This is a genomic window from Gimesia sp., from assembly GCF_048260065.1.
In the GTDB taxonomy this organism is placed as follows: Bacteria; Planctomycetota; Planctomycetia; order Planctomycetales; family Planctomycetaceae; genus Gimesia.
The window spans coordinates 1-115,343 of the sequence record NZ_JBLXHC010000017.1; the positions used below are offsets into that span (position 1 = coordinate 1).

The 115,343-nt window shown below is 50.0% G+C and carries 92 protein-coding genes, 1 tRNA gene and 1 CRISPR repeat array (1 of these 94 running past the window's edge); of the genes, 46 read left to right on the top strand and 47 right to left on the bottom strand.

The genetic code is table 11. The features are described from left to right. Together cas1c and cas2 are read left to right on the top strand one after the other, a co-directional pair. Positions 1-1,053 (top strand): type I-C CRISPR-associated endonuclease Cas1c (cas1c, locus tag ACN0YN_RS24995; RefSeq protein ID WP_417387756.1); only part of this gene is annotated, 1,053 nt, incomplete at its 5' end. A 14-nt stretch (positions 1,054-1,067) separates the two neighbouring features. Then, positions 1,068-1,358, top strand: a complete 291-nt coding sequence (gene cas2 / locus ACN0YN_RS25000; RefSeq protein WP_417387757.1) for a CRISPR-associated endonuclease Cas2 — start codon at positions 1,068-1,070, stop codon at positions 1,356-1,358. Between the two features lie 202 nt (positions 1,359-1,560). Beyond that, positions 1,561-3,523: a CRISPR direct-repeat array (repeat unit 32 nt; unit sequence ATCGCCCCTCACGTAGGGGCGCGGATTGAAAC). A 184-nt stretch (positions 3,524-3,707) separates the two neighbouring features. On the opposite strand, the gene ACN0YN_RS25005 is transcribed toward cas2, so the two are convergent. From ACN0YN_RS25005 to ACN0YN_RS25020, 4 genes are all read right to left on the bottom strand, one after another. Beyond that, positions 3,708-5,102: a tyrosine-type recombinase/integrase gene (locus tag ACN0YN_RS25005; protein ID WP_417387758.1), complete on the bottom strand. Its 1,395-nt coding sequence runs from the start codon at positions 5,100-5,102 to the stop codon at positions 3,708-3,710. A gap of 134 nt (positions 5,103-5,236) precedes the next feature. Continuing rightward, positions 5,237-5,323 (bottom strand) — tRNA-Ser (locus ACN0YN_RS25010). 57 nt (positions 5,324-5,380) lie between these two features. Then, positions 5,381-5,626 carry a hypothetical protein gene (locus ACN0YN_RS25015; RefSeq protein WP_417387759.1) on the bottom strand — a complete coding sequence of 82 codons (246 nt, stop codon included), beginning with the start codon at positions 5,624-5,626 and terminating at the stop codon, positions 5,381-5,383. A 263-nt stretch (positions 5,627-5,889) separates the two neighbouring features. Further along, positions 5,890-6,156 carry a BON domain-containing protein gene (locus ACN0YN_RS25020; RefSeq protein WP_417387760.1) on the bottom strand — a complete coding sequence of 89 codons (267 nt, stop codon included), beginning with the start codon at positions 6,154-6,156 and terminating at the stop codon, positions 5,890-5,892. Between the two features lie 425 nt (positions 6,157-6,581). On the opposite strand from ACN0YN_RS25020, the gene ACN0YN_RS25025 reads away from it, so the two are divergent. Together ACN0YN_RS25025 and ACN0YN_RS25030 are read left to right on the top strand one after the other, a co-directional pair. Then, positions 6,582-8,405, top strand: a complete 1,824-nt coding sequence (locus ACN0YN_RS25025; RefSeq protein ID WP_417387761.1) for an ArnT family glycosyltransferase — start codon at positions 6,582-6,584, stop codon at positions 8,403-8,405. A 49-nt stretch (positions 8,406-8,454) separates the two neighbouring features. Beyond that, positions 8,455-9,798 (top strand): hypothetical protein, encoded by a 1,344-nt coding sequence (locus ACN0YN_RS25030; RefSeq protein WP_417387762.1) that lies wholly within the window; start codon positions 8,455-8,457, stop codon positions 9,796-9,798. A 5-nt stretch (positions 9,799-9,803) separates the two neighbouring features. Here ACN0YN_RS25030 and ACN0YN_RS25035 read toward each other — a convergent pair whose 3' ends face one another. The 3 genes from ACN0YN_RS25035 to ACN0YN_RS25045 form a co-directional block, all read right to left on the bottom strand. Beyond that, the gene (locus ACN0YN_RS25035) at positions 9,804-11,795 is read right to left on the bottom strand and encodes a hypothetical protein (RefSeq protein ID WP_417387763.1); all 1,992 of its coding nucleotides are present in this window, start codon (positions 11,793-11,795) and stop codon (positions 9,804-9,806) included. Between the two features lie 198 nt (positions 11,796-11,993). Then, complete coding sequence (locus ACN0YN_RS25040) at positions 11,994-13,451, bottom strand: DUF1501 domain-containing protein (protein WP_417387764.1); 1,458 nt, start codon at positions 13,449-13,451, stop codon at positions 11,994-11,996. A 246-nt stretch (positions 13,452-13,697) separates the two neighbouring features. Further along, positions 13,698-16,388 carry an FAD-dependent oxidoreductase gene (locus ACN0YN_RS25045; protein WP_417387765.1) on the bottom strand — a complete coding sequence of 897 codons (2,691 nt, stop codon included), beginning with the start codon at positions 16,386-16,388 and terminating at the stop codon, positions 13,698-13,700. Positions 16,389-16,687: 299 nt separating this feature from the next. On the opposite strand from ACN0YN_RS25045, the gene ACN0YN_RS25050 reads away from it, so the two are divergent. From ACN0YN_RS25050 to ACN0YN_RS25080, 7 genes are all read left to right on the top strand, one after another. After that, entirely contained in the window at positions 16,688-17,644 is a 957-nt protein-coding gene (locus ACN0YN_RS25050; protein WP_417387766.1) for a DUF1559 domain-containing protein, read from the top strand. 167 nt (positions 17,645-17,811) lie between these two features. After that, a complete protein-coding gene (locus tag ACN0YN_RS25055) occupies positions 17,812-18,273 on the top strand; it encodes a carboxypeptidase regulatory-like domain-containing protein (protein WP_417387767.1) in 462 nt (153 codons plus the stop codon). A 392-nt stretch (positions 18,274-18,665) separates the two neighbouring features. Next, positions 18,666-19,601, top strand: a complete 936-nt coding sequence (locus tag ACN0YN_RS25060) for a DUF1559 domain-containing protein (RefSeq protein ID WP_417387768.1) — start codon at positions 18,666-18,668, stop codon at positions 19,599-19,601. A gap of 394 nt (positions 19,602-19,995) precedes the next feature. After that, positions 19,996-20,931, top strand: coding sequence for a DUF1559 domain-containing protein (locus tag ACN0YN_RS25065; protein WP_417387769.1), 936 nt, complete (start codon positions 19,996-19,998; stop codon positions 20,929-20,931). A 136-nt stretch (positions 20,932-21,067) separates the two neighbouring features. Then, the gene (locus ACN0YN_RS25070) at positions 21,068-21,442 is read left to right on the top strand and encodes a carboxypeptidase-like regulatory domain-containing protein (protein ID WP_417387770.1); all 375 of its coding nucleotides are present in this window, start codon (positions 21,068-21,070) and stop codon (positions 21,440-21,442) included. Positions 21,443-21,616: 174 nt separating this feature from the next. Beyond that, positions 21,617-24,226 (top strand): PSD1 and planctomycete cytochrome C domain-containing protein, encoded by a 2,610-nt coding sequence (locus tag ACN0YN_RS25075; RefSeq protein ID WP_417387771.1) that lies wholly within the window; start codon positions 21,617-21,619, stop codon positions 24,224-24,226. Positions 24,227-24,231: 5 nt separating this feature from the next. After that, positions 24,232-25,680: a DUF1501 domain-containing protein gene (locus ACN0YN_RS25080; protein ID WP_417387772.1), complete on the top strand. Its 1,449-nt coding sequence runs from the start codon at positions 24,232-24,234 to the stop codon at positions 25,678-25,680. Between the two features lie 136 nt (positions 25,681-25,816). Here ACN0YN_RS25080 and ACN0YN_RS25085 read toward each other — a convergent pair whose 3' ends face one another. After that, on the bottom strand, positions 25,817-29,467 hold the full coding sequence (locus ACN0YN_RS25085; protein WP_417387773.1) for a protein kinase domain-containing protein: 3,651 nt from the start codon (positions 29,465-29,467) through the stop codon (positions 25,817-25,819). A 159-nt stretch (positions 29,468-29,626) separates the two neighbouring features. Next, positions 29,627-30,085, bottom strand: a complete 459-nt coding sequence (locus ACN0YN_RS25090) for a tetratricopeptide repeat protein (protein ID WP_417387774.1) — start codon at positions 30,083-30,085, stop codon at positions 29,627-29,629. 433 nt (positions 30,086-30,518) lie between these two features. On the opposite strand from ACN0YN_RS25090, the gene ACN0YN_RS25095 reads away from it, so the two are divergent. After that, a complete protein-coding gene (locus ACN0YN_RS25095; protein WP_417387775.1) occupies positions 30,519-31,313 on the top strand; it encodes a hypothetical protein in 795 nt (264 codons plus the stop codon). Positions 31,314-31,333: 20 nt separating this feature from the next. On the opposite strand, the gene ACN0YN_RS25100 is transcribed toward ACN0YN_RS25095, so the two are convergent. Beyond that, on the bottom strand, positions 31,334-32,884 hold the full coding sequence (locus ACN0YN_RS25100; protein WP_417387776.1) for a TolC family protein: 1,551 nt from the start codon (positions 32,882-32,884) through the stop codon (positions 31,334-31,336). Positions 32,885-33,954: 1,070 nt separating this feature from the next. Between ACN0YN_RS25100 and ACN0YN_RS25105 the strand changes: the two genes are divergently transcribed. Beyond that, positions 33,955-35,118: a zinc-binding metallopeptidase family protein gene (locus ACN0YN_RS25105; protein WP_417387777.1), complete on the top strand. Its 1,164-nt coding sequence runs from the start codon at positions 33,955-33,957 to the stop codon at positions 35,116-35,118. 74 nt (positions 35,119-35,192) lie between these two features. Here ACN0YN_RS25105 and ACN0YN_RS25110 read toward each other — a convergent pair whose 3' ends face one another. Together ACN0YN_RS25110 and ACN0YN_RS25115 are read right to left on the bottom strand one after the other, a co-directional pair. Further along, a complete protein-coding gene (locus ACN0YN_RS25110; RefSeq protein ID WP_417387778.1) occupies positions 35,193-36,107 on the bottom strand; it encodes an aminotransferase class IV in 915 nt (304 codons plus the stop codon). Between the two features lie 12 nt (positions 36,108-36,119). After that, the gene (locus tag ACN0YN_RS25115; RefSeq protein ID WP_417387779.1) at positions 36,120-37,151 is read right to left on the bottom strand and encodes an FAD:protein FMN transferase; all 1,032 of its coding nucleotides are present in this window, start codon (positions 37,149-37,151) and stop codon (positions 36,120-36,122) included. A gap of 168 nt (positions 37,152-37,319) precedes the next feature. On the opposite strand from ACN0YN_RS25115, the gene ACN0YN_RS25120 reads away from it, so the two are divergent. The 5 genes from ACN0YN_RS25120 (at position 37,320) to ACN0YN_RS25140 (ending at position 42,903) form a co-directional block, all read left to right on the top strand. Next, positions 37,320-38,255 carry a formylglycine-generating enzyme family protein gene (locus ACN0YN_RS25120; RefSeq protein WP_417387780.1) on the top strand — a complete coding sequence of 312 codons (936 nt, stop codon included), beginning with the start codon at positions 37,320-37,322 and terminating at the stop codon, positions 38,253-38,255. A 142-nt stretch (positions 38,256-38,397) separates the two neighbouring features. Further along, positions 38,398-39,726, top strand: coding sequence for a Gfo/Idh/MocA family oxidoreductase (locus tag ACN0YN_RS25125; protein WP_417387781.1), 1,329 nt, complete (start codon positions 38,398-38,400; stop codon positions 39,724-39,726). Between the two features lie 140 nt (positions 39,727-39,866). Beyond that, positions 39,867-40,316 carry an acetyltransferase gene (locus tag ACN0YN_RS25130; RefSeq protein WP_417387782.1) on the top strand — a complete coding sequence of 150 codons (450 nt, stop codon included), beginning with the start codon at positions 39,867-39,869 and terminating at the stop codon, positions 40,314-40,316. A gap of 90 nt (positions 40,317-40,406) precedes the next feature. Continuing rightward, positions 40,407-41,945, top strand: a complete 1,539-nt coding sequence (locus tag ACN0YN_RS25135) for a hypothetical protein (protein WP_417387783.1) — start codon at positions 40,407-40,409, stop codon at positions 41,943-41,945. A 106-nt stretch (positions 41,946-42,051) separates the two neighbouring features. Continuing rightward, positions 42,052-42,903, top strand: a complete 852-nt coding sequence (locus ACN0YN_RS25140) for an ion transporter (protein ID WP_417387784.1) — start codon at positions 42,052-42,054, stop codon at positions 42,901-42,903. Between the two features lie 5 nt (positions 42,904-42,908). Here the strand turns inward: ACN0YN_RS25140 and ACN0YN_RS25145 are convergent, their stop codons facing one another. The 16 genes from ACN0YN_RS25145 to ACN0YN_RS25220 all read right to left on the bottom strand — a co-directional run bounded on the left by ACN0YN_RS25145 (position 42,909) and on the right by ACN0YN_RS25220 (position 58,441). Beyond that, entirely contained in the window at positions 42,909-44,264 is a 1,356-nt protein-coding gene (locus ACN0YN_RS25145; RefSeq protein ID WP_417387785.1) for an MFS transporter, read from the bottom strand. 266 nt (positions 44,265-44,530) lie between these two features. Beyond that, a complete protein-coding gene (locus tag ACN0YN_RS25150; protein WP_417387786.1) occupies positions 44,531-45,424 on the bottom strand; it encodes a hypothetical protein in 894 nt (297 codons plus the stop codon). Continuing rightward, positions 45,421-46,284: a hypothetical protein gene (locus ACN0YN_RS25155; RefSeq protein WP_417387787.1), complete on the bottom strand. Its 864-nt coding sequence runs from the start codon at positions 46,282-46,284 to the stop codon at positions 45,421-45,423. Before ACN0YN_RS25155 ends, ACN0YN_RS25150 begins: the two co-directional genes overlap by 4 nt. Positions 46,285-46,287: 3 nt before the next feature. Further along, positions 46,288-47,016: a hypothetical protein gene (locus tag ACN0YN_RS25160; protein ID WP_417387788.1), complete on the bottom strand. Its 729-nt coding sequence runs from the start codon at positions 47,014-47,016 to the stop codon at positions 46,288-46,290. Further along, positions 47,016-48,275 carry a DUF6754 domain-containing protein gene (locus tag ACN0YN_RS25165; protein WP_417387789.1) on the bottom strand — a complete coding sequence of 420 codons (1,260 nt, stop codon included), beginning with the start codon at positions 48,273-48,275 and terminating at the stop codon, positions 47,016-47,018. The genes ACN0YN_RS25160 and ACN0YN_RS25165 overlap by 1 nt, the downstream gene beginning before the upstream one ends. A 6-nt stretch (positions 48,276-48,281) precedes the next feature. Beyond that, positions 48,282-49,412: a hypothetical protein gene (locus tag ACN0YN_RS25170; RefSeq protein WP_417387790.1), complete on the bottom strand. Its 1,131-nt coding sequence runs from the start codon at positions 49,410-49,412 to the stop codon at positions 48,282-48,284. 25 nt (positions 49,413-49,437) lie between these two features. Then, complete coding sequence (locus tag ACN0YN_RS25175) at positions 49,438-51,276, bottom strand: glutamate mutase L (RefSeq protein ID WP_417387791.1); 1,839 nt, start codon at positions 51,274-51,276, stop codon at positions 49,438-49,440. Between the two features lie 65 nt (positions 51,277-51,341). Continuing rightward, entirely contained in the window at positions 51,342-51,728 is a 387-nt protein-coding gene (locus ACN0YN_RS25180; protein ID WP_417387792.1) for a hypothetical protein, read from the bottom strand. 238 nt (positions 51,729-51,966) lie between these two features. After that, a complete protein-coding gene (locus ACN0YN_RS25185; protein WP_417387793.1) occupies positions 51,967-52,740 on the bottom strand; it encodes a TatD family hydrolase in 774 nt (257 codons plus the stop codon). 29 nt (positions 52,741-52,769) lie between these two features. After that, positions 52,770-53,237, bottom strand: a complete 468-nt coding sequence (locus tag ACN0YN_RS25190) for an ExbD/TolR family protein (RefSeq protein WP_417387794.1) — start codon at positions 53,235-53,237, stop codon at positions 52,770-52,772. A gap of 11 nt (positions 53,238-53,248) precedes the next feature. Then, the gene (locus tag ACN0YN_RS25195) at positions 53,249-53,665 is read right to left on the bottom strand and encodes an ExbD/TolR family protein (protein WP_417387795.1); all 417 of its coding nucleotides are present in this window, start codon (positions 53,663-53,665) and stop codon (positions 53,249-53,251) included. Positions 53,666-53,670: 5 nt separating this feature from the next. Next, a complete protein-coding gene (locus ACN0YN_RS25200; protein ID WP_417387796.1) occupies positions 53,671-54,525 on the bottom strand; it encodes a MotA/TolQ/ExbB proton channel family protein in 855 nt (284 codons plus the stop codon). Between the two features lie 33 nt (positions 54,526-54,558). Beyond that, a complete protein-coding gene (locus tag ACN0YN_RS25205) occupies positions 54,559-55,608 on the bottom strand; it encodes a tetratricopeptide repeat protein (RefSeq protein ID WP_417387797.1) in 1,050 nt (349 codons plus the stop codon). 25 nt (positions 55,609-55,633) lie between these two features. Next, a complete protein-coding gene (gene lspA, locus ACN0YN_RS25210) occupies positions 55,634-56,191 on the bottom strand; it encodes a signal peptidase II (RefSeq protein WP_417387798.1) in 558 nt (185 codons plus the stop codon). Positions 56,192-56,257: 66 nt separating this feature from the next. Beyond that, positions 56,258-57,253 carry a hypothetical protein gene (locus ACN0YN_RS25215; protein WP_417387799.1) on the bottom strand — a complete coding sequence of 332 codons (996 nt, stop codon included), beginning with the start codon at positions 57,251-57,253 and terminating at the stop codon, positions 56,258-56,260. Positions 57,254-57,445: 192 nt separating this feature from the next. After that, a complete protein-coding gene (locus ACN0YN_RS25220) occupies positions 57,446-58,441 on the bottom strand; it encodes a LolA family protein (protein ID WP_417387800.1) in 996 nt (331 codons plus the stop codon). Between the two features lie 324 nt (positions 58,442-58,765). Here ACN0YN_RS25220 and ACN0YN_RS25225 point away from each other — a divergent pair, with 324 nt between their 5' ends. The 11 genes from ACN0YN_RS25225 (at position 58,766) to ACN0YN_RS25275 (ending at position 71,554) form a co-directional block, all read left to right on the top strand. Beyond that, positions 58,766-59,905, top strand: coding sequence for a hypothetical protein (locus tag ACN0YN_RS25225; protein WP_417387801.1), 1,140 nt, complete (start codon positions 58,766-58,768; stop codon positions 59,903-59,905). Positions 59,906-60,115: 210 nt separating this feature from the next. Further along, positions 60,116-60,811: a hypothetical protein gene (locus tag ACN0YN_RS25230; RefSeq protein WP_417387802.1), complete on the top strand. Its 696-nt coding sequence runs from the start codon at positions 60,116-60,118 to the stop codon at positions 60,809-60,811. Between the two features lie 68 nt (positions 60,812-60,879). Next, positions 60,880-62,130 (top strand): isopeptide-forming domain-containing fimbrial protein, encoded by a 1,251-nt coding sequence (locus ACN0YN_RS25235; protein WP_417387803.1) that lies wholly within the window; start codon positions 60,880-60,882, stop codon positions 62,128-62,130. Positions 62,131-62,596: 466 nt separating this feature from the next. Further along, positions 62,597-62,935, top strand: coding sequence for an STAS domain-containing protein (locus ACN0YN_RS25240; RefSeq protein ID WP_417387804.1), 339 nt, complete (start codon positions 62,597-62,599; stop codon positions 62,933-62,935). A gap of 161 nt (positions 62,936-63,096) precedes the next feature. Continuing rightward, the gene (locus ACN0YN_RS25245) at positions 63,097-64,215 is read left to right on the top strand and encodes a serine hydrolase domain-containing protein (protein ID WP_417387805.1); all 1,119 of its coding nucleotides are present in this window, start codon (positions 63,097-63,099) and stop codon (positions 64,213-64,215) included. 109 nt (positions 64,216-64,324) lie between these two features. Continuing rightward, entirely contained in the window at positions 64,325-65,137 is an 813-nt protein-coding gene (locus ACN0YN_RS25250; RefSeq protein ID WP_417387806.1) for a lysophospholipid acyltransferase family protein, read from the top strand. Positions 65,138-65,555: 418 nt separating this feature from the next. After that, positions 65,556-66,272 carry a pyridoxine 5'-phosphate synthase gene (locus ACN0YN_RS25255; protein ID WP_417387807.1) on the top strand — a complete coding sequence of 239 codons (717 nt, stop codon included), beginning with the start codon at positions 65,556-65,558 and terminating at the stop codon, positions 66,270-66,272. A 663-nt stretch (positions 66,273-66,935) separates the two neighbouring features. Then, positions 66,936-68,348 (top strand): type I glutamate--ammonia ligase, encoded by a 1,413-nt coding sequence (gene glnA / locus ACN0YN_RS25260; protein ID WP_417387808.1) that lies wholly within the window; start codon positions 66,936-66,938, stop codon positions 68,346-68,348. Positions 68,349-68,702: 354 nt separating this feature from the next. Continuing rightward, the gene (locus ACN0YN_RS25265; protein WP_417387809.1) at positions 68,703-69,146 is read left to right on the top strand and encodes an Hsp20/alpha crystallin family protein; all 444 of its coding nucleotides are present in this window, start codon (positions 68,703-68,705) and stop codon (positions 69,144-69,146) included. A gap of 576 nt (positions 69,147-69,722) precedes the next feature. Beyond that, positions 69,723-70,538: an HAD-IIA family hydrolase gene (locus ACN0YN_RS25270; RefSeq protein WP_417387810.1), complete on the top strand. Its 816-nt coding sequence runs from the start codon at positions 69,723-69,725 to the stop codon at positions 70,536-70,538. 224 nt (positions 70,539-70,762) lie between these two features. Continuing rightward, positions 70,763-71,554, top strand: a complete 792-nt coding sequence (locus ACN0YN_RS25275) for a phosphoadenylyl-sulfate reductase (protein ID WP_417387811.1) — start codon at positions 70,763-70,765, stop codon at positions 71,552-71,554. 6 nt (positions 71,555-71,560) lie between these two features. Here the strand turns inward: ACN0YN_RS25275 and ACN0YN_RS25280 are convergent, their stop codons facing one another. Then, positions 71,561-72,511, bottom strand: coding sequence for an endo alpha-1,4 polygalactosaminidase (locus ACN0YN_RS25280; protein ID WP_417387812.1), 951 nt, complete (start codon positions 72,509-72,511; stop codon positions 71,561-71,563). A 204-nt stretch (positions 72,512-72,715) separates the two neighbouring features. Between ACN0YN_RS25280 and ACN0YN_RS25285 the strand changes: the two genes are divergently transcribed. Further along, positions 72,716-74,224, top strand: a complete 1,509-nt coding sequence (locus ACN0YN_RS25285) for a sulfatase-like hydrolase/transferase (protein WP_417387813.1) — start codon at positions 72,716-72,718, stop codon at positions 74,222-74,224. Positions 74,225-74,241: 17 nt separating this feature from the next. Here ACN0YN_RS25285 and ACN0YN_RS25290 read toward each other — a convergent pair whose 3' ends face one another. The 4 genes from ACN0YN_RS25290 to ACN0YN_RS25305 all read right to left on the bottom strand — a co-directional run bounded on the left by ACN0YN_RS25290 (position 74,242) and on the right by ACN0YN_RS25305 (position 79,913). Beyond that, positions 74,242-77,142 (bottom strand): PQQ-binding-like beta-propeller repeat protein, encoded by a 2,901-nt coding sequence (locus ACN0YN_RS25290; protein ID WP_417387814.1) that lies wholly within the window; start codon positions 77,140-77,142, stop codon positions 74,242-74,244. Positions 77,143-77,228: 86 nt separating this feature from the next. After that, complete coding sequence (locus tag ACN0YN_RS25295) at positions 77,229-77,888, bottom strand: hypothetical protein (RefSeq protein WP_417387815.1); 660 nt, start codon at positions 77,886-77,888, stop codon at positions 77,229-77,231. A 10-nt stretch (positions 77,889-77,898) separates the two neighbouring features. Next, entirely contained in the window at positions 77,899-78,879 is a 981-nt protein-coding gene (gene trpS, locus ACN0YN_RS25300) for a tryptophan--tRNA ligase (RefSeq protein WP_417387816.1), read from the bottom strand. 95 nt (positions 78,880-78,974) lie between these two features. Further along, positions 78,975-79,913: a dihydroorotate dehydrogenase gene (locus tag ACN0YN_RS25305; RefSeq protein WP_417387817.1), complete on the bottom strand. Its 939-nt coding sequence runs from the start codon at positions 79,911-79,913 to the stop codon at positions 78,975-78,977. A 697-nt stretch (positions 79,914-80,610) separates the two neighbouring features. On the opposite strand from ACN0YN_RS25305, the gene ACN0YN_RS25310 reads away from it, so the two are divergent. Beyond that, the gene (locus ACN0YN_RS25310; RefSeq protein WP_417387818.1) at positions 80,611-80,892 is read left to right on the top strand and encodes a hypothetical protein; all 282 of its coding nucleotides are present in this window, start codon (positions 80,611-80,613) and stop codon (positions 80,890-80,892) included. On the opposite strand, the gene ACN0YN_RS25315 is transcribed toward ACN0YN_RS25310, so the two are convergent. After that, complete coding sequence (locus ACN0YN_RS25315) at positions 80,889-81,335, bottom strand: HU family DNA-binding protein (protein WP_002647650.1); 447 nt, start codon at positions 81,333-81,335, stop codon at positions 80,889-80,891. The genes ACN0YN_RS25310 and ACN0YN_RS25315 overlap by 4 nt on opposite strands. 604 nt (positions 81,336-81,939) lie before the next feature. Next, positions 81,940-82,371 (bottom strand): YkgJ family cysteine cluster protein, encoded by a 432-nt coding sequence (locus ACN0YN_RS25320; RefSeq protein ID WP_417387819.1) that lies wholly within the window; start codon positions 82,369-82,371, stop codon positions 81,940-81,942. A gap of 164 nt (positions 82,372-82,535) precedes the next feature. On the opposite strand from ACN0YN_RS25320, the gene mobA reads away from it, so the two are divergent. Continuing rightward, positions 82,536-83,186: a molybdenum cofactor guanylyltransferase gene (gene mobA / locus ACN0YN_RS25325; protein ID WP_417387820.1), complete on the top strand. Its 651-nt coding sequence runs from the start codon at positions 82,536-82,538 to the stop codon at positions 83,184-83,186. Positions 83,187-83,219: 33 nt separating this feature from the next. On the opposite strand, the gene ACN0YN_RS25330 is transcribed toward mobA, so the two are convergent. From ACN0YN_RS25330 to ACN0YN_RS25345, 4 genes are all read right to left on the bottom strand, one after another. Next, on the bottom strand, positions 83,220-84,971 hold the full coding sequence (locus ACN0YN_RS25330; protein WP_417387821.1) for an ArnT family glycosyltransferase: 1,752 nt from the start codon (positions 84,969-84,971) through the stop codon (positions 83,220-83,222). 429 nt (positions 84,972-85,400) lie between these two features. Next, positions 85,401-85,841, bottom strand: coding sequence for a hypothetical protein (locus ACN0YN_RS25335; RefSeq protein WP_417387822.1), 441 nt, complete (start codon positions 85,839-85,841; stop codon positions 85,401-85,403). Between the two features lie 29 nt (positions 85,842-85,870). Then, positions 85,871-87,394 carry a 2-isopropylmalate synthase gene (locus ACN0YN_RS25340; RefSeq protein WP_417387823.1) on the bottom strand — a complete coding sequence of 508 codons (1,524 nt, stop codon included), beginning with the start codon at positions 87,392-87,394 and terminating at the stop codon, positions 85,871-85,873. Positions 87,395-87,781: 387 nt separating this feature from the next. After that, positions 87,782-89,503 (bottom strand): NADPH-dependent assimilatory sulfite reductase hemoprotein subunit, encoded by a 1,722-nt coding sequence (locus tag ACN0YN_RS25345; protein WP_417387824.1) that lies wholly within the window; start codon positions 89,501-89,503, stop codon positions 87,782-87,784. A gap of 325 nt (positions 89,504-89,828) precedes the next feature. Here ACN0YN_RS25345 and ACN0YN_RS25350 point away from each other — a divergent pair, with 325 nt between their 5' ends. Together ACN0YN_RS25350 and folD are read left to right on the top strand one after the other, a co-directional pair. Then, entirely contained in the window at positions 89,829-90,320 is a 492-nt protein-coding gene (locus ACN0YN_RS25350) for a phosphatidylglycerophosphatase A (RefSeq protein WP_417387825.1), read from the top strand. A 67-nt stretch (positions 90,321-90,387) separates the two neighbouring features. Next, positions 90,388-91,257: a bifunctional methylenetetrahydrofolate dehydrogenase/methenyltetrahydrofolate cyclohydrolase FolD gene (gene folD / locus ACN0YN_RS25355; RefSeq protein WP_417387826.1), complete on the top strand. Its 870-nt coding sequence runs from the start codon at positions 90,388-90,390 to the stop codon at positions 91,255-91,257. A gap of 130 nt (positions 91,258-91,387) precedes the next feature. On the opposite strand, the gene ACN0YN_RS25360 is transcribed toward folD, so the two are convergent. Continuing rightward, on the bottom strand, positions 91,388-91,657 hold the full coding sequence (locus ACN0YN_RS25360) for a hypothetical protein (protein WP_417387827.1): 270 nt from the start codon (positions 91,655-91,657) through the stop codon (positions 91,388-91,390). Between the two features lie 1,659 nt (positions 91,658-93,316). On the opposite strand from ACN0YN_RS25360, the gene ACN0YN_RS25365 reads away from it, so the two are divergent. Then, on the top strand, positions 93,317-94,402 hold the full coding sequence (locus tag ACN0YN_RS25365) for a hypothetical protein (RefSeq protein ID WP_417387828.1): 1,086 nt from the start codon (positions 93,317-93,319) through the stop codon (positions 94,400-94,402). 87 nt (positions 94,403-94,489) lie between these two features. Here ACN0YN_RS25365 and ACN0YN_RS25370 read toward each other — a convergent pair whose 3' ends face one another. Then, entirely contained in the window at positions 94,490-95,752 is a 1,263-nt protein-coding gene (locus tag ACN0YN_RS25370) for a dipeptidase (protein WP_417387829.1), read from the bottom strand. Between the two features lie 244 nt (positions 95,753-95,996). Here ACN0YN_RS25370 and ACN0YN_RS25375 point away from each other — a divergent pair, with 244 nt between their 5' ends. Beyond that, positions 95,997-96,242 (top strand): putative signal transducing protein, encoded by a 246-nt coding sequence (locus ACN0YN_RS25375; protein ID WP_417387830.1) that lies wholly within the window; start codon positions 95,997-95,999, stop codon positions 96,240-96,242. A gap of 6 nt (positions 96,243-96,248) precedes the next feature. Here the strand turns inward: ACN0YN_RS25375 and ACN0YN_RS25380 are convergent, their stop codons facing one another. From ACN0YN_RS25380 to ACN0YN_RS25390, 3 genes are all read right to left on the bottom strand, one after another. Continuing rightward, positions 96,249-96,818, bottom strand: a complete 570-nt coding sequence (locus ACN0YN_RS25380; RefSeq protein WP_417387831.1) for a class I SAM-dependent methyltransferase — start codon at positions 96,816-96,818, stop codon at positions 96,249-96,251. A gap of 2 nt (positions 96,819-96,820) precedes the next feature. Next, positions 96,821-97,876, bottom strand: a complete 1,056-nt coding sequence (locus tag ACN0YN_RS25385; protein ID WP_417387832.1) for an NAD(P)/FAD-dependent oxidoreductase — start codon at positions 97,874-97,876, stop codon at positions 96,821-96,823. A 302-nt stretch (positions 97,877-98,178) separates the two neighbouring features. Further along, the gene (locus ACN0YN_RS25390) at positions 98,179-99,438 is read right to left on the bottom strand and encodes a PQQ-binding-like beta-propeller repeat protein (protein WP_417387833.1); all 1,260 of its coding nucleotides are present in this window, start codon (positions 99,436-99,438) and stop codon (positions 98,179-98,181) included. A 418-nt stretch (positions 99,439-99,856) separates the two neighbouring features. Between ACN0YN_RS25390 and ACN0YN_RS25395 the strand changes: the two genes are divergently transcribed. The 3 genes from ACN0YN_RS25395 to ACN0YN_RS25405 all read left to right on the top strand — a co-directional run bounded on the left by ACN0YN_RS25395 (position 99,857) and on the right by ACN0YN_RS25405 (position 104,535). Then, entirely contained in the window at positions 99,857-100,633 is a 777-nt protein-coding gene (locus ACN0YN_RS25395) for an ABC transporter ATP-binding protein (RefSeq protein ID WP_417387834.1), read from the top strand. Then, positions 100,633-102,870 carry an ABC transporter permease subunit/CPBP intramembrane protease gene (locus tag ACN0YN_RS25400; protein WP_417387835.1) on the top strand — a complete coding sequence of 746 codons (2,238 nt, stop codon included), beginning with the start codon at positions 100,633-100,635 and terminating at the stop codon, positions 102,868-102,870. The genes ACN0YN_RS25395 and ACN0YN_RS25400 overlap by 1 nt, the downstream gene beginning before the upstream one ends. A gap of 108 nt (positions 102,871-102,978) precedes the next feature. Next, positions 102,979-104,535, top strand: coding sequence for a sulfatase family protein (locus ACN0YN_RS25405; protein ID WP_417387836.1), 1,557 nt, complete (start codon positions 102,979-102,981; stop codon positions 104,533-104,535). A 14-nt stretch (positions 104,536-104,549) separates the two neighbouring features. Here ACN0YN_RS25405 and dinB read toward each other — a convergent pair whose 3' ends face one another. Beyond that, complete coding sequence (dinB, locus tag ACN0YN_RS25410) at positions 104,550-105,740, bottom strand: DNA polymerase IV (RefSeq protein ID WP_417387837.1); 1,191 nt, start codon at positions 105,738-105,740, stop codon at positions 104,550-104,552. 320 nt (positions 105,741-106,060) lie between these two features. Here dinB and ACN0YN_RS25415 point away from each other — a divergent pair, with 320 nt between their 5' ends. Further along, positions 106,061-107,443, top strand: coding sequence for a Gfo/Idh/MocA family oxidoreductase (locus ACN0YN_RS25415; RefSeq protein ID WP_417387838.1), 1,383 nt, complete (start codon positions 106,061-106,063; stop codon positions 107,441-107,443). 113 nt (positions 107,444-107,556) lie between these two features. Here ACN0YN_RS25415 and ACN0YN_RS25420 read toward each other — a convergent pair whose 3' ends face one another. Together ACN0YN_RS25420 and ACN0YN_RS25425 are read right to left on the bottom strand one after the other, a co-directional pair. Beyond that, positions 107,557-108,396 carry an MBL fold metallo-hydrolase gene (locus ACN0YN_RS25420; RefSeq protein WP_417387839.1) on the bottom strand — a complete coding sequence of 280 codons (840 nt, stop codon included), beginning with the start codon at positions 108,394-108,396 and terminating at the stop codon, positions 107,557-107,559. Positions 108,397-108,648: 252 nt separating this feature from the next. After that, positions 108,649-109,710, bottom strand: coding sequence for a Gfo/Idh/MocA family protein (locus tag ACN0YN_RS25425; protein ID WP_417387840.1), 1,062 nt, complete (start codon positions 109,708-109,710; stop codon positions 108,649-108,651). A 599-nt stretch (positions 109,711-110,309) separates the two neighbouring features. Between ACN0YN_RS25425 and ACN0YN_RS25430 the strand changes: the two genes are divergently transcribed. From ACN0YN_RS25430 to ACN0YN_RS25455, 6 genes are all read left to right on the top strand, one after another. Next, entirely contained in the window at positions 110,310-110,513 is a 204-nt protein-coding gene (locus ACN0YN_RS25430) for a carbon storage regulator (RefSeq protein WP_417387841.1), read from the top strand. A gap of 122 nt (positions 110,514-110,635) precedes the next feature. After that, positions 110,636-110,944 carry an acylphosphatase gene (locus ACN0YN_RS25435; RefSeq protein ID WP_417387842.1) on the top strand — a complete coding sequence of 103 codons (309 nt, stop codon included), beginning with the start codon at positions 110,636-110,638 and terminating at the stop codon, positions 110,942-110,944. Between the two features lie 463 nt (positions 110,945-111,407). Next, positions 111,408-112,295, top strand: a complete 888-nt coding sequence (locus tag ACN0YN_RS25440; protein ID WP_417387843.1) for an ABC transporter permease — start codon at positions 111,408-111,410, stop codon at positions 112,293-112,295. A gap of 55 nt (positions 112,296-112,350) precedes the next feature. Further along, positions 112,351-114,444 (top strand): ABC transporter transmembrane domain-containing protein, encoded by a 2,094-nt coding sequence (locus ACN0YN_RS25445; protein WP_417387844.1) that lies wholly within the window; start codon positions 112,351-112,353, stop codon positions 114,442-114,444. A gap of 20 nt (positions 114,445-114,464) precedes the next feature. Next, positions 114,465-115,058: an HD domain-containing protein gene (locus ACN0YN_RS25450; RefSeq protein ID WP_417387845.1), complete on the top strand. Its 594-nt coding sequence runs from the start codon at positions 114,465-114,467 to the stop codon at positions 115,056-115,058. Between the two features lie 121 nt (positions 115,059-115,179). Beyond that, on the top strand, positions 115,180-115,343 hold the beginning of the coding sequence (locus ACN0YN_RS25455; protein WP_417387846.1) for a DUF3124 domain-containing protein. It continues 454 nt past the right edge of the window; 164 of the gene's 618 nt are visible here — the first part of the coding sequence; the start codon lies at positions 115,180-115,182; its stop codon lies off the right edge, out of view.

A 115,343-nucleotide genomic window follows, 5' to 3' on the forward strand; every position in this document is an offset into this window, starting at 1 on the left:
AATGACAGTGAGTTGATTATGAAAACCCATTTAAATACGCTCTTTGTCACAACGGAAGGATCTTACTTAGCCAAGGAAGGCGATACCGTTTCAATCCGCTTGGATCACAAAACTCAGGCACGTCTTCCCTTTCATAATCTCGATAGCATTATTTGTATTGGACGGATCGGGTTAAGTCCACAATTAATGCAAGCTGCCAGCCAGTCCGGCATTTCAATTTCACTCCTCGACGAACGTGGACGTTTTCGTGCTCTGATCCAGGGATTTACATCAGGTAATGTATTACTTCGCAGGGAACAATATCGGGCCGCGGATAGCGAAAACCGGACGTTTGAACTGGCACGCGCTTTTGTATTGGGAAAACTTGCCAACTGTCGAACCGTATTACGTAGAGCCATTCGCGATGCCAACGAGTTGGAACCGCGTGTCCAGACAATCGAAAAGTCTGCCACTCGGATGAAAATTGCCATTGAAGCAGCTACGACTTCTTCCGACATCAGTGAACTACGTGGAATCGAAGGAGAAGCAGCCGCACAATATTTCTCTGCTTTCAATTCTTTACAAACCCAGTTTCAGGAACGGTTTGCATTCCAAAAGCGATCTAAAAGGCCTCCCCTTGATCCAATCAATTCACTAATGTCATTTGTGTATACTCTGCTCACACATGATATACGATCTGCGTGTGAAGCCACTGGTTTAGATGCTGCCGTCGGTTATCTGCACCGTGATCGTCCCGGCAGGCCTGGTCTGGCGCTCGACCTGATGGAAGAATTTCGCCCCTGGCTCGCAGACCGTTTAGTGTTCTCATTAATCAATCGGCAGCAACTCACTGTTTCTGCATTTCAGACACTGGAAAACGGTGCTGTACTCATCTCTCCGGAAGCAAGACGCACAATTCTCACATCCTGGCAACAGCGAAAAAGTGAAGATATCTTCCACCCCTTTATCAATGAAAAGATCACGATCGGCATCCTGCCACTCATCCAGGCCCGTCTGCTCGCGCGTCATCTCAGAGGTGATCTGGATCTTTATCCTCCCTTCCTCTGGAAATAAAGGACAGTATTCTCGTGTATGTCCTCGTCACCTACGATATTTCCACATCAGATCCCAAAGGCCAGAAACGGCTGCGTCGAATCGCCAAGGCTTGCGAGAATATTGGTCAGCGCGTCCAAAATTCGGTTTTCGAAATCAAGGCCGATGCCGGCCAATGGACTATTTATAAAGCAATGCTTTTAGAAATTGCTGACCTTTCCCAGGACAGTGTCCGCTTTTATAATCTGGGAAATAACTGGGAACGGAAAGTAGAACATCATGGGGCAAAAGCGTCCTATAATATTGATGGTCCCTTGATTATGTAAACGTTCCTGGCATCATTGTTTCTGATTGCGAACCTGATGCGCGCTCATTGAAGCCTGTAGGTTCGCACTTCTATTAACTTGATTCTAAATAAAGGTTTAGATACTTTGAATTATAGCGTACGAGTAAATCAAATCAAAAAAACGCTTGTTTCGCGGATCAATCAACTTGGCCACATCTCAGCTAATGATTTACAACATCGCTATCGCCCCTCACGTAGGGGCGCGGATTGAAACCGGATCAACTGAAACAATTCGGCCCTCATATCAGATCGCCCCTCACGTAGGGGCGCGGATTGAAACTTATGGAGATGATGAGGCATGGTAATATTGAAACATCGCCCCTCACGTAGGGGCGCGGATTGAAACAATTGTCGAGTATCTGGACAATGCTTTCCAACGTATCGCCCCTCACGTAGGGGCGCGGATTGAAACTGAAAGAACCAATGTTGCTGCATACATCACCATATCGCCCCTCACGTAGGGGCGCGGATTGAAACACTGTCGAACAGTGGGCAAACATCTGGAATGTAAAAATCGCCCCTCACGTAGGGGCGCGGATTGAAACCAAGCGGCAGGCCAGCGCGGTTATCTCCAGTTTCAAAATCGCCCCTCACGTAGGGGCGCGGATTGAAACACAACACGGTCAGCCTTGACCTCTCGCTTGCCTATCGCCCCTCACGTAGGGGCGCGGATTGAAACGCCTGTAGGTAATTCGATGCGGGCATGTTTACACCATCGCCCCTCACGTAGGGGCGCGGATTGAAACCACGAGGAAAGGTAAGGCAACCATCTGGTTTCTATCGCCCCTCACGTAGGGGCGCGGATTGAAACATCATGTCAACAGGATCTTCTGACTCCTTAGCCGATCGCCCCTCACGTAGGGGCGCGGATTGAAACTTCGACGTTCTCCAGAAAGATCACTGCCGGCCGTACTATCGCCCCTCACGTAGGGGCGCGGATTGAAACACGCACGATGCATCGTACTGCCTCCCCAGCTCTCATCGCCCCTCACGTAGGGGCGCGGATTGAAACAGACGGTGGTAATAATCAACCACTCGCCCCACGATCGCCCCTCACGTAGGGGCGCGGATTGAAACTCCGACTGGTATTCATTGACCGACTTGACTGTTGATCGCCCCTCACGTAGGGGCGCGGATTGAAACTGTTTGGTAAGGCGGTCACTGATAACAATCGTCATCGCCCCTCACGTAGGGGCGCGGATTGAAACCCCCGTGCGGCTTTTCTACAATCGAACCATGTCAGATCGCCCCTCACGTAGGGGCGCGGATTGAAACCCTGCACAAAGATCAAGGCCGGCGACCTGGCCTATCGCCCCTCACGTAGGGGCGCGGATTGAAACCTTCAGAAATTGCTGGTACATGCCTTCGCCGCCTGGATCGCCCCTCACGTAGGGGCGCGGATTGAAACAACGGGGCGATGAATCCCCCCGCCGCCGCGTCTGCATCGCCCCTCACGTAGGGGCGCGGATTGAAACTCCCGTCTTCCCTTGAGTTTTCGCAGTGCGTTAAATCGCCCCTCACGTAGGGGCGCGGATTGAAACCGAAACCGTCCCCGAAGTCACGGCCCCCGCAACTGCATCGCCCCTCACGTAGGGGCGCGGATTGAAACAGATCGGAATTCAGATTGCGGTCTTCGAAGGACTATCGCCCCTCACGTAGGGGCGCGGATTGAAACCGACACGTCAACGCCAACGACGGCGTTCCCCGGGAATCGCCCCTCACGTAGGGGCGCGGATTGAAACAGCAGCACCCCGGACGGACAAGATCCAGAAACTGAACATCGCCCCTCACGTAGGGGCGCGGATTGAAACAGCTTCAGCAATGGCGAAGTCTTTGGATGGAGGATGATCGCCCCTCACGTAGGGGCGCGGATTGAAACACGCTGCGAACGGTCGGGGAGCACGGAAGCAAGTATCGCCCCTCACGTAGGGGCGCGGATTGAAACAGGATTCGGTCTGTCTGCATCCCCTCTGTGGTGTATCGCCCCTCACGTAGGGGCGCGGATTGAAACCGGAACCTGACCAACGACTGGCGTGGTTATGTTGCATCGCCCCTCACGTAGGGGCGCGGATTGAAACCCGCACACACAAACGCTGTAATCAGGTAGGCTACTATCGCCCCTCACGCAGGGGCGCGGATTGAAACCAACAACACGGGGCCGGCTTGTCGCCGGATCGCCGAACGCCCCTCACGCAGGACCAGCGCTTTTGTCCGACGTTTGTTGGCTCTTGGCTTCACTCGACAGGCGAGATGCCTCACACGGTCTGGGACATAAAAGCCCCGAACAGATTGAATAGGCTACCTAACTTTAACACGGCGCCCACTATTTCTAGGGAAGTCCAGACTTCGTTAACTCTAAAAAACGCTTACGAGCTATTATTATTGATGGCCGAATCAACAATGCCTTTTGTAATTGTCTGCGTTTAGTTTCAGGACGTGAGTGAGTATAAGTGGCAGTCATTCCGAGTCCATGACCTGCTCCATTCGTTGCCGAAGTAGAATGCCCCATCAATTCACTTCGGATTAATGTGTCCACGTCCCCATCTTGCAGATTGGTCGCAAAGAGATGTCTCAGTGATTTTGGAGCCGTAAACTGAGGTAGAGTAATATGCTTTGTCAGCTTGATGAATTCCGATCGTATCCGATCGGTTTTCAAAGCACCGCTATCGCGCCAGATTGTTCGTGAGATTTTCATCCACTGGTTTCTATTGATAGCTTTGCCGTAGGTGGTCTCTTCTTGAACTACTCGATGCTGGAGCGTGGCTTCGAGTTGGTTTTCAGTATGGCCATTTAGATCGGGCCGTACAGAGACTAATGAGTAACGACGTTGCAAAAAGACGGGGCCTGTCGCTCTCTTACCAACTGTGATTTTCAGAACATCTCTCAGTTCATCGATCAATGGGATTTCACGTTCATTGCGTGTTTTGACCTGCCAGCCTAGATGAGGTTTGTTTCTGACGTAGAGTATTCCCGCGTTCAGATCGAGATCGTCAGGTAGCAGCAGGTGCGTAAGTTCCCCCGGTCGGAGCCCCGTCAGCATGAGCGTAAGAAAAATCGGGAACTGCCAGTCGTCACAGGCTTCCAGGAATTTCTTTTCCTGATCGGGGCTGAAAATGGAAATGGCTTTGGCATTTTCGATCGGGATGCGGTCCAGATCGAGACTGGAGAATGGGTTTTCGGCATACGGAGAAAGGTGCCGTCGTTTTATCGCGTAGCCAAACATGCTTCGGCAACATTGCAGGATGTATTTGATGCCTTTGTCGAGCAGGGGGCGTTTCTGCGAATTCTCATGACCATTGGGAGCGACTTTGATCGTACGCAGATAATGCACGAACTCTTCTGCATGTCCGACCTGGAATAGTGATGTTTTCGAAGCAACTCCTTTTTGCGCAATGAAGTTAATCAGATGAGTTGTCGCAGCACGGTAGCGGCGGATGGTCTGTAATGAGGACCGCAATACTTGTTCATGATGGTTGAGCCATCTGGTTTGCAAATCATCGATTTGAACGGGTTCAAAATTGAATACAGAATGAGTGTGAGACTCTAACTGGGAATTGATACGCGCGGCCATCTGCCGGGCCTGTTCTTTGTCCGGACCAATTTTGGGTCGCAAACGCTTGCCATTTTCGTGGTAGGTGAGGTACCAGATTTTCCCGCGGAGATCGCCGCGGACTTTGCCGATTCGGAACGAAGTCTTCCGATTTTGTTTTGATGATTGCTTCATCAGCAGAACCTTTCAGAGAACCCCCGTGCCACAAAACGCCACAAAAAGTGCCACAAATGGGAAGCTCTGGAGCGGTCCAGAAAAAGCAAATGCCGCTGAGTTATAGGGTTATAACTCAACGGCAATCAAATAAGCGGAGAGAGGGGGATTCGAACCCCCGGTCCCGTTTCCGAGACACAGCATTTCCAGTGCTGCACAATCGGCCACTCTGCCACCTCTCCGGGGTGACTCCATCAACTATTTGCGGAGCCAGTATCTCTAATGCGAAGACCGGGGAATTAGTCTTCGGAAGATTCGGAAGCAGTCACTCCCTGTTTGATTGCTTCTTCGCGATCTTCGATGATTTTCAGCGACTTCAGACGGTTTTTGATCTGATTGCGTTGTGCATTGACCTGCTTCCACTTGGGATGCTTTTTGCGCTGTTCCGGAGTCACATTCTGCTCATCCAGGACCTTGCTGTAATCGGCAATTGTGGTTTCTGCGTTTTGTAACTGACGTTCCAGTTGAGCTCTTCGTAAAGACATTGTCTTCCAGTGTCCCTTAGTATGTATGAATGACGGTTATATTGTGACGGGGGTTCGCCCCGAATCCTCTGTGCGTACAATGACTGCTTCCCCCTCAGAAACGCAGGGGAACGGGGATTCTAACAAGATTCACACGGATTTGACAACGGTCAGCCTGCGCAACCTGATGTATTGTCATGTTTTTTGCCAAATTCTATACATAAAAACATGTCAATGCAGGTTCAAACGCCTAAATCATTATGAGAAGCGTTTTTAGCGTCGCCTCAGTTTGTACTGAGAATCGGCTGGCTCATCTGATCCTGTGCGACAGTCAGTCGATTCTGAACCTGCCTGACCCCCTGAATGCGGCTGACTGATTCCTGGGCTAACTGTTTTGCATAATAACTGCCGACGATGCCAGTAAGAACAACCTGTTCCTGTTCGACGTGATATTGAACACTTCGGTTGGCGAAGAGCTCTGAAGAGGAAATAGCCTGTTTGATGAGTTCACTCAGCTGATGGGCGGAATCTATTGTGATGTGTGGTGACATATTAAAGCCAATACTCGAAGGATCTTAAAAATTCATTCTATCCTTATACATATTTCTCATCCTGAGATTAAAAATGCTGCAATGTCTGCGGGTGCGTATTTTGATAACTTCGACAGTCTGTCTTGAGTCAAAACAGAAAAAATGTGATGATTTGACCGGTTCCGTAGTTCTGGTTGAGTTCAGGGATTACAATCAGAATATTTGTCAGGAGTTGATCTCTGCAGTGGCGAAACCTATTACTGTGATAGAGGTTAAACCCTCTCCGGTGACTCTTGTCTGAGGGATTTTCCTGTAAGAAGAGTGTTCCTGAGTTTAGACGTGCGATACAATACAGGCTGTTTCAATAGAAATAGATTTTGAGAGCTCTTGCATCAGCCGACTGGTGACAGGTCGCCTGCCGTCCTGAATGCATGGAAGGAAAACCCTTGGTAATTATCAGTGATCAGGAACTGTTGCAGCGATCGGTGGCACCTGCTCATGATCTGTTTCCAGTGATGCGGCGTGCGGCTGTGATGTCTCCCCTGGTCGTGTTGCTGGCTCTCGGTCCGGGATTGCTGGCTTTTCATTCCTATCGGATCGACGAACTCTCAGCCTGGTTTGGACTGCAGTGCCTGGGCAAAGCGGAACTGATTGGAGACAGTACGAATGCGCTGATCTCACAGCCACCTTTGATCCGCTGGATGTTTACCGGGCTGCTGTCCGTGATTGGTCACTGGTCTTCGTCCCTGGTTCTGTTCTCTTACTTTTCCACCGCGGGCATGCTCTATTTCGCCTATCGTCTGACCAGAAAAGTCTGTAATCCCCGCTATGCGCTGGTATTCTGCTTTCTGCTGGCGTTTCATCCGATGGTTCTGAAACAGGTCCAACTGATCGAAGCACCGGCGTTTCCGATTCTGTTTGCCCTGATGACGATCTGGGGCTTTATTACCCATCTGCGTTCCGAGTCGGGCATCGTTTCCTACAAGCTGTTGTGTGGCGGAATTTCGCTGGGTCTGTGCCTGCTTTCCGGAGGCGCTCTGGCACTGGCTGTACTGGTGATGCTGGGGCTTTATATATTGAACCCGGAGGAGTTGCCGAAATCCCGCTCAGGAATCGAACAGAAAAAGCCGCCCCTCTTCAAACAAGCCGTCCGCATCTGGAAATCATTTTTCATACTGGCTTTCACAGGTTTTGCCGTCGGTGGCTGGTGGGAACTGATGGCTGCCTCTCAAATTGAAGGATTCTGGGGGAAATGGTTTGCCGGACCGGGGCAGCCGAATATCAGCCTGTACTGGAAAACGGAGTTTTATCCTTCGTACTTTGTACGGGATCTCATTTCTTCGATGGGCTTCCTGCTGGGCTTTGCGGTGTTCGGACTGTTTCACGGATTGAAGCGTGTCATCAATCCTCAAGGGAATATGCAGGAGATTGCCTGGCTCAGGCTGATTGTGATGTGGGCTTTGAGCGGTGCTTTATTCTGGTGGGGTGTGCAATATCTGCCTGAGATGAATACCAGCACCCGTGCGATGTGGAAGCTGTTTTTTATCATCCCGATGCTGGCGATTGTTGCCTGGGAATTTCAGCAGATTGCACTGCGGCGTGTGAGTTACCCGACGGTCCTGGCTGTATTTACAGTAGGAGTTCTGGCAGTGATCTTCATCAGCGCTTCGCATACTGATTCGCTCAGTCCCCGGATCTCAGCCCATTTTCTGCGACAGCTAATCATTCTCGGATTATCACTGGTGATGGTGCTCTGGTACAGCCATCGGTTTAAAAAAGAGGAAGGCCATCGGCTTGTGGAAATCGCGATGGTTATTTCCCTGTCCGTTTTACATGTCGTCTATGGAGTCTATTCCGTTCCCAAACCAAACCCCTCGGGTGAGCGACTGCTGCAGTTTGAGCATCAACTGAGACTGACTCAGAATGTCGATCACTGCCTGCTGGTAAGTAAAAGCGAACCGCCGCTTGAACTGACGTTTCTGATTTTCTATCTCTGGGGAAATGTGGACTACAAACAGGTTCAAGGGGCGGTGATCCCTCAGGACCTGAATCTCCCGGTGGATGAAAGTACGGCGATCACAGCAGAAAAACCAGACGGGGAAAAGCCGGAAGCGGGTAAACAGGTGATTGTTCGCTGGGGCGCGTCCCCGGTCTCGTTACGTAACCTGGTGAATGCCGGTTTTGTTTTAAAGCCTGTGGCGGCACCTGATGTTTATAAGCAACATGAGCTGCAGGCCGATCTGATTACCAATGCCCCCCAGAATTTTTGAGCTAAAAATATTATTGAATCGAGTGATCTTTTACTTCGGAGTTCTCAACATGCATCGTTTCCAAAATCACACTGCCTGCGGGCATTCCATTCGTTTCCCGGCAGTCTGTCTGCTGATGCTTGGCTTTGTCTGTCTGACAGGATCTCTGGCAGGTGCTGCAGACACGATTGAGTTAAAAGAGACAGGAAATCAGAAATGGTATAAGGGTAATATGCATACCCATTCTCTCTGGAGTGACGGCGATGACTATCTGGAAATGATCGCGGACTGGTACAAGTCGCATGGTTACGATTTTCTGTCGTTCACCGATCATAATGTGCTGTCCAATACAGAACGCTGGACGGTGCCAGAAAAAAACAAAGGGAAACTGCATGCTTACGAAGAGTTGAAAAAGCGGTTCCCTGACTGGGTGGAAGAACGAAAAAATGAAGAGGGACAAACTGAAGTTCGCTTACGCACCTTCGAAGAAGTTTCGGAAAAGCTGGGGGAGCCTGGAGAATATCTGCTGATCCAGAGTGAGGAAGTCACGGATCGCTTCAAAAATTATCCCGTGCACATGAATGCCACCAACGTGCATTCCCTGCTGACTCCCTTAGGTGGCAAGAGCGTGTACGAAGTGATGCAGAATAACACGAATGCCTTAGTATCGCAGCGTGAGCGAACCGGGCAGAAAATGATCATCCATTTGAATCATCCCAATTTTCATTACGGGGTCACAGCGGAAGACCTGATGAAGGTGGTTGGCGAGAATTTCTTCGAAGTCTATAACGGACATCCCGGCGTGAATAATTCGGGAGATGAAGCGCATGCCAGCACCGAGAAAATCTGGGACATTATTCTGACGAAGCGCCTGGCGGAATTAAAGCTCCCAATCATGTACGGACTGGGAACGGATGACGGACACAATTACCACAAAATTCCGAGCCGGGCCAGCGAACCAGGGCGAGGCTGGGTTGTGATTCTCTCAGAAAAGCTGGAACCCGAAGCGCTGGTTGAAGCGCTGGAAGCAGGTCGTTTCTATGCCTCTTCAGGAGTGAAATTGAAGTCGGTGACCTATTCCGATCAGGGAATTCAAATCGAAATCGATCCCGAAGAAGGGGTGAGCTATACGACCGATTTTATTGGTACGCTGGAAGGTTATCCCAAACGGGGGATGCCTGTTCTCGATAAACAGGGGCAGGAAATCATTACCACCCAGCGCTATAGTAAGAAAATCGGCGACACCCTGAAATCCGTCAAAGGGACTTCCGCGAGTTATGATCTGACAGGAAAAGAAATTTATGTCAGAGCCGTCATTCGCTCTTCCAAACTGCATCCGAATCCTTCGGAGATCGGTGAAGTGGAGCGTGCGTGGGTTCAACCTGTCGCAGGTCCTGCTGCTCCCAAAGAATAATGCGGTTAAGGAGCTTCAGCCGATGAGGTGCTGGTCTGACTGCTGCAGTCTGTCACCACCAGTGTCTGTCGGCTGAGAAGCAGATTGCTCTCCGAGTCATAGACCGACGTTTCCAGTTTTGCGACACCAAAGGGAATCTGATCACAGAGCCAGAGATCTTTGCGGTAGCGTAGTGACTGCTCTGCAGCCGTTTTAGCAGCGATGGTAACGGCGACCTGTGATGCTGCCAGCTGGCATTCGAAGGCATCTTCACGGAGCGGTGTGAACAGGTACCGTGTTCTGCCGGGATTGTACTTGCGGGGACGGGGCATGCCGTAGAAGAAGCGATAGGCGGCATATTTCTCTGCCTGGCTGACATCCTGGTCTGGCCAGCGCAGAAAATCCTGTGGCCATTTTCCGGCGTTGAAATCTGCTATGTTGATTGTGTATTGCCTGGTATCGCGCGTCTCGCTGCCGAGGGTGTGAGTGACCTGAATTACCCGTACCGCAGCATCGGACGAAGGTTGCAGACTGATGCGAAGTTTGACGAGACGACCATCGTTGGCCGGTCCGGAAAATTCGACAAAGGGTTCAGGGATTTCCTGCGTCGGTTCCGGAAGTGCTGCCAGCCAGGTTGTCAAAGGGCGCTGCAGGGCAGCCGGGGGCTGTTTATAGTTGATCCAGCCGGCCTGCTCGAACATGGAGTAGATCCAGGGAGCCCGCCAGGGATTGTGCAGCGGATGATAAGCCGAGAAAACCGATCCCAGCAGACAGAGGATGCCCAGCCCCTTCAGCCAGCGTTTCTCTGCGAATTCATCGAGTAATGGGATCATGCTGATGAGCCAGAACGGGGTCAGCCAGAGCATCCAGCGGAGTGCGGAACTGTTACCGCCGTAGTTATAATTGTTCGTTCGAGACAGGTAAAAACCAAACACGATCACGCTCAAAATCAGGCTGATCCACAACAGGTGACGCAGGAGATGTGCTTTGTACTTACTGATTCTCAGCCAGGCGAAGAGTGTCAGGAAATAGATGGGAGACAGTGAGAAAATACCATGATGACCGAGCGTGCAATGAAAGAAGTAGACGAGGGGAGAGTCGAGATTCCGGTCAAGATCTTGAGGGTTGTTCCAGTAGCTGGGCACCCCTTTGTGTTCGTATAAATATTTTTCGGTTCCGTAATACATGTAGAACGGTTTCCAGCCCCCCGTTGCTGCATAGTTGGTGATGAAAAAACCGAATAGGGGAACCAGTGCAGCGGGTGAAAAAACAAGTAAGGTCAGGCGGGGGTTCGCTCTGAACAAGAGCCCGAAGACGATCAGGCCAAACAGGGCCGCCGGCAGTTCATTGCAGCAGGTCAGCATGGCGAAGAAACCGGCCAGTAGAAAATAGCGTTTGCGCTGTTCGCCGTCGATGAGAATCCGCATGAGTGGATAGATCGTGAAGATGGCACTGGAGGCAGCAATCGAATGATTGTTCAACGTTAAAAGAAACGGTGTCAGCAGCGTGGCGAAACAGGCTGCAATCACGACAAAGTAACGCGTGAAAAGACGTGTGGAATATCGTTCTACGATTTTACAGATCAGCAGCAGTGCAATCAGCATCGGGATCAGGTTGACGGCGATCAGGATCAGATGCGCCACATCATGGAGATTCCGGTTCAGGTTCAATCCCGTTGTGGTTTTGATGAACCAGTAAAGCCCCGCGACCATTGTCGGAAATAGCGGAGGCTTGGAAGAATAGAAGTGGCCATCGTGTCTGACTTTGTCGATGCTCGACCAGCCGGGACGCTCGTTGATGGTGTCGATCTGGTAAGTCCCTTCTTCCACTAGAGACCAGACCGTACACCAGCGGGAACGATCGTTGGCACTCTGCAGCGGCGCACTGTTCATGATGGCTGCCAGACCTTGTCCGCAGGCGACAGTGATCAGCAACAGATACACGGTCCAGCGCAGGCGGGAATCCTGCGCGGCGGCATTGAGAGAAGTGTCTGGAAGCGAGGCGGCGGAACTGGTCATGGAACTGGAATGGTTTCTGAAAGAGCGCGGGCTGGTTTGATATCAACGGCATCTGTGAAATTGAGAACGCTCGCGCACCAGGCGACGATCTCAGCATGCAGATTATCTCATGCTCCGGAAAAATCAAACGGGGAATCGCTGCGTTTCAGGAGGGTTTTCGATATTTTTAGAGAAGATGCTCTGGTAAATGCGATGCGATCAGAAGAGTTCGTGAATCGGTTCGCCATTTTCCACAGCAAAAATGGGACGGCCTTTGTCATCAATATAATGGGTATCGAGGGGGACACCCATATATTTATAGATGGTTGCGGCCAGATCTCCGGGGCGCACGGGACGATGTTTGATCTCGCTGCCGTCATGTTCGCTGGCACCAATCACCTGTCCGTGATTCATACCGCCACCTGCCAGGCACATCGACATCACGACCGGCCAGTGGTCGCGGCCGTCCGTACTGCCTTGCGTACCCGAATTGGGCGAGCGACCGAATTCTCCCATCGCAATCACGAGAGTATCATCCAGCAACGATCGCTCTTCCAGATCGGAAACCAGCGTCGTCAACAGATGGTCAAACAGGGGGAGCAGGGGACCGAGACCATTTTTAATTCCGCCATAAGGGGGAATGTTGTCGCCATGGTTATCCCACGTTCCGGAGGCGGTATGGTAGCTCAGGTCCAGCGTGACGAAGGACGTACCTGCTTCCACAAGTCGTCGCGCCAGCAGAGCCTGCTGACACCAGAGATGTTTTCCATAACGGTCCCGGGTTTCGGGTGTTTCCTTACTCAGATCGAACGCATCCTGCACGCGTTGACCGAGCACCATGTCATAGGCGCGACGGCTGTAACTGTCGAGGGCCTGCATGGAACCGGCCTGATCGATGCCGCTCCGCATTTTGTCGAACTGCAGCATCAGGTCGCGCCGGTCTTTCATGCGGTCAAAAGAGAGACCAGGCGCAAACTGAAACATTTTACCGCCACTGGTTGTCCCGGTGTCATTGCCCACCATGTCATAGACGGGGAGGTCTGCTGCATCGTTAGCGATGAACGGATCGTATTCTTTCCCCAGATATCCGCCCCAGGCGATATGGGAATCGTGTTTCATGAAAGAGACATAAGGGGGCATGGCGGGATGATTGGGGCCGTGATGTTTGGCAACAATCGATGCCATCGCCGGGTAGCGATCCCCTTTCCGATTGGTACGGGGAGTTGCGAGCAGGTTCGCGGTCTGCATCACCTGATTGGGTTGATGGCTGCTCATTTTGGGATCGACGGAGCGAATCAGCGTGAAGCGGTCCATCATCGCCGCCTGCTTGGGGAGCATGTCTGTGATGGTGATCCCGGGGACCGAAGTCTGGGTCACGCCAAACGGGCCGCGGTTTTGAATGGGACGGTCCGGTTTGGGATCCCAGGTATCAATGTGGCTGGGGCCGCCGGTCATCCAGAGGAGGATGATACTTTTCTTGGAGGGAGTCGATTTACCTGCCAGCTGGAGTTGATCGGAAGCCTTGAGCAGACCGGGGACGGAGAGCCCGGCCAGTCCTGCGAGAGAGGCTTTCAGCATATTACGGCGACTCTGAAGTACTAGTCCTTCCGGGACCAGCGGATTGAACCCTGTGAAAGCGTGCTGTGTGTGAGTACGCGAATGAGGACCGAACTTCATTTCGATTCCAGTTCCGTTGGTATTGTGAAGTCTGAGCGACATGACTTCCATATTGTTAATCTTGTTTATTATTGTGCTTGTTTAATGTATCGTCAAGTCTTGATGCGTACAATATGATTCTCTGCAGCTCGTCGAAAATAACGGCAAATCCGGGCAGGTGAGTCCAGTTCTGAAGGTTGAATCAGAGATCTGCCTGATTTCTTAATCATCATTCACGAAACCGGAGCTGAAATTTACTGGACAGGATTATCTGGATGAGTCCTCGGCAGTGACCTGTTCGAAGGTAATCCAGTTCAGACAGGTATTGGTTCCCGCCTGTGGTTTTCCAATCTCAATGGTCAGTCGGCCATCTCTGACTTCGACCCGGGTCTGTTTTTCCTGAAAGGATCCGCCAGTCGTGGAAAGCTCACTGATGATCTGATTGCCTTCGACGGCCACCCACTGTCCCGTCTGGTCATGGCCGGCATCGCCCACACAGACTGTGACCTGCCAGGTTCCATTGGGAACCGTACATTCCCAGCGGTCATGATCGCGTGTGAATACGAAGGTATCTCGATAGGCTTCGGGGACCTGTTTGCGTTGACGAACATTCTGGCTCAGATCGCGCTGCCAGCCAAATCCGCGCTGCGGGTCAAAAGCAGCTCCATGATCCGCTTCAAAGCCTGTGAGAGTCGGCGTCTTTTTCCCCGTAAAATTAATCCGGCGTGCCTGCGTGTTTTTTTTGAGATCCAGCAGTCCATCCTGATCTGGTGAATTCACGATGGGGTTGATCTTCCATTGAACTGGTTCACCGGGGGTGAAGAGAGTCGGATCATCTACATCCAGGATGCCGTCAGCGTCTGCATCGTCTGGTTTCAGGCGGGTGTAGGGACGCAGAGGCAACTCTTTCAACCCTGCCCACAACTGTTGACAGAATTCTCCGCGAGTCATGCTGTCTTTTAATGTGAAAGGCAGGTTCGATACTTTAACGGATTGCGCCGCGAGTTGCTGAACCTGCTGACGCCATGCAGGACTGGCAGGATCGTCGGGGTGAAAATCGACGGCACGCACATCCATCGGCAAGACGCCTCGGGCCGCCAGTCGATTCACGGCAACAAAAGCGGGATGTGATGGAGCGAGATCACGGTAAGGCCAGATCAGTAAGGCAACGCCTGTTTCTGTTTCGCTGCATAACGCGGTTCTGACCTGTTCCAGTTGTTCCCGATTGTAAGGGATGTCGCGCGGTGCAACATTGTTTTGTAACGATACTGCAGCAGTCGCACCAGCAGCCTGACCGATGGCCACGCATTGATCGTGCAGGCGAATCGCCGCACTGACAATGCTGCTGTATCCGACATTTTTCTGGGCACCCAGTAAGCCGTCCATTTTAACAGGCACCAGACTACGGAGTGGAAACAGGCTGCGGTCGCTGACCAGGCTGGTGTTGCGTCCCGGTTTTTCGTAGTCGATCCAGGGCCCCTTGTTTCCTTCCGATGTCAGGTAGGCCCGTCCGGTGCGATGGAAGTCATAATGAAACTGCCAGGCGAAAAGCCCGTCCGGATACATGACCTGAGAGAAACGCTCGCGCGCGAATTTTTTATCAGGACCATCCTGATTGCGTCCGTCCTGTTCGCGCATCATGTACATGGCTTTCAACCGCAGGGATTCACGAATGTAAGGTTTGGGGGGCAGGCGGTCTGCCGTTCCGAACTCGTCGCTTAAATGAAAATGACGGAAACTGTTGGTCTTGTCGGGAGCCCGTTCATGCACAAAATTCTGCAGGTGATACAACAGACTCAGCGAGTGCCGTTTGGCGTCATCAAAAATGATCTGTCGCTGCGGTCGTGTCATTAACACGATGTTTTTTTCTGACGCTCCCGGTTCGGTCGCTTCCAGAGCATCGACGACATGTTGCGGTAACCGTTCCAGTGGGTAGTCCTGACCGAGCATGTAATTCAGCAGGATACTGGTGCGGTGATCTTTGCTGGTCTCCCCATCCACAATTCTGCGCACGGTGAAAATGGAAAGCTGGCGTGGCGATGCTTTCCCTTTGTCGGGCCAGTGCGGGATCGAACCAAGCCTGACGGGGCGATCCCATTTTAACGATTTCATTTCTGCGAGGCTCAACCGGGAAGTGCGGACAAAATTCCGGTCGTCATAGTGGCCTGGTTGGGGAATCGGAGTATCACCGTCCGATTCTGCCACGATCATCGCCCAGGTGATGGGATTCATTTCGTTGGCAGGGTAGTCGGATAAATCCAGGGGTGCGCTCGGTTCGTGATACCGCGAGCGGGGATCGGCTCCGATTTCAAACTCAGCACCGGCGACCTGAATCACGTCTCCCCAGTCAGAAGCATCGATCGTCAGCGGCGCCTGAATGTGCAGGTCAGGTTGTTCTGAACCCACGGGGGCAAACCAGAGTCCCGTTAATTGAGGACGTGTTCCCGACGTTTCGAGATCTGCTTTGACGGGGTAATGGCGTGTGATGAGTGTGACCTGTCCGTTGTCTACATATGGTTGCAGCAGTTTTCGAAAGACAGCTTCCGCTTCGGCAGGGCGAAATGTGGACGGGCCATGAAAGGGGCGACCCGGCATGGGAGAGCCGTACTTTTCTGTATTAAATGCTTCGATTCCGTCCATCAGTTCTTTGAAGAGCCCACTGCGGTGGAAGGAGCGTTTCATGGGATGCCAGTCGACTCCCCAGCCAACTTTCCCCGGGCCTTTGTTTTCGTCTACGCAGGCCAGCGCCTGTTCGGTGTACTGACCGCCCAGCCAGTCTCCATCCAGGACCAGCGTGATGGACTTCACTCCCTGTCGTGCCGCCTGGATAGCAGCAGCCCAGCCGGACTCTGTTCCTCCGACAATGAGGAGGTCAGTTTTCTGGTCAGGCAGTTTAGCGTGGGTAGAGTTCAGAGAAAAACAGGAGAGAGCCAGAACTGCGAGCGCGACATTTTTCATGGTTCATCCGACCTTCTATGGAAATGTTTAGGTTAACGGCTTTGTACATCATAAGTCATAACAGGGCGGAATGTCATGTGTGGAATAGTTTGATGACTCAAAAATAATTTATTCATCAATCAATAAGATCCGGCATTGATTTTGCATAACTTAGTGTTGTTGATAAAAGCCGGTTTTCAGATTCGACTAGAGCACAAAATTGTTGCATCCATGCGGATTCGACAAGCAGTTAAGCAGGCAGACTGAACGGTGTGAATCAATTTATTCAAGTTTATTCAATCTAATTCCAGGAGATACTGATGACACGGTTTGTTCAACGTAAACGCGGTTTCACTTTGATTGAGTTGCTGGTGGTTATTGCCATTATTGCGATTCTGATTGCACTCTTACTTCCAGCCGTACAACAGGCGCGAGAAGCAGCCCGACGTTCTCAGTGTAAAAACAATCTGAAGCAACTGGGACTGGCGTTACATAACTATCATGAAACATTTTCGGTACTGCCCCCGGCTCATATTGGACGTTGTACCACTCCCTTGTTGAATGCCACGGGACTGACAATGATCCTGCCGTACATGGATCAAGCGAACATTTATAATCAATATAATCACAGTGGTGCTGCTACGACTCACACCAGTACGGGAGCTCCTGCTGCTCTGAGCGATCCTACTACAAATGGTAATGCTGCAGTCGTCAAAAACCTGGTCGTTGCCTTTCTCTGCCCAAGTGATTCAGGGACTGAATTTATTTCTGCAGCAACAAGCAGTTATGGTATTTCTGCAACCAATACCGGTACCGGTGGTGCAAAAACAAACTACGATTTCATTACGATTACCCCTTACAATTCATGTGAGAACTGGGCAGGAACTGCGCCAACAAGCCGTTGTATGTTTGGTGATAACAGCAAGTGCCGATTGGATGATGTAAAGGACGGTACCAGTAATACCCTGATGGTCGGTGAAACGACTCGTAATGTATACAACGGTGGTACCAATGCCTGGGGATATCGCGGTCACGTGATGGTTGGTTTGAATCTTGTTTCCTACCCGATCAATCGGTTCTGGTACAGCTCTGCTTCACCTCAGCAGCAGCCTCAGGGAAAACTGGGGAGCTGGGCTTACGCAGGAAGTCTGCACACCGGTGGTGCTCACTTTACTCTGGGAGATGGATCGGTTCGCTTTATCAGCGAAAATATTGATACGACTACCCGTCAAAATCTGGCCCGCATGGCTGATGGTAATGTCTTGGGTGAGTTCTGATTTTAAGCCTGATGTCCAGGGATGGATTTTACAAATTCAATTCTGGCATTCCCTTTGTGTCGAAGTTTTCAAGAGCGGGATACAGAAGGATGCTTCAAATTAAATCCGGATCAATTTGATCTTTCTGAGCGTGAAAAGATCACTCCGGAAGAGACAGGAAAAAAGCAATGTACTATCGTTTGAGTCTCTATTCTCTGTTAATGGTTTTTGCGGCTGGGATGTCCGGCTGTGGTGGGACGACCGTTGCGGAATCTTTACCAGATACTGCTCCTGTTTCAGGAGTGGTTACCTTGAACGGAAAGCCGATCATGTCTGCCACTGTCACATTCGTACCCATGGGGTCTACGAAGGGAGTGGAATGCGTCGGTGTCACCGATGAGTCGGGTAAGTATACTTTACAGCAGATCCGGGGAGCCGCTGGTGCGCCTCCAGGAGAGTATCGTGTTGTGATCAATTACTTCCTGAAAGCAGACGGGACACCGATTAAAGTTGATGGTTCGGAAGCACCGGCAAATCTTGGTGCCGATGAAGCCCTGCCTCCCATGTACAGCAGCTTCACCGATTCGAAACTGACCGCCAGTGTGACCGATGCAGGCGGAGATTTTCCGTTTGAATTGAAAACAAAATAATTCGATTCATGTGAGTTCCCTGTCTGGGCAGGGAACTCACTCTCTTTTGTCAGTCTGTGTGCCGAACTGAGAGATCCATTCCGGGAAATCTCCTTTCGAGCGGGAAGCAGGTTCCGACTACGTCACTCTGTCGTGTCTTGTGAACTTGGGGGCCCGCAATTCTTCACTGACCCTTACATGCTTCCTACAGGTGATACTACTTACACGTATGGAATTTCTTTGTGGCATCGATTTTGCGTGTAATTAGGACAGGCTTTTGAAACCTCATAAATCAGCAATTTCTTGAGCTGACTGCAGCGCACAAAGCATGCAGTTATGGAGGTTCAAAAGGCAGATGTGAGAGGGCTCTTAGTAGTTCATTGCGATTATATTATTTTTTTTAGGAGTTTTCGATGTCACTTTCTTTGAGGCGAAAAAGAGGATTTACGCTGATTGAACTGCTGGTCGTGATTGCGATCATCGCGATTTTGATCGCTTTGCTATTGCCGGCTGTACAGCAGGCGCGAGAAGCAGCCCGTCGCAGTCAGTGCCGTAATAACCTGAAACAGTTGGGGCTGGCACTTCATAATTATGTAGATACCACTGCAGGAGTAATTCCACGTGGCGTCAATCATTACAACTCTCCAGCCTGCTGTTGTACCTATGATAACGGTAACTATGCACATACCGTTTACACGATGTTGCTGCCTTATCTGGACCAGACCAATCTATATAATACGATTGATTTCGCCGTTGATCCTCAGAATGCTGCCAATGCGGAGGCACGACGCACCAAAGTCACAGTCTTTATGTGTCCGAGCGCAATTGTGATTGATGATGCGACTTATGCTCAGCATAACTATCCAACAGCCAGTGCCAATCATGGATACGGATTGTGCGGAGTGCATGGCTCTCGTACAACAAATGGACTCTTTGCATCACGCTGGGGAATTGCAGACAGTGTCTCTGGTGCTGTTGTTGATCCTCAGATGCGCATGCAGAATATCACTGACGGAACCAGCAACACGATCACTTTCTCAGAATTTGCCAAGGGACTGGATTACGTACTTCCAACATCCCACAAGAATAATATGGGACGCAGTTGGTACGACGCGACAGCAGGCTATGGAAACGTTGGATTTTCAACACGCACCGATGCGACGCCTAACAATCCCAAAGCGACATATGGTACGACCATTAACTGGGGAACTGTAGGCAGTGCCCATACCGGAGGCGTACATTGCGGGTTCATGGATGGTGCCGTGCGTTTCATCAGTAACAACATTGATGGCCGTCAATGGCAGGCACTCTGTACTCCCATGGGAGGAGAGGTCGTCCAGGTACCGTGATCCTGTTTCTCGATAACTTCATTACAGCGAGAACAGGTAATAACTACACCCGGGAGTGATGCGGGTGTAGTTATTGCGAAATCTCTAATCGCATCTGCTGTGGATTCTGAGATTCAGTCTATGCCTCGTTGGTCACTTCCCGCCCCGAAACTCTGGGCCTCAATATCAGATCGAAAGCGAGAATGCAGGTTAATTAAGAAATGCGGGCCAAATTGTTAATTAACTAAAATTATTAAAAAGTACTTAAAGTAACATTGCTAATTATAAGCAGATTCTGATGTAATTGTGATATCCAATCTGAGCATTCCGCTCAATATGCGACAACTACTGGAGAAATAATAGTTATTTACTGACCTTTCTATATTAAATCAGTACTTTATTCAGGAGTTTTATTATGCCTCAATCTTCAAGACGCAAACGTGGTTTTACTCTCATCGAATTGCTGGTGGTGATCGCGATCATTGCCATTCTGATTGCCTTGCTGTTACCGGCCGTCCAACAGGCCCGTGAAGCCGCCCGCCGGAGCCAGTGCCGGAATAATCTCAAACAGCTGGGCCTGGCGTTACACAATTATATCGATACGACCGGGGGGGTTATTCCGCGAGCCGTCAATCATTACAACACTCCCGACTGCTGCTGTGTGACCGACAACGGAAACTATGCCTATACAATTTACACGATGCTGCTGCCTTACCTGGATCAGACGAATCTCTATAACAAAGTTAATTTTGCCGTTGATCCGCAGAACTCAGTCAATGCTGAAGTAAGGCGAACTAAAGTAAGCGTCTTCATGTGTCCGAGCGCAATGGTGATCGATGATGCGAATTATGCGCAGCATAATTATCCCACTGCGAGTGCCAACCACGGCTATGGATTGTGTGGACGACATGGTTCCCGCACGACCAATGGTATCTTTGCCTCTTCCTGGGGGATCTATAACACAGACACAGGAGCGACTGTTGATCCTCAGATGCGGATGCAGAATATCACTGACGGAACCAGTAACACCATCACCTTTTCGGAATTCGCTAAAGGGTTAGATTACGTCCTGCCTACGTCTCATAAGAACAATATGGGGCGCAGCTGGTTTGACCCGGCTGTGGGATACGGGAATATCGGGTTCTCGACAAAAACTCAATCGACGCCTAACAGCCCCGTGCCGACTTACAGCACCACGATAAACTGGGGTACTGTTGGGAGTGCTCATACCGGAGGCGTGCATTGCGGGTTCATGGATGGGGCCGTGCGTTTCATCAGTAACAATATCGATGGCCGTCAATGGCAGGCATTATGCTCAGCCATGGGAGGGGAAGTTGTTGAAGTTCCCTGATTAGACTTTGACTTACCTTTTCCTATTCTGATTTTCTTTTCAATACACACTGAGAACTTCTCGGTGTGTATTGATCTCCCGGTTGTTTGATAGTGATAGAAAAAGTGAAACGACAATGAGAACGATTCAAAAAATAATGTTAACTCTACCTGCTCTGATCTGTCTGCTCTGCGTGGGGTGTTCTGAACAGAAAATGGCCGATCCCAATGAATCTGTAGAAATTACCGGCACCGTCACACTGGATGGAAAGCCTCTGCCTTCTGCGGAAGTCACTTTTGTTCCGGCTGACGGCGATCCGCTGGTGGGTCCCGCTCTCACGATTACAGACAATAAAGGCAGCTATAGCATGTCTGTCAACGCGCCCCGGGATTATAAAATCACGGTGGATCGTATGACAAATGGTGGTCCCAACCCGGCACTTAAAGAGTATCAGGGGGAAGAAACTTCCTTAAAAGCGGGTGTCTCGAAAGAGAATACGTCCTTTGATTTTGATTTAACCAGTGCCAAATAATTTCAAGTTATGAAATCACTGACAGGCTGGTGAGAACTGCTTCTCCCAGCCTGTCTGCATTTAAGTCTCAGCCTTGAAGTTGATCCTTTTCAACGTATAAATAATTCGTTATATTAAATCGAGTGAAATCAAACGGTTCCTGCTTCAACGTGTACGTGCAGAAGAGGAGTTTTGATGCGAGATCGATTTGCTGCCCGCAGATTCAGAATTCTCAATTTCAGTCTGCCGGTCTGTCTTGTGCTGCTGCTATCCCTAACGCTTCTATCAGCAGAAAAGAAACGAGACACACAAAAAAAAGAAGCGGACTCGATCTCGTTTGCACGAGATATTCAGCCCATTCTGGAAGCACACTGCCTGAACTGTCATGGCCTGGAAAAGCCGGAAAGCAGTTTCTCGCTGAGTTCTCGAAAGTCCGCTCTGCTGGGGGGGAATTATGGAACAGCGATTGTCCCCGGAAAACCGAAGCAAAGCCCGTTAATTCAGATGATATCCGGAACGCATCAGGATGAAATTGTGATGCCTCCTGAAGGCGAAGGCGAACGGCTTTCCGAGAAAGAAATCGCGGCGATTCGTTTATGGATTCAAGCAGGAGCCGTCTGGCCGGAGAATCTGGTTCTGGGTGAAAAAACCAGAGAGCGCGAGCAACACTGGGCGTTTCAACCGATCGTGAATCCAGCACTGCCGACGGTTCAAAATGAGCGCTGGTGTAAAAATGAAATTGATCGATTCATCCTTAAGCGGCTGGAAGACGAAAAGATTTCCCCCTCGCCAGCCGCGGATAAAACCACTTTAATTCGACGCGTGACGCTCGATCTGACCGGCCTGCCTCCCACGCCGGCAGAAGTGGATCAGTTTCTGAATGATTCCAGTCCCGAGGCATACGGGCGCCTGGTGGATCGTCTGCTGGCGTCACCCCGCTTTGGTGAGAAGTGGGCCCGGCAATGGTTAGATCTCTGTCATTATGCTGACAGTGATGGATATCTGACCGATGCCGTCCGTCCGCATGCCTGGCGGTACCGCGACTGGGTGGTGAACTCATTAAATGAGAACAAGCCCTTCGATCAGTTTACGATTGAGCAACTGGCCGGCGATCTCCTGCCTGAAACGACGTTTGCCCAACACGAGGGGACCGGCTTTCTCAGGCAGACTCTCAGCAATCGCGAAGGGGGAGCTGACCTGGAAGAATTTCGCGTGAACAAGGTCGTCGATCGTACCAAACTGATGGGAACCATCTGGCTGGGGCTCACCCTGGACTGCTGTCGCTGTCACAATCATAAATATGATCCGATCACGCAGAAAGAGTTCTATCAGTTCTATGCCTTCTTTAACTCTGCCTATGAAGTCAATATTGATGCGCCGTTAGCGGGTGAGCAGAAGCGTCTGGAGCAGCAGGCAGAATATCAGCAGAAACGCCAGGCTCTGATCGACCCCCTCCGCGAACCGCTGGAGAAACTGCAGCGGGAATGGGAGCAGAAAATGCTTCATGCGGCATCGCATCTTGCCGAAGATCATCACTGGGCGCGTGCCTGGGAAGTGATGGGACTGATCTGGGGAGTAGGGACGGGAGAAGGGCAGCAGGAAGGGTTGGAAATCCTGAAAATGCAACCGGAGCAGCGCAGTCAGAGACAACGCGATGATCTGCTCGATTATTTCCTGGGTCGCGGTCAACTGGTTAATAGTAACAGATTCAAAGAACTCAAACTGGGAGAGCTTGCCAGGAAACTGGGTGAGCTACGCAAAGAATATCCCGCCGTCTCCCGTGCACCGGCGGTGCGGGAATTGCAAGCTCCTCCCCAGGCGTTTGTGCATTTGAGAGGCTCTTTTCAAGCTCCCGGAATACCTGTTGAGCCAGCGACTCCCGAATTTTTACCCACGTTGCAAAAGAAGAATCAGAGCCGACTGGACCTGGCGCGGTGGCTGGTTTCGAACGACAACCCACTGACGGCGCGGGTGACGGTCAATCGCATCTGGCAGGAATACTTCGGACAGGGCCTTGTTGTCTCCTCAGATGACTTTGGGACGCAGGGCGATCAGCCTTCACATCCGCAGTTACTGGACTGGCTGGCGTATCACTTCCGTAGTCGAGGCTGGAACGTCAAAGACCTGCATCGAATGATTGTCACATCCGCCACTTATCGCCAGTCGTCTCGCATGCGGCCTGACATCCATCAGAAAGACCCCTCGAACCGGTTGCTCAGTCATCAGGTCAGTCTGCGGCTGCCGGCGGAAACCGTCCGCGATCAGGCGCTAGCTGTGAGTGGTCTGTTGACGGAAAAGCGGGGTGGCCCCTGCGTGCGTCCCCCTCAACCTGACAGCGTGGTGATGGAGGCGTTTGGTTACAATACCTGGGAGGTCAGTACGGGAGACGATCGCTATCGGCGTGGGCTTTACACCCTGATCCTGCGGACTTCTCCTTACGCTCAATCTGTGATCTTTGACGCGCCGAATCCCAGTCAGACCTGCAGCCGTCGCGATCGGTCGAATACACCTCTCCAGGCTTTGACGCTGTTGAATGATCCGGTGTTTTTTGAAGCCGCCCGAAACCTGGCACAGCGCGTATTGAAAGAACAGCAGGGAGATCTCGAGGATCAGCTGCAGTATGCCTTCCGGCTCTGTCTGTCCCGTGAGCCGCAGGAGCAGGAAGTCGCACGGTTGAAGTTACTGTATCAGCAGGAGCTGAATCAGTCGGAAGCAACCGAGGGAAAGATTTCGAAGGAAGAGGCGGCCTGGACGGTTGTGGCGAGTGTGTTACTCAATCTGCATGAATTTATTACACGGGATTGAAAACGATGTGGGAATCAAGCCAGTATCTACAGTTGAAACGCCGCCATTTTTTACAGTCCTCTGCCTGTGGCCTTGGTTCGATTGCGCTGCAGCAACTGCTGGCGGAAGAGTCAGTCGCTGAAACGTCGACGGCGAACGCTGTCAATCCGCTGGCCGTCAAAACGCCTCACTTCAAACCCAGAGCGAAGAATGTGATCTTCATTTTCATGTCGGGCGGTCCGAGCCAGATGGATCTGTTCGATCCGAAACCGAAACTGCAGAAGCTGCATGGTCAGCCGGTGCCGGAATCGTTTTTGAAAGGCATCAACGATTCACTGATTAAATCAACGGCGCAGGTCATGGCGTCTCCCCGGACTTTCAAAAAATATGGTGAATCCGGGATGGAGTTTTCGGATCTGCTGCCTCACCTGGGAAGTTGTGCGGATGACCTGTGTATGATTCGCACAGTGCACACCGATGTCAGCAACCACCATCCGGCCCAGATGCTGATGAACAGCGGCTCGACGATGTTCGATCGCCCCAGTATGGGGGCCTGGGTAACGTACGGGCTGGGGAGCGAATCGAAGAATCTGCCGGGTTACGTGGTATTACTTTCCAATTCCGGAAAAGGCGTTGATGGCGGTTCTTCGCTATGGACCAATGGAATTCTCCCCTCGACGTACCGGGGGGTGACGTTTCGCAGTCGCGGAGAGGCGATCCTGTATCTGTCGAATCCGGACGGCATTACCCAGACCACACAGCGGAATCGGCTGGATGCCATTCGTGATCTGAACGGCTTGCGCTATGATCAGATCGGCGATCCGGAAATTGCCTCGCGGATCTCTTCGTACGAACTGGCTTATCGCATGCAGACTTCTGCGCCGGAACTGCTGGATTTCAAAGACGAGTCCAAAGCAACGCTCGACATGTATGGAATCAATGATGAGAAAACCAACTGGTTTGGCAGTAATGCACTGCTTGCGCGGCGGATGATTGAACGCGGCGTGCGGTTCGTGCAGCTTTATCATTCTACCTGGGACGATCATTCCAATCTGAATGAGAATCTGAAAACCAACTGTGGTATGACCGACCAGCCCAGTGCCGCGTTGATCAAAGATCTTAAACAGCGTGGTCTGCTGGATGACACGCTGGTCATCTGGGGAGGAGAATTCGGACGCACGCCGATGAACGAAGTCCGCCGCGGAATCAATCCGGGGAAAGAGGGCCGCGACCACCATCCCTTCAGCTTTACGATGCTGATGGCAGGCGGCGGAATGAAATCGGGAACCGTCATCGGCAAAACCGACGAACTGGGCTTTTATCCGGTGGAAGATGAAGTGCACATCCACAATCTGCACGCGACCATTTTGCATCAACTGGGCTTTGACCACACAAAACTGGTCGTCAAACACAAAGGCCTCGACTATCGCCTGACGGGCGTCGAAGGCAAAGTGCTGGAGAATCTGATCGCCTGATCTGCTGTTTGTCTGGCAGACAGGATCGGTTTCTGGTTGATCGACCTTGAAGCACAGACGCTGCTGTTTTTCATTCAGCGCAGCATTTCCTTCGGTGATAAGGTGTGAACTGAAAGACGTTGATCGGTATCCCTCTTCAGTTTTGTCCTTGTGCAGGCCATGGATCTGCAGCGACCGCTTTGAGGTAATCTCCGCTGGGCTGACCGTTGATTGTCTTCAGGGTCGGCATGTCTTTCAGAATGGGTAGATTTCGCAGGACAAGTCTCCGGTCGCAGGTTAATACTTCCAATGGTGCGTAATTAATGGGGGAGAGATCAACCGAATAAAAGGTGCCGATGCTCTGGGGATCTTTAATTGTAATGAGGTTCAGTTCTTTCAATTGACTGAATGTTCGCAGTGGGGTGAGATCCCGGTTTCTCTCTTTCATGGTTACTGTCACGGCAGTCACTTCCCCCCCAGTCAGACTGCTCTCGATTTGCAGTTGCGTATTTCGATTGAGTGCCTGCAGCCTGGTCAGGACGGCAGCTGTCTGCTTTTCAACAGGGAGTCGCCGAGTGGCATCAGCAAATTCAGTTGCTGCTTGACGTGCTGTCGTGAATTCCGTCCAAAATATCTGGACCGGCATTCCACTCTCCCAGGAACCGTTGAGCGTTTCCAGGGGCAGGGAACGCAGTAGTTGTTCTTCCGCAGGATCAAACCAGCGAACTGGAACCCAGAGATGCTTGAGTGGTATTGAACTTAAACCATTGAGACTCGAGACAGGGCAGCCCATGACGGAAAGCTTTTGGACAGGTAGATTCTCAAGTGGTGTCAGATCTGAAATTTCGGTTCGATCCGCGATGATTGACTTCAGCTTGTTCAATCCCCGGAGTGGGGTGAGATCAGAAACACTGGTGTCCGAGATCAGCAGATCTTCGAGTTTTGTGTTCTGTAAAGGGGAGAGGTCTGATACTTCTGTTGCAGTTAAGCGTAAGTTGCGAAGCGGCATATCTCGGAGAACTGAAATATCAGTCACTCTGGTTTGATCCAGGTAGAGTGACTCCAGCGGCATTTCAAGTAGCGGAGTAAGATCTGAGGTGGGCGTGTTGGACAAGATCAGGAGCTTCAATGGCATGCCTGTCAATGGTGTCAAATCGGTCACGTTTTGGCTAAACAGGTCCAGATGATCCAGTGGTAAACCTTTTAAAGGTGAAAGATCAGATACCTGATTCCCGTTCAGGTTTAAATGATTCAGAGGCATTCCCTCTAATGGAGACAGATCTGTGACCTTGTTGAACGGGATTTCAAGGAACTCCAATGGAAGTCCCTGCAGGGGGGACAGGTCAGACACGCTGGTCTGTTTGACCTCCAGTAACTTGATTGGCAAACCTTTCAACGGGGTGAGGTCAGAAAGTTTAGCCTGTTCCGTATCTCCGCCGCATTGCAGAGCCTGCAGAGACTTGAATGCGCTGATCGGCCAGATATTGACCAGACGATTATGGTATATGATCAGGCGATGAATCTGGCCGTTTTCAGTCTGGTACTCCAATTTTCCATCGTAACCGGGATTGAGTTCGATCATTTTCTGGCGAAAGGCTTCAATCTGTTTCTCTGGTTCCATCTGAGAGAGTTCAGAATAGAACTGCTGTTTTTCACTGATGTACCAGTAGGGAACTTCCTTGAGATCTGCCCAGGTGGCGCCGTGAATGAGGCCGTCGTGTCCCTTGCCCGAAGCATCTTTCAGGATTTTTCCGGTGCCTTCGTTGAAATGATACAGGGCAATCGTGTGTTCGTCTGAGTTAAGTACCGGCTCAGGTTGATAGTCAGCGGAGTAGCGCGCCGAATTCGAAATCCGGACCTCATCAAGATAACCGTTCAGATAACAGTCTTTCCATTCTCCGTAGAACAAAAGAGAACGGGCGAGATGCACCGGATGATCGCGGGTGGCGTCCACATCAGCGACTGTACTTCTGGAAGAACCCTGTTTCTGCTCTTTGCCATTGACGAACAGACGGATTGTCTCTTTGTCAAACACGGCTGCCAGTTGGATTTTTTCCAGGAGCAGGCCCGGTCGTGAACTGCTTTTCTTTTCCGACATATGGCCACTGTTTTTTTTTAAGGCAAGCCAGTTGCCATCTTCAAAGTCATAGCCGAGCAGTTGATGAATTCCATCCTGAAAAAAGAGACTGACGATGGGGACTTCTCCGACGGCCTTCTGTTGGCGACAGAGCACGGTGGCCTCGACAGTCAGCGGGTATTCCAGATCACTGGTGGTTAACGGGAGCTCTACGTAGTCGTCCTCCCCATCGAACGCCAGAGCAAAGTCCTCAGTCCGCGTTTCCGTTGTTTCGGGGGGAACTGATGGTTTCTCTGGCTCTTCCGGGAGGCGGTGTTCCACGCTTGTGACCATCCCAGTGTTCTCAACCGGAGGCGCTTCGGGAATGCCTGCTCTGGTCGCCATTCCTGACTTGTTTTGTAAGATCAGAAAGGCAGCACTTACCAGTAATGCGACAGCGAGTAACCCACTGCTGATCAGCCACAGCACAGGTCGCTTGCGGGGGGGAGTAGTACTCTCGTATTGCGTGTATGGCTCGGTTTCCACATCGCCAATCAGTGTGTCCTGCAGTCTGGCTGCGGAAAGGCGATCGGCTGCGGAAGTGTCCTGACTGCTCGGAGGTTGAACAACCGTGCGATTACTGGCCTGGACGGAACCCTCGGAGAAGTAATACAGCTCAGAGTCATCGTCAGGCTGACTGTTGCTGAACAGTGAAGTCTCCGTTTCCGTCAGGTCGGCGGGTTGGCAGGCTTCCAGTTCTTCCAGCACCTGACTCATGGTCTGGTAGCGTTCGTCGGGATTCTTGGCCAGCATCTTTTGAAAGCTGCGATCGAGCTGTTCCGGCAGGTTCGGCAGTTTTGCCTGCAGAGAGGGGATGGGCTCTTCCCGGTGGGCGAGGATTTTCTGGATGGCCGTTTTGCCTTCGTATACCGCATCTCCCGTCAGGAGGAAATACAGGACACAACCCAGGCTGTAGATATCGCTCCGGGCATCCGCGGTATGCGTATCCAGTGCCTGCTCGGGGGACATGTAATTCACCGTGCCCAACATCGAACCGGCTGTTGTCAAAGAGGTGGCATGACTTTCATCGTCGCTCTCGAGTCGAGCCAGTCCCATGTCGAGAATTTTGACCGTGCCTTCGGGAGTGACCAGCAGATTGGCGGGTTTGATATCCCGGTGAATGATTCCCCGTTCGTGAGCATAACGCAGCCCCTGAGCGGTCTGTATTACGAGATTGAGGGCAAGGTTTATACTGAGGGGGCCCTGTTGATTGACCAGCTTCGAGAGATCAACGCCATGAATGTATTCCATGACGAAGAAGTGAATGCCGTTGGCTTCATCTGCATCATGCGCGGTAACAATATTCGGGTGCGACAGTTTGGCAGCCGCCAGCACTTCCCGTTCAAAACGGCTGACGATGGTCGGATCATTTGCCAGTGACTGGGGGAGCGTTTTCAGTGCGACCCTGCGGCCCATGCGTTTGTGCTCTGCCAGAAACACCTGTCCCATGCCGCCGGCACCGATCTGATTGAGAATCAGATAGTTTCCCAGTAAAAGGCCCTGAAAATTTCCCTGGGTGATTCGCTCTGCCTGATAGATGGTCAGCTTTTTCTGATTGATCAGTATCCGGGCAAACTGCTCGCCATCTTCTGGAGGCATGTCCCGTAAATCAAGAATGGTCGTGATCTCATTCTGTAAAACAATACCACTCTCGATAAGTCGATCGATAAACTGCTGAAGCGTGACTGGCAAGTGATAATCCGAATTACAGAGCTCTTAAAACACTGAAAAGACAGTGTTCAGATTCTAAACGAACCTTCAGGAGGTCTCAAGCCTCTTCTCGAGACAATACTCGGGTATCCTGCGCTCGAAAAGGTAGTGACATCATATTCACTATAGTGGATTATAAAGTCAGTCCCGGCCACCTTGTTTTGCATGTAGCCAGTCTTCCAGTTTCTGTCTGGCTTTGAGATCTGCAGGGTCATTCTCGACCGCTTTTTGATAGTGGAAATCGGCGCGGGCGAAATTACCTTTTACACGATAAGTATCACCGAGATACCACTGAGGATATGCGGAATCGGGTAGAAAGTCAGCCGCGTATTCGAAATGCTTGATCGCTTCGTCATAGCATTTCAATCCGTAGCCCAAACTGCCGAAATAGAGATGCGTCCAGCCATTAAACGGATCAATCTTCAGTGCGCGGACATAGTATTCAATGCACTTATCAAGTTGACGTAATTTGATAAATGCTCCACCAATTCGAATCAGCAGATCAACGTCATCCGGGCGATCGCGCTCGAGAGCAAGCAATTCTGTCAGGTTGAGTGATCTGAGGTATTCAAGATATTCCGGATCTTCGGGATCAGTCATGCGGGGAAGACAAATCGACCTGGTCTGTGGTTCGCTGCATGGTGTTCCCGGTTTCCTGATACCATTCACACACGAGGCAGTCGTGATTTGCCGAAGCTCATTCGTACCGCTTGCTGCCTGGTCCCTATTGGGTGTCAGGTCCTGATGCTTGCAGAACGGATCATCAAATAAATCTAGTCAGTTCTGGTGACTGGGGATTGAGAGAGTTGAGCCGGTTCACAAAGCTGGTGTGGTAAAATAATTATCACGAGGTGGTTGTGATACAATGGTATAGGGTATATGATGGGAATAGGGTGTTTGCTTTTGGTTGATTGCGCAGAATGGCTAATCCCATGATGCACTCAGGGAGCTGTCATTGAGACGGCTGCCCACTGCCAATGGTACACGCGTTCTTACAATTCAGCTTTGATCAATCTATTTCGGAGATTCTGTCATGCATCGATGTTTGATACTCGTAGTTACATTGGCCGTATCTCATTTTTCCTGCATCGCTTTTGCACAGCAGGGGGATCCCGCAAAACCGCCGGCATCGCGTGAGCAATGGCGAATGATTTTTGTGGGGGGCTCGAATATTGGATATGTTCACAACGTGGTCGAAACCGTCAATCGGGACGGGAAACAGGTTGTGGTGAATACGCAGACCTCTGTCGTTGACGCTCTGCTTTCGCGGCGACCAGGGACGGAAGGGGTTCGCTCCGACTCCCGCTCCCGAATTACGATTCAGTCAGAAGAAACCGTCGATGGCAAAGTACTAGCTTTTCGATACCGGGTCCAGAACCACCCATTTGTCAAGACTGACAAACAGGGGCGAGTGTCTGATGGTCAATTACAGATTCAGACAACTGCAAACGGGCGAGTTGCGACAGTAACCAGGGACTTCCCGGATGACGTCAAAGGTCCGGCTTATGCTGATCGGATGATTTTGCAGCAACCATTGAAAGCAAATGAAACCCGGGTGATCACCACATTTGATCCCAGATCGGCTCAAGTGGATACGATCCGATTCGAAGCGCGTGATTTTGAGAATGTGCTGCTGCAGGATGGTAAAGAAAGGCGCCTGCTGCACGTGGTGGTTTCACACAGCATTGCCCCCGATCAGGAATTCCATGAATTCTTTGACGAAGCAGGTGACTCGTGGAAAACCACAGTGCCCTCACAGAACATGGTGGTTTATACCACTTCCAGAGATTCAGCTATCAAGCTGTTCGGCGAAGACAAAAATCCCTGAACAGCGAGCATTCGTAAAGCCTACTGCTGGCTGAAGGTCTGATCTCGCAGGCTGGCATCACCGCTGTCATCTCGCACGCTGTTGAGTGCACCAGTCAGCATGAAGCCATCAATCTTAGCCTGGGCTGCAGCCAGTTGAGACTGAGCGTTCACAAACTGCAGGTTGGTATCAAAGAAGGTTTTGCGTGCGATCAGGATCTGCACGAAGCCGACTTCACCCGCTTTGTAGGCTTGATTCGCGAGGTCCAGGGACTCCACGGCACTCGGGAGAATGTTATTTGAATAGACGTCAATGGCTGCAGTGGCGGTGTCATACTCTTTGGAGACGACAGCCAGACGCGCCTCAATATCGTTTTTAATACGCTGCAGTTCCATCTGGGCTCGGCAGATTTCCGCCTGAGCCGCATCGATATTCCCATAGTTTTTATTACTTACGGGGATGGGGACGCCGACCTGCAGATTCAGCATTCCTGAGTTGGTTCCATAGTCCACACCCGCACCCAGCTGGGCGGTAATGTTGGGAATGGCCTGCACTTCCTGTCGTTCCAGCGCGGCATAGGCCCGGGAGATACGATCGTGCGCGGCACTGTATTCAGGACTGGATACGACCATTTTTGTCGCTAGTACATCCCAGTCTTGCGTACCCGTATTGGTAGGCAGTGTACCATGCAGTTTCGTATATTCCATTTCGGGAATCCCGGAAATGGCGGCAATCTCTCTCCAGACTGCGGCGAGTTTGGCTTTCGTCTGGCGTTGTGTCAGCTGGACTTCGCTATAGAGAATCTTCGACTGCAGGACATCCACGCGAGTTCCTTCGCCGGCTTCCAGACGTTGTTGCGCAAAATCGGCACCTTTTTCAGCCACTTCCAGGAATTCAGAAATCAGTTCAAGCTGTTTCTGCATCGCCAGCGCCTGATAAAACCGAATTTGAATATCCGTCCGGACGCGGAAGCGCTGTGCTTCCAGTTCCTGCAGCTGTGCAGACAATGTTGCGTTCAGGACGCGGTTATTGAGCTCCAGTTTGTTCGCAGTGACGAATTCCCGTTCGACAAACGCCAGGTGCTGGTCAGTTCCGCGGTCGGCCAGCTGCTGTCCCTGATAGCCGATCATCGGATTCGGTCGTGTGGTTACCTGCGTGCGGTATCCGGCTGCTTTCTGAGTTGAAGCAGCGAGTTCCTGGATGGCCGGGTTATTGGCCAGGGCGATGGATTCGAGCTCCTGCAGAGAGATTCCCCCCCCCAGGGCAGACTGCTCATAGACAGCGGAAGCCTGAACCGGTTCCAGCGGTTTGGGAGTCAGCGGCTCTTCTGCATTGACCAGCTTTACAGACTCTGATTTCTCAGCATTGTCAGCAGGAGCGTCATGGCTGACGGTTGCGAGCGCATCCTGTTCTGTGTCTTTTGCAGCGGTTTCAGTTTTGCTGGTAGATACGGGAGGTTTCTGGATCTCATTCTCGTTTTGAGTGAGGGATGGATTCATCGAACAGCCTGTTACCAGCATTGAGCCGGCAACAAATGCGAGTCCTAAGTTCTTAACCTGTAACCTGTAACCATCGTTTTTTGACCGTACCATTTTGACTTCAACACCCGTAATCAGTCCAGAATTGATGAATCGGCGGATTCTCCGTAATCTGTCGATACCACTGTTTTGTTCGGTTGTACGGATCGATATACCTGAGTGTTTCCTGTCAAATCACCCCCTTGCTGAATCAGGGGCCTGTAGTAACCGGTAGAACCCTTACAGCTTATATCCCGTTGTCTTTCAAACTGGTTCAAACGCTGTAGATGTGTCCCCAAAGCCAATATCCGGACAATTAAGGACAGGGGCGTGTCGATCAGGAGATCTGGTCATTTCCCTCACTTCTGAATGTTCATCTGCTGAATGTTCATCTGCGTGTGGTCTGGTGAGATCAGCTACACTGTGTCCAGATTACTGGAGCGTCTTCAGGTCCATGGGGACGAGTAGATTCGATTGAGCGCAACTTTGTTTCCATGCGATGCGCCCTAGAATTTGCAGGACGCAGCTTTATTCGGAAGAGCGCACAGGCCGATCCGGTGGCGGGGCACATTGTTTCTCCTCTGGCTGAGTCTATCTATCTAAGGGAGGCTGTCTTGTTGAATCGAGTCTTATTTTCTGGAAAGGCGCAGGGAGGTCAAGGGGTGATGAACAGACTCGGGTGGCGATACTGGTTGACAGGTGAACGATCTGATGCGATGCCGGGACGGTGCTCGGACGATGCATTGCGATGGGCGGCGACCCACAGAGCATGTTTGAGCAGCTTTTTATCAAATCGGTCTGAAACAAGCGGGTTTTATAGTGCGGAAGTTATCAGTGATTCATGGTTTTCAAGTGCAAAAATACTGGATCGCGCGCGACTCAGTTAAACGCTTATCCTGGTGAACGGCGGGCAGGAGTCAAGGGGAATTTTAGCAGTCAGGGAAGAAACAGACATGCGTGAAAATAGGGAAGAGGTATCAGAGTGTGCAGCGAGAAACACGAATCTATTTGATCCTTTACAATTCGGGATTCAGCAGCGTAAAGTAGACACGCATCGCTATGACAGTGGATTTCTTCGTCCAGACGCTGGCTGTAAACTCTGATCAGGTTGATGCACACAGCATCGGGGTAAAGAAAGTTATCACATGCTCAACATATTCGAATCGGTTACCAGACGTCTGGTGGAAGTCTGGAAGTCGGATGAGTCGTCCGGACTGAGAAGCTCATTCAGTTGTCGTTGCGGGCGGCCGATCTATTTTCAAAATAGTGTCTGCCTGGGATGCCAGTCGCCATTGGGATATTCTCCCTCACTGCAACAACTGCGTTCACTGACAGCAGGACCCACTGCGGGTACCTGGGTGATAGATGAAAAAACCGAACAGGCAACCCTCTGGAAACGCTGCAAAAATTTCGACTCTCCCGCAGGGTGCAACTGGCTCGTACAGGCGGATGAAGAGACAACCCTCTGTCGATCCTGTCGGCTGAACCACACCATTCCCAACCTGGATGACCCTGATAATCGACTGTGGTGGCGCAAAACTGAAAATGCCAAACGCCGCCTCGTTGCCCAATTATTAAATCTCGGTTTACCGGTTGAATCGAAAGTGAGTGAAGATACCGAGCATGGCGTCATGTTCGACTTTCTACGCTCCACCGGGCAGAAACCACGTGTTCTGACTGGGCACGCCGATGGTTTGATCACGCTGAATATTGAGGAAGCGGACGACTCTACGCGTGAAAAAGCCCGCAAGGAAATGAATGAACCTTATCGCACGCTCCTGGGGCATTTACGCCATGAAATCGGTCATTACTACTGGGACCGACTCGTGTTAGACATGCCCTGGCTGGAGAAGTATCGTGAGCTGTTCGGGGATGAGCGGGAAGACTATGCGGCGGCGCTCAAACGAAATTATGAGCAGGGACCTCCTGCGAACTGGGCTGAAAAACATATCAGTTCTTACGCGTCGATTCATCCCTGGGAAGACTGGGCTGAGTGCTGGGCGCATTATCTGCATGTCGTCGACAGTCTCGATACTGCTTTGCGTTTCGGGTTGCGTGGCGAAGATGTCGAGCAGGCCGTTGAACCTTTTACTGTGAACGATCTCTATGATCCGAAGGCCCCGGATGCAGAACGCGTGATCCTGCTGGTCAATTCGTGGGTTCAACTCACTACGGTATTAAATGAACTCGCGCGAAGCATGGGGCATCAGGATTTCTATCCGTTTGTCATGTCCCGCACCGTGCTTCGCAAACTGCACTTTATTCAAATGATTGTGAAAGAGGCTCGCGGGGGAACACCATTGCTCTAACACACGAATACGCTGGAAAGTAAAAGACAACGACAGATATTTATACCTTGACCGGGCAGCGAACTTCTGTAGATTCAGGAGAGCGACTGCTGGGCCTGTTCCTGGATGTCGACGCCGACGAGCTGGCTCCAGGCGCCGATCAGTTTCTTCGTGATCGGACCGACTTCGCCGCTTCCGATGGTAATGCCATTAAATTTTGTAGCGGGCATGATGCAGTAGGGAGTGCTGGTGAAAAAGGCTTCGTCAGCCGTAGTGACATCGTAGGGGAGCAGTCGGCATTCCTCGATGGGGATTTCCAGTTGTTGCGCCAACTGCATGATGGTCTGGCGGCTGATGCCGTTCAGGCAGTTGATCGTACTGGGGGTTTTGATGCAGCCATTGGCGACCAGAAAAAAGTTACCCCCCTTGTTTTCGGAGAGGAAGCCGTCGGTATCAAGAATCAGACTTTGTGCCATCGGGTCGACCAGTTTGACTTCCGATTCGGCCATGGTGTAAAGGAAGCGACTGCGGTTTTTAATCCGTGCATCGAGCGATTGCGCTGGTTGCACACGGGTGAAGGGAGTGACGGCGTGGCAGCCTGTTCGATAGAAATCAGCCCAGTAAGAGAGGTCGAGAGGCAGGGTGACGATCATGACCGTGGGTTTGGATTCCGGTGGTTTCTGTCCGCTGGAGGGGACCCATTGGCCAGGGGTGATGTTGTGAATGATCCAGGCATCGGTGTTCGCGGGGTAATGCGGACTGTTTTTCTCCCAGACTTCGAGGGTGAGCTGTTCCATTTCATCCAGTGTCATGCCGGCGTCGAAGCGGGCCGCTTTCAGACTGAGGTAGAGACGCTCCAGATGATCCCGCAAGCGAAAGGGCTGATGGGCAAAGGTCCGCGTCGATTCGGTCACAGTCATGCCGAGGCTGATCGCGCCGTCAAAGATCGAAATTTTAGCTTCTGCCGCGGGAACGTAATCACCATTGAGATACACCAGATTCTGCGACATGTCGGCTCCAGTTCATTCTTGATTCGGTTTCAACTCATAGCGCGAAAAGCAGGGAGATTCGTAAGACTTCAGCTTACCGTTTTCATGACGCAAAATCAGGCAGGCGGTACCTGCTTTCTGACTTAAAAGTTTAATTCCTGCTTCAGGCCCCAGGACGCTGATGGCGGAGGCGAGACTGTCTGCTGATGTGCCATTGGGGGCGATCACTGTGACGCGACTCTGATCGGTGAGCCCGAGCCCGGTGCGAGGATCGACAATATGGGAGTAACGTTTTCCATCAATGACAACATGCTGCAGCGCATCACCCGAGGTAGCGACCGCCATGTTATGCAGATACAGGAAGCGGTCTATTTTTGTCTGCGGAGCATCTGAGGATGAGATACCGATTTTCCAGCCACAACTGTCCGGTGGTGGATCGCCGAGTACAAGATCGCCGCTGGCATCGATCATGGCTCGCTGGATGCCATGTTCTTTCAAAACCTGCAAGGCGACATCAGCGGCATATCCTTTGGCAATGCCTCCCAGATCGAGCCGCATCTCGTCCTTTAACAGTTCGACAGTCCGATTCTGTTCCGACAGTTTCAGAGACTGGAAGCCGACTTTGGCTCTGGCTTCAGCCAGACGATCGGGGTCCGGCATCTTGTTTTGTCGGCGTGCTCTGCGCCAGAGACGGACCACGGGACTGATGGTAACGTCAAATGCTCCTTCCGTTTCCAGTGAGAGTGCTTGACTTCTTTTCAGTACTTCAAACAGGGGGGGACTCACGGGAACCGGTTTTCCAGGCCCCGATAATCGACATAACTTATTTAACTCGCTTTCCGGGTCATAATCGCTGAGCAGTTTGTTAAGTTCCTTTACACGCTGGAACGCATTTTGAGCAGCATTGTTTGCGATTGCCTTGTCGGTAGCATATAATACGATTCTCCATTGCACTCCCATATGCACTTCCTGAAATTCATACCGAGTCAGAATTTCGCTATCCGTGCATTGTTGATTGCCTGACAATGTGGAGAGCAGCAGGCATGCCTGAAAAATGTATGACATCATCAATCCCGATTCAAAGTCCGATTGCAGATTACCGTTACGGAGTAAACTAATATGCTTAGCGTATGTCGTCACAGTCTCTTAATGCAAGGCAAATTCACATTCCTTGCCGCAATGCTGTTCTCTGTTTCTCTGGCCTCCGCACAGGAAGCTAAAACAGAAAAAGAGATGAAACCTTACACTCAAAAAATTGAGAACACCGATGTCAGTTTTGACATGGTTCCAATCCCCGGCGGTGAATTTCTGATGGGGAGCCCTGATGGTGAAAAAAATCGTGAACCGGACGAAGGTCCTCAGGTCAAAGTCAAAATCGAACCGTTCTGGATGGGTAAGCATGAAGTTACCTGGAACGAATACGACATCTGGAGTTTCAACCTGGATATCCAGCGTCGAAAACTGATGCGAGGCAAGTTCGACGAAAAAGAAAAAGCTGCTGATGCGGTAACCCGTCCCACCAAGCCTTACACCGACATGACATTCGATATGGGACACGATGGCTATCCCGCGATCTGCATGACTCAGCTGGCAGCGAAAACTTACTGCAAATGGTTAAGTGAAAAAACAGGGCATTATTATCGTCTTCCCACCGAAGCAGAATGGGAATACGCCTGCCGGGCCGGGACCAAGACCGCTTATTCATTTGGAGATAATGCTGCGAATCTGGATGACTATGCCTGGCATTATGCCAACTGCAATGACACCTACCAGAAAGTCGGACAGAAGAAACCGAACCCCTGGGGATTGTACGACATGCACGGCAATGTTTCCGAGTGGGTACTCGATCAATACATTCCCGACGCCTATAAAAAGTGGAGCGGTAAAGGAACACTCAATTTTCCCGTCAACGTTCCTAAGACTCTCTATCCTCGCGTCGCTCGCGGCGGATCATGGGATGACGAACCGGAAGGGCTTCGCAGTGCCAACCGAATTGCTTCCAGCTCAGACTGGAAGATTCAGGATCCACAGATCCCACAAAGTATCTGGTACCATACCGATGCGATTATGGTCGGGTTCCGGGTGGTTCGTCCTCTGAAAGTGCCTACTGCCGAAGAACGCAAAAAGTACGGTCTTGATCCTGTGATCCCGGCTGATGAAGGCCGCTGATCGGCTCTTTTTGTATCAAATATTATTGTGAAACAGCTGCATTTGCCGGGATTTCATCAACAGTTGAACCGGCAAATGCATATGTGTATTAGGAATATTTCTATCTTACCAAATCATCCTGCAGATTAGGGAAAGGCTTCTGATGACTCAATCTAACAACCAATCTACTTCCAGGCGCGACTTCTTGAAAGTAACAACTGCCACTGCGGTGGGAACCGGAATCCTTTCTACTTTAGGTTCTACCGCTCATGTTCATGCCAGTGGTGATGATACGATTAAAGTCGGTCTGGTCGGCTGTGGTGGTCGTGGTACCGGAGCTGCTTCCCAGGCGTTGTCTACGAAAGGAAACGTCAAACTGGAAGCGATGGCGGATGCTTTCAAAGACCGCATGGACAGCAGCTTGAACAATCTGCAGAAACAGTTTTCCGGCCGTCCTGAACGTGTTGATGTTGCGGAAGACAAGATGTTCGTCGGGTTCGATGCCTATCAGAAACTTCTGGATAGCGGCGTGGATGTTGTGATTCTGGCAACTCCTCCGGGATTCCGTCCGATTCATTTCGAAGCAGCCGTCAATAAAGGTGTTCACATCTTTATGGAAAAACCGGTTGCCACTGATGTCACCGGTGTGAAGAAAGTTCTCGAAGCGGCCAAAAAAGCCAAAGAGAAAAACCTGGCTGTCGGCGTGGGTCTGCAGCGACATCACCAGGCTCCTTACATCGAAACGATTCAACGTCTGAAAGATGGTGCGATCGGCGATATTACTTCCATGCGTTGCTACTGGAACAGTGGTGGAGTCTGGGAACCTCGTCTGGCTCGCGAAGATGCCAAATCAGAAATGGAATACCAGATGCGAAACTGGTATTACTACAACTGGCTCTGTGGCGACCACATCAACGAGCAGCACATTCACAATATCGATGTCTGTAACTGGCTGAAAGACGATTTCCCGGTCAAAGCCTACGGCATGGGCGGGCGTCAGGTTCGAACCGACAAAAAGTATGGCGAGATCTACGATCACTTCGCCGTCGAGTTTGTCTATGCTGACGACACCCGGATGTACAGCCAGTGCCGCCACATCCGTAACTGCTGGAACAGCGTGACCGAGCATGCTCAGGGAACCAAGGGATCCTGCGATATCAGTGGTGCCAAGTATGAAACCACTGGCGGATACAAATGGAAATATCGTGGTAAGAAAACGAATCCTTACCAGGTTGAACATGACGATCTGTTCGCAGCCATTTATAACGGTACACCTTACAACGAAGCCGAGTATGGTGCAAAATCCACCATGACTTCAATTCTGGGACGTCTGGCAACTTACAGTGGTAAGCCTGTCACCTGGGATGAAGCGATGGCTTCTGAAGTCAGTCTGATGCCAAAAGAATTCTCCTGGGAAGCAACTCCAGTGACCGTTCCCGATGAAAATGGATTCTATCCGATTCCGACTCCAGGCGTTTCCAACGTTCTGTAAAAGCTGGTTGAAATATTTCTCAGCCGCCCTGTTTCTCTGAAGCAGGGCGGCTTTTTTTATTCAATGAATCCGGGTAAGCTGGTCATTCGATTTCGTAACGAACGCGCCGGTTAAATGATCGATCTCTTTCTCTATTTGATATGACTCATTCATTTCAGATTTCGAATCTCACATCAGAAGACCATCCACGCGCGTTGGAGGTCTGGGAGGCATCCGTACGTGCAACGCATGATTTTCTGGACGAAGAGGCGATTCAATCGTTGAAACCTCTGGTACAGCAGGCTTGTTTAAGTTCCATGCCTGTCTATTGCGTGCGAGACGACTCTCAATCTGTGATTGGTTTTATCGGTGTGGAAGCACCAAAAATCGAAGCACTGTTTATTGATCCCGACTGGATGGGTCAGGGGTTTGGACGCCATCTGGTTGAATATGCCGTTAATAAACTCGGAGCCGAACTGGTTGATGTGAATGAGCAGAACCCACAGGCGCTGGGCTTTTATCAACATCTGGGTTTTGAGGTAGCTCATCGATCTGATGTAGACGGATTTGGTAATCCGTATCCCTTATTGCATCTGAAACTCGTAGAATAAGTAAGACAGTTTTCCGGTTATTTTGGCTGATATTCTGCTGCGGTTCTGGTATCGTAAAAAGAAATCTTTGACCCGCCAGGAGAACTCACCATGCCGGCTTCCGCATTCCGTTTTCAGTTCGTTTGTCTCCTTACTTTACTGCTGAGTTGTCTGCAGTCCGTTTCTGCAGAACCGCCGGTGAATATCGGTGATCGGCGAGAACTGTTTATCGAACATGGTTTGATCGATAAAATCACAGGGGATGCAGAACTTCGTCTGCAGAAACCGGTTCCCCGTGAAGTGGTCTTCAAATTTGATCAACCCTGGGAAGGCAGCAGTTCGGGCTATCATACGATCATCCAGGATGACGGTTTGTATCGACTCTATTATCGTGGATCACATATCATCGTCTCCGAGGGAAAACTGAATACAGGCAGTCATAAGCCGTATTACTGTTATGCAGAAAGTAAAGACGGTATTCACTGGACGCGACCGGAACTGGGGATCGTCGAATTCAAAGGATCGAAAAAGAATAATATCATTCTTGAAGGGAAGGGCTGTCATAATTTCGCTCCTTTTCTGGATGAGAACCCCGATTGCACGCCGGAAGCAAAATTCAAGGCGCTCGGAGGTTTACAGGGAGAAGGGGGGCTGTTCGCCTTTCAATCAGCGGATGGAATTCACTGGAAGCTGATGCAGGAAGAACCGGTCATCACGAAAGGGGCCTTCGATTCACAGAACCTGGCATTCTGGGACTCGGAACAAAAGCAGTATCGAACGTACTATCGGGTCTTTACCGCGGGAGTTACCGATTCCAAAACCTGGAAGCCAGAAGGCGATCGCGCGATTCAGACGGCGACTTCTCCCGACTTTATCAAATGGGATCACGTGGCTGATCTGGTCTACGAAGATTCGCCCAGCGAAGAGCTTTATACGAACCAGGTAAAGCCTTACTTTCGCGCACCTCATTTCAGGATCGGTTTCCCGGCACGTTATATCGAGCGGGGCTGGTCAGAATCAATGAAGGCGCTGCCTGATTATGAACGTCGTAAGCTGCGGGCTTCGTCCGTCGAGCGATACGGTACGGCGATCAGTGAAGGGCTGTTAATGGCCAGTCGGGATGGGGTGCATTTCAAACGCTGGAATGATGCATTCCTGCGGCCGGGCATCGAACGTCCGGGGACCTGGCAGTACGGGCATCAGTTCATCGCCGAAAATGTGGCTCAGACAAAATCGAGTTTCGAAGGAGCGCCAGATGAACTCTCCATTTATGCGGCGGAAGATTACTGGCATGGGAAGGGAGGCTCTCTCCGACGTTACTCAATGCGTCTCGATGGTTTTTCCTCGTTGCATGCCTCGATGAAGGGGGGAGAGTTGCTGACGGTACCGCTCACCTTTACAGGGAAAGAGCTGTCGCTCAATTTTTCCACTTCGGCAGCCGGCAGTCTGTTTGTGGAAATTCAGACCGCTGCAGGCGAACCTGTTCCAGGTTTTACTTTCAAAGACTGTGATGAACTGTTTGGAGATACCGTTGACCGTACGGTGACCTGGGATAAAAAATCCGATGTCAGCAGTCTGGCAGGGAAACCGGTTCGTCTGAAGTTTCGTTTGGAAGATGCTGACCTGTTTTCTTACCAGTTTCGGGATTGATTCAGGCAAGCTCTTATAATTCCCGGTGTTGTCGCCGAATTAGCTCATCGGTTGCACACTTCTCCCGGGGCGCATCTCAAATTTGTTATTGATCGAAAGTATCTGAATGTCTGAATCGAAGAAGTCACTGGAGCCAAAGTCACAAGACTGGCGTGATCGCTGGTACGAAATTATCTTCGAAGCAGACACCCGGGCCGGTAAAGCATTTGATGTGATTCTGCTGATCGCCATTTTATTGAGCGTGCTGGTGATCATGCTGGAAAGCGTTAATTCACTGGATCTGAAATACAACGATCAATTTCATTATGCCGAATGGTTTTTCACGATACTCTTTACGATTGAGTATGTGGCGCGAATTATTTGTACCCGTCGACCGCTGCGTTATATTTTTAGTTTTTATGGCATTGTCGATCTGCTTTCGATTCTTCCTACATACATCATGAATATCGCACCCGTGGAGACCCAGCGTCTGGGAGTGATACGGGCCTTGCGTCTGCTGCGGGCATTCCGGATATTCAAACTGGGACATATGCTCTCAGAAGCATCCGAGTTGCGACGGGCCATCTGGGCCAGCCGATCCAAGATTGCAGTATTTCTGGCAACGGTTGTGATTGCTGTCGTGATTGAAGGGGCGGCGTTACATCTGATTGAAGAAGACAAGGGGAGTGGCTTTGATTCGATTCCCGAAAGTATGTACTGGGCGATCGTGACAATGACCACGGTCGGCTACGGTGATGCTGCTCCGGTGACTCCAATGGGTAAATTTCTGGCAGCAATCATTATGATATTGGGGTACAGCCTGATTATCGTACCTACGGGAATCGTCTCTGCTGAATTGGCACACGGTGGAAAAGGATCTGTGGAAACCAAAATTACGACGCAGGTCTGTCCGGAATGTATGCGGGAAGGTCATGATTCCAATGCCACCTTCTGCAAATTCTGTGGTGCCCGGCTCTGACTGGCTTAACCTGGTGTTTCTGTTGCCGTTTCTTCCTGCTGTTTAAGCAGCTTCGGAGGATGTGCTGACCAGACTGCTGCTGCGGAGATCAATGGAATTGTCATGAATAAGTAAAGCACCGGGTTATAGGAGCCGAAGTAATCGATCGACATGGCAACCGGAAGCGGGCCTAATGCGGAGGCCAGAATCATCATCGACCAGGCAACTCCCCGGACGGCTCCCTGGTTCATTCGGCCGTAATAATTGATCCAGACCACGGTGGCCGTACTGCGAAATACGCTGCCGGTTAAGCCCAGCAGGAAGGTATAGACGACAACCATCCAAATAGCCGGCATGGTGAGTACAATCAGATTCGCCAGTGACAGGCAGATCATTGAGCCACACAGGATGTAACGGCTGGGAAAACGATCGGTTAACCAGCCGGCGGGGAACATCAGCACTGTCGCACAGATCGCCTGAAAGGACATCATGCGAATGGCCCAGTTCATGGGAACACCGTGACTGCCTAACAATGCAATCTGGTGAAATACGAGACCGGTTCCCACCAGGGCATGAGTTGTGATAACGGTCAGAAGTTTCCAGAAAGTCGGATCACGTAAAACCTGACGGACAGTCCAGGATTCGATGGTCGCAGTAATCAACGGACGCTTCTGTCTGCCGGAGAAATCTTCTTCAACTTCCAGTTCTTCCGCAGGGCCGATTCCGTCGGGATGCAGCCCCAGGTCTTCCGGTCGATTTCTGACAATAAAGATGCCGGGCAGAATCAGGCAGACCGCCACAGTGACTGCATGAAATACCCAGCCGGTCTGCCAGCCATAATGGGCAATCAGCCAGCTGTTAAGCAGTGGAATCGTCATGACGGAAAAGGCGCTGCCGAATCCTGCGAGTGCGGTGGCACGCCCCCGTTTTTTCTCGAACCATTCTCCCACCATCCAGACAGAGATCAATGTGAGCGCACCTTGTCCCAGGCTGCGGACGAGACTGAATCCGACATAGAGTTCCGACAGTGAGTGAATTCGCGACATGAAAAAACAGGCGGCTGCGAGACCGACGGCAATGATGGGCAGAATGATTCTTGCCCCCCAGCGGTCCAGCAGTCGTCCGACAAAAGGGAGCAGGCAGGCGCTGACAATCGTGGCGAAGCCGTAAGCGAGTGAGTACTGAGTTTCGGTTAACCCCAATGAGGCCCGCATCGGATCTTTGAACACGGCTACGGAAAACGACTGGCCGGGAGCTGATAAAAACTGCGCCATTGCCGCGATCCCGATCATGGTCCAACCGGGAAAGAATTTGTAAGTGGGGACTGAGAGTTCGGGGGAGGTTGCATTCAACTCCGCGTCAGCAGTCGACTGCGAATTCATTTCGATCTATTTTCTTGCCTGGAATAGTTGAGGTATCAACCCGGGGCGGGCGACCGGTGGGCTGAATTCAAATATAGCAGATGAGGAAATGGACGCGTAGCGTAGAATGGAATTGCTTTTCACAAAAATCGGATCTTCATCAGATCCTCAATTGACCGTAATTCTTAAGTGAACTGGGAATTAAGGTTTTGTTGAATCGAACATCGAGGAAATGAGGCATTATTTCCCGTCTGATGAGGAAGGAGAGCAACGACGCAGGTGGAATCTTAGATTCCCAGCCAGTCATTAAACAGGAATACAAGTCGACCACTGAGCAGCGCGATGCGCCCCATGACCGTGTAAGCAAAGCTGGCTCCGAAGGTGACCATTAAAACCCAGATTCCCAGACGAGAGACATATTTGACCATGCCTTCATGCTCGATTGAGAAAAAGAAATAAACCATGCAGGAGAGTACTCCCACGATGAATACGGTGTTCTTCAACGATTTGTCCCACAGCAGAGAGCCATCGGAAGCAAATACAAGGAATGGCATGACGGTGCTTTGCAACTGCCCGATAAAGTCCGTTTCCAGGTAACTGATTAAGCGGATGCCGGCTGTCGCGCCGATGAAGAATGCCAGTGGCCAGCGGGCAATCCAGCTCCCTTTGGGAGACAATCGCCATAAGAGTAAAATACTTAATACAAGCGGGATCAGGTAAAGTAATTCCGGTCTGGTCGTGGAATCAATGTCAGGATAGAAGGTGATGCGTGCCAGGCCGGGAAGCAGCTTGGCGTAAAGGTTTGTAGCAATTTCGGTCCAGAAAGCGACGACCATGGCATAACCAGCTGAGACGCCGACGAAGATCGCTTCCGTAAACTTATACAGGGGATTGTCACCATAGAGAAATGAAAAGATTGCCAGTGTGCAGAACGCGGCGACCCAGAGACCGACGGTGCGAGACAGGCTGAAACTGACGCCGGGATCATCCTTCTCAGATTGAGGCACCTGCTGGTTTTTAGTCCATTGATAAACCTGGGGCTCAGAGTCGGGCTGCGATGCTGTGGCCTCTACGGGGATTTCACGTACATAGACGCGTCCGTTGCCTTTGCTGGCCTGGAACAGTAGAAATCCACCACCGGCGATCATCAAGATTGTCCAGATGAGTGTTGATTGCTTCATTGGTGCATTCCCTGTTTTCGTTCCCAGATATAAATCACGTTACCTAATAAGATCAGGCTGATGAGCAGCAGGTGTGCAACCAGTTGAGGCCCCATGCGAACCAGGCCTTCCTTGGCGTTGGGGTTACTCTCCAGTTCCGGGTAAGCATTGATGATGGCCTGTTCGTATTCGGCAGCTCCTTTGATTGCAGCAAGCATGCCCGTCAGCTGATCCGGAATATAAGGCAACATGATCGGGGCTTGAACTCCGGTGCAACCAACGACGGTGGGGATATCAAACGGGGATGAGCCATAAAGTACCCATTCCTGCGAACCTGGATATCCGGCGCTGACATTACACAACAGATCGACCTGCTGAATGTTTTTGAGGTTCTTTGTAAGGGGAATATTATCCAGATTGGTTCCGTGGATATCTGTGGAGTAGGATTTTTTCAGATCTTCGACGACCAGTTTGATCACGCCTTCGTTACCGGCTCGAAATCCAAGGTTGACGTATTTCGTTCCGTATTTCCCTTTGTATGTCTCCGGGTATTCATCCTGCAGGATGCCGATGGAATTCTGGATCATGGAGATTCCCTGGGGCCAGAGCGTCATAAAGTAGATGTTGTGTTTTTTGATGGCACAATGTCTTGTGAAGGCCGAGGCCATCGGCTGAAGTTCTCCCTGGCTGGCAGGATCATAGTCTAAAGCCATAACGACATTGGAACCATCGGGCAGTTTATCGACTGCATCAAAAACCGCCATCACTTGAGCAGAGGGGACTTCTGGAAACGTTGTGCCCATGATTAGAGGGACAGCAACAGCGATAAACATGAGTAAAAAGATCCAGCGACGATCCAGATGTTGTAGAAAATCCAGCATTGATTACGCCTCCTGATCCGAACCAAGGTAAGAACGATCAACGCCTAATAACACTTTCAGCGAAGTCGAAGCCACCCCTAGTGCAATTCCGATTTTGATGGCCCGCATCCCCGCAGTTGTAAAGTTTTCCATGATGACTTCGGATAAATTCTGCAGATTGAAATCGCTGTATTTGATGCCGCTGTCGCCGAGGATAAATTCATCTGGTAACCAGCCTGTTAACCAGACACTGGCGTAAGTTCGTCCCAGTAGAATGATGACGGCAATGATCAGCAGAATTGTGGCTTCGGTATTTTTGGCACGGAAGGCTCGAAAGGCAGCGGATGAAATATAAAACGCCAGCAAAGCAAACATGGTGGCTGAAAGTGGGGTGAAAATATATTCGAACAGCCACCAGAAGGCGCCATCTTCCTGCAGATAATCTCCCGACCAGGCAAATTCAGGGAACTTTACATTCGGGTGCACGCCGACTTTTACCAGTCCGACAAACAGTGTGACAAAGAATGCGATTAAAGTGACAGCAGCATAACCCCAGCCTGGCTGTTGTGCAGAAATTTTCTGTAACTGCATCTTGAGCAGATTGCCTCCGCCAAGGATGAAAGCAAATGCGGCCAGCAGATTGAACCAGGCCATCGCGTCGTTTCCCCAGTCAACGAATTTGGGGATAAACGCCGTCCCGATGAGGACAAACCCTGTGATTGCTGAAATGAACAGCGGAACGGTTCGCTTCATTATTTAAAACCTCCTTTACCGAGGATGTTCTGTATGATGTAGTTCGAAGCTGACTGCAGATAGGTCGGTTGCTGCTTCTCGGGCGTCGCTCCCCGTGACTGGATGGAGGAGAGGGTCATGATGAGGCAGCCTGCAATCAGCAGCAGGCCACCAATCAGTTTTCCGAAGTCCTGTCCTTTGAGGCTGCCTAACTGCTGAGGTTCACCGGACAGGTATGCTGATGCGGCAAAGAACTCTTCACCAATCAGTGTGAAGTCACAGGCGGCGACGAAGAAGGGGAGTTGGGTCGGCATCGCGGTACCTGCCACCTGAATCGCACCGACGGAGTTACCTGTCTCTGCCAGAATCAGTGACTCGGCGTAAAATGCACCCATATAAAAGCAGGCCGCCGGTTTGTCGCGGACCATCTTTCCCGTCACGCTGGCGACGTACCCAAACTGCTCGTCAGTAATATAGTAGATATCGTCTTCGTTATATTCATCCGGTCTGCCTGCTGCCAGATAGGCTGCTTCGACCGTATCGCGGGCAGTTGTCATCACGAGCGAGCGGGAAGTCGGAACTTCCAGTGTGGCTCGGTAGTCTGCCGTCGTTTCTGCCACCTGCGCGAGCACAGTGATACCGGCGACAGTCTGGATATCATTGATGTCCTGAATTCCGGGAACAAACAGGCAGGAGCGTCCCATTTCCGTTGCACGGCCGACGGCATCGTTAATCGCTTCCAGTCCCGCGATTTTCCGGACCTTCAGTTCTTTTCCGCTTCGTGCCAGGCGGATGAAGAATATGACTGAACCACAGATCAAGACGACAAAAACGGCAAACCATTCGCGCTGCTGATTGAACCATTGCAGAGAGGCGATGACAGGTTCCTTTATGACCACCGGAGCAGAGGTCACGCCTTCCTGACCGACGGCTTCGATCTGGTAGAGGTAAGGTGTCCCGGTTTTGCAGTTCGAATCGCGAAAGGTGTTGACCTGGTATGTTGGTTCACCGATGTTTTCAAACTTTGACTCTGCGTTGTCTGCTTCTTTGCGATAGATGACGTATCGTAAAACCTTGCGAGGTTTGAGATCGGGTTGGTCATCCGGGGAGAGTGTCCAGAACAGATCGATGGCAGTGCCCGCATCGCCGGGAACATCTTCCGCACGAAAATCAGAGGGAGACGCGGGTGGTTCGGCTGCCTGAATCGCAGAAAACTCTGAAGCTGCCACTATTGTCAGCAAGAGTAAACTCAGAGCAGATTTGAAGGTCTGGTATTGCATGAATGATTATCCTTCGATGAGTTCCACGTTGGCACGGGGAACGATCACGTTCTCTCCAGAATCCAGAATGACTTCCAGTACACGTGACTGCGAACCTGATTCGAGGGTCCTCAGTTCTGTAGGCATCTCGCCAACTTCGCCCAGCAGTCCAAAATAAGGATCACGGATGATTCGCACCGGAACACCCGTTTCCAGAATTCCTGTCGAAACACTCTTACTGGTTTCGTTGCTCGTTGAAGAGTTGTTATCCAGTGGGATCACGATTTCCGGCCGCAGTACGCCGGCGCGGATTTGAGTGGTTCCGTTGACGGCGGCTTTGGCACCTTCGCGTTCTTTCAGCAGGTTAAACGTGCGATCTGCCATTGCGATATCACCGAAGCCTTCCGTGATGATCAGCGTCGTGCCAATATGTTCTGAGCCGGTGACGGCCACACCCAGATCGTAGCCTAGGATTTCCTTGAGGTCTTCATCATCGATTCCCCCTGAAATCATCGCGGCGACACCAATTTCAATTCCCCGCCTGACTGCTTTGCCGGTCATGCGGGCGCCGCCGATGACGATTTTGCCACGCATGGATTCGTCCAGAAGATCATCTGTTAATGATTGCTGTTTGTCTTGGCAGGCGAACGTAATGATTCCAAAGGCTTCCCCGCCGATCCCGAGAATTCCCTGTAAAAAAGTGATTTCCGATTCGATGACCACACCCTGGTTGGGAATGACTTCTTTTACAGTTCCCGCCTGATACGCACAAACCTGAATCGGCATGGGGGCACCTCTTAAAATGACCTGCCCGGTGACATGGGAGATCGATTCAATGGTTCCCGCTGTTTTGGCTTTGGTTTCTGATTTGAAAAAACCAAAGATCCCATTGCTGCGTGCGAGGGTATCTCCGACGTGGACTTCATCCCCTTCCGCGATCAACATGCAATGGGGGACTTCGGAAGGGGCCACGGAAATCTGATTGGCAATATTGATTGGTGTGACATCGCCGGGCATGAAGGTCTGGGCGACGATCTGATCCGCGGTGACCCGATCGCCTTCCTTCACGAGTACGTCTCCCGGAATGGGGAGAATTCGTTTGCTGGAGTGCAGAACGCGCTGACTGATCTGTAAGCCGGGGGAATATGCCTTCGCCATAATTGCTTTGTCTCTGCTGGTTGAATCAAACTTCGGTAAGAGCCGGTTCAGGATACAGCTGCAGTTCTTCGATCCAGCTGTTTAATTCGGATAAATGGTTGTTTTCGCTGGTGGGAACAACCAGTGGTCTGCCGCGTGCATCCAGAATCAGTCCCACCTTGCCGCCGCGTGCTTCGAACTCTTTCCGCTTGCCGGAACCATTTCCAAAATCGTAACCGCGGCTCGGTTCTACAGTGACCACCGCCTGTTCGTTTTCATCAAGGGGAAACATCTTCATCTCGCCACAAAACATTTCCCCCGTCTCTTCCAGGGAATGACTGCGGATGTGATAACGAAAACAGGATTTTCCGGCGCGATACACGCCACGCGGCGCAATACAGGTACCGAGGTAGATCAGACAGTCACGCTCAAATACCTGCAGGGCTGCGCGAGGATGAACCTGAGCCAGTACCCCCAGATGAGGCATCATGAAAATACTGTCTTTGGCCAGCACGGTCATGCCTTCCGGTTCAAAGGCATCAATCATCATGGCAGCCGTCTGATTCATGTTGGGGGCGTGTGACAGAACGCCTCCCGAAGCGACCAGCAGATTGAGTTTCATGTTATCGACGATTGAGGCTCCACTGGTCTGCTGGCTGAAGGTATCTCCCACCGTTCGCTGTTGTTGCACACCTTTCAATGTTGTCGCGAATTCTTTGTGTTGTACATACGCAAGACGCAATGCCTCGCGGGCGACCGCCTGTTCAAAGACCAGTGCTTCCCGGGTTTGTGGAATCGTCGTCGGTCGGATCATTTTGTTCTTGATATGATTCCGCAGTTCACGTGGATCCATTTCCAGATGCACCCAGCGTAAGATCATGGGGAGGGTCGCTGAGGCGCACACGTTGGAGATCGAATAACTCATCCCCAGGTTGGCACTCACCGTACGGTTAAAGGTTCCATCAAACACACTGAAGACGTCAGTCGTGGCGCCGCCAATGTCGACGCCGAGGGCATTGATATTCTGCTGTTCGGCAATCGTCTGCAGGATGTTTCCGACTGCACCGGGAGTTGGCATGATCGGGGCATCGGCCCAGGAAATCAGCTTGTTATAACCCGGGGCATGCGCCATCACGTGTTCCAGGAACAGGTCGTGAATGGCGTCCCGTGCCGGTGCCAGATTCTCCTGTTCCAGAATTGGGCGGACATTGGCGACCGTTGTCAGTTTCACATCGTCATCGAAGGCTTCTGCTACCAGTTCAGCAGCTTCCTGATTGCCGGCGTAGATGATCGGCATTTTGTAGGTGCCACCAAAGCGGGGCTGCGGCTTGGCGGGGGCGATCAGTTCCGCCAGTTCCACAACGTGCTTCTGGGTTCCGCCATCTGTGCCTCCCGCCAGCAGAATCATATCGGGGCGGAGTTCACGAATTCGCTGGATCTGTTCGTGTGGCAGACGTTTGTCGTTCGAGCAAATCGTATCCATGACAATCGCGCCAGCTCCCAGTGCGGCACGCTTGGCACTGGCAGCAGACATTTCGCGCACCACGCCGGCCACCATCATCTGTAAGCCGCCCCCTGCGCTGGATGTCGAAATATAGATATCACATCCCGTGTCACCCTGAGCCGGTCGAATAATTTCGCCTTTGTCGTCGATCAGTTTGCGACCTGCCAGCTCACCGACTTCAGTGACGGCATTGACGACACCTACTGTCACATCCGCAGCGGGCTCTTCGACAGTCGTGGGGGCTTCGCCGCGAAAGGTCTGGCGGTACTCACCATTGATTTTTTCAATCAAAATGGCCTTGGTGGTGGTACTGCCACAATCGGTTGCCAGGATGACATTGATCTGATCAGGGTCGAGTTGTTTTGCTGTCGTTGAGTTCATGTCTGACTCACCATCCGTGTCAATCTGAGAGCAGTTGAAGTATCGTTCAGGCTTAATGTCGTTTGTCAGGAATCTTCATTTTTCAAGACCGGAGCTGGAGCAGCATCTGTACTTGAGCTCTGGTCTTCCTGTTTCGTTTTGCTTAAGAATTCCAGTCGCTGGCAGAGCCATTCAATGGAGCCGCGCTGCTCAAGAAAGTCGGCAAAGATCTTCTGAGCACGAGGATCTACCAGAATCGACAGTAGGGGGGTAAAGAAGTGAATGGCCTGTGAACCGATGTAATTCAAAGGTCGACAGGTTTCGAGTGTGAGGATTGCCAGAGTGACCATGTCCCGGCGGATGATTTCCCGGCAGATCCGATCTGCGATCTGTTGTTGCTCGACTGTGGGAGCAAAATCTTCAGGGCGTTCTACCGCAAAAGCGTGCGCGAGCCACTTTTTGATCATGACCATCCTAGCCTGTATCCAGATATACGGAGCGTTACCGGAGCTGCTTTCACTGCAGGGCAATTGTCAGCGAGCTGCGAGAGTTAGATGAACGCATTTATGTAATTCTGTTGTGGTTTCAATTGACGCAAGTTATTTCCATCGTTGAACTAAGTCTAACAATAGCAGGATTGGATAAAAATGAAAGTATCCATCTGAAAGAATTAGGGAATCTCTAAAATCCCTCAAGAAACAGTTCTCTGGCTCAAGCGATCTTGAAGAGTGCTTTGGCGTTGGCTGTGGTGATTTCAGCCATCTCTTCCGGAGTCTTCTGATGGATTTCCGCCAGGCAGGCACAGGTATATTTCACAAACGCCGGCTCATTACGTTTGCCACGCATGGGCACCGGCGCCAGATAAGGGGAATCGGTTTCAACCAGCAGACGATCCAGGGGGATCAGTTTTGCCGTCTCCCTCAACTCATCATTTTTCTTGAAAGTCAGCATGCCTGCAAAGGATATGTGCAGCCCCAGGTCCAGACAGGCGGCCGCTGTTTCGGGGCTGCCACAAAAGGAATGCATGAGCCCTTTCAGCTGCGCGCCATTTGCTTCCTGTTGCAGCAGTTCGACTACATCCGCCTCCGCTTCACGACAGTGGATAACAAAAGGGATGTCCAGTTTACGGGACAGTTGAATGTGTTTGCGGAAATAGTCCTGCTGCAATTCAATCGGAGCATAGTCCCAGTAACGATCCAGGCCTGTTTCACCAATGCCAACGACTTTGTCTGCCGTCGAGAGTGTCTCGATCAGTTCCCAGTCGTTGGGTTTCATTTGTGCGACATAGTTAGGCTGGATTCCGACCACCGCGTAAACATTCGGGAAGGTTGCCGCCAGGTCAACAGCACGCTGGCTGCTTTCCGCGGTGATGCCGATGGACAGGATCGTTTCCACGCCGGCGTCGATGGCGTTTTGCACGGTTTCCGGGCGATCAGGGTGAAAGGCTTCTTCATCCAGGTGGGCGTGAGTATCAAATAACTTCATGAGGAAAATCAGATTTCAATATTAGAAATTTACAGTTTCTTTTTGGGAGCGACTTTGTTCGCATCGGTCGCAAAATTGATCGACTGGAAGCCGGCTGCCAGGCAGGTATCGTAGGTGCGGATCATTTCTCCCAAGGGAACTTCTTCCTGGATGTCGAGGATCACAGGGATCTCTGGTGCCAGCTCGGCCAGTTGCGTCAATGTCTGCTTCAATTGATCGAACTGAGCATACTCGCGCTCGTTTAATTCTACAATGGTCTGGTTGTCCTGCCGTTTGAGTTTTAACCAGACTTCGCCGAGAGGCTGTTCTCGCGGAGTCGATTCGACCGATTCAATACTGCCGGTCGCGAGTTCCGTCGGCAGCAGAAATTCTCGAATCTGATTTGCCGAGGCACTGATAAAGAAGATCAGCAGCAGGAATACCACGTCAATCATCGGCGTCATGGTAGCCTGGTCCTGAATGTCAGATCGGCTGTTATGATGAGAGGGGATTTTCATGACAGAGGCAGTTACTCGTTCAGGACTAAAAATTTGACGTTGGAAATGCCTGCACGGGCGCAACTGATTAATACGGGTTCAACAATTCGGTAGGGAATTCGACGGTCGCCACGGATTCGGATCTCCATTTCGTGCCGTTTACTTTCATCAAGAGAAAGCAGTTGTGCTTCCAGTTCTTCCGGGGTGATTTCGCTGCCGCGCAGATGCATTTTCTCATCAAGGGTGATCGTGATAATCATCCGACGTGGTGCTTCATCCGGTTCGCTTTCGTTTTGAGAAGCCTCGGGCAGTTCGACTGCTTCCAGTTTCTCATTCTGAGTCAGGTGAGTCGCAGCCAGAAAGAAGACAATCAACAGAAAGACAATGTCGATCAGAGGGGTGATGTTAAATCGAATTCCCGGCTGACGGGGACGTGTAGGGACTCGCATCTCTGTTAACCTCCGGGAGGTGATGAGGGACGCGTTCCCTGTTGATCGGCGAGCCGTTGTGCCAGTTCCTCTTCCGGCCGTTTCCGTTGTGGTTTTGCTGACTGTTTTGCTGTAACAGGAGTACTGCGTTTGAAGTCAGCAAAAACGTGTTCGGCTAATAACGAGGATTGTGCAACCAGTTCATCAATCCTGTTACGGAAAAAAGCAAAACTGGCAAGAGCGGGAACGGTAACACTGAGACCAAACAGCGTTGTGATGAGCGCTTTGGAAATCCCGGGAGCCAGTTCTGCTACATCGGGGTTGGCTTTGGCTGTGAATTCGGAAAAGGCTAGGATCATGCCCCAGACAGTCCCCAGTAGTCCCAGCATGGGAGAGAGTGTGCCGATGACGGACAGGTATTCGATTTTACGATTCAATCGTGCCGACTGCTGCATCGCGGCGTCTTCCATGGCTTTTTCAACAGCCCCATAGCCCAGCTGGACTTCGGCCAGCCCGGCCGACAGAACATATGACAGAAAACTGGGATTCGACTTACAGACGGAATCGGCACTGCGATACTGTTGCTGCGAGATTAAACCGTGAACTTCTTCTGCCAGGCCAGGAGGCATCAGCGCATTGCTGCGAATGCTGATGACATGTTCCACGATTAAAGCGACCATGGCGATACTTAAAACGGCGATGATAATTCCAATTGTGCCCGCATCATCAACGAGTTGCCGGAAGTCGACTTTTGAAATGTCAGTCCCCGTACCTTCACCCGAATCATCTGCGGCAAAGCAGTAGGCGGGAGTTGCCAGCGCGAGGCAGGCACAGATGAGACTGGCCCAGAGTGTTTTACTCAGTGATTTACTTCGATCCATCAAATCATTCATTTCAAGAAAAAATCGTGCTGTTCAATTATTTTGTGTCGCTGGTTGTGAACCCGCTTTGGTGATCTGGTCAATCATCTGCAGTGCCATCTGTCGTGCAGGTGATTTGGGATAGCGTGCCGCGGTTTCCTGATAAAGCCGCAATGCGTTATTCGCCTGTCCCATCGCCAGAATCGAATCGGCGGCTTTCAGGCTGGCTTCAGCAGAGAGCTGCGGGTTTGAGTTTTCAGCCAGTGGGATCCAGAGAAAGGAAGCTGCTGCCTGTCCGTGTCGTTCCAGCAGAGCGTATCCGGTTCCCAGCAGGAAGTGAGGGCCGGCTCTGAGGTGTTCGGGAACCTGTCTCAGATTGCGTTCCCAGCGCTGCAGTTCCAGCAGGCTGATATCGCCGGCACGCAACCGGAGACGCCAGAGTTGGGTACGTGCCAGTTGCTGGATTTTAATGTGGGGGCTTGTGGCCAGGGAGCGGAGTGCTGCTTCTGCCTGTGCCTGATAATCGGGAGACGTTAACAGAATACTGGCCCCGATCAGCTGTTTCACTTCATCCTGGTCGGTTAACCAGTTTTGCGCTGCATTTCGGGCGGGGGACAAGGTTTCTTTGATTCCCCAGTCAAGCGGAATCAGATCAAAGGAACGGGCATCAGGTTCATTCTCCACCATGATTTGAAATCGAAGTGCCGCCTTCAGGTTGTCACCGGTTGCCAGGGCTGCTTTGGTCATCAAGGCCAGGATTTCACGGCGGACCCAGAGTCGGTTTTCGATATTCAAGGCTTCACTGAATGAATCAATGGCTTTTTCGTACTCTTCATTCTGTAACTGCTCCAGACCCTGCTGGTGCTGTTCTGTTTGCGGTGTATGTACCTTTACGATTTCAGAACTGGGATAAGTTTTTACGGTTCCGCTGGGCAATAATTTCACTTTGATCTCTGACTGAGTGAAATCCAGAATCGTGCACGGAAGCGTCGCCTGACCGACATGGTGATCCGGGCGAACTTCGATCTTATCCTGAGCGCAGGTAATCTCTGTATTCTGAAATAAGAATACAAGCACCAGGTTGATCAACAGAAATGTTCGCATGGAAACCTTTCAACAGGGAAAATTATTACTCTGCCGGAGCTGGAGTAGTCGGTTCTGAAACAGGCGGTTCATTTTTCTGGTCAGCCGGATCCTTGGTGAAAAACCAGGAAAAGAGCATTAACAGAGCTCCGCCCGTAATCGCCATGTCAGCCACATTGAAAATTCCGGTTCTCAAAGGCCCGAATCCGATGTTGAGAAAGTCGATGACAATACCATTCAGGAAGACACGATCAATTAAGTTCCCGATGCCTCCTGCCAGTAATAATGAGAGAGCGATAAATTGCATCAGAGGCATCTGCCAGCGAAAGACCAGCATTCCCGATACGAGAATCAAAAATGCAGCGTTGGCAACAACCAGCAGGAAAAAACGGACCGGTTTAGACAGCCGGCTGCCAACACTGAGGAAGGCACCTGTATTCTCTGCATATTCCATGCGGAATGTGTTATTGAAATAAGTCACCGGTGGTTCAAATTTGAGTTTTTCGACGGCGATCTTTTTAGTGTACTGGTCGCAGCCGACACAGAAGAGCAGGCAGGCCAATAACATTGTATAGCGAGTCGCTTTGGAAACTGACGAAGACATTAAACAATGGCTTTCTGAGTGAGTAAATTGGTTTTATGGTGATCCGCAGGCAGCATTCGCGGTTGTTTAGTTATGCTTGATAAATTTGCGGACATTATAGTATCGATAGCTGCCTTTATTCTGGCGGGCCAGTTTATCGAGGGAGTTACCTTCTTTGACCGGATAACCCTCACCAAATTCAATACAGTGAATTTTTGCTTTTCCGCTATTGATCTCACGGATCTCATTCAGGTCAGCACTGGATAGCTGCGGGTGTTTTGCATCTGTCAGGAAGAATATGACATCCGGGTTAAAACTTAAAGCTCTTTTTAAAGCCGGCAGATGGTCGGTACCTCCATCGGGTTCAACACTCTGAATGAATTGCCGGGCCAGTGTCCGATTGATGTCAGTCGCATAGAGTAATTCCGCTGACTTTCCCCGGTGCTGCATGGCTCGTGTAGAGGTGTTGTAAAAAATGATTTGGAACTGCTGATGATGGTTCAAACCTGCCAGGCTGGAGATCAGTTCTGAACGCGCTTTGCGAATGGGAGCTCCCTGGGGAGCAGCCATACTACCTGAGCAGTCGAGTACGAATACAAACCGCTTACCTGAATCAACGGCGTCGAAAAAATTGACATTACCAGCGCCCATCACGGGGGGGGCCAGCGCCGTACTGGGTGACATTAACTGGTCGGTCGTCAGGTCGGCAGTAGGAGTACTGGGAGCCTGTGCCGGGCCTGCCCCAAGCAGTTTCGAATTCAACTCGGGAAGCTGGGGCGCCACAGGAGGCTGGTCCATGACTTCGCTGATCTGTTCCTGGGACTGAGATACCTGTAGATTCTCTGCAGATTCCAGGGGTTCCTGGTCTGAATCCTCTGGCTTCTCAGCATCAGGGGACTGTTTGACATAGATCCCCACACTGCGGAGTCCTCCTTCATCGCCTCCTGTCTGACCACTGTCACAGTGGTTGAGGCTGGAAATCAGGATCAGCAGGATGAGCGAGTGGATGGCCAGAGATGCAGCCCAACTCGGAACAACCAGCAGCGGAGAGTTCGTCTGCCATCTTGCGGTGCGTTGTTCCATTTCAGTAAATGCTGCTGGCATCAATTCAAACCCATGGCTGAATAATTCATTCCGTAAAGATAACTTAAGTCTCTATATTGTAGTGGATTATCAATTCTCGAACAGTCGGGATTCTAAAGAAGTGGCTTGCTCTGGAATAGACGGTGCACAGTTCAGACGGGAGTTCCTGAAGGTGTTAGTACTTCTCTTACGCTATTCCTTATTCAACTGTTGAAGGTATTGTTTGGTAACATCCACTGGAAAAACGCCGTCTGGTGGCTCGTAGGTAAATTCCGTATCGGGAATGGGCGAGTTCAGAGTGACTTTGCTAAAGTTAAGTGTGACCATACTTTGTAGAGAGTCTTGCGTTTTTTTCAGATACGCGATACGACGGGGAAAGAGCGTATCCTGATCGAGGTAAATTCGAACTACCTCCGGGACATAAGCAGGCAGTTCAACAGGGGCAGCAGGGTCGCCCCCCTTCCATTGTGCCAGAAATTCGTCTTTCCAGACCCCGTTTAAGACCGTTAACGTCTTTCCGCTGATCGTTCTTTCTGCCACGCTGACGAAATTCATATTTTTCTGAATGGATGCCAGTAATCCGGGAAGTCCTCCCAGTCCCAGTTGTGCTACAAGCATATTTGATTGTGCCTGGGGATTGATTTCTGCCTGTTGCAGGATCGCCTGTACATCTCTGCGGGTTACTCGGGATGTCCCTTTAATCGTGTGCTCTGTCCACAATACCTGACCATCACAGATTTCCAGCACGGATCCCACCGGTTTACCGTCTGAATTCTGACTCTGTACGTGAAATTCAAGGCGTAGTTTCAAGTCTTTGCCCTGTCTCTGGTCTTTTGATTGCAGATAATTCCCAGTCATGATGAAAGGCTTGGGCCCAATTTCAACTTTCTCGGTAATGTGAGTTCGAATTGAACTGTATGAGAGAAGTTTTTCCCTGGCTTTTTCCAGCAATGCCGCTGCATAAACCGGATTTTTTTTCAAATTCTTCTCGGACTCATCAGAAATCGCATTTTCGGCTGCCGGCTTCTCCCCGGGATCTGCCTGAGCAAGAAGACGCTCATCGGTATTCTCTGTATCTTCTAGACTGGTCAGTCTTTGTGGCAATTGAGCCCAGGAAGAGATTGAGAAAAAATCATTCAGCACTGCGACGAGCAGGAGGCCTGTAGTCAGGGTTAAAATGCGTAACATGTTCTAATTGTTCGGAAAAAAACGAATTTATCAAAGAATCGGACCACATTAGTCCGAAAACAGATGTATGAGGCCATCTATGTGCCTCTAGCTGGTTGGAGTGTTTCAACCGGCAGACCGTTTAGCTCAGTGTGAGATCGTTAAAATTTGGGACTGATCGCATTTTAACGATATTTCGGGCTTTGGGTCGACCTGAAAACTGAGTCTTTTTTGAACCGAACGTCGACCGTTCCAATTTCCCAGGGATCGACGTCTTAGTTTGCGATGGACGGTTCTTCACTTAACAAGTCGCATTATTCGTCGTGGGTATTCGAACAAGGGGTCATGATGAAGTACTACTTCCTGGCTTTAGGAACATTGGTAGTTGTCTGTGTTGGCTGTGCAGCCGACGGGCAACAGGTAATTAAGAAGGGTGAGTACCATGCTCCACCAGCTGCGATGATGCAGCGACCGGGGCCAATGGTCGATGGACCGGGGCCAGGCGTATTGCCAATGCTGGCTCCGCCTCCCATGAGTGCCTATGCAGCACGAACCTCACAGGTTCGCTTCGTAGGACCAGCGGGTATGAAAGTGGGCTGGCAAGTCGCGGAAGGCTATGCAGAAAACCAGCTCACAGCTCCAGGGCGTTACAACTTCAACCAGGGAGCAACCTACCGGTTAAAGCTGTCACACATCCCGGGACGATCGATTCCTGCTCTGTATCCTTCATTGCAGGTCTATCCGTCACATCCTACGACAGACGCTTACCTGTCTCATAACAGCATTCCTCTGGAAATTACACCAGAAGATCTGGATCAGGTAGAAAGCAACAACTTTGTGACGAAAGTCATCTATCTTCCAGATGAAAAGTTCCAGGAACTGGCCATTGCCGGTGTGGAAACTCTGGTTTCAACCCGTCTCGATCCCGGTGTAGATCCAGTCGCAGAAGCAGATCGTCGTGGTACCATCATGGCTGTCCTGCGAATGGGTAACATGGATCTGGAGATGCCATCCGGTGATGGTGGGGCCGAAACTGTTTCACAGGTTTCATATGATGGAGACGCCGGAGCTCACATGGCTCCCATGCCAATCCCCGGTGAAACGATTGGAGTCGCATCTGGTGTGCCTGTTCCCACAATGATGGGCGGCATGGGTGCTCCTGGTCAGCCAGCTTACAATCCAATCGCCGGAATGGGACCAACTCCTGCCTGGGGTATGCCTATGACAGGAACTCCGATCGGACTGCCAGGTCCTCCTCACATTCCACTGGGTGGACCAGCCAGCCTGAAGTCTCACACCATTCGGAATGTATCGAAAACCAATCTGCCAAAACCAGTCGATCACTTCCTGGTCGACGTCAAACAGGATCCGGCACCAAGCCTGCCTAAACCTGTTAAGTATGTTCAATACTCGGAAAGTCATCCAGTACATTCACCTGGCCAGGTATCTTACCCAAGAACCATGGCACCAGGACCTGGATATTAAGAGTAAAAGACTATGGACCCACGTGACACTCCTGGAAACGAATACCAGGAGTGTCACCCCTTGTCTTTTTAAGTTTCATTTCTGCTCTACTGTTTCATCTCTTACGGCTAATTCTCTTCTGTCATCCCTCAGGACAACTGATCGTAGAAACTCTTAGTCATGACGAATTCAAAACGACAAAATCGATCACGCTTATTAACGTTACTGTTAATGACCCTGATCGTTTTTGTCATGGATGTCCCTGCTGCCTGGTCTCAACAGATGATCGGCGGACGACAGTACAATTCGGGGAATCAATTCTATCATCCTCTGAATCAGCGCACTCCACCCGGGGTTGCCGGCCAGTGGGCGTCGATGTCAGGTCAGGTTCAACCCGGTTATATTCAACCGATGAAATTCAGTCTGCCCTCCAAAGGAAATCTGACCTTTTATGCAGGCGGTCCTGATCAGGCGATTCCAAAAACATCTCCAGCTTCCATCGGTTTTGGAGTTGGTTATGTGTATCGCGTTAAAATCAGCGGTATGCCGGAATTTCCGGGTGTCGAACTGTACCCGACCATTGAGTTGATTGATCGTCTTCATCCACCTGCCGGTCTGGCTGAACAATATCCAATACCAGTCAGTTTTACGGCGGAAGATATTGAGCTGGTATTATCCGGAAGAATGGTGACAAAAGTCGTTTATCTGGAACGGCCTCAAACTGCCGTACCTGCTCAGTTTGATCGACAGCCAACACAAACAATCACCGCACAGAAAAACCTGATCGCCGAGGCTGATCTGCTCGGCCGTCCGATGCTGATTCTCAGAATGGGGGGGCGTCTGCCTTCTACAGTTGGTGAAGATCCTGCCTTTTTCGGGAACGGGGCACCTGTCGTTGAAGTAAATTCACCTGCTGTCAAAAACTGAAGATTCGTTTAACCAAAGGAAATTCCGTGTTCAAATTGTCGTTTAGAAATCAAAGAGGAGAATCGCAAATGCAGCGTGTCTGCTCTCTGGCGGCGATCATGCTGATGTCTGTCAGCAGCGGGTGTTCCAGTTTATCTCCCGTTTCGGTTTCCATGCCCTGGAATAAGTCATTGACAGAACCGGTAAAGGAACAGGCTCCTGCGGTTCAACATGCCGACTTTGACAGCAGTGAAGGAGCTGTGACTCTGTCAGCTCCTGCTCAACCAGTGGCTCCCGTTTCAGCTGTGCAGCAGGTTGCCTACTATCAGCCTGCTCCTGTCTGTGAACGACCTCCTTATTGTGAATTTTCTCCCGCTGTAGAACGGGATTACACACTCCCGGCAGGCACGGATCCTGCCATGGTGAAAATGTATCCCGATGAATATCTTTTTGATGGCGGTGATCGTGAGAACCCGGTTCACTATGACGACTACAGTCGTCTGGGCCTGGATACGGAAGACACCGTAGTTGAATACCAGACACATAAAGGCAATCACGAAGTCAGAAAATCGAATCGTGTCGCAGTCTACGCTCCCCGGTTCGCTGCCATTCGTTCCGCCAGTTCGCCTCTCTCTGGAACATCGGTGGATACACTGGCCACGACAGAAGATACTGTTCATGGTGTGGGCTTAGATGCGCGAACTGTAATCACACAGCACAAACAGCGTGAACAGCTGGAAGGGATTCGCATGCGATCCCGTGCCAGTGGGGTGGAAACCGAACAGCAGCAGGGGGCCGTCGGCCAGACTGCTATTCTCGGTTCCCATACCAAGCTCAACAATCTGTTTCAGGATACAGCTACCGAATCAACCGGACAGTTTGATCAGTCTGATGAAGCTCGCATAGCCTATCAGATTCAGGCAGCTGCGATCTGGTCTCGAACTCAGTTTCCAGTCATTGCCATCCGTCAGCAATCCGCGCATGCTGCAAAGAGTGCCGTCAAGCCTGAAGAATATGTGGGCATTGAAGACAAACGCAAAACAGAAGGTAACCTGAAACTGGTTAAGCTGGCCGACAGGAAAAACGCGGAACCAGGTGATATCATCACCTTCACCATCAAATACGAAAACGTGGGTGACTTCGACGTCGAAGGCATCAAGATTGTTGACAACCTGACACCGCGTCTGGAGTACATTGAAGACAGTGCCACTTGTGATCGTAAAGGACGACTGGTTGTAGAAGACAACCAGGAAGGCAGCCTGATACTGACCTTTGAAGTAGATGAAACTGTCAAGGGGCATACGGGGGGCGTCGTCACCTTCAAGGCACGAGTTCGCTAATCAGAAACAAGCGATGAATTTTACCTCATAGAACCAACTTTGTGGATTCCCGCGAATCCTGAGCCCGTCGTGCAACATGCAGGACGGGCTCATTTTTTTTGCACAAGCGATTCCGTGCTGCTCTCAGAAAAAGCAGTTCTGTCTTTGGCCTGTGTTTCAAAATGCTACAGGGTGAGGTGTTTTACTGCAGCCTTTCAGGCGTGACTCAGAGATCCGTGTATCAGGTAGTGTTAAGATTTGGATATAAAATCTTATTTTACAGTTACTTAAATGCCTGAGAGCTAGTTCGGACACTTCGATCAGTAAATATTATGTATAGGCATTGTCAGTGGCACATGAATTGCCAGTATCTGTCTTGGAATTTGTCAATGAGATGCGAAGTCTCACGCGGAACGCAGTTGTTCTTTTTCTCATTTTTTATCGCTGACTTCGCGTCCTGTATTCTTTTTGAAAAGGATAAAATTCGATGACGGTGCAACAACAGGGAGGAATTCTCCAGGTATATCACTCAGGACCTTTGTGTGTGGCTGGTTTCGGCGGTAGAGATGTTCTGGATACTTTCAGTGTGAAAGGGATCCGGGATGAATTACTGGAGCTGGTTAAAGTACAGCAGTGCGAAACACTGGCACTGGATCTGACAGGAGTAAATCTGATTCCCAGTGGAATGCTGGGATTGTTGTCCTCAATCAGGAACCTTGGGATTGAAATTCACCTCTACAATCCTTCCGAAGATATCAGGGAAGTACTTGAGATCACCGGAATGAATCAGTTTATGCAGTTGCATGATGTAGAAATTCCTTATTAAACAAATCCTGAAGATTATGCTGAAAAGCGAAAGCTGACATTCCTCAGCTTTCGCTTTTTTTATGCAGTCGCGGCGGGGCTCCTTTTCAAAAACACGACCAGAGAGTAATCTGGGTTCCTGGCTCATCATGGTTCTGTCCTGGTTTCAATCTGGTTGGGAAGATGTCTCGTTTTATTTCTGATCACTGGCAAAAAGTCGAAAAACTGATAGATGAGTTCTGTCAAACCGATCAGGTTCCCGCAATTGCATTGAGGGTGGTTGCAGGGGATGAGTCACGCAGTTATTTCAGTGGCCGCCGGGCAATCACTGATCAGTCTGCTACGCTGACTGCTGATACCATCTTTCTGGTCGCATCCATTACCAAGCCAATCGTCGTCTCGGGAGTATTGAAGCTGCTGGAAGAGGGCGAATTATTGCTCGGCGATCGCGTTAAACGGTTTATTCCGGAATTCGGTTGTGCGGGAAAACATGGAATCACGTTACGGCATCTGATGACGCACACTTCCGGACTGCCGGACATGCTCCCCGATAATCAGGAGCTACGCGCTGCCAACGCTCCACTCTCTGAATTTGTGAGACAGATCTGCGAACTTACCCCCGATGAACCACCTGGCAGAATGGTGCAATATCAGAGTACGGGGATTGCAATTCTGGGGGAAGTCATTTCACGGATTACTGGTCAGTCTTGTGCCGACTATCTACGGCAGTCTCTGTTTGAACCTCTGCAGATGAGTGATACCGCGTTGGGATTGCCTGATGAGTGGACGCGGGGAGAGAATCCTCGTATAGATCGAATCGCAGAAATCCGAATTCCGGCTGAACTGGATGTGGAGCCACATTGGGACTGGAACAGTTCTTACTGGCGACAGTTCGGGGCACCGTGGGGAGGGCTGCTGACGACTCCTGCGGATCTGAGTAAGTTTGCCGGAATGCTGCGAGCGGGTGGCCGATATCAGGATCAGCAGATCCTGTCCCCCCAGACAATTCGTGAAGCAACACGCGATCAGTTACCTTCGATCACCGGATTATCTTTTGCCGCCAGACAGGGGAAAGGCTGGGGGCTGGGCTGGCAGATCGTCTCTGCATTCAACAGTGATTATTATGGTGATCTGCTTTCCCGCTCTGCTTTTGGGCATGGGGGAGCGACGGGAACCGTGTTCTGGGTCGATCCGGAACTGGATGCTTCGGCGATTATTGTGACGACGGAGCCACAGGAACCTCATGGACGATATCTTTCCCGGATTACAAATCAGATTGTTGCATCCATTGAACCTGTGTGAAGTTATTCCTCACAGGATGAGAAATGGTTGCCATGATTTTTTTAATCGGATTATAATGCACTCCTCTGCGGATGAGATCTTGTCACTGTAGTTCGTATTTTTATGAATCATGATGAACCCTGAAGCTGCCGCCATCCTGACACTGCTGTTCTACCTGCTGGTTACTTCAGCTTTGCTGGTCTATCAGGCTTTACATCTTCCGGATGGCTGGCGTGCCTGGGTCTTATTTGCGATTACACGGGTCTATGCGCCTGGTCTCTGGCGATTACGACGGAATCGGCGTTGTCCCTTCCCCGGAGATACTTCTGGTATCGTGATTGCCAATCATCGCAGTCCGACAGATCCGATAGTTCTCTGGTATAATTCTCACTTGGGAAACCCTCAGAAGAAGATGCGCTGCATCAGTTTCTTGATGGCCCGGGAGTACTATGAACTCCCCGGTCTGGTAGGTTGGATTTCACGCGCCATGCATTCCATACCTGTTGACCGGAATGGTCAGGATGTTGTCCCGGTAAGGGAAGCCTTGCGGCGTTTAAAAGACGGGGGGCTGATCGGAGTTTTTCCGGAAGGCGGGATTCAGGAAGGTCGAGCCATTTACGATGCCAATTCCGGCATTGCCTTTCTGGCTCTGCGATCGAAGGCTCCCGTGTATCCGGTCTATATCAACAACTCCCCTCAAGGCCGGAATATGATTGAACCATTCTATTCACGGGCCGATACCTCGCTGGTTTATGGAGAACCCATCGATTTGTCTGCATACCATGGCAAACGACTGACGCGAGAAGTGCTTGAGGAAGTCACCACTCTGATGATGTGGAAACTGGCTGGATTGGGTGATACTGAATATCTGGGTGGCCCCAGGCCTGATTCTCTGGATGCAGTAATCCCGATTCCCGCGGATCGATATCATACCGCAAACTGAATGAATTCAGCCTGAATAAAAATCAGGTCTCCTCGGCAGTTCCGTGAAACGGCAAACTCCCGAAGGATTCTGGTCGATGAACGACTGCCTTTCAGCAATTGTTACACCGACCAGAATTACCCCCGGGGTTGCCTGCTTCCAAGCTTTTTCGGATTGCCTGTCGGTCGGACTTTCGGCATGTAAGATTTATGAGTGATGAGGACTATCGGGTATTCGACAGCGCAGTCTGATCTGCGACAAAAATATTATTTTTTTGAAATGAAAAGGTCAGTTTGTCCCAGATTACGGGATTCCGATTCTGGATAATCTGATAAAAATCCATATGATGCAGTTGTTAACCACGCGATTGCTGTGAACCTGTTTCATTTCAATCTGTCAGAACAGTATTTCAGAGATCCCTTAAGAAAGAATGTGAATCATGCCGGCTCTGGGTGTAAACATTGATCATGTCGCAACTGTACGTCAGGCACGTTTAACATATGAACCAGATCCAGTGTGGGCAGCTGTCCTGGCGGAACTGGGAGGGGCGGATGGAATCACATTGCACCTGAGAGAAGACCGGCGTCATATTCAGGATCACGATCTCTACACAATGAAGAAGACCGTTCAGGTCAAACTGAATCTCGAGATGGCTGCTGAAGAAGAAATGACTCAGATTGCCCTGGATGTCCGCCCGGATCAGGTTTCTCTGGTTCCTGAGAAAAGAGAAGAGTTGACCACAGAAGGGGGACTGGATGTCATTGCGAATGCAGAGCGTGTGGCACAATGTGTCCAGAGGCTGCAGCAGGCCGGGATAGAAGTCAGTCTGTTTATCGATCCCGACCCGGCGCAGATCGCGGCGTCCAGAAAAGTGGGGGTGCATGCGGTTGAATTACATACCGGTCGGTATGCGGATGCCTCTTCTGCGGGAGAGCAGGAACAGGAATTAAATATCCTGAAAAAAGCGTCTGCGTTCACGGTTGAGCAGGGAATGAAATTACACATGGGGCACGGTCTTACCTATCGAAATGTGACCCCCGTGGCAGCGATTCCTCATGTCAGTGAATTGAATATCGGCCACAGTATCATCTCCCGGGCTGTACTGGTGGGAATGGAGCAGGCCGTGCGTGAAATGAAGTCACTAGTCACGATCTGACTTCAGAGTCGAGCTGCACCAGGGACTCCTGTTCACAGATTATTGCGAGGGGCTTGTTAATAAATGTCGTTTAAATAACAGTTCTGATCAATTCTACTGAGTACTCTTGTTTCGCTGTTTTTGCTAACCCTCAGAAACCTCAAAGTTGTATGCTGCAGCTTGAGTCGTGTCTTTTTTTTCAGGGACTGATTTGGCAGAGAACTTAATGTTTGACAGTAGATTTCTGCTGCTTGATTGGTTAAGGTGAAAATCAAACTAGCAGAGCGCATCGCCCGATAGAATCCGTCAGCTTCGAGTGTGGATGTGTTTTGTGCCTGAGGGTTTCGGTATGGTTGCGAATTCCTGCAATCGCTGTTTTCCCAGCCGATCTACTTCTACTCATGATGAATTTAAGTAACCCGGAAAAGGTGAGTTTTGTTGCTGCTGCCTGATACAGGTTGTCTGTAGCAATGCTCATGGCAAAAACGAGTAAAGAGAAAAGCGTTCCAATATCTGAATCGTTTTGGTTTTACATGAATTGCTTACACGTAGTCTGGTAATCTTTTTTACTGGCTGCGGTCTTTGCTTGAACTTATTTTGGAAATGATCGGTTCTTCGCAGGACAGGGTATGGCGGACCTCTTTACCTGCTGGTTTATTCAGAAATATAGAGGAGCAAATTACGATGACTCCCAAAGATTTTTTTGCCTTTGCAGAAAAAAACGGCGCAAAGATGGTCGACTTGAAGTTCACCGACATCTTTGGTACCTGGCAGCACTGTTCTTACCCCATCAGCACCTGGGATGAAGGTACTTTCGAAGATGGCGTCGGTTTTGACGGCTCTTCCATTCGTGGCTGGCAGACAATCGACAGCTCAGACATGCTGGCAGTGCCAGACCCGGCAACTGTTAAGCTGGATCCGTTCTTCAAGCAGCCTACAGTGAGTGTGCTGGCAGACATTGTCGATCCGATCACCAAAGAGGATTACAATAAAGATCCTCGGAATGTTGCCAAGAAAGGTCTGGCTTACCTGCAGCAGACAGGAATTGCCGACACCTGTTTCATTGGTCCCGAACCGGAATTCTTCATTTTTGATGATGTACGATATCTTTCCAACCAGAGAGGTGCCATGTACGAAATCGATTCCTCAGAAGCTGCCTGGAACACAGGGCGTTCTGAAGAGGGGAACCTGGGACATAAGGTCGGTTATAAAGGCGGATACTTTCCTGTTTCGCCCAGCGATTCTTATGGCGACCTGCGTGCGGAAATGGTGGAGGAACTTCAGAAAGTCGGCATCGTCGTTGAAGCCCATCACCATGAAGTTGCTACCGCAGGACAGTGTGAAATCGATATGGAATTTTCACCTCTGCTGCAGATGGCTGACCAGTTCATGTGGTACAAGTATATCATCAAGAACGTCGCTAAACGTAACGGGAAAACTGTGACCTTCATGCCCAAGCCTGTGTTTGAAGACAACGGTTCTGGAATGCACACGCATATCTCACTCTGGAAAGATGGTAATACATTGATGGCCGGTGAAGGCTATGCCGGAATGAGCGAGCTGGCGCTGCATGCGATCGGCGGGATTCTGAAGCATGGTCGGGCACTGATCGCTCTGTCGAATCCGACTGCTAACAGCTTCCATCGTCTGGTGCCTGGCTTCGAAGCTCCTGTGACGTTGGCCATGAGTCAGCGGAACCGTTCAGCTTCCTGCCGTATTCCAATGTACTCCGGTAGTCCGAAAGCAAAACGCGTTGAGTTTCGTTGCCCGGATCCAACAGCCAATGGCTATTTGAGCTTTACCGCTTTGATGATGGCCATGATTGATGGTGTGCAGAATAAGATCGATCCTGGTGAGCCACTGGATCGTGATATTTATGACATGACACCTGAGGAACTGGCTGAAACCAATGTCGCTCCTAAATCTCTCGACGAAGCGTTAATCGCTCTCGAAGAAGATAGCGACTTCCTGACCGCCGGCGATGTCTTTAGTGAAGACTTGATTAAGTCCTTCATCAAGTTCAAACGGACCGAAGAGTTGGATCCGATCCGTTTACGCCCTCATCCCTACGAGTTTGACCTTTACTACAATGCCTGATCTGAACTGGATTGTAGTTTAAGGGGATCATTTAACTCGCAGTAAGTCGTCTGATTTACTGCGAGTTTTTTTTGTTTTGAAAGCCTTAGTGCCAAAATGGCGGATTTGAGTGTATCTTGAAAGCTGCCATATAGGCATGATTTTGTGGTGGCGGCGGCTGACTTTGGTTCTGTTTTTATTTTTGTGATTTAGTGTAAGTGTTTTGTGAAAAACAAGTTATGATAATTCGTGTTGTTGGTGTGTCTAAAATGGCATGGATTGTGCAAATGGTAGTCACTGTCAACTAATGAAGTATGCCCTTCGGGCTTCATATAATTAATTCAATGTTGTTTCTGGATTTAAGGAGCAAAAGCCATGTTAAGCACACGAACTCACAAATTAGGTTTCCCCTTTTCAGCAAATCTTCGTAACGAATTAGATGATGCGTTCAGCCAGATGTTTGGAAAGTCATTGTCAGGTTTGGAAGGGGCCTATTCGCCGTTATCAGTCTGGGAAGAAGACAGCAAGTATCACATTGCTCTCGATGTTCCAGGGATGACAAAGGAAGAGCTGTCACTGGATATTCAGGATGGCCACCTGATCCTCACGGGTGAACGCAAAACGGTTGAAGAACGGGAATTCCTGCATAACGAACGACGTTATGGCAAGTTTAAACGAGTGGTGCAGTTACCAGACTGGGCCGACCCGTCCTCGGTGAATGCGACCTTGGACTCTGGTGTTTTGACGGTCGTACTGGATAAAAAGCTGGAAATGCAGCCGAAAAAAATTGAGATTCATGATCTGACAAAATCAGAATAACAATTGATTCTGTTTCTGATTTTGAATGATATTATTAGTTGCTCTGCCCTGGTCAGCTTCTCAAAGTTGGCCAGGGTTATTTATTGGTATTCGGGATCTGGCAGTCCAGATAATCTGGTTCCATAAATCCTCCCGAAGCTGACTATTTCCTGAGCAGCGTCGCTTAAATGCTAAGTCCCACTCAGATGCTCAGTGTGAGATCCCTGTAAAGATTTCGTGGTTTTCAAATCAAACCTGCAAAATAGTGCATGCTTAATGTTCTTTAGTAATAAGGGCTTAGGTTAATGTGGGGTGATCGGCATTTCTTCGGCGGCCCGGACTCCGGCACGGCAATTGCGATGTCCTTGAATTAACTATCTTAGAAATGCGCCAAAATTTCTTCAGCAGATGCTACCTGATATGAATTGTTCTCATGGTCAAATTGGAGTTGAAAACTAAAAACTCAATTCGCCTCTGAATAGCAGGCAACATTCCAAGACCCGATTCAAACACTGATTTCTCAGTGAGCGCGCTCCAGCATCTGAAGATCACCCACATGAGCCTCGACTCATTTTATTAATTCAAGGACTGAACGTGATGTTACCAGGATTTTTGATTGACATGGATGGTGTGATTTACCGTGGGACTGACCTGATTGACGGGGCAGTCGGATTTATCAATGAGTTAAAAAAACGTGATCTGCCTTTCATGTTTTTAACTAATAACAGCCAGAGAACCCGCCGTGATGTCGTTACAAAATTGTCCCGGATGGGAATCACCGTAGGGGAAGAGCATATTTTTACCTGTGCGATGGCGACTGCCCGCTTTCTGGCACAAAGTAAGCCGAACGGGACTGCTTATGTGATTGGGGAAGGGGGTCTGCTGCATGCATTGCATAGAAATGGTTATTCGATTGTAGACCACGATCCCGATTATGTTGTCGTCGGCGAAGGCCGGTTGATGAATTTCGAAATGATCGAAGCAGCTGTTCGCATGATTGAAAATGGTGCCAAACTGATTGCCACAAATATGGACCCGAACTGCCCGACTCAGAACGGAACCAGACCTGGCTGTGGCGCGATTGTTGCCATGTTGGAAGCGGCGACAAAGAAGCAGGCCTTCAGTGTTGGGAAGCCGAGTCCGGTTATGATGCGAAGTGCCCGGCAGGAACTCGGTATTTCCTCTGCCCAGACTACGATGATCGGCGATACAATGGAAACCGACATCCTGGGAGGGGTTGAAATGGGCTACCGTTCGGTGCTGGTGCTCTCAGGGGGGACTTCCCTGTCCGATCTGGCCAATTTTGCTTATCAGCCTGATCTGGTGGTGGACAGTATTGCTGATCTGAATAATGATGAATTCTTTCAGTATGAAAGGACTCGATTTCATAAGGCGGAGCGGCTATTAGCCTGAAAATCCAACTGTCGTGGCGCTTTCTTCGGTGATGAAAGGGGAAATTCGCTCTGATTGGTTCAGAACCCGTTCATGCGCGCATTGAGGTATTTCTGGTGGTTCGCTACAATTCCTGAAATTATCACGCTTTCGTGATTCCGTACTCTATTTTCAGGATTTTGCAGGAACTTCGATGATCTGCTGATTTCTTTCCATCGAGCGAAATCAGCAGCAGGAATATTTGAATGGCACGTCTGACACAGGCAGATTTATCAGATCTGAATGAGTCCTTTGAAGAACGGACTCCATTGGAACTGATCCACTGGGCACAGGAAATGTTTGGCACACGGCTCGCAGCATTATCGTCGATGCAGCGGGCGGGGTGTGTCGTAGCCCATATGTTGAGTGAGATTAAGGCTGATATTCCCATTCTGTTTGTCGATACCGGAGTTTTGTTTCAGGAAACCCTTGATACCAGAGATCGTCTGGTTCAAGAGTATGGCGTCAACATCGTCACGCTCGAGCCTGCCAAAACAATGCAGGAACAGACTGAGGAACTGGGCATACTTTATCTTTCTGTCGAAGGGCAGGAGCAGTGCTGCGATCTGCGTAAAACTCAGCCTCTGATCCAGGTTGCCGAACAGTACGATGCTCTGATTGGAAGTCTGCGTCGTGCGGATGGCGGTCAACGCGCCAATGTACCCATTCTGGCGATTGATCCTGCGATGAACTGTCTGCGCGTCAATATTCTGGCAAGTCTCTCCAAGGAAGAGTTTCAGGCTTACCTTGAGGAGAAGCAGGTCATTACCAACCCGTTGCATAAGCAGGGGTACCCGACGATCGGCTGTAACCGGTGCACGACTCCGGTGATGGAGAGTGAACCCGGTCGGGCAGGCCGCTGGCGACATCTGGGACCCTGGTCACAATATTGCGGGATCAATCCGACTGATGTAGCCGGTAAGCATGCTCCTTCGATTGAACTGCCACAGGATCTGGTCGATCGAATTCTGGGACGTGAAACCGATTTCATGATCTGATTGATGTCACTCAGATTCGGTCGGTTCCAGGTGTAAACGTGTTGTGGAACTCCCCCAGGCGGGAATAAAACCTGCGGCGTGGCTTTTCTGGAAGAACTGCTTTCGATCGGCCTTCGTATCTGTATAGCCAAGCGTGAATACGGATGTGAAGCCCTGCTTCTGGATCTGGATCATCTCGCGTTCTTTGGATTCGATCCAGTCACCGGTATGCATGTAAGCCGATTCCCAGAGTAATCCGTCCGGGTTGTGAGGGTGTGCCTGCTTCAGGTTCAGCCCGGGAACGAAGACACCCGTCGCATCTCCGACAAAGACTGTCTTGCCGATCAGATTCAGTGCTCGGTTTTGCATGATGAATTTTTCTGAATTCACTGCTTTGATTTCACGGATGAGGGAAACCATCGCTGTCACACTTTGAACTCTTCGTGGAACACTCCATTCTTTGTTTGAAATATATAAATCAACCGAATCGATGGTATCCAGAAACAGACCGTCGACTGGCAGTTGATAGATCTGCTTGATCCGTTGCTTCAGAAAATCACGCCAGGCTGGTTGGCTGACATCCATATGCCAGGACTGGAACGTTTCGTTTTTACTGAGCGTCAGATCTGCCAGAGTTGTCTGAGGAGCAGATTGCTTTAAATACTGTTGGAATTTCTGTTGTTCAATCTGTCCCAGTTCTCCCACGCTGAGATAGGCGATCACTATTGCTTTCAACTCATGCGCTCGCGCAGCCAGCTTTTGAATCTGTGCTGTAGATAATCCGCGGAGTTCAACAACAATTACCTGTCCCGGTAGGATCTGCTGCTGCAACTGGTCTAATACCTGCTGATCGCTTCCATAATAGATTTGAAATCCGGTCGGTTTGAAACGATCTGGCTCACTGGCGGAAAGGGGCTGGATCGTCGACAGAATAAGGCAGAGCACAAAGAGCAGTCTGTGAGACAAGCGTAAATTCATGGGATTGTTTCCGTAGCGGTTGTTTGAATTTTCTCGAAAGCATCTGTTATTCTAGAACGCATCCCATTTAAGTATAGCGTCACTCAATCTAATCTACTCGGGCCAAACAACCCTGGAAACGCTATAGTAAAACTGGACACAGTCTAAATAAGCCATCAGTTATACCGAATGTATCCTTTGTTGAAATAGTACGGAAGAACAGCCATGAGTCAGAATCAGTGCCAGCACAAGCGTCGTTTTATTTTTAGAATTATCGGTCTGGCTTTGCTGGTTTGTCTGTCAACGACAATCAGTCTCAATGCAGCTGAAAAAACGCCTCCCAATATTATTATGATTGTCAGTGATGACCAGGGGTACAAAGATCTGGGCAGTTTTGGCAGTGAGGAAATCATTACACCTCATCTGGACCGTCTGGCAAAAGAAGGGGCAAAATTAACCAGCTTCTATGTGACCTGGCCTGCCTGCACTCCCAGTCGGGCCAGCCTGTTAACCGGTCGCTATCCACAGCGAAACGGAATCTATGACATGATTCGCAATGAAGCACCAGACTATGGTCACAAATATAAGCCGGCAGATTACGAAGTCTCCTTCGAGCGGATCGGCGGAATGGATGTGCGTGAAAAGTTACTTCCGGCATTACTGAAGCCGGCAGGATATGTCAGTGCGATCTATGGGAAATGGGATCTGGGGATACATAAACGGTTTCTGCCTCTCGCCCGAGGTTTCGATGATTTTTATGGATTTACGAATACCGGCATCGACTACTTCACTCATGAGAGATACGGGGTGCCCTCGATGTATCGTAACAATCAGCCCACGGAGGAAGACAAAGGCACATATTGTACGTACCTGTTTCAACGGGAAGCGGTTCGTTTCATCAAAGAGAATCATCAGAAACCATTTTTTCTTTATCTTCCTTTCAATGCACCGCATGGTGCCTCCAGCCTGGATCCGCGGATTCGAGGCGGTGCCCAGGCTCCTGAGAAATATAAAAAGATGTATCCGCACTTGAAGGATACGCTGGTGACAAAGAAGAAAACGGGACGCTACGAATTTCGGGAAACTCCGGATGGACCAGTGATCAATCAGGGAGTTTCCTCCAGTAAAAGGCGACTGGAGTATGTGGCCTCCATCACCTGCATGGACGATGCGATTGGTGAAGTCCTGGGGCTGCTTGACGAATATCAGATCGCTGACAACACCATCGTCGTCTTCTTTTCAGACAACGGGGGGAGTGGCGGGGCGGATAACAGTCCGCTCAAAGGCAAGAAGGGGATGATGTTCGAAGGGGGGATCCGCGTCCCCTGTCTGGTGCGCTATCCGGCGAAAATTAAACCGGGAACAGTGAATGATGATTTGCTGACTTCTCTGGAACTGGTCCCCACATTTCTCAAAGCAGCCGGGATTCCTCTGCCTGAAGAGATCGTCATCGATGGCTACGATATGCTGCCCGTTCTGATGGGGAAAACTGCTTCTCCCCGCAACGAAATGTACTGGCAGCGCCGAGCAGATAAAGCGGCTCGAGTTGGCGACTGGAAATGGGTTGAGTCGGAAAAGGGGAATGGCCTGTTTGACCTCTCACAGGATATCGGCGAGAAACACGATCTTTCGCAGACGCATCCTGAAAAACTGAAAGAAATGAAGGCCCATTTTGCGAACTGGAAAAAACAGATGGCCGATGCAGAACCTCGAGGTCCGTTCCGTGATTATTAATTCCTGAAGTGCCTGCGTCAGGGTTTTGTGAGTAGTTCCTGTTTTCGGGAAGGGAGTTCCACAATGGAATCGACTGGCAGGCCCTCTTCAATCAGTTCCAGCCCGCAGAGCACTGGCTCTCCCGTCTGAGCGGTTAAGATGAGGTTGAATTCATGATCCAGTTGGATTTGTGAAAACTCTCGTACCAGTACCTTCTGGCTGGATTGTGTTTCCTGAAAAATATCGAGCTGGCTGATCAGAGGTTTTCCATTGAGCGAAATATCGAAGACCCGCTGCCCGACCTTCGTAAACTCAGGTTCTCTGAAATAGAGCCGTACCGTGTAGTTTCCCTTCTTGATTTGATTCAATCTGATCTCACGGACCCCGGTGATACCGGAGGCACCGACCCACGGCCAGCCTTGTCCTCCTTCAATCCAGAGAGAATGCTCATAGAAAGCTTTCAATGTTTCAGGAGCGAGTTTCAGATCAAGTTCCGGAGAAGGGCCACCTACGCTCGGAGTATCCAGCCAGAGTGTGCCTTTGTCGGTCATACGATCGCCGGGCGCACCAAAGTTCAAACCAACGCGATGAATCTGCTGTACCTCACTTTTCCCCCAGACCATCCATTGCTCGTGAGTCTCGGGCATGGAAATCAAAGAGAGTCCGACCGGCAGGGGATAGCTGCAGGTACATCCCTGGAAATAATAAGGGACGTTAAGTAGTCCATTGGCGGGGACGATGCTGTTGGTGCAGCCCGAGCGGGGACCACTGATATGAATCGTTCCACTTTCAACGCGCTTGTCGTAAAACGCTGCTGTTCCGGAACGCATGGTGTAGAGGTAGCTGTAGTCGACACCACCATCGCAGCCATAGCTCTTGGGGAAAGCCCGTGGTTCTGTTTTGCCAGTGAGTGGGTTGGTGCGTTCGCCGATGACGGGAGGCGCCGGGCTCCAGTCATTTTTCTGATAAGGGGGACGATACTGACTGGGTTGTTTCTGGGTCTGGTCCAGCGTTGGTAGTTCTGTGGTCAGTAATTCCGCCTGGGTGGCATCCAGTTTTCTTCCCGTATAGACGTCAGCGAACTGGGGGGCGAGTAATTTGTAGGGGGGGCGAATTCCGGCGGGGTAACCCTGCCAGTATTTTGAATGCGAAATCATGACTCCGTCAAAAAACAATGGTTGAGGAGCACGTTTAAAATTTCCCACGCTGTCGTCATACCAGAGCACTCCGACAGGCGCTTTCACAAGTTCATCCGGACTGGACCAGCCTCCGGTATAATTGGATGATCCGGGGATGGCGCCGACTTTTTCAAATATCGAATAATCGTCAATCCGTGAGATTTTCACCTGAGAGAGCGTCTTGAACTCCGCGACCATTTTTTGATGGTCTGCTTCAGAACTTTTTACGATCAGTCTGCCACCGTAGGGGCGAACTGATGGATAAAGCTGGTTGACCAGGTCTGAGTAGGATTTGTGACCAGAATAAACGGGCTCAGCAGCGATGATCGTCTGAGCAAAGTAAGCAGGGAGTTCCAATTCATTCAGCGAATCAGAGAGAAAAGCCAGTTTTGAACTGGGGTTCCCACGTTCGCGATAGAGTTGACGCAAGGAATTGATCATTCCGCTATGATTCTGAAGAAAAATCACATGCAACTGTGAGTGTGTCAGTAGTGTGTTGAGCAGACTGGCATCAGGCATCCCTGCCATGAAGACATAACCACCCGCCTGAAGCTGGTCAGAAAACATCGCCGGCAATGGAACGTTTTGTGGCTTTTCGGATCGTTCTGCGGTTACTTTCAGAATGGTGGATTCATAAGTGACGGGAGTCGTTTTCTCCGGGCCCAGACAATAAATACTGCCTTCGAGAGTGACGGCGATCAGATAATCTGCAGCAACGAGCAGAGAGTGGATTGTGCCTTCTACTCCCGGGATGGGGGTCTGATACTTAAGGTTCTGGTCACCGAGATGAATCTGCTGCCTGAGCCCACGTTTTCCATCGGGCCCGTAGTTCTGGCCATTTTCATGACGGGCGGAATTGACGTCGCGGTCGAATTGCAGGACAGGTGTGGTGACCTCTGTTTCGCCTCGTCGCGCTGCCTTGCCGGCGGCTGTAAACCAGCCTCCTGGTGTGCGCCCCGGTTTGGGTAATTCAAACTCAATCAGTTTTCCCGTCTGTTTATTCAGTCGAGCCGGGAACGCGGTACCACAGGGAACAATCAACTCGTTGTCGGAGATCACAAGGTAGCCCTGTGGTGTCACGCCTCCAAAAGCTTCTGCTGCATGGGGGTGTTGCCCATACAGGAATCCCAGGCGATCATTCACCCATTTGACGTTTCCGGTTGCTGTATCGAGGGCATAAACAAATACGCCTTCGAAAGGCCAGACTCCTGCTGCAAAATAAACCGTGTCATTTTCGATGACGGGGCCTCCCCGAACCGGCCAGACAGAAATCAGCCGTCGATTACCCAGAATCAGCCGCCTCGAAGGAACGCCTCGAAATTTCCACTGCAGTTCTCCGGTCTGAGCAGAGACTGCGTAGAGACAGCCGTCATCGGAACCAAAATAAACAGAGTCCTTCCAGGCGACCGGGGCAAAGCGAACGGGGCCATCTGTCGTGAACTGCCAGAGTTGTTTTCCCGTTTTGAGATCAAGGGCAGTCACACTGTCGGTGTGGGAAGAGCCGTAAAACAGAATGCCGTCTTTGACAATCGGTTCATATCCGGCGTCAAACTGCAGTCGTTCATTTTTGAATGCCGGTTCCAGTTGCGGAAGTCGATGTACCCACTGCAGGTGGAGTGACTCCGGCAGTTTCTGTTCTGTGTGTGCGGAACGGGCTGGGTCGAGACGCCACATCGGCCAGTCGCTGGCTCTGACTGCTCCTCCCTTTAGAGCGATCAGCAGAATCAACAGCAGGGATACTCTCAAAGCAGGACAGTGCATTCAGCCAGACCCTTATCTGGAAGGAGTGATAGCAGTTGAGAAAGCGGTATCTCAGAATATCAGGCTATCAGGTGTGACAGCCCGATTCAACTCTCGTCCAGTGGGGAAGCTTGCTCCGGGGAATCGGGAAATTTTGGGCGAGGTACCTGGAAGCTGGCCCAGATAGCTGCCGCGCAGCAGAGTACCAGTTCGATCAACCAGAACAGTTGAGGCCAGGGAGTCTCCAGACGGGCAATCGAGGAGATGCGATGTTGCAGGTACGATGAAATTGCCAGTAATTGCTGTTCTTTGTCTCTTCGTTCCTGTTTGGCGGCTTCAAACTGCTTGAGAAATTCTTCGTGTTGTTTGCGAGAAGCGGGATCAGCAGGCGGTTCGCCTTTTGCGAGCGTGTGCTCCAGCATCAATGAAGTCTTGTCCATTTTGAATTGCTGCAGCGTTGCCTCTTTGTAGCGCTGATGAGACAGATAGAGGACCAGCGACTGGCCAAAGACCGTCAAGCAGAGAATTGCGACGAGCAGAGACCGCTTTACGGAAAGCCCCAGTTTGAACGCCAGTGTCGTCAGGAGGGCACCGGCAATCATTCCATAAACGACGGAAAAGACGAGCAATAACTTCAGGCGTTCTGGCAGATGGACCGCCAGGATTGACAGCGCCGTGATCAAGACCAGGCCGATACAGAACCATTGAATAAATCCGGATCTGGAACTGGTTGACTCGGGTTGGGATTCTGCTGACTGATCCATCATACTGTCAGTTTCATTTTGCTAAGTGTTTTGAACCCAGACCACAGGCAGCCTGAACCCGGTCCAGTACCTGTTTCCCTTTTTCCCTGGCCTTGCGGGCACCTTCCGCCAGAATATCATTCAGGGTATCGGTGTCTGCTGCAAGCTGTTCTCTCCGTTCTCTGGCCGGGCCGAAGTACTCCAGAGCAGCGTCCTGCACAGCCTGTTTAGCTTCTCCATACCCCATGCCCCCGGCACGGTAGCGTTGAGCCAGTTCCGCTTGCTGCTCTTCACTGGCAAAGAGTCTGTAAAGGGCATAGACAGCACAGGTCTCGGGATCTTTAGGATCTTCCAGAGCAGCTGAGTCGGTCTTGATCGACATGACTTTCTTGCGCTGTTTTTTGGGATCCTCAAATATTTCAATCACATTTTTATAACTCTTGGACATCTTCTCGCCATCAATGCCAGGCACCTTGGCGGACGTATCCAGAACGCGCGATTCGGGCAGGATCAGCGTTTCACCAAACAGCGAATTGAAGCGCTGTGCCAGGTCGCGTGTGACCTCGACATGTTGAATCTGATCCTGTCCAACAGGAACCAGATCACTGTCATACAACAAAATATCGGCTGCCATCAATACAGGGTAAGTAAACAGCCCTGCATCCGCGGCGATCCCTTTTTCTTTCTTATCTTTGTAGGCGTGGCATTTCTCCAGCAGGCTCATCTGAGTGATTGTCATCAGGATCCAGGTGAGATCGGTCACTTCGGGAACGTCTGACTGGCGGAACAGGGTGGCTTTCTGAGGATCCAGTCCAAGCGCCAGGAGATCAATGGCCGCTTCCTGAGTGTTTTGTTGTAAACGTTTGCCATCCCGGATCGTGGTCAGAGCGTGCAGGTCAGCGATGAAATAGAAAGCCTGTTCATTATCCTGAAGATCAATGTATTGTTTGATCGCGCCAAAATAATTTCCCCAGTGGAAACGGCCCGTCGGTTGGATTCCAGATAGCACTCGCATGAAAGGATTTTCTATATTGTTTTTAAAACTATAAGTAATTTGACTGTGAGTATTTTGATCGGCGGTTCTGAATCTAAACAGAAAAGTAAGCTGTGCTATCGTTCTGGATACTTCAGCGAGCCAACAAGTTCACTGATATGAGAGCATTTTTCGGAAACGAGAATCTCTTCCAGCTCGCTGACCAGCTGTGCCGCGAGGCCCGGATTGTAAAAGTTAGCGGTCCCAATTTGAACGGCTGATGCACCAGCGACGATGAATTCCATGACATCATCAATGTTGGCAATGCCACCGACTCCAATAATCGGAATGTCAACGGCACGAGCTACCTGACAGACAACTCGTAATGCGACTGGTTTGATCGCGGGGCCACTGAGGCCTCCAAAAATGCCCCCCAATATCGGTTTGCGACGGCGCCAGTCGATGGCGGTTCCCTGTACGGTATTGATCAGAGAGACCGCATCTGCGCCACCTGCAGTAGCAGCCTGTGCGATTTCAACGACGCTGGTAACGTTGGGGGTCAGCTTCGCGATGATCGGTAACTGGCAGCTTTCCGTAACCTGCTTGAGCATTTTTTCGGTCAGTTCCGGCTGGGTGCCATAATCGACGCCACCGCTGACATTCGGACAGGAGATATTCAGTTCGAGGGCGGCGATCTGATCCTTAAATTGATCCAGCCTGGAGGCCATGACGGCCATTTCATCAATACTGCGTCCGGCAATATTGACGATCAGGGCGGTTTCAAGCGAGGAGAGGTAATTCAGATGTTTATCCAGAAAGAGATCAATTCCGTCATTGTCCAGACCAATCGAATTAAGCAGGCCGGCACTGGTCTCCACGGTACGGGGGGGAGGGTTCCCGATGCGTGGCTCGGTGGTGATCGTTTTAGGGATAATGCCTCCCAGGCGGGAAAAATCCAGGAAGGCTGACATTTCTTTGGCGTACCCAAATGTTCCCGAGGCTACGAGAATGGGATTTTTGAGATGCAGGCGGTTCAGGGTAATCGCCAGAGGGTCCGTTTGGGTCGGGGCGTTCATTCAGTCAGGTCCATGTAGCCAGCGGCTACGTGATCATTCAGTTTAATCAAAACGAAGTCAGCCAGATCAGCTGTCAGGCTCTTCTGAGGTCTGTTCTCAAACCAGGGCACGATTAAGTCAGGGCGGGTAATCCGCTGAATCACATCTTAGCGTTACCGGATGTTGAGAACCAGTTAAGTGGGACAGGAAAAGAATGATCCCCATAGCAGGAAAAGCTGCCAGGAACAATTTCCAGGCAGCTTCTGAGTATTTAAGCGTCAGTCAGTTTAAATGGAGTCGATCCAGTCAAACGACTTGCGATAATGTCCCCGAGCTTTGAGTGCTAAATAACACCACCATGGGTACGGTAAGGGGTCGCCACATCAGGCATGTCGAGGCCCCAGATTCGTTCCCAGATTTTAGGAATGTGCCGCATACTTTCTGATTGGAAAATCAATTGACGAGCACGATCATCTCGTGAAGATGAGTAGATAGGAACCACACATCCAACCTGAGTGAGGGATACTGCAATTAACATGCTGGCCAATAGGAACTTACGCATTTTTTTCTCCATGATATGGTCGTGCCATATTTGCTGGTCTTGATCCCAGGCAACGATCCCTTAATTCAAACCATTGAATGAAAGGCATCAAACCGATATCGAAGGGGTTAAAGTGCTGAATTGTGAAGAGAGGAGGTTGGAGAGGCAGGATTATAAATGCCGCTTTTAATTTCCTCTAGGTCGTTTTATCGACATTCAGATCAGGTGACTTTGGTAAAAAATGCGGATTATTCCAATTATTTTGGTAATCCGAATGAAGCTGGTGGTTTCAATTATCAAAAGAGCCGTTTTTTGCTGGTGTCAGGTGGCGCTTGTTCACTTTTGAAAGTCAGCCCGGAAATAAAAAAGCCGGTCTGTTTGTGTACCTCAAAACAGACCGGCTATGATGAATTTCATACCAGTTCTTTCAACAATAAAGTCTTGGGAGAGCAGATCTAAGGAGTATGTTGAGATCCTGAACTGTAGGAACCGTTGTTATAAGTTCCCATAGAAGGTGCTCCTGGCGTGGCACCTGGGCTCGGTGGAGCTGGAGGTGGGGCCGAAGCTGCAGGGGGACTCACTGAAGGTTGAGAAGCGGCAGCATTTAAGCGGGCTGCTTCTTCCTCCAGATTCCGAACTCGTTTCTCCATCTCCTTACCAGGTTTGAATGTGACGACGTATTTTTCTTCAACGTCCACACGATCACCTGTGCGAGGATTTCTGGCTTTCCGCGCTGCTCGTTTTTTGACTTCAAAGACGCCAAAATTGCGGAGTTCAATACGCTTGTCTGTAACAAGTGTATCAACAATCGCATCGAACGTTTTTTGCACAATCTCTTTTGTTTTGAGTTGTGTCAGACCAATCTCTTCCGAAATCACTTTGACAATCTCTTTTTTCGTCACGACTGGGTTCTCCCAATTTTGAGAAGCCGTCGGACAGCTACGCCCTTCCGCTGGGCACTCTAGAGCCGTCTCAACTGTAATGGGTTACACGACTTAGTGTCACAATAGATTATTTCCCACAATTGAACAGTAAGTCAAGACCGATCTTTGGTCACAGCTTTGAAACGGTGTCGTATTAGACAAGAATTCACTAAAACGAGGTAAAACAACAACAGCAGTTTAAATTGAACTTTGTCCGAATTCTGTTGGTGGATAATTGTTGTAAGTATTTATATATAATGACTTACGATTAATTGCATGTCGAGGCGGAGCGAGGTTCTGGAAAACTCGCAGTCTTGTTATTGTTCCCAAATAATAACATGGATTTTTTTTTACAATCTTCAGATGAATTTGGAAAAAGAGGGGCTGAAACTTCGGATCCATGGAGATTCAGTGTTCCAAACTCTTTAAAAATACATACTTAATAAACGGCATTTGATAGCGAGGCGGAAAGAAAATTGCGTGCCTGAGAATTGACTTGGAGTTGAGTGTGCGATTCGGTTGAGGGTGATTCTAAAATCATCCTGAGGGATTTGTGATCTGTAACGTGATTTAATGCTGGGCGTTACAAGTTTGTTTTTGCAGCCTGTGTCTGTATCTCTTCAAAGCTGACAAAATTTCCCTTACCTGCGCCCGGGCAGTCCGGAGAAAGTGCCTCCCAGCTCTCACGGCTTTCCAGATTGGAATTCCAGAAGGGCCAGGTTTTACATTGAGCTGGTCGTGCTTCGTAGATCGTACAGCAGCGCTTTTGCGGATCGAAGAAAGTACAATCACCGTTGGCATATTCAGTTAAGGAACGTCTTCCGCCATACAGACGCGTATGCATCAACAGGATTTCTCCTGTCGTTTTTCCCGTTAATTCTGCAATCGCCTTGATTTCCGTCTCATCAACCCAGACAACACCAGGCGCTCCCGTACAACAATTACCACATTGAGTGCAGGAAAAGTGAAGGCCATCACGATACCATGGTTCCTGTTCAGAATTTTGATCACTCATTATTCAATTCACTTCACGTTAAATTGTTAAACTGTAACTAGATCGCATCACATTTAACCATAGCGTCTGTCAATCCAATATACTCGATCCAAATGGACCTGGACACGCTCCAGAAATAATGGACACAGTCTAAGATGTTTATTTTGTAAGTGACTCGGGTGAGTATGTCAAATACAAACAACCAGATCAAAGTCGGCGGGGTCATTCTTTGTGGAGGCGAAAGCTTGCGAATGAATTATCCCAAAGCGTTGTTACCGTTAGGGCCAGAGCTGATGCTACAGCGCGTGATTCGAATCGTGTCTGAGGTTGTGTCTCCTGTTATCATCGTGGCTTCCCGAGACCAGGAATTGCCGGACATCCCGGATTCGGTTCGCGTTGTCTTTGATGAAAAGCCGGGAGCCGGGCCACTTCCGGCAATTGCACTGGGACTGCGTGAACTGGAACTCAATTGTCAGGCTGCTTTTGTGTCTGCCTGCGATACGCCTCTGATACAAAAAGACATGATCCACGCCATTCTCTCAAAACTGACAGAGCATGATCTGGCCATGGTCAGGGAAGGTCAATGGTATCATCCACTTGCCGCTGTCTACCGGACATCATTGGCAGGAATGATAGAAGAAATGCTGGAAGCTGGTCTGCAACGTCCAATTGATCTGGCAGAGCGTGCCAACAGTGCATTTCTGGATGTGGAAGAGTTGAAACGTATTGATCCCCAGTTACGAGGACTAAGGAATATCAATACCCGCGAACAGTATTTTGAATTACTTCGCGACTCCGGGCTGGAAGCAACCACCCGTGTTCCCTTTGACGCGTGAAAATCCTGCGTTTCCGTTTCTGTATTGAATATATTAAGGGGCGAGCATTCCTCGATTGGCCTGCCTCACAGCAGTCTGCCAGCGGTCGATATCCTCCGCAGTGAGATCATAAAAGTTGATCGAATAACCGAGTTGCGCTTTAGGTTCAAAAAACCTGAAAAAACCCAGCGCATCGTGTTGCAGGTTATAACGGCTGCCATCCTGTCTTCGGAGTGTATACGGGCGCCCCTGCAGAATACTGACGCTAAGGGCATATTTCCCGGGGACCGGGCGAAACTCAGCAGGTAACTCGTATTTGATGCCCAGTTTACCGGGATGAATTGTGCCAAAATAAGCCAGCTTCAGGTCATCAACCGGATGCCGTTTCAGGTAGTCTTGCAGTCGATACAGATCCTGACCCCAGTCGATGTTCGAATCGACAAGATGACTATCTCCCAGTTCGGGTCCGCCTGCCAGTTCATTAAAGTAGGCCAGGTGATCTGGTGCATACCGGAGAGAGAGTGGCAGAGAAAGCATGGCAATGATGATCAGATAGGAAAGTATTTTATGCTGATCGAAATCGAGCTGATCAATCAGGGGAGCACACAACAGAATCAGGAACGGGAAGACTGGCAGAACATATCGCAGGCCCAGTTGATTGTTGGACAGACTGGCAATGCAGAGTAGAAGCACAACAGGTGTGAGCAGGACGGCCAGAGTGCGTCGGTCGAGTAAGCGGGGCTGCCTGAACCAACTGTAGATAGCAATCACGATCAGAAACTGAAAACCGTGGGGCAATTTGTAAAGCATCACATAGAGGTAGTACGAGCGAAAGCCATGTTCCTCCCACTGATTGTCCAGAAAAGTAGGATGTGATTGCTGCATGATAAAACGCTGAAGATCAAAACCCATCAGATAATCGCGGGGAATGGGCAGTGGCATGATCTGCAGGAATTCAGGTAGTGCTCTCAGTGCTTTTAATTCAGAACTTTGAAACTGAAAACTGCTCACAGGCTGTAATGTAGCATGGAACAGATAACCGGCATTCAGGATGAACAGGCTGGACAGTACGAGAATTCCCCAACGGAGTACGACTGTTTTTCTGGCTGGTCGATCCTGGACTTCTGGATTTTGATACCTCACGAGAATCCACTGGATGAGTAGTATGGGCACTAACAGAATCGCCGTATACTTGGTGAGTTGAGCCTGACCTAAGACGACTCCTGTCACCAGTGCCCACTTCACGGAGGGCGAATACGCAAACTTCCAGCCGCAGTAGAGCACGGCCAGAAAGAAACCTGTGATTGCCAGATCCTGAGTTCCCAACGCGGCACTGGCCAGGATATTGGGGCTCAGCACCCACAGAAAAACCGCGAAACAGGCTGCCAGAGAATTAAACAGCTCGCGTGTCCAGACTGCCAGCAACAGACCAGATCCACAAGCCAGTAACAGGATCATACAGCGACCAAGAAAATAGTAATGCTGATAGTTTTCCGGGTTTGCTTCCAGAAAGGCATCGCCATAATCGGCCGGGTCAGATGAAAGTTCCGGCGATCCACTCTTCGCAGCGGTCAGCAGTAAAGGAAGTGCAGACCAGCTGCGAATCAACGGCGGATTGAGCCGATCATAGTCGAAACGGCCTGTTTCCAGGCTCAGAAATCCGACGGGCAGGTGCCAGTATTCATCATGAGTGACACTCAGCTGTCTTGCGGAGTACAGTCCCAGGCAGAATTGAAATAACAGTAGAAAACCGATCACGGACCAGAAGACTGGCGGGCGTTTTAAGTTTTTCTGTATGGGAAACATAACCGACCGGAGACTGAGATAAGCAGGATACCTGAAACATCTGAAAGTTCGATGATATCCTGATCAGAATCGATACGGAAGGGTACTGCGATCGCAGCAGGGGGCGTTGGTTAATTTAGAATTTCTATCGGGCCTGGGCAGTTGGTTTGAAACGGCTTACCCTCCAGCCAATTTAAGACGGGCGTCATCACTCTGGCTGGAGGGAAGCATCAGTTCGCATTGAGTCTCGAAAGAAATTCCGTTGAGGTTTCAATTCGACAGGCATCCCCCGATAACGCAATGCTTGTGCCAGAGGTGTGAAATATCTCGCTTCGCAAAAAAATGCTGTTTTTCAGCTGGAAAAACCGATTCAATGAAATCGACAGGCGATTTTGCCCTTGAGCAAGGTCGGATTATGCGACACACCTGTCTGTTTCATGAACAGGGGACTTAGTTCTGATTCATCCAGGATTTTATATCGAGCGTCACATCGCGCATGATGATTTTCTGTTCGGGAACCGCCTGATAGAAGTGCAGTTCTGCCTGCTCGTATTCTTCCAGAGTGAGGTTCTCGGAAGCAATTTCCAGAATGCGTTCGGTCATCTTTTGAATTTCCTCATCCTGTTGATGTGGATTAAAAGAAACCGCCATGGTGACGCGGAAGGTCAGCGGATTTTCCTGTTTTCCCTTGAGTCGTCCCCCCTCAACACGGGGGCGCGAGTGGGGGAATGCTTTTGCCAGCGCATTTTGAGTATCGGCGAACTGATAAGTATTGATCGTCTGGAATACATACAACGATCCTGACATCAGTAAACCGAAGATGATCAGGCCGAGAACGATGGTTCTGCCTTTAAAGTTTCGGGATACTGATTCAGGATCGTGAGTGGTCATTTGGAGCTTAAGTTGATTACAGAGCGTACTCAGTTTTCCAGTTTTGCTGCAGCTTTGTTGATGGCCTGCAGATAGGCTTTCGCGCTGGATTCGATAATGTCCGTACTGACGCTGCGGCCGGTGAATAATTCGCCGTTAATGCGAACTTCCACACGCACTTCTCCCTGGGCGTCCTTACCGCTGGAAACACTGCCGACATGGTATTGATCCAGTACTGCAGTGATACCTGAAATACGTTCCAGAGCACGGAAAACAGCATCTACGGGGCCATCGCCGGTAGCAGCATCACAGTGGATTTTGCCTGTTTCATCTGCCAGTTCGATCGTGGCCGTTGCGATAGTACCCGTCCCGGCGGAGGTGTGGAAGCGGGCGATTTTCCATTTCTCCGGTGCATCGGTGACCTGATTTTCAATCAAAGCCACGATGTCAGAATCGTAGATTTCCTTTTTCTTGTCTGCGAGTGCGATAAATTCATTGAAGATGCGTTCGAACGTTTCATCGTCCAGAGTATGTCCCAATGACTGGATTCGATCGCGAAATGCATGACGGCCACTGTGTTTGCCGAGAACCAGATTGGTACCAACATAACCAACATCTTCCGGCGCCATGATTTCATAAGTCGTGCGTTCCTGCAGGACGCCATGCTGATGGATGCCGGCTTCGTGAGCGAATGCGTTTTTTCCGACAATCGCTTTATTGCGTTGGACAGACATCCCCGTCACCGTCGAGACCAGATGGCTGATCGGATACAGGCGTTTTGTATTGATATTTGTGTGCACGCTGTAATAGTCCGCACGGGTTTTTAAAGCCATTACGACTTCTTCCAATGCACAGTTTCCAGCCCGCTCGCCTAAGCCGTTAATGGTGCATTCAACCTGACGGGCTCCAGCTTCCACAGCGGCCAGACTGTTGGCGACGGCGAGTCCCAGGTCATTGTGACAGTGGGTGCTGATAATGGCCTGATCAATGTTGGAAACGTTATTTTTGAGTGTGGTGATCACATCATGGAAATGGGCAGGTGTCGCATAGCCGACTGTGTCGGGTATATTGACTGTGGTGGCTCCGGCTTCGATGGCCCGCTCCACCACTTCACAGAGAAAGTCTTTCTCGGTGCGGGCGGCGTCTTCCGGAGAAAATTCGATATCCGGGCAGTAATCCCGGGCACGTTTGACCATTTCGACCGCTGTCTCCACGATCTGTTCTTTATTCATTTTCAATTTGTGTTCACGATGAATGGAACTGGTGGCGAGGAAGACGTGAATCCGCGATTGTTTTGCTTCTCTCAAGGCTTCCCAGGCTCGGTCAATATCCTCTTTACGGCAGCGGGCGAGCGCACAAATGGTGGTCTGATCGCCGAACTCGTTAGCAATTTTTTGAACTGCTTCAAAATCGCCGGGAGAGGCAATCGGGAAGCCTGCCTCAATGATATCGACCCCCAGCTTGACGAGTTCCCGGGCGACTTTCATCTTTTCCGAGGTGGTCATACTGCAGCCAGGCGACTGTTCACCGTCTCTCAAGGTGGTGTCGAATATCTTTACTGTATCATTGGACATTGGTTTTCTCCGTGAGTCAATTTCCGCTCCCGATCAGGGGGCTAATGAGAGACCAGAATAGTACCAGCAGGCAAAATAAAAAACCCTGAGGCCGATCTGGTCTCAGGGTTTCGCTGTTTTTGATTAACAATCGTACAAAGAACCTAAGACCTGGCTCGTAGAAGCAGGCTTCGTAGCAGGTTCAGGTTTAGTAGATTGTGTACTTGCATTACTTTTTGATTCTTCATCTGCATAGAACGGGGCGGTCTGGACCGCCTGATTTCACTGACAATTTACCTGCTCAATCGACCATGGTCAACCCGTTGTCGATTGAATTTGTCAAAATCAAAGACAGCTCCGGCGGGCAGAGGTTCAGTAAAATACTCCGCCGGAACTGGATTTCTCTGATTATTTAGCAGCCAGTCCAGCTTTTTCCTGTAATGCTTCTTTTCCCATTCGATGACAGAAGTCACCAAAGGCTTCGCCGGGCTGACGTTCTTCTTTGAAGAACTCCAGAATCGGTGACAAGCGGGGCGTGACTTCTTCCAGAGGGACGAGGTCGTCATAAATGAAGGCCAGTCGGTTTCCCAGCGAACTACCGCCCAGAAAAACCGTATATTTGCCAACAGCTTTGCCAACCAGTCCGATATCCGGAATATATGGACGGGCACAGCCATTGGGGCAGCCAGTCATGTTGACGGAGATCTTTTCATCTTGCAGGTCCAGACGGTTGAGTACTTCTTCAAATTCTGTAATCAGATCGGGCATGACCCGTTCGGACTCTGTAATTGATAAGCCACACATGGGAAGTGCCGGGCAGGACATGGAGAAGCGACGAATGAGTGTCAGTTCATCTGCTCGTTTCATACCGTGATCTGACAGGATCTGTTCGATACCTTTCTTGTCTGCGGGATCAACGTCACAGAAAATTACACTTTGCTTAGCAGTGATCCGGGCATTCAGTCTATATGTTTCGAAAATTTTTCGCAGACCAGTTTTGATCCTGAGATTTCCTTCGTCTTTGATGCGTCCGTTTTCGATGTTGACGCCGAGGAACAACTTACCATCCCCCTGCTCATGCCAACCCATATGATCGTCTATGCCGGTCACTTGCACGTCGCGTGGGTCTGCAATTTCAGAACCGAAGTACTCAGCAACTTTTTCGCGGAATTTCTCAATCCCCAGATCATCCACCAGATATTTCATACGGGCCCGTTTCCGATCTTCGCGGTTCCCGAAATCACGTTGAACTTTGACGACCGATTCCGCGACTGCCAGAACCTGATCGTTGGGAACAAAGCCAAGTGGTTTGCCCAGAGCGGGGTAGGTGTCTTTCTTACTCGGTGTGACTCCCATACTACCACCCACGTAGAAATTGTAGCCGATGATTTCATCGCTTTCGACAATTCCCAGCAGGCCGATATCCTGAGTAAAGATGTCCACACAGTTGTCTTCCGGCAGTGCGATCCCGATTTTAAACTTACGCGGCAGATAGGTCTTACCATAAATCGGTTCTTCAACTGGCTGGAAATCCGCCTCGTTGGTTGTATTGCCATTTTCGTCAGTAACCCACAGATCAAAGTAGGCAGTGGTTTTGGGTCGCAGGTGTTCAGCAAGGGCATATGCCATATTCTGCATTGCATCGAAGACCAGGTTGTTCTTGTATGGTGCAGGGCAGGCCATCACGTTACGATTTACATCGCCACATGCGGCCAGGGTGGTCAGTTTGGTCTCGTTGATTCCCTTGATGGCGGCGCGCAGGTTGCCTTTAATAACGCCGTGCAATTGGAAACCCTGGCGAGTGGTCAGTCGCACGGTTCCATCGCCGTATTTATCACAGAGATCCAGTTCCGCCAGAAATTGATCAGCGGTGACTTTACCACCCGGGACTCGGGTTCGGATCATGCAACTAAATGACTTTCCTTTGGGGGTTCCGTCTGGATTCTTGGCTTTTCTCAGGTCACGGTCGTCCTGCTGGTAGGTACCATGATGCTTCAGGAGTTGCTGAGAATCGCCAGAAAACTGGTCGCTTTCGTTTAGCAGTTCTTCAGCAATAGTTCCGCGCAGCTGGTGGCTGCCTTCTTTGAGTGATTCAAGCTTGGAAAGCTTGGGGCCTTCGGGGGATGTCATATTGGTTTATCCTGATTGATGTAATCGAGGAGCCATCCTGAATTATTCTTCACAAGAAGTGACTCAAAATGGCAGGGTAGGTTTCATTGAGTCTTACTGGAAATTTTCGTCTGTCAGGGTACGATTGATACAGGAAATGACGAGCTGCCTTCGAGTTACGAGATGCACCCGTTTGACAGTCAACGCATGACTTTAGGTTGACTGTCTATATTTACCCCGGAAAAAACACTTCAATATAAAGTATAAACGCTTTAGATTATCTTGAATAGTGACATTTTTCTGATTACGCAACACAGAGAATCAACTGCCTGGTCAATTACCATAAATGAGAAATTTAAAAAAAGTTACAATTTTGCTCCTCGCAAGGGGACTGGGGACAGGGCTGGCTCCCAAGGCCCCTGGAACATGCGGAAGTCTGCTGGGGCCTGTTCTGGTTTTGGGACTGATTTGGCTGCAATTGTCGCTGTCCGTCTATCTGATAGTCTCTGTGCTGATTTACCTGCTCGGCGTCTATCTCTGTGAGCAGGGGGCGCGTCTTCTGAAAAAAGAGGATCCAGGTGAGATTGTCATTGATGAGATCGGGGCATTTACAGTGGTCATGCTTCCTGTCTTGAACAGGCCATTATCTGCTGACTTTTTCTGGGTTTCTGTCATAGCATTTCTCTGGTTCCGCCTGTTTGACATCTGGAAACCCTGGCCGGTTCGATATTTTGATCGGATCCATGGGGGCTGGGGAATCATGTCTGACGATTATGTCGCCGCGATTTATGCCGCGATTTGCCTTTACGTGACATTAATTCTTTTGGGGTGGTTTTAGATTTTATTCTGATGCGTTATCTTGTGATCTGATCAGGAATTTCCCACATTTGGAAGGATTTGTCAGAGTGTCTGCAGAGATTATCGATGGAAAAGCATTAGCTGCCGCATTTCGTGAGCAGATCGCTGAGGAAGTCAATCAGTTTAAAAGTGAATCGAATGTCGTCCCTCATTTAACGGCTGTCCTGGTCGGGGATGATCCCGCCAGCGCCGTCTATGTTCGAAATAAACAGAGAGCCTGTGAAAAAGCGGGGATTCAGAGCACTCTGAAACGATTGCCAGCCGAAACAACTGAAGCTGAATTGATTTCGATCGTCGAAGCCTTGAATGCCGATCCCGGAGTTCATGGAATTCTGGTCCAGCTTCCGCTTCCGAAGCACGTCAATGAAACGGCGATACTGGATGTGGTCCATCCGTTAAAAGATGTGGATGCGTTTCATCCGGAGAATGTCGGATTGATCGTGCAGGGCCGCCCCCGTTATCTGCCTTGTACTCCCTATGGTATCCAGCAGATGATTCTCTCGACGAAAATGGAAACGACTGGTAAACATGCTGTGATTTTGGGGCGAAGTGAAATCGTCGGAAAACCCATGGCCATGCTGCTGATTCAAAGGGGATTAGGGGCCGATGCCACTGTCACTATCTGTCACAGCCGGACACAGAATCTGAAAGAGATCGTCAGAACGGCAGACATTGTGATCGCAGCAATTGGAAAACCTGAGTTTGTGACCGCTGACATGGTGAAGCCGGGAGCTGTGGTGATTGATGTCGGTATCAATCGAGTCGACGATCGGCTGGTGGGGGATGTGGAATTCGAGGGGGTTAAAGAGGTCGCGTCTGCGATCACTCCTGTACCAGGTGGAGTGGGGCCGATGACGATTGCCATGCTTTTGAAGAATACACTGACAGCAGCCCGAATACAGTCTGGAAGTATTTAGGAACACAGGCAGTTTCAACAAATGTGCTCTATGAAATGATTCCAAGAGCGGAAAAACAAAGAAGCTCTCCCGTGATTTGGGAGAGCTTCTTGTATTCATGACTGATACGTAAGGTAGCAGTCTGGCTCAATTAAGGAGCTTTAGGATCAGCTGGCTTTGATTCTTCTGGTTTAGGCTCAGCTGGTTTAGCTTCTTCTTTGGGAGCATCAGCAGCTGGTTTTTCTTCAGCTGGTGTTGCTGGATCTTCTGCGGGTGCTGCTTTTTCATCAGCTGGTGTTGCAGGATCTTCAGCGGGTGTTTCAGCAGGCGCGGGTTCGGGAGTTGGGGCAGCTTTATCACCACATCCAACAGCGAATAATGTCAGTCCCAGCAACGTGAAGAGTGTCGAAAGTAATTTCATCTCTGTTCTCCATTTCTCGATTAGTAATCTGATCTGTCAGACTGAGAATCTGACAAATCGGGTTTAATTCAGTGTTATTTTGAAGGAAACCCTGTCATCAGGCCGGTTTTCACTATTCAAACAAGCCCCCCTGTCAGACATAAGAGGCCGGCTGTTGCAGGTTTATTCCCCGGAAATATGAAATTTCCAAAAAGTTTTCCGAAAGCTTGCACTTCTAAGCAAATTCTCGCTGAAGTGGGCAGATGAGATTGAGATTCACGGCAGGAACAGGGGCTAAGTCGCAGGAACAAAATGATATATATTGACTTTCCGATCTCACAGTCCTATCGTGATTACTGGAACGAGCAAATATTGTTCATGAAGACTCAGCAAGTGATTTTGATCACAAAGGGGAACCGTTAAAGTCCTCTGTTGATGTTGAGTATAAATCATTTGAAACGTCTGAGTTTTCGAAACTGCTGGTCTCTTTTTCGCCTGCCGCCAAATCTCTCACGATTAACAGACTCAGTCGCGAACAATATCAGTTCGATCCTGATTCTCCACGAGATGAACTTGTGATTGATCGGGCCTCAATCTCTGACAGCGTTTTTACAGTTCCCTGGTAGGTCGCGTTCTCGCTTTTTCGGAAGTCCTGCTGTTAGCCTTTGCCGGGACATGAGTCCTTTATACTGGCAGAAGACAATGCTTAATTATCAGAGACTGGTATTGGTAGTACCAAGTTTGAAACTCATTTGACAATTCTTCAGTGAATGTCGAATTGTTTTTATTTAACCAGAAACGGGATCGCCCGGATGCGAATGAGTTACCGTGTCCATGAGATCCCGTGTATGAGGTCGATCAGAAGGCAGTTGGTTTCATGATCGAACACAGGTGTTAGCGATGAAAAAATATATGAAGCAGACGGGTGTGATATTGGCGTTTCTGGCAATCCTGGCTTTCTATCAGGCTGATAGTTTTGCGCAACGGGGTGGAGGTGGCCGCGGAGGTAGCGGACACGGTGGCGGTGGCCACCGCGGTGGAATGTCTCGCGGGAGCGGCGGTCATCACAGGGGAGCGTCACGGGGAAGTTCTTCCCGAGGTAGCATTTCAAGAGGGAGTTCGCACATTGGAGGTTCTTCACGCTCGATACCTTCCAGAAGTCATTCATTTTCTCAACGCGGTTCTTCAGCACCGCGTCAGAGTGCTTCCTCGCGATCTTTGAATTCATCCTCGAATCGTACTTCCAGATCGGCAATGAAGCCCGGACAATCATTTGATTTCTCAAGAGGAAGTCAGTCCGGTACATCACGTCGTTCTGGTTCCATCACATCCCGTCAGGGAAGAGTGAGCGGTAACCCCGGGCTCAGCCCTGGAAGCCGGAGTCGAGGCAGTTCTGGATTTTCACATTTCAATAGTGGATCTCATAATCGGTTCAACAGTGGTTCTTCTCGGCGCGGAAATAATCCGGGATTAAACCCGGGAAGCAGTCGGTTTAGTTCCGGTAACCAAAACCGTATCGGAAGTGCTCACACCAATAGAAGCTCCGATTTGAGTTCCAGTAGATATCATCAGAGTTTTGGGAACCGTCACTCTGGTAATCCGGGATTGAGATCAGAGGGGGGCCGCCACGGTAACCGGGATCATCAAGTTTCTCATGGGCCAGGGCTACGACCCGGAGGAGTGAATCGAAATCGTGGAAATCACGCACGGCATGGAAACAACAGATACAATTATCGACCCGGTTACTGGTCTGGATATCGTTCACGCTATGCGTTAGGTTTTGGATTTGGTTCAGGCTATGGTTATGGATATGGCTACTATCCTTACTACCACTATCGCCGATACGGTTACAGCCCCTGGCTCTGGTCGACTTTCGGCGGTCTGACAGCCTGGGTTGGTTATAATAATCTGTATCCTGTTGGTTATAATTATTCACTCAACAATGGTTACATTTATAATAATGGAGTGCAGGTAGCTCCCGTGACAGACTATCAGAGTCAGGCTGATCAGATCATCGATAGCGTGTCTCCTCCAGATGATGCGGCTGACTGGATGCCGGTAGGGATCTTTGCCATTGTTCCCCAGGGGACAACTGAGGTGAATGTGACGGTGCAACTGGCCGTGGGTAAAAACGGTGCGGTCGCCGGTACTTATTTCAATAAAGATGGAAATATCACCTTACCACTTCAAGGTGCCATCGATGAATCAAAACAGCGGGTCGCCTGGAAGATCGGCGAAGAAGATCCGATCACCATGGAGACCGGACTGGACAGTCTGACCAAAGATAAATCGACCGTGATCATCTATTTTACCGGTGGGACTTCTGAAGTCTGGGATATGCTGCGAATTGATGAGCAGACTGCGAAGCTCGCGCAACAGGAATTACAGGTCGATGACTTGAAATATGAACTGTTGGCGTCGTTTCAGGAACTGGAACAGAATCTGGATGATGCCTGGAAGGATTATCTGGCTCTTCCGGTAAACTTCTCGGCAACAGGTCCAAATCCTTCTCTCGCAGAACTGGAACCGATTGTACAAAATTATCAGCAGATTCAGGTTGATTCCAAGTATCAGGTGATTACCAATCGTCAGGAATTCCAGAATACGTATCATTTACTGACCGATTATGTGAAAAGCCTGAAAGAACAGCAGACACTGGCGGTGCAGAAAAAACTGCCTGCACCTCCTCAGCTGTCTCCAACAGAGTCAACACCTCCGGTACTGGTGGCCCCGAAACCACTGGCACCGGTTCAAGCAGTCCAGTAATTCACAATCTGGAAATTCAGCTTTTAATGAAAAAACGCCCTGGCAACGGGGCGTTTTTTTGTGTCTCGGAGCTCATTGGCATACGAATCACTCTGCTGTCTGTTGGAGTTCATTCGCAACCTGTTCTGCTTGACGAAGAACTCGCATCAGATTCTGCCCCATGATCAACTTGATCTGCTGATCCGTGTATCCCCGATCCAGGAGCGCCTGTGTGATGAGTGGATATGTGGCGACATCTTCGAGTTGAGCAGGCAGGGTGGAGACGCCATCGAAATCAGAGCCGATACCAACGTGTTCCACGCCGGCGACTTTTACTATGTGGTCGATATGATCAACAACATCGTGGATCGTTCCCGGCTTCATTTTGTGGTCGTTTTGCCAGCGATTGTATTCCCGATTGTAATCCGTTTCATTGGGGTATTTCTGTTTGAGTTCCCGTCGCACCTGAAACATTTCAATCATCTGTTTTGCCGATTCGGGAACGACGAAACCGGAGAAGTAATTGACCATGACGACCCCGCCATTCTGTTTGACTTTGAGCAGGATCTCATCGGGAACATTGCGCGGATGATCGGCAATGGCTCTTGCGGAGGAGTGTGATGCTATGATCGGGGCTTTACTCACACGCAGAACATCTTCCATGGTTGCCGGAGAGACATGAGAAATATCGACCAGCATTCCCAGCCGATTCATGCTCAGGACCACTTCTTCTCCAAAAGGAGACAGTCCGTCGCTGATGGCGGTGTCTGTGGCTGAATCTGCCCAGTCGAGCGAATCGGAATGAGTCAATGTCATGTAGCGTACACCCAGACCATAGAAAACCCGCAGCAGTGACAACGAGTTCTCAATGGAATGGCCTCCCTCGACACCAATCATTGAGGCAATTTTGCCCGATTGATGAATCCGGTCAATGTCATCAGCCGTCGCAGCCATCTCGAACGTTTCAGGGTAGCGTTTAATCATACGGTGGATCAGATCGATCTGTTCCAGAGTGTAGTGCGCGGATCTCCGCTCTTTTTGGGTGTCAGAGGGGACGTATGCTGACCAGAATTGTGCGCCGACGTTTCCCTGTTTGAGACGCGGTATGTCTGTATGAAACTGAGGTTGAGGTTTGGCGATATCAGCCTGCTTGAAAGTTGAGGCTGCTTTTTCCCGCATGGTCCAGGGGAGATCATTATGTCCGTCAATCACCAGGCATTGCTGATGCAACTGTCTGGCGCGGTCTGTCAGGATGACCGGTTTGCGAACTGTCTTTTCGGCAGCCGGAGTTGATTGGGCTGCAGTCATAAAAACCAGTGCCAAAAGCAAACCCGGAATGAAATGCTGCAATTTTTTTGTGTCGATTCTCATTGATAATTTCCATTATACGCATAATGTAGTTCAGAAGAGTCACAGTGTACTTTTCCATCTGAGCGTTTTTCCGCTGAAGCTTGTGTTTCGTTTTAGTGTAGCGACTTCTGTGAAAATCCGGATTGATATTGATGTTAAAACGGATTCTGGTTAGTTTGAATCGGTACAAGATTCACTTGTGACTGACTGTTGAGCGCTCGATGCAGGGGTTAACACTGCTTCGATGGTTTGTCTGAGGATACTAATGATGAGTGAAAGCCTGGAAACAGTGTATTCGACCACGAATGCAATGGAAGCGGAATTTATTAAAATGACACTGGAAGGCGAAGGGATTCGCTGTCTGCTCGAAAATGAGCTGCAGGCTGGCCTGACCGGGATCTTTGAGATCAAAGTTGACGTCATGAGCTCGAACATTGATCGTGCCCGGCAGATCATAGATGAAATTCGTGAATCATCTGAGTCTCACGAAGATTCAGATGAAGAAGAATAACCGATATCAGGGTTCCAGCTTTCTGACGACAAACAGGCACGGGGCTGCTGCGGAATTCGAGCGGGCAAGAATGGTTTCCGTCTGATAGGCAGATGCTGATAACTGTTTCAGCCACTGGTCGATGGCGGCGGCTTCTTCGTCACCGCCAGGATGTCCCGGATAAGCCAGAATTGTCATCATTCCTCCGGGACGCAAAAACTTTTTTGCCGCTTCCAGAGCCGTCAGGGTTGATGTCCGTTGTGTAATCAGATTGTGGTCGCCTCCAGGCAGGTAACCCAGATTAAACATGATTGCGCCAGTTTCATTCAGGCATTCTGAGGGGATGATCTCGTAGAGCTGACTGTGATCGCAACAGATCAGTTCACACTGAAAGCAGTTCGCCTCAGCCAGCAGATCTGCCGTCTGTTTCAGTGCAGTTTCCTGGATGTCGATCGCATAAACCCGACCCGTGGAGCCCACCGTCTGGCAGAGAAAGCAGGAGTCATGCCCGTTTCCTGCGGTGGCATCAATGGCCGTTTCTCCCGGGCGGAGTACGGTAGAGATCAGTTCGTGTGCCTGGTCGGTTAAACGTGTCATATTTAAAAATTCAGTTTGCGGCTGAGGTCCAGCTGTTTTTCCAGCGGGACTTTACCTTCCAGAATATCTGAAAAATGATCTGCCATCCAGGGAGTCTGCAAACTTCCTTTCGAGGCAAAACCGTTGAAAAATCCAATTTGAGGCTGCTCGGGATGCAGTCCCATGATGGGTAATCTGCCTCGGATCACAGGCCGAACGGCGGCGCGATGATCGATGACTTCTACCGGGAGTTTGAGAAATTCTGACAGGCGAGAGCAGATTTCTTCCCTTCCAGCAGGAGTGGGTTCACAGTCAAGCTGCTCACGATGATAAGTCGAACCGGCACGGTAAAGGTCCTCTTTCCGGTGCGCTAACCAGATACCACGATGCACCACGCGTCGTTCCTTGAGCCCGGGGATTTTCAGAGTGAGTATTTCTCCTTTAGCACCTTCGAAAGGTATGGTTCTGAACCAGGGGTTGTGCTGGCTGCGAATGCCTTCGCAGAAAATAATCTTGTCAGCCTGCAGATTCCAGCGGGGGAGCCGGACATTGGTTGCTTGAAATTCCAGGTCATTAACCGGGTCTATTTCCGCCTGCTGAAACCAGGAGCGGGATTCGAAATAACGACGTGATGCATCCAGATAAAGAGGAACATCCAGTTGCCCGCCGATCATCTCAAAGCCTCCCCGGGAGATCTCGAAGGTCTCGGGATCGGCCAGTGGTTCGGGAACCGATACCAAATCAGGGAAATGCGTTTGTGAGCGCGCTCGATATTGTTCCTGCTCCTGTTCGGAAGAAAACAGACGCAGCATCGGCTTCAGTTCGAAAAAATGTGTATCGGTCTGCTGTTCCACACTCCGATAAAAGCGAGTCGCAAACGGCAGGAATTCATCGAGTCTCCAGGAGACAACGAGCCGCAATCCGGTAATGGGCGTGATGAGGCCCGCAGCAATTTTAGAAGAAGTGATCGGTTCGCATCGATCCAGAATATGGACGCGGTACCCTCTCTTGATCAGAGTCCAGGCTAAGGCTGTTCCCGCCAGGCCCTGACCAACAATGAGATAATCAGATTGGATCATGGTTCATTATGCAGTGTCGTGATGCCAGAGAAAGTTGTGAATCTCGGAAGAAGCAGGTCATATTAAGGGAAGCAGTCCGAAGTGACAATCACGGAAGTGGAACTATCTCGGAATCCTCAAATGAATCAATGCAGGCACAGAAATGGTGATTTATTAAGGAACTTGCTGGTTGTTTGTGACTATGTTCACGTAATGTGTTCTGGTTAACTGTTATTTTGATACAGGAAGGATCGCCTTTTCATTTCAAGTTAAAAAAATCACATTCAGAAGAGGATTCCAAAATTGAGATCATGCGAGATGTTTTATTTCCCAATGCAGTATAGAAATTCCTGACGTTTTCCTGACTTGCTGCTGGCGGCCCGGTGGAAGATCTGGTCACCACAGAGCGCGGGAGTCGCAAAACATTCGTCGCCCAGTTGATTCTCGGCGAGTAGTTCAAACTTTTGCGGGTTCGCGCGAAAGACAAAAGTCTTCCCTCGTTCATTAGACAGATAGATGTTGTCGTTGGCCAGAACTGGTGAAGAGGACACTTTTCCACCCAGTCGACTTTTCCATTGTTCCTTTCCCGTTTGTGCGTTCCAGCAGTATGCGATGCCGTTATCGTCGATGGCGTAGAGATAGCCGTTGTGCGCCAGCATCGATTGCTCGTAACATTTCACTGTATTTGTCCAGGCAATTTTTTCTGAACCGTCGGCTTTGACGGCCATCGTCCCTTTCAGGGGGAAACCGCCACTGGTAAAGACGAGATCGCCGTCCCAGACCATGGTCCCGCAACTGACAATCCACATTGCCGGGGCGGACCAGAGGTCACCTCCGGTTCGCGGGTCAAAGCTGGCAACTTTCGCGTTCCCACTGAGCAGCATCTGGTCGCGACCTGCAATTCGTGTCACGATAGGGGTAGAGAAATTCATTTTTTCCGGTCGCTTGATGCGCCAGACTTCGTTGCCCGTTTTTTGATCAAAGGCGGCGATGAAACCATCCTTCTCGTATTCAGATGTGATGATCACGGTCCCTTGATACAGCAAAGGAGAAGGGGCATAGCCAAACTGATATGCCAGTGGCAGATAGCCACCCGCTTTGATCTGCCATTTCTGTTTGCCTTCCAGGTCAAGGGCCGTCAATTGAATCCGGTCAAACTGGGGAAAGACTGCAAAGATCGTTTCCCCATTCGAAGCCAGCGTAGGCGATGCGTGGGTATTTTTCTGGTGAATTTTCGGGGCAAAATCCCCCTGACTGACATCGGTTTTCCAGAGCTGTCGTCCGGTGGTACGATCAAAACAGACCACAGATTGAACCTGTTTCGCTTCCTCTGCCGTAGAAATCAGGACACGGTCATTCACCACAATCGGCGAAGAATGTCCTCGACCGGGAAGTGCCGCCTTCCAGAGTATGTTTTGCGATTCGCTCCACTCGATGGGAGGTGTTTCCCCCTCGGCTGCGATGTTATTTCCGTTCGGGCCCCGCCAGACGCGCCAGTCATCTTCTGCGACTGCAAAGTGGCTTGTCAGACAGATTGTGAGAACACAGAGTAAACAAAATTTGAAGATCAGTGGAGACATCATCTGGCCTTTGGTTTGCGGAGTATTTGCAGTGTCTGAGAAGCTTTTGAAAGGAGTCTTTTATTTTGGTCACGATAAAGGCATGGTGCAAGGTGTTTCAACGATCTTCGTTTGTCTCCCTGAAAAAAGACAGCGTGGTACAATTTCAATGCCAGAGCAGTCAATCTGTCATTACCCTGCAACATTTTTATTTAGTACGTGACAGATTGACTTTGAGTTTGTTAGAATGCTTCTGTTCTTAGATGCGTTGAGTATGCGCCAGCATTTCAAATCACAGTCCTGTGATATCAACGTTTATTAGGCAAAACAATCCATTCAAAGCTGAAGAAACGTTGTGACGGTATCTGAAAATCCTGACAGGAATTTCAGTGCGGGTTTCATACGCCCGTTGTGTCTACGGTAAGCGGAAGTGAGGGCCAGGATGATTTTTGTCAGAGATCTTACGCGGATATTCGAAGCCGGAAATCAGGATGTTCTTGCCGTCGATCACGTTTCTTTTCAAGTCAAACCAGGTGAAGTGTATGGATTGCTGGGCCCGAATGGGGCAGGCAAAACGACCACTCTGCGGATGATCCTGGGGCTTTTGAAACCAACCAGTGGGGATGCGGAAGTGGAAGGGTTTCTGGTATCCACGCATCCCGATGAAATAAAACGACGTGTGGGACTGGTTTCAACCAGTGCCGGTCTGTATCAATGGCTGACCCCCCGCGAGATTCTCACGTTTTTTGCGGACGTGTATGGTGTGCCGGCCATGCAGGCAGCAGCCCAGGTAGAAAAGCTCTCTCACCTGTTCGGCCTCTCTTCTTTCATGGATCGTCGTTCTGCCACATTAAGCACCGGGCAGAAACAGCGCGTGAACCTGGCTCGTTCGCTGATTCATGATCCACCGGTCATGCTGATGGATGAACCGACGCGCGGACTGGATGTGATCGGGAGCAAGGTGATTTTTGATTATATCGACCTGCTTCGCGATGAGGGAAAAGCTGTGATTGTCAGCACACATCGCCTGGATGAAGCCGAACAACTCTGTGACAGATTTGGTCTGTTGCATAATGGAAAAAAGAATTACGAAGGCACTCTCGCAGAACTGCAGCAGTGCACGTCCTGTCAGACCCTGACACAAATCTTTCTGCAGTTACTCGATGCGCCCGTTGAGACTGCAAAGAATATACCCGCCGTACAAAGGGAACTGATTTAATGGCTTCCCCCTACGATCAGGATTCTGACGACCGCATTTATACTCCCACCAGATCGTTCCGATTCTCTGGACTGCTGCAAAAAGAATTACGCGAAATTCTTCGGGATCGGCGTACTGTCATTACATTAATCCTGATGCCTTTGCTGGTCTACCCGTTACTGGGTTTGATGCTGCAGAAGTTTTTATTAAGCCAGACATCTCAGCTCAATGAAATTGAATATCGGATCGTTTTGCCCAACGAGTCAGAAGGACAGATGTTTCGAGCACTGTTTGAAAAGGGAGATAAAATCTTCGAAGAACGGAATCAGTCCTTTGTCAAACTGAAACCGGTGAAAGAAAAACAGACTGACAATGCGCTGGCTGCATTCCAGGAAGTCAAACCTGTTGTCAAATTTATGATTGCCGAATCGGCCGGTGAAGATCACAACATTTTGAAACTGGTTCGTGAAGGTGTGGTCGATGTGGGGGTTCGCTACTTTCCCATTGAGGTAGAAAATCCAAAGGCGAAACAGAAAGAACACAGTGGGCGGTTTCAGATTATTTATGGGGCGCAATCTGCGCACAGTCGACGTGCTGCAGAATATGTGGAAGTACGCCTGCAGGCCGTTCGCTGGAACTACCGAGATCAGATGCTGACGAATATGGGAGAGAGTGTGACTGTCCCGTTTGTGACTTCCGTTTCATCCGTGAAGTCTGAAATGGTACAAGCCTATTCGCTGGTGACCATCGTTCCCCTGATCCTGATTCTGATGACAATGACGGGGGCCGTCTATCCTGCCATCGATCTAACTGCAGGGGAACGGGAGCGTGGCACGTTGGAAACCCTTATCTCAGCACCATTACCCCGGATGTGGATCTTATGTGCCAAGTTCATTTCGGTGCTGGTTGTTGCCGTGATGACGGCGCTGGTGAATATGACGGCGATGCTCGCGACCGCCTATGCCAACGGTCTGGAGACGGTGCTCTTCGGTGAAGGCATGACACCGTTTGTATTGATGGAAATTTTACTGTTACTGGTGATTTTTGCCGCATTCTTCTCTGCTGTACTGCTATGTATCACAAGTTTTGCCCGGAGCTTTAAAGAAGCACAGGCCTATCTGATTCCCCTGATGCTGATTTCGATGGCTCCCGGGATTCTGGGGATGGTACCGGATTTGAAGATGACCCCACTCTGGGCCGTGATCCCTCTGGCGAATATCGTATTGTTGAGCCGTGACTTTCTGTTACATGAAGCAGAACCGGTGTTGTTTTTTATATCGGTATTCTCAACGATCTTTTATGGCATTGTCGCTCTCAGCCTTGCTGCCCGGATTTTTGGTACAGATACCATTCTCTATCAGAGCGAAACTTCCTGGTCGGATTTCTTTAAACGATCCCGCAAGTCCCATCAATATCCTGCCTTGAACAATGCCATGCTTTGTCTGGCGGTAATGTTTCCGACATTTATCCTCTCGGCTGCATTTGTGGGACGGCTCAGGGAGATGACCATCTCTCAGCGACTTCTGGTTTCAGGAACATTGACTTTCTGCCTGTTTCTGCTGATTCCGATGCTGTTTGCCTGGCTGGGTGGGGTGAATCTGAAGACCGGTTTTCGCTGGTTTAAACCGCGTCTGGTTTCCTGTCTGGGGGCAGTACTCCTAGGATTAACCTTATGGCCATTCGCTTATGAAATAGAAATCCTGGCGTTAACCGATGCGAGAATTGAAACGCTTTCCCGTCTGTTTGAATCGATGAAAATTGAACTGGCTGCGGTCCCATTATGGGTCAAGCTGATCTCGCTGGCTGTCATGCCGGCCGTCTGCGAAGAACTGTTTTTCCGCGGGTATCTGTTAAGCTCACTGCTGCATCGATTTTCCAGTTTATGGGCGATCGTGACTTCTTCTCTCCTGTTTGCGTTATTTCATGTCATTGTCCGTGATTCACTGTTTATCGAACGCTTTTTCCCCAGCTTTTTTATGGGGCTCTGTCTGGCATACGTGAATGTACGATCTCGCAGCGTCATTCCCGGCATCCTGTTGCACATGATTCATAATGGCCTGCTGATTACCATTGCCAGTTATCAGAATTACTTTGCGGATTGGGAAATCAACATTGAGAATCAGAAGCATTTGCCTGTCAGCTGGCTTGCGGGTTCTCTTCTGGTTGTGGTCATCGGCTTCGCGCTGGTGCGTCTCAGTTATCGCAGACCGTCCATTCCTGCTACTGAAACGCCGGCTGCCGAGATGGTTACCAGCTGACCTCGCATTTCGTTGCCCGTTAAAAAAACTGAGATCTGAGTTTCTTTCCAGTCTGAATGTTTTTAGGATTGAGAAGCATCTTTTATTCATTCCAGGACTGGAGAAATAATGGCTTCAAAATGTGTCCTTTTCTTCCTGTTGAGTTTGACTCCCGGATTTCTGTTTGCTGCACAGCAGTCTCAACCCAATATCGTGGTGATTCTCGCTGATGATTTCGGTGTGGGGGATATTCAGGCTCATTTTCCCGAGAATAAAATTCCGACTCCGTGTCTGGATCAACTGGTTAAGGACGGAATGAGTTTTACAGACGCGCATAGCGGTTCGGCAGTCTGTTCGCCTACCCGCTACGGTTTACTGACCGGCCGGTACAGCTGGCGGACCCGCTTGCAGGAATGGGTGATCGCAGCTTATGAGCCTCCCCTTATTTCGGAAGATCGCCCGACTCTGCCGGGGCTGCTTAAGAAAAGTGGATACCAGACGGCATGTTTCGGGAAGTGGCATCTGGGCTGGAACTGGCCGGGACCACAGGCCAGTCAGATGCTGGAGCAGAAAAACGCGCAGTGGAAATATGAATGGGATTTTACAAAACCGATCAAGGGAGGACCTGTCGCGCGGGGATTCGATTATTTTTTTGGAGTCGACCTCCCCAACCTGCCTCCGTTCACTTTCATTGAGAATGACCACGTATTCGTACAACCGACGGCGGAATTTAAACTCGATCAAAGTGAAGGGATCGTCCTGCCGAAGGGATTCGTCGGCGCACCGACTGCGCCTGACTGGCGTATGCAGAACATCTTGCCCGAAATTACCAGGCGTGCTGTAAAGTACATCGATCAGAAGTCGCAGAAACAATCTCCGTTCTTCCTCTATTTTTCCATGACATCTCCGCATGAGCCAGTGGTTCCCTCAGCGAAATTCCAGGGGAAAAGCGGGATCGCGCCGATTGCAGACTTTGTCATGGAAACGGACTGGTCTGCCGGGCAGGTCATCCAGGCAATCGATCGGGCAGGGATTAAAGATAACACGATTGTGATTTTCACAGCAGATAATGGACACTCCCACTACACCGGCTGGAATGATCTGGTGGAGGCCGGTCATCAACCGAGCGGTCCTTACCGCGGTCATAAAGGAGATATCTGGGAAGGCGGACATCGTGTCCCTCTGGTAGTACGCTGGCCAAAACAGATTCAGGCAGGCAGCAGTAGTCCGCAACTGGTTTGTCTGACAGATCTGCTGGCAACCTGTGCCGAAATTACAGGAGCGGAACTTCCGCAGCAGGGAGCGGAAGACAGTATCAGTTTTCTGCCTGCATTACTTGGGAAAAAAACGGATGAGGCTCGCCAGACATTAGTGAACCATTCGAATCATGGTGAATTTGCTTATCGTGATGGTCCCTGGAAACTGGTCTTTAAAATGAGTGGTCGAAATCTGGAGCAGTCGCGCGGCAAACCGACGATTGCAGAGCTTTATCATCTGGAATCTGATCTCAGCGAAGCACATGACTTGGCTGCGAAACATCCTGAAGTCGTCAGCCGGATGACCGCTGATTTTAAACACTTAATCGAACAGGGCAGTAGTCGGGCAGGGCAGAAAGCCGCCAATGATGCACGGGTTCGATTCGATATCACACAGAAACAACGCTGGGCGCCTGCATTGAACGACTGATCGATTCTATGCGGTTAAGGCGAGGTTTCCTCTTGCGAGTCCTCGTTCCTGATTCGATTGCCCCGGATGATAGAATCGTTGCCGAAGCGATTTGCGATCTGATCCTTCACCTGATCCAGACGCGAGAGTTTCTGTTGATCTTCTTCATCAAATAACGATTTCTGTTGCCGCGAACCGCTTTGAAATCCTGTCACGCCGACGCCAATCAACCTGATTGACAGGGGGCGATCTGGTAATTTCTGATCCAGCATCAGTAAGGCAGACTCTTCAATTTCTCTGGTGAGGTCCGTTGGCTGAGAGACAGTGATGGACCTTGTAAATGTCGAGAAATCATCGTAGCGAATTTTCAACTGGATGGTTTTGCCGCGCAATCTGTTTTTGCGCAATCGACGTGCGACATCTTCCACGAGGCTGATCAGGACTGTTCTCAGAATTTCCTGATCATTGACGTCACTGGAAAATGTAGTTTCACGTGAGATTGATTTGGCCTGCCTTTCGGGGACCACGGCACGATCATCCAGTCCCTGAGCGAGATTCCACAAGTGAGAGCCCTGATCTCCGAACAGTTCCGTCAAGACCGGGAGTTCTAATACTCTCAATTGCGAAATGGTCTGGATGCCCAGTCGATTAAAACGCTGCGTCGCCACTTTTCCAATTCCCCAGACTCGGGAAACAGGTAGCGGGTCGAGAAACTCCTGGATTTGATCTGGTTCGACGACCACCAGCCCATCAGGTTTATCTGCATCACTGGCGATTTTGGCGAGGAACTTATTGGGAGCGACTCCGACTGAAGCGATTAACTGCAAACTTTGTTTGATTTCCTGTTTGATTGAAGTTGCGATTTCTCTCCCGTTTCCAAAGAGTAACTGACTGCCGCTGACATCCAGAAACGCTTCATCCAGTGAGAGTGGTTCTACCAGTGGAGTGTATTTCCGAAAGATCTTCTGCAGCGATTGTGAGACCTCGGCATAATCACTCATACGAACGGGAAAAAAATGTGCCTGTGGGCAGAGTTGCCGGGCCGTTTTCATTGGCATCGCGCTGTGCACACCAAATTTGCGCGCCGGATAGTTGGCAGCAGAAACGACGCCTCTGTGTTCGGCCTGGCCTCCGACGATGATGGGCTGCCCCTGCAGTTCGGGGTGGTCCCGCTCCTCGATCGATGCGTAAAACGCGTCCATATCTACATGAAGGATTGTTCGCATACGGGAAATCGCTGCTGTTCTATTTCTTAATGTCACTTATTAACAGGTCGCGTCCTGTTCAATTCCGCTTTACTATATTTGACTGATTTCGCAGTCATCTTCTGCTTCAGGTCTACTGATTTTCCAGGATTCATTTTAGCATGGATTTCCTGTGAGACGTACAAAAAAGAATAAAGTCAAATCAGATATAAACGCAGCTTGATCTTTGCAAAGCTGTTTCCTTGTGCCTTATAATTGCTGTTGATCAGTTCTGTTCCTGCCTGAACGCGATTCACAGTCGTGAATTGTTGTTTCAATACTTAGTCAATAAGGAGTCTTCCGTGAGTAATCAAAAACAGAATCGTCGCGACTTTTTGAAAACTTCCGCCGCTGCCGCCGTCGGTAGCAGCGTTCCCTTCTGGTTCCATATTGACCCTGCTAGTGCCTATAACTTTAAAGCTGCCAATGATCGTCCCGTTGTAGGTTGTATTGGAACAGGCAGCCGCTGGAATGCCGTCGGACCGAATGCAATGAAGTACGGAGATGTCATTGCCGTTTGTGATGTCGACTCCGCTCATGCCGGTAAAGCTCACGATAAAGTGAAAGATATTCAGGGTAAAAAGGGGAATAACAAAGAAGTTGCTGTATTCGAAGATTACCGGAAGATTCTCGATAATCCCGACATTGATATTGTCACGATTGTGACAACCGACCACTGGCATACAAAGATCGCCATTGAAGCGATGAAAGCCGGTAAAGATGTTTACTGCGAAAAACCTTTGACGCTGACCATCGATGAAGGGAAGCAGATTATCAAAGCATTGAAAGAAACGGGACGCGTCTTTCAGGTGGGAACGCAGCAGCGTAGTGAAATGGGGCAACGGTTCCTGAATGCTTTGGGGATTATTAAAGAAGGTCGTCTCGGTGATATCACTGAAGTGGAGTGTGTGATCGGCGGGGTGACTCCCAGCGGTACCATTCCTGTGGCCGAAGTGCCCAAGACTTTGAACTGGGAAAAATGGCTCGGACAGGCTCCGATGACCGATTATCGCTGGAAGGCTGGTGAAGGGGAGAAAGGCCGTCCCCAGACCCGTTGTCATTATGAATTCCGCTGGTGGTATGAATATTCCGGAGGAAAAATGACCGACTGGGGTGCTCACCATGTGGATATTGCACAATGGGGCATTGGCATGGATCATTCCGGCCCGACTCAGGTCATTCCGATTTCAGCCGAGCATCCGATTCCATTGAAGGATGGGGTGCCGACCAGGGACGATGAATATAACGTCGCTTCCAAGTTTGAAGTGCAGTGTAATTTCCCGAACGATGTCAAAATGACAATCAAGAGCGATGGGCGAAACGGAATCCTGTTTACGGGAACGAAAGGGCGGATGTTTGTCAGTCGTGGTGATCTGACCGGAAAGCCTGTTGAAGACCTTAAGGATAATCCGCTTTCCAGTGATACCATTAAGAAACTCTATAAAGGTCGTCAGCCTGGCGATCATATGCGCAACTTCTTTGAATGCGTTGAAGCGCGGGAACAACCTATTTCCGATGTGATGACCCATCATCGTGCTATTACAACCTGTCACCTGGCTAATATTGCCATCCGTCTGAATCGTTCTCTGGAATGGGATCCCAAGACAGAGCAGATTATTGGTGATGACGAAGCAAATCAGTGGCAAAGCAGAGAGCAACGTAAAGGCTACGAAACCAACGCGTAGGCTATCGTTGTCATTCAGCAGACAAAGCGCTCGGCCTGGAGGGTGATTCGTTACCCTTCAGGCTATTTTTATTGCCGATCGTCGACGATCAGAATCGTGCTGCTCTGGTTGTTTCACATCCAGAGGTGGAGTCGAGACTGTAACTCTTCGGGTAAGCGTTTTTTAACCGCATTCATGACCTGGTTATCATGATAGCGCGTACTGAAATGTGCCAGAATGATGAATTCATTCTGGAATCGTTCCGCGCGTTCGACGATATCATCCAGGTGCATGTGCCCGAATTTGTGAATTTTTTCGCGGCGGTGTTCGGGGCGATAAAATGTCATCTCCGTAATCAGAACTTTGGATTCATACGCGGTTTCGAAATGGTCCAGACCGGCAGGGGCGGTGTCTCCCGTGTAGCAGACCAGTGGGACACGAATTTCTTCACTGACCTCAATACCAGAGACGCGGGCATCGCGAATCTCTGTTTCCGGTTTTCCCTGAAATTCAGGTTTCAGCTTTTTTCGGCAGTCCCAGACCTGAAACCCCAGCGAAGGGACTGTGTGTTTTGTCTGGAATGCCGTTACTGCGTGTTCTCTTGAAAGCTGTATTTCTTCGCCGTCCGTCAAGCCAATCAGTTCGCATTCCATTCGGCCCCGATCCAGTTTCTGCCAGCTTTTCAGCATTTTCCAGACGGGGTCTTTGACTTCCTCGGGCAGGTAGATCGTGGGGGGGCTCATTTTCATCATCCGACGACGCGCGACAAAAGCGGGAAGCGCCGCCATGTGATCGAGGTGTGCATGCGTAATGAAAAATACGGCTGTTCCCATGAAAGACCAGGGACTGCCACCGAGGTCAAAGCCCAGTTTGAGTTCAGGGATTCTCCAGTAACTTTGAACGGCGGCCCGTGAGTAGCCCTCAATGGTGAGGCCTTTATATTTCACAGATTGCAGTGGCAGATTTTCAAGCATAATCGTACTGGTGAATTCAAAACTATTTTAATGGTCTGAAAACCGGATCGAAATCGCGATGATTTTCTGATTGTTTTTCAGTGGGATGTAATTCTGCGTTTAATCTGGTCAATTTAGACTCAGAAATGGAAAGACTGTCAGATTACCCCAATTCTACCCGCATACCAATAAATACACCGCCGGAATTCGTAAAGGGTTCGAGATTCGGCGGTGTGTTCTCGGTTATATTGATCTGACAGGCAGTGATGACACTTATTTGACGGGAATGGATCGGCCTGTCTGGATACTTTTTGCCTCAGCGTAGCAGATTTTCAGGGCATCTCGGGCAAGAGCCCCCGATAATGCCTCAGGTTCTTCACCACTTTGAAGTGCATCGACGGCTGCCTGTAATTCCAGGGTAAACGCCGCACACCAGGCATCGCCTCCTTTGAGTTTCGGGTGCTTGAGTTGACCATTTTTCGTAATCAAGGTCAGAGGTTGGCTGACAATCCACTCTTTGTTTTTGCCCACTCCCATTGTACCGGCACCAAACAGGACAGTTGCGTCTTCGAAATAGAGTTCATATCCATGCGCAAATTCCAGTCCTCTGGTAGCGATTCCCCCACTCACACAGCTGACTGCCAGATTCGGATCGTCGTAATCGTAGACAGTATGGACGTGGTTAATGAATCCTTTGTTTTCAATGCCGCGTGAGGTGACTTTTGTGGGCACTCCACACATCAGGCTGATCAGGTGGTTATCATGAATGTGCAGATCGATTCCCCAGCCACCCAGTTTCTGGAAATCTTCGATATTTTCGGACCATTTAGGAGGAGCCATCACGCGGCGGAAATGGGCTGCCAGCAGTTTCCCATATTTATTGCTTCTGACGCATTCTACCGCAAATTGAAATTCAGGGAAAAAGGGCAGGACCTGGGCAACCATGAACTTGACCCCTGCTTTTTCCGCGGCTTTCACCATTTTGTTGGCCGCTTTCAGATCAATGGCGATTGGTTTTTCAACAAGTGTATGTTTTCCAGCCTGGATAGAATCCAGTGCTACCTGTTCATGCATCTGGGTGGGCAGGCAGATGTCAACGAGGTCAATATCGGGGTCTGCCAGCAGGTCATGGTAATCGCTGTACTGCTTCACCTTGGATAAATCGACCTGGGAACCGCGGGGTCCAAAGTTTCCTTCTATGCTACTCCAGTCTCCTGCCAGTTTTTTGGAATCTCGGGTTGATATGGCAGTGACCTTCGCTCCTTTGAGTTTTCTGGCTCCTTCAAAATGAGCCATTCCCATAAAACCGATGCCGATAATTCCAATACGAACCATGCTGTTCCCCTGGTCATGTAGACGAAAATCTGAGTTAGTTAACACTGTTGCTAAAGACTGACGACCATATCAGCAATCGTCAAGCTTTTCACAATCGGTTTTCAACTTCTTGGACCATCTTTCACTTTGATCTTTCCAGATCCTTAAGCAGATTTTTTATTGGAAGATTGTTTCTGCATTTCTGATTTCGTTGAAGAAAAAGCAATCGCCCGTTTCCAGTATCCTGGATTTCAAGAGTGAAGGTGTCGAAGCTGGCCGGCTAGAACCGCGGCTTTACTGCCCGGTATTTGTGCAGGTTGCCGTTTGCGTAAATATTGGGCACTAATCTGGGTTAAATGGCTGGTTCAGGGGCAGGTTTTGGCTGTTGTGGAGCCTGGTGGGTAATTTTTCAGTCTGGGCTAGACATCAGAAATTGAAAAGTGTTATCATACTGATGTCGACATCGTAGTGATGGCAGTTTGTTGGAAGAGAAGGCTTTTTTCAGCAGATTGTCTAGATGAGTACTCTTTAACTACCCTCATCCTGCAAGTTGCTTCAACCTTACTTAGTAAGGTAACAGGGAAGTATGAGGGCCCAGACAACGAAGGATTCGAAAAGAAATGCTTGTATTATCACGAAAGCCCGGTGAACGAATTCGGATTGGCGATGATGTAACCTTGACGATTGTTCGAATCGGCCCTAATTCGGTTAGATTAGGCATTGATGCTCCACGCAGCATGAGTATCGTGCGCGAAGAATTGTGTATTGATTTTTCGGACCTGCCGGAAACAGAACAGTTTTCAGAAGAAACCTCTTCAACTTAGGTTTTCTGTCTGTCCGTCATCCTTTCTTGAGGCGTTCCGTCTCATGTGGTCGCACATTCGTTGCAGATCTGAACTGTGTTGTTCATTAATCACTTTACGCATCATTCTTAAAAGTAGTCGGCATGTTTGCTGAACCAGAGCAATCCGATTCATCAGCACGCATTACACTGCGCGCGATCTATCATGGTCGAGTGCAGGGGGTCGGGTTCCGCTACCGTACTGCGCGACTTGCACAGCAGTATCCGGTTACGGGCTATGTGAAAAATCTGGCTGATGGCACTGTGGAACTGGTCGTGCAAACGCAGGATCGGCCGGTTCTGGAGCAGTTTTTTGATGATATGATGCTCACGTTCGCGACGAATGTGACAGATGTTGCTGTGGAAGAAATCGGCTCTGAACCCCATTTTCAGCAGTTTGAGATCCAGCATTAAACTGCATCCGTTTTTTCTGCAGGGGTTGCTGGACTGTTCAGGCCTAGTCTCATGGAGTGAGAGACTCCCTGGTTCAGAGTGATGCACGTTCCAGCTATGCAATTGAGCAGTTTCAGGTTGGTGTAACGCCAATTTGGCAAATTATAGCGAACATGCCTTCCAGATTAGGGAAATCAGGGCACGAATGACCCTGTATTCTTTACTTTCCCTACCTCTTATCGGTAAAGTAATCAGTACGTTACGGGCTGTTGGCAGTGATTTCAGTTGGATAACTGGTAATTACATAAGTTCAAAAATAAATCCAACATCCTGGTAAATGAAATCGTACATGACAGGGGAGAATCTGCGCCTGGGACTGCGGGTTCTTTTTCGTGGCTTCAATACATTACATTATTAACTGATTGGTGAATGAACGATGGAAAGCCTCCTGGTTTTTTCGGCAGAAACTGTTGATGCAACTAATATGATGGTTCAATGGTGGTTAACCGGAGCAGGTGTATTGCTCTACTTCGTACTGTTGTTTGGGGTGGCGTCATTCACCCAAGCAGGAGTGATTGCCCGAGCAACTACGAAAGAAGCGATTCGACAGCCGGTGTTTCTGCTCCTGATGGCAATCGGGCTGCTGTTGCTGCTGTTGAATACGTTTCTGCCATTCTTCTCTATGGGAGATGACGTCAAGATGTTGATGGACTGTGGTCTGGCAACAATTCTGATTTGCAGTCTCCTGCTGGCAGTCTGGTCAGCCAGTACCAGCGTCGCCGATGAAATCGAAGGCAAAACTGCGATGACGCTGTTATCGAAACCGATCAATCGTCGTCAGTTTATCATTGGAAAATACCTGGGGATTCTGAAAGCAGTCGTCTGGCTGATGTTGCCGATGGTGATCACTTTCCTGCTGCTGGTTTACTTTAAGGTCGGATACGACGCCCGTGAAGCTTCCCGGGATGCTCCCTCTCACGCCGAAAAAATGGCCGCAGTCTGGTTGATTCTACCTGGTATTCTGTTGATTTATATGGAAGTTGCGATTCTGGCTGCAATCAGTGTCGCCATTTCAACCCGGCTTCCCATGATGGTGAATATGATTATCTGCTTCGGGATCTACATTATTGGGCACCTCACTCCCAATCTGGTGCAGGCCAAGGCGGAGGGACTGGAGTTTGTGAAATTCACCGGGCAGTTGATCGCTACGATATTGCCTAACCTGGATAACTTTAACATGTCGCCGGCAGTTGCAACGGGAACTGTTGTTCCACCCGTCTATATTGGTCATTCGGCATTAAGCTGTCTGCTCTATTCCGGAATTGCGATTCTGGTTGCCTTTATCCTTTTTGAAGATCGTGACCTTGCCTGAAAAGGGGGGAGCGAACTTCTTATACTCCTGATTTAAAACAGATTCGGTGGGTCTTGTGTCAAATCGTCAGCCCAACGCATTTCATCGTGCTTTCCCTGCACGGGAATTCTTTCGTGGATCTGCCAGATCTGTGCTGTTCTGGTCGCTCGTCAACGGCCTGCTGCTGATCCTGTTACTGGTCGATTTATTTCTGATCATCGATCTGCTCGACCACCGGGGGCGCATCACGCTCCACGGAGAACAGAACGTCCAGTTGTTGAAAGAACTCAGGACTGCTCCTGTAGCTTTGCCTGTTGAAGATGAAAGTGAACCGGAAGAACCGGATTCTGAGCCTGAGAAAGGTCAGGCAGATGCTAAGTCCACCGTACCCGGTGACGCTCCTGAAACAAAATCGCCTCAGACGGATGAGGCACCCCGACTGGAAATGGTGAGTCTTTCGGACTCCGGTATTTTGCCCTCGGTCTGGTGGACGTATTCCAAATATCAAATCGGTTTGTTGCCAAAATTGTATCAGCGGGTTCCACTGCTGCAGGAAAACCAGACGGCTCTTTTTACATTGATCTTTTTTGCTCTGGTGGTTGCCAGTATTCGAGTATTGATTCGCTGGAGATCCCGACAGAAGAGTTTGAAAATTTCGCATCATGTTTCCATGACTTTGCGGAATATGATTCACCGACAGGCGCTGCGTCTGGGGCCGGGGGATCTGTCTGGTAAAGAGACAGAACAGGCTTTTCAGCTGTTTATCCGGGATGTGGGTACCGTACAGCAGGGGGTGTTTCAATGGGTCTATGGCCAGTCGCGACATCCGGTCACTCTGCTGATTCTTCTGCTGTTTACGATTTCAATAGACTGGAGGCTGACGCTGCAGTGTATGATTCCGCTGGTGGCTGCCTGGTACTTTCTGTTGCAGCATCGCAAGAACTATGAACAGGAGCAGGCGAAAACACTGGTTGCAATCGAGACGGAGTTGTCTTTACTGGCAGAAAATCTGCGCAGTACCCGACTGGTACGTGGTTTCGGAATGGAAACAGCAGAGCATGATCAGTTTCAGAAACATCTGCAGAAATATACTGATAACATCGCCACGCTCAAACGCGTTGAGGGATGGGGGCATCGGGTGGCACGAGGGCTGGCCGTATTCTGTTCCTGTATGGTGCTGTTCCTGGTCGGGTATAAGGTGCTGGTGAGTCCCGATAGCCTGCCTCTTTCAGCGGCGGTTCTGATGACGGGGATCTTCGCCTTTTTCTATCTGCCGGTAAACGGATTGTATGAGCTGATTCAGACACGCGATGAGGCAAACATTGCAGCCAGTTCAATCTATCGGTATCTCAATCTGATCCCGGCGGTAGGGCAGGCCGTGGGAGCCAAATTTCTCGAGCCTCTGTCACAGGCACTGCAGTTTGAAAATGTCAGCTTTCAACTTAATGCCAACAGCCCGCCCTTACTCAAAGGATTTGATTTGAAAATTCCCGCGGGTACAAGTACGGCCCTGGTATCCCTGGAAAAACTGGCTCCGCGCGCAGTGAGTTATCTGATACCGCGGTTTATTGAACCTCAGGCAGGGCGGGTATTGATGGACGGCGAAGATACTGCCTGGGTGACTCTGGAGTCGTTGAGAGCCGAAGCGATCTATGTGAGCGGGAATGATCCTTGCCTGACCGGAACCGTCAAAGAGAATATCCAGTGCGGTGACGAGCGTTATTCGCTACAGGAAGTAATTGCTGCTTCTAAGGAGGCACACGCGCATCAGTTTATTCAGAACTTATCTCAGGGGTATGAGACCGCGCTGGGACAGCATGGTGAAGAATTGACTGTCGGCGAAAGTTTTCGTCTGGGACTGGCACGGGCATTATTGCGAAAGCCTGCTTTACTCATCATCGAAGAACCTGAGGAGATACTGGATGAAGATACCAAAACTCTTCTCGAAGATGCTTATTCTCGAATTTTCCAGAATCGTACCGTGCTGATCATTCCTTCGCGAATTATGACCTTGCGGCGCGTCGATCAGGTAGTTCTGATTAACGAAGGCAAGGTGGAAGCGGTTGACAGTCAACCGAATCTGTTAAAAAAATCGGCTCTCTATCGGCACTGGGAATACACGCGTTTCAATCAGTTCAGGCATACTCAGGAAACTTCGAACGAACGTTGAATCAAAGAATCAGATTAGATATGGATATGCTTCATTCACCTGTGGTCGAACATGCGATTCGGCTGGCTGCGGTGGCTCACAAGTCTCAAAAGCGAAAGTCTTCCGGCATTCCTTATATCGCGCATCCCATGAGTGTCTGTCTGATCCTGATGAAGGCGGGATTCGATGATGAATCGATTCTCGCAGCAGCGGTTCTGCACGATGTGGTTGAAGACACGGACTTGTCGATCGAAGATCTGGAAACGCATTTTTCTGAAGACGTTGTGCGCTACGTTCAGGAAATGACGGAAGAGAAAGAGACCCAAGAGGGAGAGAAACGAAGTTGGCCGGATCGTAAGCGAACTCACATTGAAGTGATGCAGCAGGCAGCACTGGGGACGAGGGCGATTGAACTGGCGGATAAACTTCATAATCTGGAAGCGATGCTGTTTGATCTGCAGACCGAAGACCGACAGAAATTCTGGGGTCATTTTGGAGCCAGTCCTGAAGAAATCATACAGTATTATCATTCGATGATCGAAGCAGCAGGCCAGTCTGATTCTGAATTGAAGTCTCTGGTCGAGAACTGTAATTCCAGGCTTGAAGAATTGAAAAAGTATCTGCCTGCAGCATGAGTAAGAATACTGGCACTTTCAGAGTTGTTTTAGTTTAATACAGAGGTGTCTACTGCGCTTCCACTGTGAGACATCAAAGACCAGATTGTGACAGCTGTGTGAATTAGAAAGCGAGTGCACCATGCAAGGCAAACAGGAATACCCCGACTGGTTTCTGTGGTTGTGGGAGAAGTGGTATGTTCTGTTCTTTCTGCTTGGAGCGCTGACTCTGGTTTTTATTGGCGGTGCCGTTTATCTGGATAATCGATTTGCGCAGGTCCAGAACCAGCTCGCGTATGTAGCGCC

Bases quoted from the DNA above. Each gene is read 5' to 3' on its own strand.
- ACN0YN_RS25385 (WP_417387832.1), bottom strand. From the start codon at position 97,876: ATGATCCAATCTGATTATCTCATTGTTGGTCAGGGCCTGGCGGGAACA.
- ACN0YN_RS25125 (WP_417387781.1), top strand. From the start codon at position 38,398: ATGACTCAATCTAACAACCAATCTACTTCCAGGCGCGACTTCTTGAAA.
- ACN0YN_RS25290 (WP_417387814.1), bottom strand. From the start codon at position 77,142: ATGCACTGTCCTGCTTTGAGAGTATCCCTGCTGTTGATTCTGCTGATC.
- ACN0YN_RS25150 (WP_417387786.1), bottom strand. From the start codon at position 45,424: ATGAAGCAATCAACACTCATCTGGACAATCTTGATGATCGCCGGTGGT.
- ACN0YN_RS25115 (WP_417387779.1), bottom strand. From the start codon at position 37,151: ATGTCATACATTTTTCAGGCATGCCTGCTGCTCTCCACATTGTCAGGC.
- ACN0YN_RS25135 (WP_417387783.1), top strand. From the start codon at position 40,407: ATGCCGGCTTCCGCATTCCGTTTTCAGTTCGTTTGTCTCCTTACTTTA.
- ACN0YN_RS25265 (WP_417387809.1), top strand. From the start codon at position 68,703: ATGTTAAGCACACGAACTCACAAATTAGGTTTCCCCTTTTCAGCAAAT.
- ACN0YN_RS25335 (WP_417387822.1), bottom strand. From the start codon at position 85,841: ATGACCACTCACGATCCTGAATCAGTATCCCGAAACTTTAAAGGCAGA.
- ACN0YN_RS25395 (WP_417387834.1), top strand. From the start codon at position 99,857: ATGATTTTTGTCAGAGATCTTACGCGGATATTCGAAGCCGGAAATCAG.
- ACN0YN_RS25350 (WP_417387825.1), top strand. From the start codon at position 89,829: ATGAGAAATTTAAAAAAAGTTACAATTTTGCTCCTCGCAAGGGGACTG.
- ACN0YN_RS25130 (WP_417387782.1), top strand. From the start codon at position 39,867: ATGACTCATTCATTTCAGATTTCGAATCTCACATCAGAAGACCATCCA.
- ACN0YN_RS25420 (WP_417387839.1), bottom strand. From the start codon at position 108,396: ATGCTTGAAAATCTGCCACTGCAATCTGTGAAATATAAAGGCCTCACC.
- ACN0YN_RS25110 (WP_417387778.1), bottom strand. From the start codon at position 36,107: ATGTCGCAGAATCTGGTGTATCTCAATGGTGATTACGTTCCCGCGGCA.
- ACN0YN_RS25200 (WP_417387796.1), bottom strand. From the start codon at position 54,525: ATGGATCGAAGTAAATCACTGAGTAAAACACTCTGGGCCAGTCTCATC.
- glnA (WP_417387808.1), top strand. From the start codon at position 66,936: ATGACTCCCAAAGATTTTTTTGCCTTTGCAGAAAAAAACGGCGCAAAG.
- ACN0YN_RS25050 (WP_417387766.1), top strand. From the start codon at position 16,688: ATGACACGGTTTGTTCAACGTAAACGCGGTTTCACTTTGATTGAGTTG.
- ACN0YN_RS25035 (WP_417387763.1), bottom strand. From the start codon at position 11,795: ATGACCAGTTCCGCCGCCTCGCTTCCAGACACTTCTCTCAATGCCGCC.
- ACN0YN_RS25255 (WP_417387807.1), top strand. From the start codon at position 65,556: ATGCCGGCTCTGGGTGTAAACATTGATCATGTCGCAACTGTACGTCAG.
- ACN0YN_RS25190 (WP_417387794.1), bottom strand. From the start codon at position 53,237: ATGAAAATCCCCTCTCATCATAACAGCCGATCTGACATTCAGGACCAG.
- ACN0YN_RS25170 (WP_417387790.1), bottom strand. From the start codon at position 49,412: ATGGCGAAGGCATATTCCCCCGGCTTACAGATCAGTCAGCGCGTTCTG.
- ACN0YN_RS25195 (WP_417387795.1), bottom strand. From the start codon at position 53,665: ATGCGAGTCCCTACACGTCCCCGTCAGCCGGGAATTCGATTTAACATC.
- ACN0YN_RS25285 (WP_417387813.1), top strand. From the start codon at position 72,716: ATGAGTCAGAATCAGTGCCAGCACAAGCGTCGTTTTATTTTTAGAATT.
- ACN0YN_RS25215 (WP_417387799.1), bottom strand. From the start codon at position 57,253: ATGGAACAACGCACCGCAAGATGGCAGACGAACTCTCCGCTGCTGGTT.
- ACN0YN_RS25275 (WP_417387811.1), top strand. From the start codon at position 70,763: ATGGCACGTCTGACACAGGCAGATTTATCAGATCTGAATGAGTCCTTT.
- ACN0YN_RS25380 (WP_417387831.1), bottom strand. From the start codon at position 96,818: ATGACACGTTTAACCGACCAGGCACACGAACTGATCTCTACCGTACTC.
- ACN0YN_RS25245 (WP_417387805.1), top strand. From the start codon at position 63,097: ATGTCTCGTTTTATTTCTGATCACTGGCAAAAAGTCGAAAAACTGATA.
- ACN0YN_RS25240 (WP_417387804.1), top strand. From the start codon at position 62,597: ATGACGGTGCAACAACAGGGAGGAATTCTCCAGGTATATCACTCAGGA.
- ACN0YN_RS25310 (WP_417387818.1), top strand. From the start codon at position 80,611: ATGCCGCTTTTAATTTCCTCTAGGTCGTTTTATCGACATTCAGATCAG.
- ACN0YN_RS25320 (WP_417387819.1), bottom strand. From the start codon at position 82,371: ATGAGTGATCAAAATTCTGAACAGGAACCATGGTATCGTGATGGCCTT.
- ACN0YN_RS25015 (WP_417387759.1), bottom strand. From the start codon at position 5,626: ATGTCTTTACGAAGAGCTCAACTGGAACGTCAGTTACAAAACGCAGAA.
- ACN0YN_RS25375 (WP_417387830.1), top strand. From the start codon at position 95,997: ATGATGAGTGAAAGCCTGGAAACAGTGTATTCGACCACGAATGCAATG.
- ACN0YN_RS25330 (WP_417387821.1), bottom strand. From the start codon at position 84,971: ATGTTTCCCATACAGAAAAACTTAAAACGCCCGCCAGTCTTCTGGTCC.
- ACN0YN_RS25080 (WP_417387772.1), top strand. From the start codon at position 24,232: ATGTGGGAATCAAGCCAGTATCTACAGTTGAAACGCCGCCATTTTTTA.
- ACN0YN_RS25435 (WP_417387842.1), top strand. From the start codon at position 110,636: ATGTTTGCTGAACCAGAGCAATCCGATTCATCAGCACGCATTACACTG.
- ACN0YN_RS25430 (WP_417387841.1), top strand. From the start codon at position 110,310: ATGCTTGTATTATCACGAAAGCCCGGTGAACGAATTCGGATTGGCGAT.
- ACN0YN_RS25175 (WP_417387791.1), bottom strand. From the start codon at position 51,276: ATGAACTCAACGACAGCAAAACAACTCGACCCTGATCAGATCAATGTC.
- ACN0YN_RS25070 (WP_417387770.1), top strand. From the start codon at position 21,068: ATGTTAACTCTACCTGCTCTGATCTGTCTGCTCTGCGTGGGGTGTTCT.
- ACN0YN_RS25250 (WP_417387806.1), top strand. From the start codon at position 64,325: ATGATGAACCCTGAAGCTGCCGCCATCCTGACACTGCTGTTCTACCTG.
- ACN0YN_RS25095 (WP_417387775.1), top strand. From the start codon at position 30,519: ATGCATCGATGTTTGATACTCGTAGTTACATTGGCCGTATCTCATTTT.
- mobA (WP_417387820.1), top strand. From the start codon at position 82,536: ATGTCAAATACAAACAACCAGATCAAAGTCGGCGGGGTCATTCTTTGT.
- dinB (WP_417387837.1), bottom strand. From the start codon at position 105,740: ATGCGAACAATCCTTCATGTAGATATGGACGCGTTTTACGCATCGATC.
- ACN0YN_RS25040 (WP_417387764.1), bottom strand. From the start codon at position 13,451: ATGAAGTTCGGTCCTCATTCGCGTACTCACACACAGCACGCTTTCACA.
- ACN0YN_RS25145 (WP_417387785.1), bottom strand. From the start codon at position 44,264: ATGAATTCGCAGTCGACTGCTGACGCGGAGTTGAATGCAACCTCCCCC.
- ACN0YN_RS25105 (WP_417387777.1), top strand. From the start codon at position 33,955: ATGCTCAACATATTCGAATCGGTTACCAGACGTCTGGTGGAAGTCTGG.
- ACN0YN_RS25045 (WP_417387765.1), bottom strand. From the start codon at position 16,388: ATGAAAAATGTCGCGCTCGCAGTTCTGGCTCTCTCCTGTTTTTCTCTG.
- ACN0YN_RS25180 (WP_417387792.1), bottom strand. From the start codon at position 51,728: ATGGTCATGATCAAAAAGTGGCTCGCGCACGCTTTTGCGGTAGAACGC.
- ACN0YN_RS25060 (WP_417387768.1), top strand. From the start codon at position 18,666: ATGTCACTTTCTTTGAGGCGAAAAAGAGGATTTACGCTGATTGAACTG.
- ACN0YN_RS25340 (WP_417387823.1), bottom strand. From the start codon at position 87,394: ATGTCCAATGATACAGTAAAGATATTCGACACCACCTTGAGAGACGGT.
- trpS (WP_417387816.1), bottom strand. From the start codon at position 78,879: ATGCGAGTGCTATCTGGAATCCAACCGACGGGCCGTTTCCACTGGGGA.
- ACN0YN_RS25155 (WP_417387787.1), bottom strand. From the start codon at position 46,284: ATGCTGGATTTTCTACAACATCTGGATCGTCGCTGGATCTTTTTACTC.
- ACN0YN_RS25360 (WP_417387827.1), bottom strand. From the start codon at position 91,657: ATGAAATTACTTTCGACACTCTTCACGTTGCTGGGACTGACATTATTC.
- ACN0YN_RS25425 (WP_417387840.1), bottom strand. From the start codon at position 109,710: ATGGTTCGTATTGGAATTATCGGCATCGGTTTTATGGGAATGGCTCAT.
- ACN0YN_RS25225 (WP_417387801.1), top strand. From the start codon at position 58,766: ATGATGAAGTACTACTTCCTGGCTTTAGGAACATTGGTAGTTGTCTGT.
- ACN0YN_RS25055 (WP_417387767.1), top strand. From the start codon at position 17,812: ATGTACTATCGTTTGAGTCTCTATTCTCTGTTAATGGTTTTTGCGGCT.
- ACN0YN_RS25160 (WP_417387788.1), bottom strand. From the start codon at position 47,016: ATGAAGCGAACCGTTCCGCTGTTCATTTCAGCAATCACAGGGTTTGTC.
- ACN0YN_RS25185 (WP_417387793.1), bottom strand. From the start codon at position 52,740: ATGAAGTTATTTGATACTCACGCCCACCTGGATGAAGAAGCCTTTCAC.
- ACN0YN_RS25030 (WP_417387762.1), top strand. From the start codon at position 8,455: ATGCATCGTTTCCAAAATCACACTGCCTGCGGGCATTCCATTCGTTTC.
- ACN0YN_RS25280 (WP_417387812.1), bottom strand. From the start codon at position 72,511: ATGAATTTACGCTTGTCTCACAGACTGCTCTTTGTGCTCTGCCTTATT.
- ACN0YN_RS25120 (WP_417387780.1), top strand. From the start codon at position 37,320: ATGAAACCTTACACTCAAAAAATTGAGAACACCGATGTCAGTTTTGAC.
- ACN0YN_RS25270 (WP_417387810.1), top strand. From the start codon at position 69,723: ATGTTACCAGGATTTTTGATTGACATGGATGGTGTGATTTACCGTGGG.
- ACN0YN_RS25140 (WP_417387784.1), top strand. From the start codon at position 42,052: ATGTCTGAATCGAAGAAGTCACTGGAGCCAAAGTCACAAGACTGGCGT.
- ACN0YN_RS25075 (WP_417387771.1), top strand. From the start codon at position 21,617: ATGCGAGATCGATTTGCTGCCCGCAGATTCAGAATTCTCAATTTCAGT.
- ACN0YN_RS25440 (WP_417387843.1), top strand. From the start codon at position 111,408: ATGATGGTTCAATGGTGGTTAACCGGAGCAGGTGTATTGCTCTACTTC.
- ACN0YN_RS25370 (WP_417387829.1), bottom strand. From the start codon at position 95,752: ATGAGAATCGACACAAAAAAATTGCAGCATTTCATTCCGGGTTTGCTT.
- ACN0YN_RS25065 (WP_417387769.1), top strand. From the start codon at position 19,996: ATGCCTCAATCTTCAAGACGCAAACGTGGTTTTACTCTCATCGAATTG.
- ACN0YN_RS25305 (WP_417387817.1), bottom strand. From the start codon at position 79,913: ATGAACGCCCCGACCCAAACGGACCCTCTGGCGATTACCCTGAACCGC.
- ACN0YN_RS25205 (WP_417387797.1), bottom strand. From the start codon at position 55,608: ATGCGAACATTTCTGTTGATCAACCTGGTGCTTGTATTCTTATTTCAG.
- ACN0YN_RS25295 (WP_417387815.1), bottom strand. From the start codon at position 77,888: ATGATGGATCAGTCAGCAGAATCCCAACCCGAGTCAACCAGTTCCAGA.
- ACN0YN_RS25005 (WP_417387758.1), bottom strand. From the start codon at position 5,102: ATGAAGCAATCATCAAAACAAAATCGGAAGACTTCGTTCCGAATCGGC.
- ACN0YN_RS25165 (WP_417387789.1), bottom strand. From the start codon at position 48,275: ATGCAATACCAGACCTTCAAATCTGCTCTGAGTTTACTCTTGCTGACA.
- ACN0YN_RS25235 (WP_417387803.1), top strand. From the start codon at position 60,880: ATGCAGCGTGTCTGCTCTCTGGCGGCGATCATGCTGATGTCTGTCAGC.
- ACN0YN_RS25405 (WP_417387836.1), top strand. From the start codon at position 102,979: ATGGCTTCAAAATGTGTCCTTTTCTTCCTGTTGAGTTTGACTCCCGGA.
- ACN0YN_RS25020 (WP_417387760.1), bottom strand. From the start codon at position 6,156: ATGTCACCACACATCACAATAGATTCCGCCCATCAGCTGAGTGAACTC.
- ACN0YN_RS25230 (WP_417387802.1), top strand. From the start codon at position 60,116: ATGACCCTGATCGTTTTTGTCATGGATGTCCCTGCTGCCTGGTCTCAA.
- ACN0YN_RS25100 (WP_417387776.1), bottom strand. From the start codon at position 32,884: ATGGTACGGTCAAAAAACGATGGTTACAGGTTACAGGTTAAGAACTTA.
- lspA (WP_417387798.1), bottom strand. From the start codon at position 56,191: ATGTCTTCGTCAGTTTCCAAAGCGACTCGCTATACAATGTTATTGGCC.
- ACN0YN_RS25390 (WP_417387833.1), bottom strand. From the start codon at position 99,438: ATGATGTCTCCACTGATCTTCAAATTTTGTTTACTCTGTGTTCTCACA.
- ACN0YN_RS25090 (WP_417387774.1), bottom strand. From the start codon at position 30,085: ATGACTGATCCCGAAGATCCGGAATATCTTGAATACCTCAGATCACTC.
- ACN0YN_RS25220 (WP_417387800.1), bottom strand. From the start codon at position 58,441: ATGTTACGCATTTTAACCCTGACTACAGGCCTCCTGCTCGTCGCAGTG.
- ACN0YN_RS25400 (WP_417387835.1), top strand. From the start codon at position 100,633: ATGGCTTCCCCCTACGATCAGGATTCTGACGACCGCATTTATACTCCC.
- ACN0YN_RS25345 (WP_417387824.1), bottom strand. From the start codon at position 89,503: ATGACATCCCCCGAAGGCCCCAAGCTTTCCAAGCTTGAATCACTCAAA.
- ACN0YN_RS25450 (WP_417387845.1), top strand. From the start codon at position 114,465: ATGGATATGCTTCATTCACCTGTGGTCGAACATGCGATTCGGCTGGCT.